Raw genomic sequence first — 115343 nt, 5'->3', positions numbered from 1 at the left:
TTTACAGATACGTTCAAGTGCTTGTTTGTTTTCAAGCTGACAGCCCAGCGCATAACCGGAATCTGTTGGATAAACCACAACGCCGCCATTGCGAATAATCGCAACCGCTTGAGTAATTAAGCGTGCTTGTGGGTTATCTGGGTGTACATAAAAAAACTGGCTCATTGTTGATCCTCGTTATCGAATCTCTCGACTCTATCATCAGAAGGAGCTGGCTCACCTAAAGACTATTCAGATGGTGAAACCGTTTGAAACTCCCAATCTTTCCATACTTCTTCGACCCCAGAAGGTAGCCAGAGATTGCGTCCAAGTTCCATCCACGGAGATGGGTAATGGAAATCACTGCCTTGGGAGGCTAATAGTTTGTATTGTATAGCATAATCCGCGAGTGTGCGTCTTTCTTGTTGCGCTTGCTGAGGTTGAGCGACTTCCATCGCATCCCCTTTCGCTTCAACAAATGCCGCTAGCAGGCGCTTAACCCACTTGGCTGTAAGTCCATATCGTCCAGGGTGAGCGAGTACGGCTTGTCCACCAGCAGCATGGATAGCCGTAACAGCATCACTCATTGAACACCACGTAGGCGGCACATAACCTGGGTTATTGCGAGTAAGAAACTTTTTAAACACCTGCTGCATGGTTTTTGCGTAGCCGTTATCGACTAACCACTTAGCAAAGTGAGCGCGAGTGATAGGCGCATCACCCGCAATCAATTTAACTTCTTCTAGCACCCCTTCACGAGTCGCTTTCTCAAGACGTTGAGCAATCATCTCTGCACGTCCAATACGGTGTTGCTTCTGTTGCTCAATGAGCGCTTTAAGCTCTGGTGACTCAGGATCAACGTTTAACCCAACAATATGGATATCTTTGTTTTGCCAAACAGTCGAAATCTCAATGCCGTTGATCAGCTGAATAGGGAGGTTGTTATCAGCAATATAGTTGCGTGCTTCAGCAAGCCCATCAGTCGTGTCATGATCTGTAATCGCTAGCGCTTCGATGTTAAAGCCAAGCGCTCGGTCAATTAGCTCAGGTGGAGTAAGTCGGCCATCTGAGGCTGTTGTATGACTATGTAGATCAATTCTCATATATTCTTTTTCATTGTTTTCAATTTTTATCGTTATATTTGTGTCAACACACTTGACCCGCAAGCAGAAAACTAGTTAACTAGTACACAAATACGAAGTATCACATTTGATAGGTTCACCATGTTACAAGAATTTAACCAAAACCATAAAGATAAAGTTTTAGAACTTTCTTCAGTAGAAGCAAGTTCAGAGCTTAATTGGTGGCGCACTTGGACAAGTTCTTGGTGGGCTAACGTGTACTTCTAGTTAAACAGTTTGTTTATAAAAAAGTTATCACTAAGCCCGCTTTAATAGCGGGCTTTTTAATTTGTCGAACATCTCACATTCAACTGACTAACAAATCATCGAATTGACCATATTCTAGATTGGGTGAAAGGTATCTTTATGCGACTATGTACGGCAGGAAATTTAAAGAATCATAAAGGAGGTCTTGTGAACAAGGCCATTGAAATCAAAAAGCTGGGAACCATTGAGGTCATCAATTCTTCAGTTCCTTACTCGCAAGATCCAACCAGCGTTTTTCATACTTTGTGTGAAAACAAAACTGATAGTCTTTTGTTGGAATCTGCCGAGATTGAATCTAAACAGAACCTGACAAGCCTACTCCTTATCGACTCTGCTGTTCGCATCGTATGTCGCGGACATGAAGTAACCTTTCAAGCATTGACTGAAAACGGTCAAGCGCTTATCGAACACCTCACTCAAAACGTGAAAGCAGAAATTAAATCTGACCTTACTGATAACGTTTTGACACTGACTTTTATCGAGCCGAGCAACGAATTAGACGAAGACTCACGTTTAAGAGAAGCCTCTTCATTCGATGCTCTACGTTTAGTTCAGCACAGCTTTGCGCAAGACGCAGATAACAAACACGCGCTATTCATGGCGGGTCTATTCGCTTACGACATCGTGGCAAACTTTGAGCCACTCGGTGATGCTGAAGCAACCAACAATTGTCCTGACTTTGTCTTCTACGTAGCTGAAACACTATTGCGTTTCGATCACCAAGAGAACGAAGGCCTACTTCACGCGAGCTTGTTCGCTCAAGATGACAGCATCAAAGCGCAATTGACTGACCGTCTAGCCGACATTCAAACTCAGTGTCAGTCACTGAAAGCCATCACAGAAGTTACGCCGTTAGACAACGTTGAAGCAGTACCAAGCGTTTCAGATGAAGACTTCTGCCAAACGGTTCGTGATTTAAAAGAGTACGTAGTTAAAGGCGATGTGTTCCAAGTAGTTCCTTCACGCCGCTTCACTCTACCTTGCCCTGCTCCACTGGCGGCTTATAAAGAACTCAAACAAAGTAACCCAAGCCCTTACATGTTCTACATGCAAGACGAGCTATTTACTCTGTTCGGAGCTTCTCCAGAAAGTGCTCTGAAATACGAGACAGAAACCAACCAAATCGAGATTTACCCAATTGCTGGTACTCGTCGTCGTGGTAAGCGCCCAGACGGTCAAATCGATTTCGACCTAGACAGCCGTATCGAACTTGAATTGCGTACCGATAAGAAAGAAAACGCCGAGCACATGATGCTAGTCGACCTAGCACGAAACGATGTTGCGCGTATTGCCGAAGCTGGCACTCGCCACGTAGCAGACTTGCTAAAAGTTGACCGCTACAGCCATGTAATGCACTTAGTTTCTCGTGTTGTTGGTCAGCTCCGTGAAGACTTAGATGCTCTGCACGCTTACCAAGCTTGTATGAACATGGGTACGCTAACGGGCGCACCAAAAATCCGCGCAATGCAGCTTATCCGTGACGTAGAAAAAACACGTCGTGGTAGCTACGGTGGTGCAGTCGGTTATCTAACCGGTGAAGGGACTCTAGATACTTGTATCGTAATTCGTTCTGCTTACGTTGAAGATGGCGTGGCACAGGTACAAGCTGGCGCTGGTGTGGTATTCGATTCAGACCCACAAGCAGAAGCCGATGAAACTCGCGGTAAAGCACAAGCGGTCATCTCAGCGATTCAAGCTGCACATACTAAAAACCTAACAAATAAGAAGGAGTCGTAATCATGGCTGATATTGTATTCATCGATAACTTCGACTCATTCACATACAACCTTGTAGACCAATTTCGTTCATTAGGTCACAGCGTAAAGATTTACCGTAACAACATTCCGGCAAAGGTTGTTGAAGCGGCGATCAACGAACTAGACAACCCTGTTGCACTGCTTTCGCCAGGCCCTGGCGCTCCAGCAGATGCGGGCTGTATGCCAGAGCTGATTCAGCTTCTAAAAGGTAAAGTACCAATGATTGGTATTTGCTTAGGCCACCAAGCAATTGTTGAAGCCTATGGCGGCACCGTTGCAGGCGCTGGCGAAATCATTCATGGTAAGGTGTCGATGATGGAACACCAAAACCATGCGACTTACCAAGGCTTACCTTCGCCACTGGCTATCGCTCGCTACCACTCTTTAGTGGCAACGCATGTATCTGATAGCCTAACGGTGACCGCTGAAGTCGATGATTTGGTGATGTCAGTAGTTCAAGAACAAGACAAGGTTTGTGGATTCCAATTCCACCCTGAATCAATTATGACGACCTACGGTGCAACGCTTCTTGCGAACGCTATCGAATGGGCTCTTGAGAAACCTCTTCGCCTTGAGAAGACTGGAATATAGGAAACGATCATGGAACAGATTAATAAACTTTACGAACAGCAGTCTCTTACTCAAGAAGAAAGCCAACAATTGTTTGATGTGATCATCAAGGGTGAACTAGACCCAATCTTGATGGCTTCAGCGCTGACTGCACTAAAAATCAAAGGCGAAACGCCCGATGAGATTGCAGGTGCAGCAAAAGCACTACTTGCGAATGCTAACCCGTTCCCGCGCCCTGATTACGATTTCGCTGACATCGTAGGTACAGGTGGCGACGGTCACAACACCATTAATATTTCGACGACTTCTGCATTTGTTGCAGCAGCGTGTGGCTTAAAAGTCGCAAAGCACGGTAACCGCAGCGTATCGAGCAAATCGGGTTCTTCTGACCTACTGGATTCATTCGGTATCAATCTAGCGATGACAGCAGAAGACACACGTACTGCTGTTGATGAACTTGGCGTAGCGTTCCTATTTGCTCCGCAGTATCACGGCGGTGTACGTCACGCGATGCCGGTTCGTCAAACAATGAAAACACGCACTATCTTCAACATCCTTGGCCCATTGATTAACCCTGCTCGCCCTAACATCGAGCTAATGGGTGTTTACAGTAAAGAGCTGGTGCGCCCTATCGCAGAAACCATGCTGCAAATGGGCATGAAGCGTGCAGCGGTTGTTCACGGCAGCGGCCTAGATGAAGTGGCGATTCATGGCGAGACCATGGTTGCTGAAATTAAAGATGGCGAGATTCACGAGTACACAGTGACACCGGCAGACTTTGGTTTGAACACTCACCCTCTTGAAGCTATCAAGGGCGGCGAGCCAGAAGAGAACAAAGCCATCACAACCGATATCCTGACGGGTAAAGGCACTGAAGCCCAAGTTGGCGCAGTAGCGGTGAACGTTGCTCTATTGATGCGTCTATTTGGTCACGAAGACCTAAAAGCCAACGCACAGCAAGCAATTGATGCGATGAACTCTGGCAAAGCGTACGAGCTTGTACAAAAGCTTGCTGCACACGCCTAACGAACGACGAGACAAAGAACATGACACAGACTACCGATAAATTGTCGACCCACGTTTCAGTCAAAGAAGCTGAAATGGCGGAAGTACTAGCAAAAATCGTTCGTGATAAATACCAATGGGTTGAAGCGCGTAAGCAGACCCAACCATTAGACAAGTTTAAAGCGGCGTTAACCGCAACTGACCGCAGCTTTTATGATGCTCTGAGCGGCGAACAAACCGTTTTCATCACTGAATGTAAGAAGGCATCACCGTCAAAAGGTTTAATCCGTGACGAGTTTGATTTGGACTACATTGCATCGGTTTACAACAACCACGCAAACGCGATTTCAGTACTGACAGACGAGAAATACTTCCAAGGTGACTTCGAGTTTTTGCCAAAGGTTCGCAGCATTGCTAAGCAGCCTATCCTGTGTAAAGACTTCATGGTTGATACCTACCAGGTTTACTTAGCTCGTCACTACTCTGCTGATGCTATCTTGTTAATGCTATCGGTATTGGATGACGAAGAGTACCAAGCGCTGGCGGAAGTCGCTCACTCACTCAACATGGGTGTACTTACCGAAGTCAGCAACGAAGAAGAGCTTCACCGCGCGGTCGCTTTAAAAGCAAAAGTGATCGGCATTAATAACCGTAACCTGCGTGACCTTTCGACGGATCTGAACCGTACTAAAGAGTTGGCTCCGTTGGTTCGCGAACTGGCTCCAAACGCAGTCGTGATTTCAGAATCTGGCATCTACACGCATCAACAAGTTCGTGACCTTTCAACGTTTGCAGATGGCTTCCTAATCGGTAGCTCTCTGATGGCTGAAAAGAACCTAGAGCTTGCAGTGCGTAAAGTAACCCTCGGTGAAAACAAGGTGTGTGGTTTAACTCACTCTGACGATGCCGCGAAAGCGTATCAAGCTGGCGCGGTATTCGGTGGTTTGATTTTCGTTGAAGCGTCTAAGCGTCATGTGGATATCGAAGCTGCTCGTTTGACTATGAGCGGCGCACCTTTGAACTACGTGGGTGTGTTCCAAAACCACAGCCTGGCAGACGTTGCGAAAACGGTTTCTGAGCTAGGCCTGTTCGCTGTGCAATTGCACGGTGATGAGTCTCAAGCGTATGTCGATGAACTAAAACAGTCACTGCCTGAAAGCGTTGAGATTTGGAAAGCTTACGGTGTTGCTTCTGGTTCTGAAAACGGTGCAGAGAGCTCGCTACCAGAATTACTGGAAAGCAACGTGACTCGTCACCTGCTAGATACTAAAGTGGGCTCTCAAACAGGTGGCACAGGCCAAGTGTTCGATTGGAGCCTAATCAACAACCAAAGCGCAATCATGTTGGCGGGTGGCCTAAACCCAGAAAATGCCAACCAAGCGGCTAAGCTGGGCTGCTTAGGATTGGACCTAAACTCTGGCGTTGAATCCGCTCCAGGAAAAAAAGACGCAGACAAACTGCAACGTGCTTTTGCTGCGATTCGCAATTACTAGTCCAAACTCGGCGCTAGAAATTAGAAAGCAGAAACTAAAAACATATTTGTAAGCTTTGCCTTTTGCGAAGCTCAAACAAGATTAAATGACTTGGTGTGAATACACATCAGTAGAATTGAAGGAATAACACAATGGCTAAACTCGATGCCTACTTTGGTGAATACGGTGGTCAATACGTACCGCAGATCCTAGTGCCAGCACTAGACCAACTTGAACAAGCATTTATCGATGCACAAGCCGATCCTGAGTTCCGCAGCGAATTCATGACGCTTCTTCAAGAGTACGCTGGTCGTCCAACGGCGCTAACGCTAGCACGCAACCTAACAAAAGGTACAAAAACAAAACTGTACCTAAAGCGTGAAGATCTACTTCACGGCGGTGCTCACAAGACAAACCAAGTACTTGGTCAAGCATTGCTAGCAAAACGTATGGGCAAGCAGGAAATCATCGCTGAAACTGGCGCAGGCCAACACGGTGTGGCAACAGCTCTAGCGTGTGCTCTATTAGGTCTTAAGTGTCGTGTATACATGGGTGCAAAAGACGTTGAACGTCAAAGCCCGAACGTGTTCCGTATGAAGCTAATGGGCGCAGAGGTTATCCCTGTTCATTCTGGCTCTTCAACGCTAAAAGATGCGTGTAACGAAGCACTACGTGACTGGTCTGCAACTTATGAAGACGCTCACTACCTATTGGGTACTGCAGCAGGTCCTCACCCATTCCCAACGATTGTTCGTGATTTCCAACGCATGATTGGTGAAGAAACAAAGAACCAAATTCTAGCTCGTGAAGGTCGCCTTCCTGATGCAGTTATCGCTTGTGTCGGCGGTGGTTCAAACGCTATCGGTATGTTCGCTGATTTCATTGAAGAAGAAACTGTCCGCCTAATCGGTGTAGAGCCAGCTGGTAAAGGTATTGATACCGACCAACACGGCGCACCGCTTAAACACGGTAAAACCGGTATCTTCTTCGGCATGAAAGCGCCACTAATGCAGGATGAGAACGGCCAAGTAGAAGAGTCTTACTCTGTATCCGCCGGTCTAGATTTCCCATCAGTTGGTCCTCAACACGCACACCTAAATGCTATTGGCCGTGCTGAATACGACAACGTGACCGATGACGAAGCACTAGAAGCTTTCCAAGCTATCGCACGTAACGAAGGTATTATCGCAGCGCTAGAGTCATCTCATGCTTTGGCTCATGCAATCAAAATGGCTCACGACGATCCAGAGAAAGAACAGCTATTAGTCGTTAACTTATCTGGCCGTGGTGACAAAGACATTTTCTCTGTACACGACATTCTTAAAGAGAAAGGAGCATTATAATGGATCGCTATCAATCACTCTTCACTCGCTTAGCTGAAAAGAATCAGGGCGCATTCGTACCATTCGTAACGGTTGGCGATCCTAACCCTGAGCAATCGCTTAAGATCATGGAAACTTTGGTTGAAGCGGGTGCAGACGCACTTGAGCTTGGTATTCCATTCTCTGATCCTCTTGCTGATGGTCCAACAATCCAAGGTGCGAACATTCGTGCTTTAGATTCTAAAGTCACGCCAGATGTGTGTTTTGATCTTATTGGTCAAATTCGTGCTAAATACCCAGAGCTGCCAATCGGCCTACTGATGTACGCAAACTTGGTGTACGCACGTGGTATCGAGAACTTCTACGAGCGTTGTGCTAATGCAGGTATCGATTCAGTATTGATTGCTGATGTACCAACCAACGAGAGTGGCGAGTTTGTTGCTGCAGCTAAGAAGTTTGGCGTTCACCCAATCTTTATTGCTCCACCAACAGCAAGTGATGAGACGCTTCAATCGGTTTCTGAGCTAGGTGGTGGTTACACTTACCTACTTTCTCGTGCTGGCGTAACGGGTGCAGAAACCAAAGCAAACATGCCTGTAACTGCCCTACTTGATCGTTTGAACAAGTTTGATGCGCCACCAGCACTGCTTGGTTTCGGTATCTCGGCTCCTGAACAAGTAAAAGAAGCAATTGTAGCTGGCGCTGCTGGTGCTATCTCTGGTTCAGCGGTTGTGAAAATCATTGAAAATAACGTTGAACAACCAGAAGCAATGCTTAAAGCACTAGCTGAGTTTGTTACGCCAATGAAAGCGGCAACGCAAAAGTAATCTGCGGTCAATAAATCAAACCAGCGATTCAAATATTAAAAGGCTCCACAACTGTGGAGCCTTTTTTATTGCTTTTCATTTAAGCCAATCACTCATCGGCTTTCATCGCTTTCTTGATTGCTGCCTCATTGAGTGTCGCTTTAATCGGATCGGTTATCTTCTCGACCAGATCGATGGGCATTGGGAATATGATTGTGGAAGTTCGCTCATTCGCTACTTCTGTTAGTGTTTGCATGTAACGCAGCTGAATCGCATTTGGCGCTTGATTAAGAACCTCTGCAGCCTCTTTCAGCTTGGTTGATGCTTCTAGTTCCCCTGTTGCATGGATCACCTTAGCTCGACGTGAACGTTCCGCCTCGGCTTGCTTAGCTAGAGCTCGCACCATACTGTCATCAAGATCCACATGCTTGATCTCGACATTGGCAATCTTGATCCCCCAGTTATCGGTGTGTTGATCCAGTATCGCTTGCAAGTCTCTATTGAGCTCTTCACGCTCAGACAATAGCTCATCCAACTCATGCTGTCCTAATACTGAACGCAGCGTTGTTTGTGAAAGTTGACTGGTGGCCTCAAGATAATTCTCAACGTTGTTGATCGCCATCTTCGGGTCTAGCACTCGAAAATAGACCACAGCATTGACCTTCACAGACACATTATCTCTGGTGATCAAATCTTGTGTTGGCACATCCAAAACGATAGTTCGTAGATCCACTCGCACAATTTGTTGAATGAAAGGAATGATGATAATCAACCCCGGCCCTTTAACGCCATAAAAGCGCCCAAGGAAGAACACCACTGCCCGCTCGTACTCGCGCAGAACTCTGAACATGCTGGCTATCAACAAGATAACGAGCACGATGACAATACCTATAGTGTGTATAAACATAACCGCCCCCTAATGGTAACGATGGTTAAGCAATAATTAATTCAATCAAGTTTGTCCTAGCATTCCGCGCTAACTGGGCCTTGGTGTTATCTCATCGGGCAGCGCCTCAACATCCAACAGCAACCCAGTCAGTTTGGTCACTCTGATAAGCTGCCCCGCTTGCAGTTCACTGGCGCATTGAGCTTGCCAAATTTCACCTTCAACTAGCACTCGGCCAGCACCCGGGAAACCGCTGACAACTTTACCTGTCTCACCAACCACCGCTTCCATCCCTGTAGTCACAGGCTTGTTCCTCACTCGGACTAACATAGAGATAGTTACGACAATAAAGGCAACAGAGAACAAACTGATCCCGATAATTAACGGCAATGCGATTTGATAACCCGGCACTTCGGTGTCCATCAGCATGATTGAACCGAGCGTAAACGCAGCAACGCCGCCCAAACCGAAAATACCGAAGCTCGGACTAAAGGCCTCTGCGACCATTAAGGCTATTCCCAACAGGATTAAGGCAAGACCGGCATAACTCACCGGCAGCATTTGTAAGGAGTACATCGCTAATAACAAACAGATACCGCCCAATACACCCGGTAAGCCGACCCCTGGGTTATAGAATTCCAGCAACAAGCCATAGATGCCAATGAGCATGAGGATATAAGCGACGTTGGGATTAGTAATCACCGAAAGCAAACTAAAGCGCCAGTCTTGTTCACGCTCAACAAACGCCACATCACTAAGTTGAACTTCCTGATTGATACCGTTGATGGTGATGGTGCGTCCGTTGCTCAGCTCAACCAATTGCTGAAGGTCGCTGGCAATAAAATCGATCACATTAAGTGTGAGTGCGTTCTCTGAGTCCAAACTCGCCGCTTCTCTTACCGCCTTTTCAGCCCACTCTTCATTCCGATTGTGTAGCTTAGCCAAACTGACAATGTAAGCTGCAGCATCATTGATGACTTTCTTCTCCATCGCAGTGCTGGCTTTTACTTGGTCTGAGTTCTGTTGTTTTGTTTCGTCTTGCTCGCTCGCTGACGTGTTGTCATCTTTATTAGCATCGTCTTGAGGAGATAATGGATTAGTCGGCGCTTTGCCACCACCAAGAGACACTGGCGTGGCTGCGCCCAAATTGGTTCCGGGCGCCATAGAGGCGATGTGGCTAGCAAGTAGAATGTAGGTTCCCGCGCTCGCAGCACGTGAACCCGCAGGCCCAACCCAAGTTGCTATCGGAATCGGTGACGTGGTGATGGATCGAATAATGTCACGCATCGACGAGTCTAACCCGCCAGGCGTGTTCATTTTCAAAATGATGAGTTTTGCTTGCTCATCGTGAGCTTGTTCTATTTCTCTAGTGAAGTAATCACTGGTCGCTGGACCTATCCCCCCGCTCACCTCAATCACCCAGACATCATCGGCCTGAGCGAACGCAGAGCTGAACAACAGAAGAAACGCAAACAAGTACTTTAATATAAAAGTCATAGCCCCTCTCCTTACAACTGAGATGCTAGATAGACGTTTTATTTAAAGCGCAGAGGTAACATCTTGGTAATAAATAGATACCTTAAGCATAGTTCAGGCTAAATTTCACACAACAAGTACCTGTGTATTTGCCCCAATATAAACGTTCAAAAAACACTCGCGAATGAAATCAAAATGTTAATGGAACGTTTACAACACCAACGCTTGTGAATCATTCACAAAACCTCCAGCGAAAAAGCTTTTATAAATTCAACAAATAACATCGCTATAAAAAACCAAGGCAAACGATTGCATTATTGTGCGAAATCAACAAATGACATTAGACCACCTGTTTTTCTGAGACTTTCACCTCTGCTCATATTGATAAATGTAAAGGATACGTGTAAAACTCGTCGCGAAATATTAATCCAATGGTACATCGTACATTGGTGAGTAGTTCTGGGATTTTTATATTTAGTAGCACAGAGGTTATGGAAGTGTTAAAAGAAAAGAATTTACTAAGCAACATCGGCGTTCAAGTCGTTATTGCAATGATCATCGGTACTGTAGTCGGTGCGATGATGGGTGACAGCGCAACTATGTTCGCTCCACTGGGTGCTATCTTCATCAATTTGATCAAGATGCTGGTTATTCCTCTAGTCGCGGTTGCCCTAATTTCAGGTGCTGCAGGTCTAGGTAATAGCTCATCGGCTGGTAAAGTCGGTGTAACAACACTAGGTTACTTTGCACTAACGTCTGCACTTGCTGTAGCACTAGCGCTTGTAATGGGTGAAGTGTTCGAACCCGGTCGTGGTATCGATGTTTCTGGCGTTGAAGGCATGTTCTCTTCAGAATACGCTGCGAAAGGCGAACTTCCAACGTTCTGGGCAACCATCACTGGCATGATCCCTACCAACGTTTTCCAATCACTGAATGAAGCAAACATTCTGCAAATTCTCGTTTTCTGCTTATTCTTTGGTATTGCGATTTCTAAACAAGCAAAAGAGAAACGTGACCCTATCATCAACGGTGTAAATGCTATCGTTGACGCTATGGTATGGATGATCAACAAAGTTATGATCATTGCACCACTTGGCGTATTCGGCCTAATGGCAGAAGCAGTAGGTACGTTTGGCTTTGGCGCGCTTATGGTCGTGTTCAAGCTGTTCATTGTTTACATCGCTGCGATTCTTATCTTCGGCTTTGTTGCTTACCCACTGATGATTCAAATCTTCACTAAGACTTCAGCTAAGAAGTTCCTAGTGGCAATGAAGAAGCCTCAAGCGGTTGCACTATCAACAGCCTCTTCAATGGCGACACTACCAGTAACAATGGAAACGGTAGAGAAAGAACTTGGCGTTCGCAACTCTACGGCTTCATTCGTTCTGCCACTTGGTGCGACGATCAACATGTCTGGTAACGCAATTTACTATGGCCTAGTTGCTATCTTCTTCGCACAGCTGTTCAACATCGACCTGTCTATGGGTGCTTACGTTGCTATCATCGTAACGTCTACGCTTGGCGCAGTTGGTCAAGCGGGTGTTCCAGGTCCTTCTTTCCTAGTGGTTGCGGTTCTTCTAGCAGCTGGTATCCCTATCGAAGGTCTACCTCTGTTGTTCGCTCTAGACCGTATCTTCGACATGATTCGTACTGCTCTAAACATTACTGGTGATGCAGCATGTGCAGTCATCGTTGATTCTCTAATCGAAGACGAAGCGAAAGAAGCTGAGCTACAAAAACAGCAAGCGTAATCAATAAACGCTAAGTTGGTGGTGATTGAATTGATACCACCAGCTTAAACTAACAAATCCGAGAGCCTCACAGCCCTCGGATTTTTTGTTTTTGGTGTTCTAGTTTTAAGCGTTACGCTAACTACAAATCAGCGCCATAAATATCAAATGTGAAGTACTTAGCGGCAATCTTGTCGTAAGTACCGTTGGCTCTGATCTCTTCAATCGCCGCATTGAATTGTTTCGCCAGTTTTGAATCCTGCTTTCTTAATGCTAACGCCGTACCCTCACCGATGTAGGCTTTGTCGGTAACTGCTTTGCCTTTGAATTCAAAACCCTCGCCTTCTTTCTTATCTAAGAAAGCCAATGACAGTTGATCTGAGTTGCCGAAGGTTAGATCTAGACGACCATTTTGCAGATCCAAGTAAACTTCATCTTGGCCGGTATAACGCTTAATGTTTGCCACATCGCCAAACTTGTCGGTTACGTAGCGATCGTGAATCGTACCTTGCTGAACACCGATGGTTTTGCCTACTAAGCCTGCCTCATCGACGCTGAACTCCGCGCTTTTAGCAGCAACAAACACGGCTGGAGTTTGGTAGTACTTGTCAGTAAACAAAATCTTACGCTTACGCTCTTCAGTAATACGCATTGACGCCATAATCACATCCGACTTTCTTGCCAACAAACTTGGAATTAGCGAGTCCCAGCTTTGTGAAACCCAAGTACAATCGAGTTTAGCTTGCTCACACAAAGCATCAGCTATCTCAATATCAAACCCGACAGGCACACCGTCGCTGTTTTTATAGTTGAATGGCGGATACGTAAAGTCCGACGCCAAACGGATTTCTTTCGCCTGTACCGTTGTACCAAGTAAAGCGGCCGCACAAGCGAGTCCTAGTATTATCTTTTTCATCATTGCCATCCTAGATATGATCTTTATCGAGTTGAGATTGAGTTTCTTTATGTTGAGCTTGTTGAATTTGTTTGCCTTGTTGACTCTGTTCTAATTCGGTTTGGTAACGTGTTAGTGACGTTATCACTTCTAGCATGCTCTCTTGGCTACCAATACTGATTCGAACACAGTTACGTAAAGCAGGTTCATGGTTTTGGTTCCTTGTCACAATGCCATCCTTCGCCAAGACACTGAACACTTGGTGCCCAGCTTTTTGACGCAGCAAAATGAAGTTTGTCGATGAAGGGTAAACAGACTCGATGGAATCAAACTGCGTTAATTCACAAGCAAACCAGTTACGTAGCTCAACTAGCTTTTGCGTCGCATCTTGCATCACTGAGACTCGTTCATCAGACAAAGCGTCTAGCACTATTTGAGATGAGCAATCTGGCATTGGGTATGGTGGAATTAATTTAGCGACATACTGCATCACATTTTGACTCGCTAAGATAAAGCCACAGCGCACCGCAGCAAGTCCAAACGCCTTAGATAAAGTGCGAATCACAACCAAGTGCGGATAACGCTCAATAAGGCTAACGGCTGACGTTTGTGGTTCAAATTCGATATACGCTTCATCAACCACCACTAGAGATTTCCCGATAGTCCCTTCCAGTACCTGAATCAAATCCGATCTGGGAATCACATTACCCGTTGGATTGTTTGGTGAACAAAGGAAAACGATATTGACCAACTCAGCTTTATTCAGAATGTCAGCAACATCTAAGCTGAAATCTTCCTGCAAAGGAGAGTCGAGCGTTTCAATCGCTAATGCATCAGCGCAAAACTCATACATGGCATACGTTGGTGAACAAATCAGGATATTGTCACTCGCGGGCTTACAGAATGTTCTGATCAGTAAGTCAATCGCTTCATCAGCGCCACGAACAGCAACAGTTGCAGCGTCAGTTCCGCAATACGCTTGGTAAGCCTTGGCAATATCTTGTGGTAAAAAGTCTGGGTAACGATTATGGCTGGCTTCTCCTTGAAACAGCGAGCTTTCCAATTCGTTCGCGTTTAGCCATACACGTCCATCACCACCAATTCTTCTTGCCGATTGATAAGGTATTAATTTTTTTACAGCCTGAGGCACTAAGCTATCAATAAAAGATGTCAAGAAGCTATCCCTTTCACAAAATCACAATGTCTTCACCACTGCCTTCATATTCAAAAAATGTAAACTATGCACATATTGAATCACAAATGATGACTAAGTATTTACATTCAAACAGAACACTATTGATAAATGAATCGAAATAATTACATAATAGCCATGATAAAAAATCATAGGTAAAGATATGAATAGCACACTTCCTTCAACCAAAACCTTGCTCGCATTTTTATCGACGGCAAGGCACCTTAACTTTACGCGCGCGGCACATGAGCTCAATGTCACGCAAGGTGCAGTGAGTCGTCAGGTACTCTCGTTTGAAGAAAGCCTTGGCTGCGACCTCTTCTATCGCCATGCTCGAGGATTGTCTTTAACGCCGAAAGGAGAAGAGCTGGTTCCCTTGATACAAGGAACGATTCATCAACTGCAATCGGCTCTGAATCAAGTGGCTAGCTCTCCCTCTAAGATCAAACTCAATGCTCCGAGTTGTATTACCTCTTGGCTACTACCTAAGTTGATGTCATTTCAACAGGCCTATCCTGATATTGATGTCGAGCTCACTTCGACCATCAAGCACGTTTTTGAGCCAAGCTTTGATCCCTTCGATGCGGTGATTACTTATGGCAAGAAACCAAGCCAACACTCAATTGTTAGCCAACTACTGTTCAACGAGCAACTAGCTCCTGTCTGCCAAACACAGAGTATTGTTCCAAGTCACCTGATAGATAGCACTTCAACTGTCATCAAGCCACACAAGCTTGCTCAGTACACTTGGTTACACGCTAACAATGAGCAGAGTGACTGGCGACTATGGTTAGAGCACATAGGAAGCCATGACCTTTCAAGCAAGAACAACCAACAATTCGCGACACTCGACCAAGCGATGAATGCCGCGATTCAGGGCTTTGGTATAGCAATCGGTGACATCACGCTTGCTAAGCAAGATATTGATTTGGGCAGATTGGTGAAAGTGAGTGAAGGCAGTGTCTTTTCGGGAAATGGATACTTCCTATTACAACCCAAGAACCGTCAGAATGCCTCGCTATCAACCTTAGTCGATTGGCTAGTCGATTAACGGTTATCAAATTGCCAATTCAGGAGCCTTAAAGCTTCAGTAGATCGTCATAATGAGAATTTTACCATTCTCAAAATAAAACTATTTTTCGTCAGCTCCGTATTGGTGTTTAGAGAATAGAACTTACGTTCCTTTAACTAATTGAAAAGAAATTCAATTCTATTTGGTAGGAAAGTGGTTCTGTTCAATTGGAAAAAATGGCATTCGAATTGCTTTGACATAGATAACCCAACCAATATACAGCAGGTTGCACCTTATTCATCATGCAGCTTGTCACGGAGGATAGGCTATGACCTTACAAAGACATACGTATTACGGCTTAATTCACCATGGAATTAAAACCTTATTAATGGACAGAATTGGTCACTTCACAGAACGTGAATATCACGAGTATCTCGACTTAACGACCGGTAAATCGACATGTTTTGCCATGAGTGAACAAGAACTCGAAAACACCTTAGACAGTTTGAAAAGCGAAGGTTATCTTGAAGACATCAAGAAGCTGATACCTCGCTACCAAACCTCGTCAATGCGATAACCTGTCTAAACTCGTTAAACACGATGAAGGGTTAGATGGAATTAAATGGCACCCAATTGTCTCGGGCTATTTAGCATCGAGACAGTTTTCGTTAGACTGTCTGCAACTCAACTAACTGGATAGTCAGTGCCACATGAAGCAAATCCTTGATTTCATTCCTCTCATTATTTTCTTTGCGCTGTACAAGATGTATGACATCTATACCGCGACTGGTGCTTTGATCGTTGCATCTGCAGTTCAAATTGTTTTGACGTATTTCAACTACAAGAAAGTAGAAAAAATGCAGATCATCACGTTTCTGATGGTTGCCGTATTTGGCGGCATGACCATCTTTTTGCACGACGACAACTTCATTAAGTGGAAAGTGACCATCGTTTACGCGCTGTTTGCTATCGGCCTGACAGTCAGTCACATCATGGGCAAGTCAGCTATTAAAGGAATGTTGGGCAAAGAGATTTCACTTCCTGAGTCAGTGTGGGCCAAGATCAACTGGGCATGGACTCTGTTCTTTACTCTATGCGCTATTCTCAACGTTTACGTTGCTTTCAACCTACCGTTGGATGTTTGGGTGAACTTCAAGGTGTTTGGCTTACTCATCGCTACCCTGCTCTTCACCTTACTGACGGGTATATATATCTATAAGCACTTACCAAAAGAGCAGCAGAAAGAATTAACGGATAAAAATACCGACGAGAAGTAACCCTAAGGGATGAGTCCTCATTCCCTTTTTGATACAATTCTTATCAATATGCTATTTAACAGTGGCCAATGATACTCGTGATCATTGGCCACTGGCTTTTTTGTGTTGCAGAAACTGGTCAAAATAAAGCCTATTATTTACTGACAATCTCACTAAATTAGCGGCAATCTGGTTTCTTGTTGTTCAATGCACTCATTTGCCAATGTGCTTAACCAGTCAACACATCTGTTTTTATTTAAGATAATCAATACCATCAAGAGTACAACAATGACTATTCAATCAACTTTGAACCCGATTGGTTCTTTACTTCTTCGCACATTAGCGATGCCTTCTGATACAAATGCAGCAGGCCAGATTTTCGGTGGTTGGATAATGTCTCAGCTCGACCTAGCTGGCGGTATCTTGGCGAAAGAGATCTCTAACGGCAAAATAGTCACAGTTTCAGTATCAAGTATCGAGTTCAAACAACCAGTCTCTGTGGGTGATGTGGTATGTGTTTATGGTGATTGCACTAAGATTGGTCGCAGCTCGATGAATATCGACCTAGAAGTATGGGTTAAGCCGGTACTTGACCACGGCATCGGTGACCGTTACAAGGTTTGTGGCGCGACATTCAACTACGTCGCGGTTGATGAAAGTGGTAAGCCTCGCTCCATCAATAAATAGGACTTTTCACTCCGTCGTTTACGTAAATGGTCTTTAGTTCGAGTCAATGAAATAGCTAAAGACCATAGCGCTCTCTCGCACCAATTCACAATTTCTTATCATTAACCCTTCCAATACCAATTAGTTCGCGTAAATTAGCAAGATAGCGAATTTAAACGCCCCAATTTAGTGAAGTAAAATAAGGATATCTCAATATGTGGTACGTGATTTTTTCTCAAGACGTCGAAAATTCATTAGAAAAGCGCCTAAGTGTTCGCCCACAACATCTAGAACGCCTACAAACACTTCACGATGAAGGCCGACTGTTAACAGCAGGCCCAATGCCAGCTATTGATTCAGGCAACCCTGGCGAAGCGGGATTCACAGGTTCAACTGTAATTGCCGAATTTAACTCTTTGGAAGACGCTCAAGCATGGGCAGACGCTGACCCGTACATTGATGCTGGCGTTTACCAAAATGTGATTGTAAAACCATTCAAGAAAGTATTTTAATGTGAAAAAATGGATTATTGGCTCACTGGCTTTAGCTCTGCTTGCAGGCTGTGCTTCAAGTGAGCAAGACGAACAAAGACAGCTAGAGATGATGGCGCAGCACCGAGCTGGCGTTTTATCTGCAGGCCTGCCGATTGAATATGGTCCACTGTCGGTCATGCGCGTGCTAGCAAAAAACACGGTTATCGAAATCATGATGATCTACAACCAAGATGCAAAAGGTGCTAAGCCTTTAAACCAAGTTGTAGACATGAGTGTGAATAGCTACTGCACCAACTCTGAAGTGAGAGCAAACCTCGATATGGGCTTGGCTTACAACATCAAGATTCGCAACACTCGCGGACAACTGATGGTTGAGAAGTTGATCAGCAAAGAGACGTGTCAGAGCAGCAGCTAGTTTCTAGCTCGAGATTCGAACAAGTATAAAACCAGAAGGCCTCGCAAATGCGAGGCCTTTGTTGTGGTTCATCGTGGATTAACGGAGCAATCAAAATCTTAGACTGAATTATACCTCAGCTGATTCCCACTCTTTACGCAGTGTCTTAGTCGCCGAAACTAAGTTAGTTAGTGCGGCTTCTGTCTCTGCCCAGTTACGCGTCTTCAAACCACAATCAGGGTTTGCCCACAAACGTTCTGCTGGGATTTTTTCTGCCGCTTTCTTCAGTAAATCAACAATCCACTCTTCTGAAGGAATGTTTGGTGAGTGAATGTCATAAACACCAGGTCCAATCGCATTCGGGTAGTTAAACTCTTCAAATGCTTTCAGCAGTTCCATGTTCGAGCGAGAAGTCTCAATGGTAATCACATCGGCATCTAGCGCGGCTACTGAATCAATGATCTCATTGAACTCGCTGTAACACATATGGGTATGGATCTGAGTTTCAGGTTTCGCACTCGCCGCTGAAATCTTAAAGGCATCGACCGCCCACTCTAGGTATTCTGCGTGGTCACGCTTTTTCAGTGGCAAACCTTCACGAATGGCAGGTTCATCGATTTGAATAATGTTGATGCCAGCGTCTTGCAAATCAGACACTTCATCACGTAGAGCAAACGCCAGCTGATTAGTGATCTCTTTACGTGAGATGTCTTCACGTGGGAATGTCCAACATAAGATAGTGACAGGGCCTGTCAGCATCCCTTTCATCTGCTTCGAGGTCAGAGATTGGGCATAGGTCGACCATTCTACTGTCATTGGTTTTTCTCGTTCAATATCCGCGACCACAATCGCCGGCTTCACGCAGCGAGAGCCATAGCTTTGTACCCAACCAAACTTAGTAGTTTGAAAGCCTGCTAGGTTTTCTGCAAAGTACTCCACCATATCGTTACGTTCAGCTTCGCCATGAACAAGCACATCCAAATCTAAAGCTTCTTGGCGCTTAACGGCATCCGCAATATGGCCTTTCAATGCGGTAATGTATTCCGCTTCACTCAGTTTGCCAGTGCGGTAAGCGCTACGTTGAACACGGATCTCGCCTGTCTGTGGGAACGAACCAATAGTTGTGGTCGGCAATAGCGGTAAACCCAACACCTCAGACTGATGAGCGGCACGCTCTGCGTATGGAGCAATGCGCTCTGCTAGTGCTTTGGTAATCGTGCTAAGACGCGCTTGTACCTGAGGCTTATTCACATGAGTCGCACTCTTGCGTGCAACAATCGGTTGGCTATACGTCTCACACGCTAAAATGGCATTTTGGTCGCCGTCTAACGCCGCACCCAATAAGCTCACCTCAGTGACTTTCTGTTTTGCAAACGCAAACCAACTCTTCACTTCTTCGCTAAGCGTCTCTTCTAACTCAAGGTCAACCGGGCTATGCAGCAATGAACATGAACTTGCGACCCATAGTTTATCGCCTAGCTTTTCTTTCACTGGTTGCAGCAACTCAAGCTGCGCGGCTAAGTCTGCTCGCCAAACATTGCGTCCGTTGATTGCTCCTGCAGAAAGCACCCAATCTTCAGGTAGCTTATTCACCACTTCATCGAGTTGCTGCGGTGCGGCAGCCAAATCGATGTGTAAGCCGTTGACGGGAAGTTCGACGATTTTATCTAACGTGTCAGTCACAGAATCAAAGTACGTAGTAAGGAGTAGCTTCACATCGACTTGAATCACTTGATACGCCAATTTGAATGAATCTGCCCACTTAGTTTCAAGTTCCAGAGAAAGGATAGGTTCATCGATTTGAACCCACTCAACACCCAACTTGGCTAGCTTTGCCAGAATCGCTTGGTAAGCAGTAAGCAAACGTGGAAGCAAGGTTAAACGGTCAAAGCCCTCTTCCACTTCTTTGCCGAGATATAAGTAAGATAGCGGGCCGAGAAGAACTGGCTTCACTTTATGCCCCGCTTTAATCGCTTCACTCACTTCGTCAAACAGTTGTGGCCAGCTCACTTCAAAGGTGTCCTCTTTACTGAACTCAGGAACAATGTAGTGATAGTTAGTGTTGAACCACTTCGTCATATCTGATGCTGCTGCACCATCTTTAGCGCTGTCAGTTCCGTGCTTAGCGCCACAACAGGTGGATTGTGTTTGAGATTGACCGCGACCAACGCGGAACAAGGTATCTAAGTCTGGGAAGGCTTTCTCTTCTTCAGAGCCACCAGCGTGACGCTTTGGCACATGACCCAAAAGCAAAGTCGTTGTTAACACATGGTCGTACCATGCGAAGTCACCCGCAGTTGCAAAGCTTAGATTCGCGTCGGCTTGTACATTCCAGTTACGATTTCTCAGTTCGCTGCCGAGCTGCTTAAGCTCTGACTGGCCAATCTCGCCGCGCCAGTACTTCTCTAATGTAAATTTCAGTTCGCGTTTTTCACCGATGCGTGGGTAGCCAAGAATATGCGTTGTCGTAGTCATGAGCCTGTTCCTTATTCAATAATTGTTAGTATCTTTTCAGACCACCTATTGAAGATTACGCTTTATCAAAAAGGTGTCTGGATGGCTAAACTATCCACCCAATCTGAATAATGAACAACGTCCAAATATTCATCTTGTTTATTAAAAATATTCATCTTGAATAAACCAAAGATGAGGGACTTAAAACCATCTAGACATCTAGACGTTTACAAATGATAAAAAACCCCGTAGGGTGATTATTAAGAAATATTGAATTAGCTTAGGGAATATGAGGAATACTCATGATAGAGCTTAAACACCTTCGAACATTGACTACCTTGAGAGACAGCGGCTCACTGACAGCAACTGCAACCTCTCTTCATCTGACGCAGTCGGCGCTTTCTCATCAATTGAAAGACCTTGAGGCGCGTATTGGCGGTCAGCTTTTCCTTCGTAAAACTAGGCCAGTTAAATTCACCTCTGAAGGTGAGATTTTGCTTAAGCTCGCCGATGAGATACAGCCAAGAATCGCTAAAGCAGAGAACGAACTCGCAAGCCTGAAAGAGGATGTGAATGGTCGTTTGCACATGGCGATCGAGTGTCACTCATGCTTCCAATGGTTAATGCCCGCTTTGAAGGAATACCAAGTTGCTTGGCCAAGCGTAACCCTAGATTTCTCGTCAGGCTTTGGTTTTGAGCCGCTGCCCGCATTAATGGCTGGTGAATTAGATTTGGTGATCACCTCTGATATACAGCCGCGTTCAGAGGTTCATTATGAGCCACTCTTTGATTTCGAGATGCGTTTGATCACTGCAATAAACTCGCCTTTGGCTGAAAAGCCAAGCATTGAACCGCAAGATCTTAGCGATCTCACGATGCTCTCCTATCCAGTTCAAAAACAGCGTTTAGATGTCGTGAAGCACTTTTTGCAACCTGCAGGTGTAGAACCTAAGAAGTGGAAGCAGGCAGACAACACCTTGATGTTGGTGCAAATGGTATCGGCAGGATTAGGTGTCGCGGCATTACCAAACTGGGCAATCAGTGAGTTCTCAAGGCAAGGCTTGATAGCCAGCAAGCCGTTAGGTAAAGGGCTTTCGAGAAGACTGTTTGCTGCAGTAAGAAACTCAGAAAAAGACAAGCGTTACCTACAGGCTTTCTTTAGTACGGCAAGGCAGCAGAGTAAGAGTCACCTTGATGGTATTGAGGTCGTTTAACAATAACCATCGTCAACTAACTCCGCTTACACCAAGCACAAGAAACAAATGCCAGAAACAAAAAAAGTCACAGATAATCTGTGACTTTTTAGTTTCAGTACCGATGATTTTCGATACCTGTTGATTCGCGAAAAATAGACTATCTTGCGTAAGATTTAAACTGGTTAGTCAGTGGGTCGTATTGATAGCCAAGCATATCAAGCTTACCGACGACACTTTCTATATCCATCTCATACATGCTAATGAGCTCTTCAAAACTGTCGCACTCTAAGCGCAGTTTTTCGTTCACTATTCCCAGCAAGATAATGCTATCCAGGCTTTTGACGTTGCTTAAATCCATCTCGTACTCCTTACGAACACACTGACTAGAGTTAAGTTTAGAACGCTTACCAAGGTCACGCTAAAAAACAGATCACACTTCTTAAATCATATACGTGGTTACAATGCCCGAAGTTACAATGCCCAAACTGGCGTTAAACCAACAGCAGCCGCTAATAACATCAACAATGAAACCGTAAGTTGAAGCTTTTCAGGTGTCTTAACGAACAGTAGATGCCAACACCACACCACGATAGAAGAGATCAACAAAGCGAAGCTAAATAGTAACGTGGAAATTACTGGCTCTAACTGAGCTTCAGAGAGTGAGTAAACATTCACGACTGTTGCCAGTACCACCAACATACCCGCCAATACACCCACCACTGGCAAAACACGGTGGAAAGCTTGCAAACGCGTTCTTGCGATCGTCAGCAGTAAATGACCAAACGCAGCACCTAACAATACGACCAACAGCAGAGTCGTAATGATGCCGACTGTGGTTGCTTGCTCCGTCGCTTGAATAGCAACGTAAGATAACGCCAAACCACACGCCAAATACATAACCCAGATAGGGCCAGAATCACGAGTCTTCTTAGTTTGAACTTGAGAATAGAAATAAAAAATTGCGAACACGACCAGAAAGGCTTCAATTTTTACTGAGGCAACCGCCAGCCAAAGCACGCCAATTGCAGGTAACATCTTGTGAATACGGCCACGTTGTCCCGGGCAAATATCCCCTTTCACCAAGATGAGGGTTAAGATCAGTTGGGCTCCTAAAAGCATCGGAGCAAATTGTACTAATAACGTTTCGACCATTGTGGATCTACTTCTTCAGACTTATTTTCGCGAATAATATCAAAAACTGCTGCGAACACTAATCAAAATCACAAATTAGCGACGTTATTCAAGGCTTCAACTATGCTGTTGTATGGCTCTTTTGATGCTTTTAAAAGCGATATAGCGAAAGACACCAGAACTAACAGGGGCATGTTCTACTGGCTAGTCTAGTCTCATGCCGCTATAATTCCCGCCTCAAAAATCAGAGGTTGAAATATGTACAGCGATATCACTCCTATTCACGAACACAAAAAATACTGGGCCGAGTGCTACGGAACTGCACCCTTTTTGCCTACCAGTAGAAAGGAGATGGATGCTCTTGGATGGGATAGCTGTGACATTATTATTGTAACTGGTGATGCGTATGTCGATCACCCGAGCTTTGGTATGGCTATCATCGGCCGTCTGCTTGAAGCTCAAGGTTTCCGCGTAGGCATTATTGCTCAACCAAAGTGGGACAATAAAGATGCCTTCATGAAGCTAGGTAAACCTAACCTATTTTTCGGCATCACAGCGGGTAACATGGACTCCATGATCAACCGCTACACCTCTGATCGCAAATTACGTCACGATGATGCTTACACACCAAACAATGAAGGTGGCAAGCGTCCTGACCGTGCAACTCTGGTTTATTCTCAACGCTGTCGTGAAGCTTACAAAGGCACGCCAATCGTTCTTGGTGGTATTGAAGCGAGCTTGCGTCGTGTTGCTCACTACGACTACTGGTCGGATAAAGTTCGTCGCTCTGTATTGTTTGATGCAAAAGCCGACATTCTTCTTTTTGGTAACGCTGAACGTGCACTGGTTGAAGTGGCACATCGCATTGCCGACGGCGAAGACATGTCTACACTAACCAATATCCGCGGTACTGCTATCAATCTTCCAGCAGCGCCTGAAGGCTTCAAAATCATTGACTCTTCTCGTATCGAAAAGCCGAACAAAGCGTATGTTCCCGTTAACCCATACGAAGTTGAAACCCAGTGTGATACCAAGAAAGACGAAAAAAAAGAAGAAGTAAAAGCGCAGCCTATTACTATTCGCCCTTCTCGTCACGATGCAAAAACTACAGCAGTTCGTATCCCAGGTTACGAAAAGCTAAACAATGACCGTATTCTTTACGCTCACGCTAGCCGTATTCTGCACCTTGAGACAAACCCGTACTCGGGTCGTGCTCTGATTCAACGTCACGGTGATCGTGAGCTCTGGGTTAACCAAGCGCCAATTCCACTGACTACAGAAGAGATGGATTACGTGTTTGGCCTTGCTTACAAGCGTGTTCCTCACCCGATGTACGGTAAAGCGAAAATCCCAGCATACGACATGATCAAAACCTCGGTTAATATCATGCGTGGTTGTTTTGGTGGTTGTTCTTTCTGTTCAATCACAGAGCACGAAGGTCGTATCATTCAAAACCGTTCGAAAGAATCTATCTTGGATGAGATCGAAGACATTAAAGATAAAGTACCGGGCTTTACCGGTACTATTTCTGACTTAGGTGGTCCAACGGCGAACATGTACCGTTTAGGTTGTTCAGATCCAAAAGCAGAAATTAACTGCCGTCGTCCATCATGTGTGTTCCCGAAAATCTGTGAAAAGCTAAACACAGACCATCAACACACCATCGACCTGTACCGCTCAGCAAGAAAAGTACCGGGCGTTAAGAAGATCATGATTGCTTCTGGTGTTCGTTACGACCTAGCGATTGAGTCTCCAGAATACGTTCGTGAGCTTGTGACTCACCACGTTGGTGGTTACTTGAAGATTGCTCCAGAGCATACTGAAAAAGGCCCGTTGGACCTGATGATGAAACCGGGCATGGGCACTTACGATCGTTTCAAAGAGATGTTCGAGAAGTACAGCGCTGAAGCCGGTAAGAAACAGTACCTGATTCCTTACTTCATCTCTGCTCATCCGGGCACAGAAGACGAAGATATGCTTAACCTTGCAATGTGGCTGAAAAAGCACAACTACGAGTGTGACCAAGTACAGAACTTCTACCCATCGCCAATGTGTAATGCAACGTCGATGTACTACTCAGAGACTAACCCTCTGAAACGCGTGAAATATAAGAAGCGTGAAGATGTTCCTGTACCGAAAGGTGATCGTCAACGTCGTCTGCATAAAGCACTGCTTCGTTACCACGATCCTGAAAACTGGAAAATCATCCGTGAAGCGCTGATCAGCATGGGTAAACAACACCTAATTGGTGACAAAGCAAACTGCCTAGTACCAGCAGAAGATTTTGATGCGCAAACACCTGCACAACGTCGTAAATCTGGTCGTCACGGTTCACAGCGCTTTGCGACTAAGCACAGTAAGTCTCAGCCAGGTCTTGGTGGCGAAAGCCCACGTAACCACTCTGGTAAAAAACCGGGTGGCAAGAAGCCAACTGGTAACAGCAACGGTAGCCAAGGTGGCGGTAATGGCAATGGTCGTAAACCAGCTACGGGCTTCATTAAGAAAGGACCTGGTGGTCAGCAATCACAAGGTAATGGCGGCGGAAACAGCAAACCAAACCGCAATAAATCGGGCAATGGTCAAGGTGGCAAACCTGCGGCTAACGGCAAGAACCGCCAGCGCGCAGCACAACGCTAATATCGCGAACCGATTGACTTCGCTATCGTAAAAACACAAAGCGCAGCTATTATATCTGCGCTTTTTTGTGTCTGTTACCAATGACTAACCACAATTTTCACTTGTCTGTGTGATTACAAGAGAGTCTAACGAGCAAACACCCAATACTGACTAAGCAGATAATTACTGACCATTCCCACCAAGATGCCTACCGCCATTGCGATAAACACTCCCCCTGTAAATGCAGGAAGTAACACCGTCATCAGCTTAAAGCACAGCAAATTAGGTATCGCCGATATCGATGCAGAGAACATGAACTTTTGCCACTGAATCAGCTTTTCGTACCAACTCCCCTGACCTTTGAATTCAAAGGTCAGCACTCGATTTCCAAACCAAGTTGTCGTTGCAGCTACGATGAAAGAACCAATTCGAGCACTCATCAACGGCAGTCCAATAACGTAATGCAGCAATGCAAACACGGCACAATCGACAACAAAGCCACCCGCTCCCACCATAGCGAATTTAATCATCTTATGGTGAGGTTGTAGTTTTTGGTTTAGCGCGTCGAACTTGTGGCTAAACAGTCTCGATGACGAGTTAAAATTGAACATCGCCGTCACTTCGTATATGGCTCAACGATAGATTTGGTTTGATGTTTTGGCTATGACAACTAAATAGAGCGCGCTTGATCTTCACCGTCGGCTCTAAAATACAGGTCAACGCATTGTCTTTAATCTTGGTTTCCACTTCCGCTCTTTTACCAATCAGATAGAACTTGTCGATACCATCTAACTGTTCAACATCAAGTAGCTTTTTCGCTTGTCCATGACTGTAAAACTGCCCGGAGAAAGGTCGTTTACCGACGTAAAAGCTCGGCGCTTCATCCGTAATTTGTTCAAAGATAATACGGTCACTTTTCTCATTCGCTTTGCCTAGGTTGAGGTAGACCATCGCAATCATTAGCAACACAGGTAACACTAGAGCCACACTCGAGAACCACTTCTTATCTTTTTCTACCACAAGCATTGCCACCAGCAAACCAAGGGCCGGAATGCCAGGTAGAACGTAAGCTGGAAGAATATTACCAGCCATGGTGAATAGAATTAGAGGAGAGACCAACCAACACAAAAGGAATGAAAACAACCCACTATGTTCAGCGTTAACTTCTGCGATTTTCTTACGACGAGCAAAAGTCAAAATAGGTAACACAATCGACCATGGCGCAGCCGCTTGAAGCCAAAACAACCAGATCATGCCTCTTGCTTGGTCATGGGCAGAACCGTATAAATCGCCCTCCCAGCCACTCACAACAAAACGCTTAAAGTGCTCGCCAACAATAAAGTAATCGATAAAGCCCGGTGTTGCCATTTCAGCCATGATGTACCAAGGCAAAGCAATCGCCAGCATCACACCTAAGCCAGACAACAGTGGAAAGCGTTGCCATAGCACTTTGAAAGCGCCAAAGAAGCCATGTTGCAATACTAACCAAGGGAAAACAGCGATACCCATAATCACAATCGCTACCGGCCCTTTTGCCAGCAAGCCTAGTGCTAAACCAATGAAACCGACATAGCCCCAAGACCGATTAGTCTTCGCATTACCTCCTCCCTTTGAACCCTCTCCTCCTAACCAACATAGATAAAAACCTAACATGGCAATGGTCATCGCTAATGTTAACGCCATGTCGGTCATCACAGCACCCGCCGCGATAGAGAAAATCCCACATGTCGCCAATACCACGGCCGCCACCAAGGCACTTTGTCCGGTACGCTTAGCCATGTACGCAACCAACAAAATCGTCGCAAAACCTGCTAGCCAGTGTGGCGCACGCACAGCAAACTCACTCAAACCAAACAGCTCAATCCCCGCCGCACTCATCCATGTGAACAACGGTGGTTTACCCCAGAAAGGGATGCCATAATCGAATTGAGGGGTTAACCAATTGCCGGTTTCTACCATCAAGCGAGCCATTTCACCGTAGCGCGCTTCCGTGGTATCCATTAAAGGGTATGTCGCCAGAGATAAGAGCCTTAAAACCAATGCAAAAGCCAACAAATACCATAGGTGCGTTCGGTTCAGGCTCATGCTGACTCCTCTAATTTAAAATGTGTTTTTAATGCAGGGGTATCGACCACCGATTGGATCAAATACAAAGGGCGGTTCTTGGTTTCAATGAAAATACGACCTATGTATTCCCCCATTAAACCAATACTCAGAAGTTGAATACCGCCTAGGGCAAGTTGGACCACCATCATTGATGGGTAACCCGTAATAGGCTCACCAAACATCATGGTTTTGAACACGATGAAGACGCCATACACAAAAGCGGTAAGCGCCACTAATCCACCAACGGCCGTCGCAATACGCAGCGGGCGGATAGAGAATGATGTGATGCCATCCATCGCCAATCCGATTAACTTGAGGTAGTTCCACTTGGTCTCACCACAGAAGCGAGCGTCGCGCTTAAACTGAATCGTTGCTTGTCTAAAACCTGGCCATGAAAAGATGCCTTTCATATAACGGTTACGTTCAGGCAGTTGGTTGATATGGTCGACAACCTCTCGGCTTAACAGTCTGAAATCACCCACATTTTCTGGAACATCGATCTTCGCTGCCACGTTCATGACTTTGTAAAAGCTTGCGGCTGAAAACTTCTTGAACCACGTTTCACCGTCACGTTGGCTACGCTGCATATTGACGACGTCATAACCTTCGCGCCATTTAGCAATCATTTGAGGAATCAGCTCGGGTGGATCTTGCAGATCTGCATCGAGCAAGATCACGGCTTGTCCTCGGCAGTGTTCGAGGCCAGCACTCATCGCTGACTCTTTACCAAAATTACGGCTTAAACCGATCACAGAAATTGAGCTATTGATTGAAGTGAATGAGCTCACCAAATCCAAGCTGTTGTCTTTGCTGCCATCATCGACATAAACGATTTCACTGGTGATGGGTAAGCTATCCAGCACCTTGGTTAAGCGAGAATGAAACTCTTCTAACACCTCTTGTTCATCGTAAAACGGCACAATGATCGATAGTGAAACGGCGGGATTGATCCGTGATGTGGAGACTTTAGGTCGGCTAATATGAAGTTCAGACATAATACGTTCTTCTATTTTTTAATCTGAATCCAATCTACCCCCTCATAAGTGAAAGTTGTGTTATTGACATATTTTTCACGCTCACTCAGGATAATGTTACCGTCTATTTCTGTATGAGAATCAAAATGAAACGAGTTCTATTAGTCGAAGATAACCGCGAAATTGCAGGCGTATTATTTGATTATTTTGAGTGCATTGGGATGGAGCTCGATTACGCGGACAACGGTGAGCTTGGCTTGCAACTCGCGATGGATAACTCTTTTGATATCATCATATTAGATCTGATGCTGCCGAGAATGGACGGCCTAACGGTTTGTAACAAGCTAAGAGACCAAGGCAACACAACCCCGATCCTGATGCTTACCGCGCTTGATAGCCGTGAAGACATGTTGAAAGGGTTTGACCACGGTGCCGATGATTACCTAACCAAGCCTTTCGATTTGGATATTTTAGAAGCGAGAATGAACGCACTGGTTCGTCGTTACCGCGGAAAGGTGGCGTCTTCTAAATTGCAGTTTGATGAACTCACCATCGACCAAAAAACGCGTAAAGCCTACCGTCAAGATAAGCTGCTCGCACTCAACCCAACCACTTACACCATCCTTGAGATGTTGTGCCAAAAAGCACCAGAGGTGGTTACTCGCGAAGATATCTCCTACAAACTCTGGGAAGAAGACGAACCCAACAATGATGTGTTACGCAGTCACATCTATCAATTGCGAAACCAACTCGACAAGCCTTTTGACACTCAGATGTTAATTACCGTCCCTAAAGTTGGATTCCGTCTGGAGTCATCGAATTGATTTTAAATGTTCTCACGAGCACCAAAACCCTAACCGGCCGCTTAGCGGTTTTCTTTGGGTTAATGGCCGTGATTGTATCGGCCTTTGTCTATTTAGTCTTTGTTGCCGCACTCTACATGTCAGAAGATCGCGTCGGTGAAAGACGTATCCTGATCGACCGTAACTATGCGGTTGGTTTATTCCAAGCAGGCGAAAGCGGTGAGTTAAGAATTGATGACCTGACAATCGCCTACAACGACCTTTCATTGATACCTGCAGAATACCTCAAGTACATTAAAGGCAAAGAAAGCTTTGTTGGCGAAGTAGGTGAAGAGCCTAACTCTCGCATGGTGTATATAGGTGAGTATTCTGATAAAGGTCAAACCCACCCAATCGTTCTGCTTTCCGAGATCGACCGCGTCGAGTTTGAGATTTACGAACTCGTTTATGCGACCACCTTTGTACTAACGTTACTCTCTATTCTAATTTTTAGCTTTGGTGCTCTGCTCTATCGGTTATCTAAACGACTGATTGAACCCTTTAACTCTATTTCCGAACAACTGGAATCGAATAAGCTTAACCTCAATGAAGAATTTAGTGTCAATGACGACGCCGCGGTTGAGTTTCGTCAGCTCACAGATCAACTCAATCAGTACCGAAGAGAAATCAATTCCTTACTCAAGCGTGAACAAGCGTTTGCTCGTTACTCAAGTCACGAATTGAGAACACCATTAACGGTCGCTCGTGGCGCAAATAAATTACTGCTAAGAAGTGAAACCACCGAGTTTCAATCTCGCCAAATTGAGCGCATTGATGAAGCCATTGTTCAGATGTCAGAGATGGTCGATGCCCTACTCGGCCTCGTGCGTTACGAAAGAAACAGTGACGATGCGCCACTGCGATTGTTTAGCCAACAAGAGTTAGAGGCTATCGTCTCAAAAAACTCCGCACAGGCGGATGAGAAAGATGTCGAAATTTCCATGCACGTTCAATCCGAACCCACTATTCAAGCCACCAGCGCGATAATGAATATGTTGGTCGGAAACTTGTTAAGAAATGCCATTGCAGCGACCAATAGTGGTACCGTAACGGTCACTCTGTCCCACGAGAGTGTTGTGATTGAAGACCAAGGAGAAGGCCTCCAAGAACAGTACAATCCAAATGGGCATGGGTTAGGTTTATTGATTGTCGAGGACTTATGCCAACGCTTCCAATGGGGCTTTGAATTGGTCAATCGTAGCTGTGGCGGATGTACCGCTAAAATCACCTTTCAAACCGATCTATCCGCATCCATCCCAGAGTAAATGAGTTCATAGTTCGCGGCTCAATATCGAACGAAAACTTGATTTAGTTGGTTTACAGCAGTCCCTAGCTACTAGATACTCGTTAGTCCTATTTGAACTATAAATGCTGGCTCTTGAGTCAGCATTTTGTCTAAGTGCGATGAAACTAAATAATAGCCCTGTAACTCAACATCAATACAACGAGCACACCTTTTTCTTAAAGCGTGACGATCAGCTTCACTCCCACTTTTGCGGCAACAAAGCCAGAAAGTTCATGAAGCTACTGGAAGACGATAGCCCAAACACCACCACTCTAATAAGCTATGGTTCCGCTCAAGCTAACTCCTTGTTCTCACTCGCCGCACTTGCCAAAATCAAAGGTTGGACGCTTGAGTTTTACGTCGACCACCTGCCTCAATGGCTACAAGAACGCCCACTCGGCAACTACCGTGGCGCTATCGATCTCGGGGCTAAGGTTATTTCAGTCAAAGAAACAGGCTCTGAGCTTCATCCACAAGAGTATATTGAGCAAGTAAGACAACCTGACTCACAATGCATTGTGTTACCAGAAGGTGGACGCTCTCAGCTTTCTGAATACGGCGTGAAGCAACTGGCGATTGAAATACTCAGCTGGACGCGGTTCGAAAACAAACACGATTTCGTGGTGGCACTGCCAGCAGGCACAGGCAGCACAGCTCTGTATCTGCATAAGCATTTAAAAGTGCACAACATCCCAGTGTTAACCTGCGCTTGTGTTGGTGGCAGCGACTACCTAACGCAGCAGTTCAATGAACTCGGCGAAACCGATCACCCGCAGATATTACCGCTTAAAGCCAAACACCACTTTGGTAAGCTGTATCAACAGGACTATCAAACTTGGTTGGATCTACAAGAACAGACTGATATTGAATTCGACCTGCTCTATGACCCATTGATGTGGCAATGCTTAGAGCAATGGCAAGAAGAGAACCCAACCAAAACCGTCATCTATATCCATCAAGGCGGCATCTTAGGTAATGAGTCGATGTTGCCGCGCTATCAACGTAAGTACCCAGAACTTCGAAGTAGCCACACCGCTGATAACGCTACTTGGTAGTAATCCGTTCTTTTCTACTCTAATACCCCGCGTTTCTGCGAACTGAGAGTTTCTCAGCGCATCATGTACAGCCATCGCACTCGCTTTCGATGGCTGTTTGTCAGCAATAGCCACCTGTTATCCCTGCCATACATTTCAAGTTAGAGACAGAAATCTGGCGAGAATCATCGCGTTATCTATACTTTCGATTGGAACGTCAATTGTCATCGAAAGGAATTACGCATGCGAAAACTCACTACGCTCGGCCTGTTTTCAGTTTTACTGCCCTTCTCTGCGATTTCAGGAGAAAACGTCACTTACCAAGTCGACGGGATGGATTACGAAGGTTATTGGAGTGAAGCCAGTGACCAAGCGCCTTTGGTACTGCTAATACACGATTGGGATGGCTTAACCGATTACGAAAAGAAACGTTCTGAGATGCTAAACGAACTCGGTTACAACGTGTTCGCCATCGACCTATTTGGTAAAGGCATTCGCCCGACCGAAGTGAAAGATAAAAAACAGCACACCGGCGAACTGTATAAAGACAGAGATAAAATGCGCGCACTACTTAGCGCGGGGGCAATGGAAGCGAAACGACTTGGTGGTAACTTAGATAACAACGTGATGATGGGTTACTGTTTTGGTGGCGCAGCCGTTTTAGAAGCAGCTCGTGCGGGTATCCCATCGAAAGCTTATGTCACCTTCCATGGCGGTTTATCAACACCGAAAGGACAAGGCTACTCTGAGACAAAAGCTCCTGTTGTCGTGTTCCATGGCACAGCTGACGCCATGATCTCCATGGAAGACTTTGGCAACCTCGCCGCTCAGCTTGAAACAACCAAAGTTCCGCATGAAATGATCACCTACAGTGGTGCGCCGCATGCCTTTACCGTATTCGGCTCAAACAACTATCAACAAGAAGCTGACCAAAAATCATGGGATAGATTTACCCATGTGCTAGAAACCACCACCAGATAATCTTCTCCCTCAGAACCCACAACCCCATTCGCAAACTTAAGAATGGGGTTGTTTAATTATCACTGCATCATCTCACTACAAATAGCGGTGGATACTTAAGTCATCAGTTTTAATATCACTAGCTGAGCCACTGACCACGCTTGCCAAGATCTTTCCTGAGCCACATGCCATTGTCCAACCTAATGTTCCATGTCCCGTATTGGTAAATAGGTTCTTGATAGGCGTCTTTCCTATGATAGGCGTACCATCTGGTGTCATTGGTCTTAACCCAGTCCAATATTCAGCCTTAGAGAAATCCCCCGCTTGTGGGAAAAGATCTTTTATCACCATATCAATCGTGGCTTTGCGTTTTTCAGGGATAAGGTAATTAAAACCCGCAAGCTCGGCCGTACCCGCGATACGAATACGGTCATCAAATCGCGTCATCGCTACCTTGTAGGTTTCATCCATCACAGTCGAAGTTGGTGACTTATCTGCATTCACGATCGGTAGTGTTAACGAATACCCTTTCACTGGGTAAACCGGAATCGACAAATCGACTTGCTTCAGCAATTCTCGAGAATAGCTTCCTGAAGCAACCACGTAAGCATCCGCTTTGAACTCGCCTTTAGTCGTTGTAATACTCTCAATGGTTTGATTCTGATGATTGAGCTTGACCACTTCAGTATCAAATACGAACTGAACGCCGAGTTGCTTGGCTTTCTCAGTCAAGGTTAAACAGAACTGGTGACAATCACCGGTTTCATCATGTGGTAAATACAGGCCGCCCACCAACTTATCTTTCACGTCTGCTAAGCCCGACTCCACTGACAGACACTGTTCAACATCAAACAGCGAGTGTTCGATTCCACTCTCTGTTAATAGCTTCATATCCTGCTGAATAGCATCGAGTTGCTTCTCGCTTCGAAACACTTGTAGCGTCCCTTTTTGCCTACCTTCGTAAGACAGTTGTTCACTGGTTCTTAGATGAGTGAGACACTCTCGGCTGTAGTTAGCGACTCGCAGCATGCGCGATTTATTCTGTGCGTATTTGGCTTCATTACAGTTGGCGAGCATCTTAGTCGCCCAAGAAACCAATTCAGGAGAAAGTGAAGGCTTAACTTTTAAAGGGGCATGCTCTTGGGTAAGCCATTTCATCGCTTTCAATGGAATACCAGGCGCCGCCCATGGTGAAGAATAGCCATAAGAAATTTGCCCTGCATTCGCAAAGCTGGTTTCTTTGCCACTGCTATCTTGACGATCAATAACCGTGACCGAGTGACCTTCTTTCGCTAGGTACCAAGCACTGGTCAATCCAATAACACCGCTGCCAATTACAATAACTTCCATTCTCTTCCCCTAATGCCCAACAAAGCCAAAACCAGTCGAACACAGTTGTCAGTGTAAAACTCGTTTCGTTAATGATTTGTAACTTATTCCGCACGTGTTGACTTAACAATAGAGAAAGCGTTGACAAAAACTCAATCCGACTTAAAAACGAATTCGGCAGTTTGGAACTGTGATATTGAGGGGTATTTGAAAGCTTGGGAGGGATCGTTACATAAATCTACTATGCCTAGATATTGTAAGCGTCATGACTCAAGAAAGTGGCGTTTTCAAGTAAGAAATCCAACAAGGTTTCGGCCTGTAACGTAAGTGCGCGGCCTTTCAAAGATTGAACCTTAACCGTCGCCTTCGATAGCATCTCCAACTCGGTCGCAACCACTTCTATCTGCCCTGACTTTATTTCATCGATCACAGTAAGCTTAGGCATAAAGGTGACGCCCAAACCTGCTGAAACGAAGTTAGTCAGTGCCGTGACTGAGTTAGTTTGCAGTTTTGGCTGCAAGGTAAGATGGGACATTTGTTCAGCCTGCTTTACCAGCCTCCCCATACCGGTCGAGTTATCGATCAAGGCGAGAGAAGCGTCTTGAATATCTTGCATTACCACTGGTGCTTCTTTCATAGTAAGGAAATGCCCCTTAGGAGCAATCAATTCGAGCGGATGGCTGCGTTCAACGTGAGAGTGCAGTTTAGGGTGCGGTGCAGACGCATAGGTAATCGCAAAGTCTATCTGCTGATCTTCCAACATCTTGACCGCATCCAATGCCCCAGCGATCTCAATAGAAAGATTGATATCAGGATAACGAGTCATGAAGGTTTGCATCGGTTTAGAGACCAAGTTAGTAATAAATCCTTCTCCAATCGCGATGCTAACATTACCGCCCTTGAGGTTTTTAAGCTTGGTTAGTCGAGCAAGCACTGCCGCCTCTCCACGAACAATGGAGCGATAGTAGTTCAACAGTTCGTTCCCCGCCTCAGTCAGCAGAGATTGGCGATTATTGCGTTCCCATACTTTAATTTCCGCCTGTGCTTCAAGCTGTGTCAGCATTCGGCTCATTGCGGCAGGGTCAACGTTCATCATCTTAGATGCCTTACGTAACGACCCATATTTTGACAACGCGTTTAAATACTCAAGAGCACGGATATTAAAGTGGTGCATTCAACTTCCTTGTTATTCGACTGACACTTAATCAAGCGTCTCACAATTTTCTCATTTGCCCATCTAGGAATTGAGTTACCGACACAACAAGTTTGCAAGTTGTGGGCTGAGTCACCAACAGAAGTATTTAAAAAAGGCTAACAAACCATCTTAAGAAGCGAACACGTCTCTTGTGATAAAACAAAAACACAGCTCAATCCAACGAAGGAAAGAGCTGTGTTTGATGTTAATCATCGGCAGTTAAAACCGCCAACCGAGTGCTATTTTAATGCAAGTAACTTATCGACAAACTCTGAGAAACCGTACCCGCCCGGCTTGCTCATCACCACTGATGGATGATGCTCAAGTCGATCCCAGTAATGCTGGATGTTTGCTACACCGACACTGTTAGGCAAAATTTCAAACATATATTGGTCGTTCATCGAGTCGCCGACATAGCAGCTACGCTCAAGTATCTCTTGGTCAGATAACCCCTTCTCCTTAAGAAAAGCGGTCGATGTCGCTTTCTTAGAATGCTCACCATACCAAGCATTAATGTGAATAGAGCTTGCTGTAGCGTGAGCGCCTAATGCGTGAATCTTAGAGACAATCTCTTCAATAATGGCATCGTCGACTTTTGGACGGTTTTGACCGATGTCGATCGCCACCTCACACAAGCGGTACGACTGATCCAGCGTTAAACTTAGCTCTGGGTAATCGCTCAAAATAGCCAATACTTGTTCTTTTAGCTTGCTCTGATTGGCACTGACTTTTGGCAAAGGGATATCAGAGCGCAATGTCAGATAGCCATTTCTCTTTTCCATAATGAACGCGCCATTCTCGCCGAGAACCGCATCAACCGGCCACAGCTGAGCAATATGATCACACCACCCGGCACAAGCGCCAGTTACCGCAATCACTTTTTTTCCTGAATCACGAAGCTTGCTCAAAGCGATCAAGGTTTCAGGCGGCAATTGACCTTGCCACGTTAAGGTGTCATCCACATCGGTTAACACCCAATCTATTTTTTTCCAATTTTGGTTCAATTCATTCGATACCGAATTCATTTCTACACCTCTAAATAATCAATCACTAAACAGTGTTAAAGCAAATTCGGCAAAAACATCACCAAGCTTTCAGAGAAAGTCAGCAACATCAGAACCGTGAGTAGTGCTAGCAACAACGGAGCCACTTCTTTCACGAAGTCGACCATACGAACTTTTAAAATCGAGCAAACCGTAAACATCATCGAGCCAAATGGCGGAGTCACACCACCAATCATGATATTCACTATCACGATGATGCCGAAGTGAACCGGGTTAACGCCTAGGTTAAGCACAGCAGGCAGCAGCAATGGCGTGAGTATGATCATTGCAGCGCCGCCTTCGATGAACATGCCGACCACTAACAGCAGTACGTTAATCAACAACAGCAAAACTAACTTGTTGTCGGTAAGCTCAATCAAAGCAGAAGCAACATTGTGAGGGACCTGCTCTAGCGTCATGTAGTACCCAAACACCATGGCACCAATAATGATGAACATAACGCTACTTGTTCCCTGCACGGTTTCACGCATGATGAGCGGGATATGACGTAAACCCAGTTGACGATAAACGAAGATGCCAATAATCGCACAAAGCAATACGGCGATAGCCCCCGCTTCTGTCGGAGTAAACAAACCAAAACGCATGCCCAGAATAATACCGAACGGGATCAGCAGTGCCGGAATCGCTTTTAGGAAGTAATGAAAACGCTCTTTGGCAGACGCAGGCTCCGAACGAGAAGGTTTGTAACGACGTTTACGCGCGATAAACGCAATAGTGACCATCAGCGACAACGCCATCAAAAATGCAGGGACGTAGCCCGCAATAAACATTTGATGAACCGACACGTTCGCTAACAACGCAAAAATGATTAAGTTAATACCCGGTGGAATCACGGGACTGATACTTGATGACGCAGCGGTCACAGCGGCCGTGAATGGCAAGTCATAACCACGCTTGGTCATCTCAGGAGCAAGAATCTTCGACTGCATCGCCGCATCCGCATTTGCAGAACCAGAGATACCGCCCATCAGTGTACTCAGTGCGACATTCACTTGAGCAAGACCACCAGTTTTATGGCCAATCATTGAGTCGGCAAAGGCAAGCAAGCTCTTACTGATCCCCGCATAGTTCATCACCGAACCCACCATGATAAAGAACGGAATAGCCAACAACGGAAAAGACTCAGCAGAGCTAATAAAGCGCTGCATCACCAAGCTCACCGGAATAGAGTCATTGATAAAAAGAAAGTAAACCATCGCTGATGCGATCAGAGAAAACGCGATGGGTATATTCAATAGAAATAGAACGAACAGAATAAGGATTGGAAGATAGCTTTCCATAAATCGTACCTACTTAGAAGAGCGCTTTAGAGAAGCGACATCGCTCGCGATAAATCGAACGGTGTGGATCACCATCAATGAGAAACAAAGCAACAGCACGCCATTGATAACAAAATATGACACGCCCATTACTGGCGTTACCTTGTTAGATAGCATGAGATACTGATAACTCAGAACAGCCATTAAGATGTTCAGAGCCAGTAGGAAAACGGAAACACATAGCCTAAATGGGATTTTTGCTTTTTCTGGCAACATGGCAACCACCACATCGACTCCCATGTGAAGCTTGTGTTTGTAACAGGAGCTAATTCCTAAGTAGACAGCCCAGATAAAGCAAATAACCGACAGCTCTTCACTCCACGGGACAACAAAGCCAAATCCATAACGCAAGACGACGTTAACGATCACAACCAAAACGGTGATCGAAATAGCGATAGAAGCGAGGATTTCTTCAATATTTTTCAATAAAAACAAAAGACTTCTCCAGTGAAATACCTAATACAACGTGGTATTTCAGGAATAAAACGGCCTAAGAATATTTAGGCCGTAATCATTAACTAATTAATTTATGCAGAACTACTGTGCAGCTCGGATCGTTTCTAGCTCTTTCATGATCGTCGCGTGTATGCCTTCGCTCCATGTTGGGAATTGGTTGTATACATCCGCAGTCAGTTGGTTGAATTCATCAGAATTCACTTCGTTGAAGGTAACGCCTAGCTCTTCAAGTTTCTGAGTGTATTCAACATCAAGCTTAACCAGTTCTGCAGTGTTAGATTCAGCGCCCGCTTCTAACTCTTCGTTAATGATCTGCTGTTGTTCTGGTGTAAATTTATCCCAAAGCGTTGGTGAAATGTAGATACCCACAGTGCCTAGGAAGTGCTTAGTCAAAGACATATTCTTTGCTACTTCATAGATCTTGGTTGAGTACATCGTCAAGATAGAACCTTCAAGACCGTCAACAACACCTTGTTGAACGCCTGCATAGGTTTCAGGGAATGGAAGAGAAGCTGGAGCTGCGCCCATTGCTGAAAGCGTGCTAATGAACAGCTGACTTTGTGGAACACGAATACGCATGCCTTTCATGTCTTCAGAGTTCACGATCTCTTTATTAGTGATCATGTGACGGAAGCCAAACATGTAGTCTGCATTCAGTACTTTGATGCCTTTCTCTTCGGCTTTAACCTTAAGGCCCGCGACAAATTCAGTGTCCATCATCGCTAAATATTCATCGTAGGTGTTGTACAGCATTGGACCTGCCAGTGCAGCAAAGTCAGGCACGTAATCACCTAAGTAAGTCAAATCTTCTACAGCGATCCAGTTTGCGCCGTTAACCACTTGTTCCAAGTTATCTTTGTAAACAGGTAACTGACCGCCAGGGAAAACTTTAATGTTTACCGAGCCGTCGGTTCTTTCTCTAATTTTGTCGGTCGCTTTGATAAGTTCTTGTGTTAACAACTCATTTTGAGTGAATACAAGGCTCATATTGATATTGATCGGCTCGTCTTTAGCTTCAGAACCAGCCTTGTCAGCTTCACCACAACCAACAAGCAGCGTCGCCGCCATAATTACTGTACCTAATAGCTTTTTCATTTCTAATCACCTTTTCTTGGCTATCGTTTTCTAAATATAGAGGGTGTTATTAAGTTTTCGTAGAGTATGTAAGTGAATTATTACATTCATATGAACATTAATCTTACCGATTTGAACATTGTGAGTATAAGGTCTCACTATTGTATAAACTCTGTACAACACCTTTAAGCTAGCTCTCATTTAAAGTAAGCAGATATGGCGGATAGATAATAAATCTGTAATAAAGTAGAGATACTGTTTCCTGAATTTTCAAATGAACATCGAGATTGAATTATGATCACAGGCCACCGCGGTGCCGCTTCTTTAGCACCAGAAAATACGTTAGTCAGTATTGAACAAGCCGCGAAAGCTGGTGCTAAATGGATTGAAATTGATACCCAGTTAAGCGCTGATGGTACCCCAATGGTTTTTCATGATAAGACGGTAAATCGTTGTACCAACGGAACGGGCAATATTGCAGACTTAGATTTAACCGCACTCAAGGCGCTAGATGCTGGCAGTTGGTTTGGTAGCGAGTTCGCGGGGACAACTATTCCTACGCTGAGTGAAGCGCTCGACAAGTGCCTAGAGCTCGATGTGACTTTGAACCTTGAAATCAAAATTTACGACGATAAGGCTATCCAACCTTTAGTTGAGAAAGTCGCGGCACTGATTGAACAAAAGCAGTTCCCTACTGAAAAGCTACTCATCTCAAGCTTCAAAAAGGAGGCACTAAGCCTTTGCCAACAGATGATGCCAGAAGTTAAACGAGGCTTTATCTGCGAGGTTTGGAATGATTTCAGCCTCGAGTCACTTAAATCACTCGACCTTTACAGCATTCATATTGACCACCGAATTCTTGACGAGAAAACGGCCAAAGCAATCAAAGCTTCAGGAGCGGTTCTGAAAATATGGACACTGAACGATCCTCAATTGGCGGCTAAATATTTTAACCTTGGCGTCGATAACATCATCACCGACGTACCAAACCAATTTTAGTGAACTTCTATGGAACTGAACCATCGTCAGAAAGAAATACTCGCAACGCTTAAGGCTAACCAAGATATACAGATCGACCACTTAGCCGAGTTGTTTTCTGTCACCACTCAAACCATTCGTCGTGACGTAAATCACTTGTGTGAGCAAGGTCTAGCGCGAAGAGTGCACGGAGGCGTCAGCTTACCCACTACGCTCACTAATACGAGTTATCGATTCCGTGCTGGTGTTGAGTCAGAGACAAAGGACAGTATTGCGATGGCGGTTGCCGACGCGATACCCGAAGGTTCAACGGTTATGATGGGCATTGGTACGACCGTCACTCGTATCGCTCAATATTTGTTGGCAAAACCAGCCTTGCGAGTGATCACCAATAACCTTCAGGTGGCTCGCATCCTTGAAGCAAATGAACAAATCGAAGTGTATTTGGCCGGTGGTTTGTTCAGACGAGAACACCAAGACATGGTAGGCAGTAGCGTAGTTCACTTCTTTTCCGATTTTGAAGCTGACATTGGCATCTGTGGGTGTGGCTCAGTAACAGACAGTCATTTCGCCATGGAGCATGAGCAAGTTGAAGCAGACCTATCCAAGTCGATTATTAAGAACAGCCGCGAAAGCTGGCTTGTCGCGGATGCCAGCAAATGGGGACGCTTTGCCGCTCTAAAGGTAGCGTCACTGAATGACTTTGACCGCATATACACCAATAGCAGCCAATTACCTTCGGAACTAAACATACACTTAGTAGAAGAGAATGCTCATACTTGAATACAACAAAGCCTAGCATCATCGCTAGGCTTTGAAATCTACGTTTATGAACTAGCCGACAAAGTTACATACCAACAAAGAAACTGATCACTAGCGCGTTGATCAAATCAACAAAGAAACCACACACTAATGGCACCACAATGAACGCTTGTGGGCTTGCACCATAGCGATGTGTAACCGCAGTCATGTTTACGATCGCAGTGGCTGTTGAGCCTAGGGTGATACCACCGAAGCCAGAACATATCACCACTGAGTCGTAGTTTCTTCCCATCAAGTAATAAACGACAAAGATGGTAAACAGCAGTGAAAGTAGAATCTGGATACTCATGACCACTGAGATGTAGCCAAACAGGCCGTCAAGATCCCAGATACGCAGCCCCATCAATGCCATGGTCAAAAACATGCCCAAGCAGATGTCAGAGATCATTGCTAAGCCTTTACGGCCTTGCGCGATTTTCTCTTGTGTACGGCGCTTCTTGAACAATGCACGTCCAACGTTACCGATTAGGATACCTGCGATTAAACAGCTAACGAATAACGGCAGTTTCAAACCCATTGAGTCGATAACTTCACTCAAGCTGTAACCCAGCATCAATGTTAAGTTAAGAATCAACCATGCCCATAAAACGCCGTAGTGGCTTAGCTCTGTTTTGGTCTCACTTTCTTGGTATGCACCAACCGTCACCTCTTCTTCATTGGAAGGGCTGACTTTGTGTTTGTTGAGAAGGTAATTAGCAATCGGGCCACCAATGACACACGCCGCGATCAAACCAACCGTGTTTGAAGCCACACCAAGTTCTAGCGCGTTAGCAATACCAAACTCTTCAACGAACATTGGTGCCCACGCCAACGTAGTACCAACACCGCCAATCAGACTCACTGAACCCGAGAGCAAACCTGCTTTCGCATCCATTCCAAAGCCTGACGCGACAGCCATACCAACCACGTTTTGCAACACGATAAAAACGGCAGCAAGACATAACAAGATGAACAATGGTCGCCCACCTTTTATCAGCGTTTTAATATCCGCTTGGAGCCCGATGCCAGCAAAAAAGTAGAGAAGCAAAAAGTCTCTGACATCTAGGCTAAAAGTGATTTGGATCTCAAAAATATAGTAAAGCGCCGCTACGGTCGCTGCGCAGACAAAGCCACCAATCACAGGCTCTGGCAGTGAATACTTTCTTAATACTTCAGATCGCTCAATCAAACCTTTACCGATAAACAGTAACGAAATCGCGATCGTAAAAGAGAGCATTGGAGAAACTAGGGTTTCTGTCATGAGGTTATGGATTCCTAATAGTTAGATTATTCATAATATTGCGTACTATTAATAATCTAGGTTCATGCCAAAAAATCAAGCGATTATCGATGATAAAAACAGCTAATATGGTTAATTCTGCGACGGTATTAATAGAAGTAATAACTATAAAAAAATGATGAAAGGAACGGATACTAGGGAGATATACAGGTGAGGTGGAATATAGGGGCTCTAAAACGAGAAAACCCCAGCATTTCTGCTAGGGTTTTGAATAGTGGTGGAAGGATGGGGATTTGAACCCCAGATACGCTATAAACGTATACTCGCTTTCCAGGCGAGCGCCTTAAGCCACTCAGCCATCCTTCCACAAATTGTGTGTTGAGCATGTCACTCAACGAGGCGCTACTTTATTGATTCTGCTTGCTTTGGTCAAGGGGCATTCTCAAAAAAAGTGCCTTTTTCGGTTTGTTCGATTACAAATTAACTCATTAGATCAAAAACAAACCAAATTTCATTCTTTCGCTACACTTACGCTTGTTGCTTTTCTTAAGCTTGTTGATAGTAGCCAGGAACTCGAAACCATTTACGACACATATCGAGAAAGTAGCCGTAAAGTACGCCCATACCGCACGAGATAACTGCATTACTGGTGACAGCCGTAACGATTTGATCGCCTGAAGCACCCACTGCCAACAAAATACCCGCATACACCGGAGACTGGAATAACACGTATGCCATCAAATCAGACAAGTTTTTCATCAATGAGCTTTCTGAAAGCTTTGCACCATTGCGCAAGAACCAATCACGAAAAACGCCATAAGGCCAAGCGATAGCAATGTTTACCGGAATAGATAACGTTCGAGAAGCAAGAGATTGCTCAAACGTCATACCAGAAATAAACACTTCTACGATCATGCCAGAAATAAAACAGAAAACGACCATAGCAAATGTATCCGCAGCTGCGTTTCGAATACAAAATGGACCACGAGACTTCATTGACGACAAACCTAAAATATATCACTACTTAATTAGTGATTTAGTAACATATAAACAAGGCATATTTGCACCTCACCAGATAATGTCGCCATTAAATCACAAGATTAGCAGTCATACATTCCAAATTAAAAATCAAGTTGTAAATTAACAACCAAAAACCACTTTAAAAGCAGTCACTTCCACCAAAAAATCCAACCAAGGTCAAATATTGGACAATCCGTTATTTACTTACCGTAATTAAACAACATTTAAGCCATCGGTAGATTTACAGTAATGATATTAATGACATCTTGTGTAGGTGGTGATCCTAAAGCAACCTGCTCTAACGCTTTATTGACTTGTTCAGTAAGTTCCGCGTTGTTCATCGGTTCAACATGGACACGTAGGCTCTCTAATGCAAATTGAATCAGTTCTAGGTTGTTGTCTTCTAGCGCCACATACAGCGTCACTAACAGCTCTTCAGTGTTATCTTTGTTGCGAAGATCTGGTTTAGGCAGTGACTCGCTTTTACTTTTCGAATCGTGTGGTTTTACGTCTTGGCTTTCGAGCTCATCCGCTTTTACTTCATGGTATTGGTAAAGCTTATTTGAATAGCGGAACAAAGCATCATCCAGTTCACGCTCATCAATCGGCTTAGCAATAATATAATCCACACCCGCCCCCAGCATACGCTCGCGAGTCTCTTTAAAGACATCAGCCGTACAACCAAACACCAATACCGATGACACGTCGCCTATCAAAGCACGAATCGCAGTGGTTGATTCAACGCCGTCCATCACAGGCATATGGTTATCCATGAGTACCAAATCAAAGCGCTCGGCAACCACGGCTTGTATTGCAAGTTCACCGTTTTCGACGCTCTTACAGGTAAAGCCTTTACTGCTCATGAAGGTTTCAATGATCACCGTGTTAGTTCGGTTGTCCTCGACGATCAGTACTTTTAAGCCTGAGTAGTCTAACTTCTTATGTGGCAAGCTCTCGATTTCGCCTGGCTGGCATGGCTGAATCTTCAAGCGAACATCAAAGCTCGTGCCTATCCCTTCTTCACTGGTGACGGTAATACTGCCATCCATCAACTGGGCAATTTTCTTCACAATCGCGAGGCCAAGACCAGTACCGCCAAAACGCCTTGTGGTCGAAGACTCCGCTTGTTCAAACGGTTTAAAAATACGCTTCTGAGCTTCTTTAGAGATACCAATCCCTGTATCACGAACTCGAATGCTCAGATAGGTGTCACTCCCCTCAACCACTTCTTTAAGGTACACCTCAACAAAGCCTCTGGAGGTGAACTTCACCGCGTTGTTCAATAGATTAAACAAGATTTGGCGAAGGCGAGCTTTATCTGAGAAGTACCAACGACCCGAAGGCACCTCAGAGTACACTTTGAATTGAAGCCCTTTCTCGGAAGACAATGTGTAGTAAACACTGTTAATACTGCCGATGATCGAATCAAGCGGGAAACGCGTTTCATCAAGATCCAACCTGCCCTGCTCGATCTTCGAGAAGTCTAATATCTCGTTGAGTAGAGTCATCATATGATCGCCGGACTCATACAAGCTCTTAAGATGCTTCTCTTGTTCAGAATTTAGAGGCGTTTTTAATAGGATCTGAGCGGTACCCAACACTCCATTCATCGGAGTGCGAATTTCATGTGACAAGGTCGCAAGGAAAGCGGTTTTTGCATTGGTGGATGCCTGAGCTTTAACCTTTTCCGCTTCGAGATAAATGGTCTTTTCGTTGAAGGTTTTAATCAAATGGCCGATTTCGTCATCACTCGAGTAATCCACATCAATGATTTCGCCCGCTTTCGAGCTATCAACCTGTGCTGCAATCCTTGTGATTGGACTAATCAAATAACGGTTCAATAAGTAATACCCCGCCATGACACAAAGTAGCAGCAGCGGAACAATACCGCCTTCAATGCTCATCACTTGACGAAACACTTCGTCTGCTACCCGTGATTTGGAGTTCACCACATCCACTTGCCAGCCAAAATCACCAAATTGATTGCTACTGATGTAAATGCCTTCAACGAGATTAAAGTTATGCGAAACCAACACTTGGTTAAGCTTATCTCTGAGCGTAATGCCAAGGTTGTATTCTTCGGCGTGGTTCTTGATAAAACCAAGCAGCTCTTCGAGCGAGAGATCCACCGTGGCAACACCGGCAAAAGTACCGTCGTAATAATAAGGGGAAGACGCCGTAATCATTCGAACGTGTGTGTATGGGTCGATATACACATCACTCCAAGAGATAGTGCCTTGTTTTTGGTTGACGACAGAGGTGTACCAATACTCTTCTTGATAAGGGGCATTTTTGGGGTTGTTGTAAGAATATATCTGGTCGATTATTCCATCGTCGGCTTTATTAAAAAAGTAACTGTTGAGAAGCTTTTTAGAATCAAGCGCATAAGGTTCGGGCCAAATACCGGCACTGACAATCGTATCGTCGCTCGCCGCCAACATGGACTTAAAGAGCGGAATAACATCATCACCGTTACGATGCGCTTGAGCAAACCCAACGAGACTGTCTACGAAGCCTTGAGAGCTGCTGAGTGGCTCTGTAATCAATGCGGATAACAGTTGCGTACGCAAGTCGAGGTTTTGTTGTAATTTGGCGCGCACAGGGGATTCTACGACGTAATACGTCACACTACCAACAATGGCAATAAACATCGCAAGGTATAATCCAAGCGCTACCATGCTTTTTTTCTTTAAAGACGACCGTATCTGCATAATTCTTTTATTGTTTTCTTTTCTGTTAAACCTAGTGTTTATCATCCATGACATCAAGCCTTTTTAGATTGAAGCTTGATTGGCACAAGTTCATTGGTACTATAAGCGCAAATATGTTCCCTTTTACGGTACCTCACTTTGACTTTACAAGATATTCTTGCGCTTCCAGAGTTGGAAGGAAAGCTAATCACAGAACACAAAACAATGGGCTTTGTCACTGCAATGGCAGCGGCACCGAATGTGTTAACCCCGCATGAGTGGCTACCGTTCTTATGGGGTGGCGAAGAAGTCGCACCTTTTACGGATGGTGAACAGCTAGAGAGCTACATTGAAGTTATCATCGAGCTTTGGAATAAAACCCGCCCAGAACTGATTGAAGGGACTTGGGTTTGGCCTGAAGCTTGTCAATTAGACGACGAAGAAGTGGTGAACACTGCCGCTCGTGATTTTTGTGAAGGCTTGCTTCAAGGCTGGCAGATTGCTCGCGACGATTGGGAAACACTAATGCCTGAAAAGAGCGAAGATAACGCACTCGTTGGCGGTGTCCTGCTGTCATTGAGCATGCTTTACGATCCAGAAACGTCAATTGCTACGCTTGCAGAGCAAGGCATCGAAGGCCTAGAGCAGTTCGAAGAGATCTTTAACGCGGTTCCTGTGATGCTTTGCGGTCTAACGCAGCGTGGCATTGCACTGGCTGAAGCTCAATAAAAGTTAGCTTTATACATGCCAAAAGGCCTCATTATGAGGCCTTTTTCAGTTTTCAGACGAAATAAAATAGTCGCTTTAGAAGCCTTTCCAATCGAAGTCATCAATTCGCTCATCGGCAATATAAAACAGCTTAGTGCCATTGCTGACCACTTGGTCTAACTCTGGGTTGAGTTCAATACCACTCCCTGTATCAATGGCGATCAGCGTTGCTTGATACTTCTCTTTAAACACAGAGAAAATAGGCGCGACGGTGACAGGCTCAGCGTCTGCAGGGAAATACGTTGAATACTGTGTCATGCCTCTTGTTGAGCTCAATAACTCTTGATGAAGCGCACTTGATCCTGGGTCTACTGCAGCCTTTGCTAGCATCTCTGCACCCACCGCTGGAATACATTCTGAGTTAGGGCAATGCTTGTGTAACAAATCGCTCAGCGCTTCGTCTTTAAAGTAAACAAGAAGGTGCGCCTTAGGATTTCGGTTGGCACAGTAAAGCGCCGCAGATAGGGTAATGTCGTCTTCTGGGTTATCAATCAAGATGCAACTTGCAGACTCAATGCCCGTTTTCTCCATCTCTTTGCCATCGGTGTAGCTGTTTACTTTAACGAAGTTAATTTCACCGGGTAACGGGTTCTCGATATCTGAACGCGTACATAACACGATTGGTCGTTTACCCGTTTCTTCGTGTTGTAGCATCCGAATGAGATGAATGGTTCTTTGCTCATTCCACCCCAACATCAAAATGTGGTTGTCCACTCTAACTCTCCTTTTTCCTAGCAAGCCCGCTCGCCAATATTCAACACCTTCTGTTGCCACTTTACCGAGTAATGCGGCAAAAAGGCTCAACCCGCCTGGAATCACAAATAGAATAACGATCCACTGCCCCGCTACCGTGGTCGGTGATAAATCACCATAACCAACCGTAGAAGCCGTCACCACCAAGTAGTAAGCGAATACGGTAACCGAACTGGTTAAATCTGTTTCACCCGCCAAATACAGCATCGACCACGATAAAGCGATGTAGCCAAGAAAAGTGAACAGTAAATTTTTGCCGTTCAAAACAAAGATGTTTGCTTTGATCCAGCGTTTGAGTTGTAGCCAGATTATCATTCGAGCCTCTAATCCTTCGATCTTACTTACATGCTAGAAAAAATACCTGATATCAACAAGATGTATCATCAGAAAAAGATACATGACCACAAGATTGATATTGGCGGCCTATACGCAGGTACAAAAAAACCAGCACTATTGGCTGGTTTTTTGGGTTAGATAAAAGAACGACTTACGCGTTACCTTTTACCTGCACATTTAACTGCTCTGCAAAATCTAGCATGCGGTTCAATGGAATAAGAGACTTAACGCGTAATTCGTCAGAAACGAAGATTTCGTGTTGCTCACCACCATTCTCAAGCGCGTTTTCAATCGCTTCAAGGCCATTCATTGCCATCCAAGGACAGTGTGCGCAGCTACGACATGTTGCACCAGCACCCGCTGTCGGCGCTTCAATCAGCTCTTTTTCAGGGACCAATTGCTGCATCTTGAAGAAGATACCTTTGTCTGTCGCAACAATCATCTGTGGATGAGGCAGCTCTTTTGCTTTCTTGATCAGTTGGCTTGTTGAGCCTACAGCATCAGCCAGTTCAACCACGCTTGCTGGTGATTCTGGGTGAACCAAGATAGCCGCTTCTGGGTATACCGATTTCATTTTCTTCAAAGCATCAGCTGAGAACTCGTCATGAACGATACACTCACCTTGCCAAAGTAACATGTCAGCGCCAGTTTGATTTGCGATGTAAGAACCTAGGTGACGGTCTGGACCCCAAATAATGGGTTTGCCTTCAGCGTCTAGGCTTTCAACGATTTCTAAAGCGATGCTCGACGTAACAACCCAGTCTGCACGAGCTTTCACAGCTGCAGAGGTGTTCGCGTATACAACCACGGTGTGGTCAGGGTGAGCATCACAAAATTCTGTAAATTTGTCAGCTGGACAGCCAAGATCAAGCGAACATTCAGCTTCAAGTGTTGGCATTAGAATGCGTTTTTCAGGAGTAAGAATCTTTGCAGACTCACCCATGAAACGAACACCAGCGATGATCAAAGTGCTTGCTGAGTGACGGTTACCGAATTTAGCCATTTCTAATGAATCGCCAACGAAACCACCAGTTTCTTCTGCCAGAGCCTGAATTTCAGGATCGGTGTAGTAGTGTGCAATTAGAACTGCATCTTTTTCTTGAAGTAGTTTTTTGATGTTTGCGATATGGGCCTGTTTCTGAGCGTCGCTCAATGGAACTGGCTTAGGCGGAAACGGGTAAACTGTATCGATTTTATCTAGTATATGACTCATTGCTCTTGCTCTACGCAACTTCTTCCGAGAATCCGAGTATTCTACACAGGACAGCGATTGGGATCAAAAAGGATTGGTTGCAAGCAGTGGCTAGCTAATGCTTAAAACGCATAAACAAGGCGACGTGTTGGCATCACAAAGAAGATAAGTAAACACTAAACGGAAGTAATCAGGTATAAAAAAGAGGCGCCTAAGCACCCCTATTTTGTTTTATAAGTGGGTTTTCGCCACTTTTGCCGAAGCACTGTTTGGGTGCTCGGTCACGACTTGTTGGTAATATTTCTTAGCTTGCGTCGCGTTGTTGTTGCGCGCAGCTATGTCACCAAGCTTAACCAGTGCATCTGCTCGCTTGTTTGAGTCTTTGTACGACACAACAGCGGCAAAGCTCTTCACGGCTTCTTTATCTTGCTTCTTAGCGAAATAAAGCTGACCTAACCAGTAATGTGAGTTAGGAGTGAAGGTTGAATTTGGGAAGTCTTTTTGAAACTTTTGGAATGCGGCAATCGCACCCGTGTAGTCTCGTTGCTTTAGAATCATATCTACAGCATTTTGATAAGCGGTTTGCTCATCGACATCAGTACTGAACGTACCAGAAGCATCTTTAGAGCCTTCGCTCGCTGCCACTGCTACCGTTGCGGTGCCTGCTGCTTTCACCTCGCCTCTAACGCGATCCAGTTCAATGAACAGTTCACGTTGGCGCTCTAGCATTTGCTTCATATCGTAGCTATTTCGTTCCAGCTCACCACGAAGTTCACTGATCTCCAGTGCCATGTCGTCGATTTGCTGTTGCATTTGAAGCTGAACAAGGTTGCGATTTTGAAGCAGGCGTTCTAAACGCTCAATATCTGATTCGTTAGATGCAGACGCTGCTCGAGAGGAAGATGATGAATTGGTTGCGGTGCTATTGAGATCGGATACTGGAGCTGGTGCAGCGAACGCGGTGTTCGCTGCACTTGCCAGTAACGAAAGCAAAATGACTCGCTTTGTGTTACTGAACATGAGGCAATTCCTCAATTATATAGTCTACTAAAATTAGTAAACTAGTACTGCGCGACGGTTTTTAGCGTACACATCTTCAGATTGACCTAGAAGAAGTGGCTTCTCTTCACCGTAGCTTACGATAGAGATTTGGTCAGCTTGAACACCTAGAGCTTGTAGGTATTTCGCTACAGCTTGTGCACGACGCTCGCCAAGTGCGATGTTGTACTCAGGAGTACCGCGCTCATCAGCGTGACCTTCGATAGTAACGTTCATGTCAACGTTCTTAACTAGGTATGCTGCGTGAGCTGCTAGCATTTCTTCGTAATCGCCAGCGATAGTAGAGTTATCGAATGCGAAGTAGATTGTTTGAGTTTCACGTAGCGCTTGCTCTTTAAGCTCTTGCTCAGACAGTTGACCGTTAGCGTCAATTGGCGTTACAACAGTTGTGTCTACGTTGCCTTCTGAACCTGAAGTTGTTTGGTTGCTTTCTGTACCAGATGTTGCAGATGTTGCTTCATCAGTTGAGCTACATGCCGTTACTGCCATCACTGGTAGTGCAATCATCAAGCCTTTAAGAACTTTGTTAAGTTGCATCTTTTTTTCCTTACGTTATCAAACTTAGTTTCTACAGCGACTAAGAGTGCTATAGATAGTTAAATGCCACAATAGTTAACACTATCAATAGCTAAAAGAATGTATCAAATTCACTAGAGAAACGGTGACCACGCCGGCGCTCTTACGCGTCCGTTGGTTGCCGGTAATCTAGCTTTAAAACGGCCATCGATAGAAACCATCGATAGTACATTTGTTTTGTTGTAAATAGAGCTATAGATAACCATACCTCCATTCGGCGCAATGCTTGGAGATTCATCTAACAATGTTTTTGTTAGCACCTGAACCGCACCGGTTTCCAAATCCTGCTTAGCCAAGTTAAAACCTGAGTTACTGCGATTCACCATGATAAGGAATCGACCATCAGGGGTGATCTGGCCACCTAAGTTTTGGCTACCTTGCCAAGTAATACGAGAAGTCGAATTATTGGACAAATTTACATTATAAATCTGAGGTTTACCACCACGATCCGATGTGAAAATAAGAGACTTGCCATCTGGGTGCCAGAATGGTTCAGTATTATTTGAACGGCCGCGGGTAATTTGAGTCAGCTTACGGCTAGCAAGGTCAAGTGTGTACACCTGAAGGCTGCCTGTTTTCGACAATACCAATGCCAATGTTTTGCCATCTGGCGAGAATCTTGGCGCACCATTGTGACGAGGGTATGACGTCACTTTCTCACGTTCACCGGTGTAAATATTCATGATGAATATTTCAGCTTGGCCATTCTGGAAGCTCACATACGCAAGTTTCTTACCATCTGGTGACCATGCTGGAGACATAAGAGGCTGCTTAGAACGAAGTACTAAACGCTCATTAAAGCCATCGTAGTCAGCAACACGAAGTTGGTATGGGTACTTATCTTTGTCGTTCACAACTACGTAAGAGATACGAGTTAAGAACGCGCCTTTCTCACCGGTTAATTCTTCATACACTAAGTCAGAAATACGGTGTGCGTATTCTCTCAAGCGCTTGCCAGGAACCGTTGCTTTTTTGTTGAACAACACGTGGTCTTTAGAAAGCACCAATTGGCCTTCATCACTTAATGCACGGCTTTGTCCTTTAGTCAGCTGACCACGAACAATGTCGATCAATTGGTAGTTCACCACGTACTGCCCTTCGGCATTTTTAGTGATGCTACCTGTTAGCAATGAATCAACGCCTAGGTTAGTCCAAGCATCGAAGTTCACCTCAGTTTCGCTGTAAGGCGTTTGAGGCATTTTGCTTGTCGCAACTGGGCTGAATTTACCACTGCGTTGTAGGTCAGAAGCGATAACTGCTGATACATCGTGTGGCAATGGCTCTGCGCCTTCCCAACGGAAAGGTACAATAGCGATAGGTCGTGCAGAGTTAATACCGTCTGTAATAACCAGCTCCAGTGCCGCATGTGCAAACTGGCTGCTTGTAGCTATTAAGAAAACAAAACTCAGTAGTAGTTTCTTTAACACAAGTTCGTCCTTTTACTCTGGTGATACAGTTAAGTTAATGTCTTTTAGTGATTTCACAATGTCTGGGTCTTTAGGCAATGGATAAGATTGCACTTGTGCCACGGCACGCTTGGTTGCTGCACATAAACGGCTATCGCCATCTAAGATACTTAAGCTACCCAAAATAGCGTTTGAGCCCGTTGGAATCAGCTTAAGGTTAACTCGACATGAGCGTCCTCGATAGCTGTCTTCTAACAACAGATTCTGTTGAATCAATTGGGTATAGATAGCCCCGTAACGTTGTGCCTCATCACTAATAAATTGTTGTCTTGCTGAAGAGTTTTGAGTCGCTTCAGTTTCAAGACCAGCAAAGATATCGTTCAATGCTGCTTCTTGTTGTTTACGCTCTTTTTCTGCTTTAGCTGCAGCTTCTTTTGCCTTACGGGCTTTCTCTGCTGCGGCTGCCGCTTCTTTCTCTTTCGCTATGCGTTGCTTTTCAGCGCGTTCAGCGGCTTCTTTCTCTTTGCGAGCTTTGTCTGCTGCCTCTTTCGCGGCTTTTTCTTTTGCCACGCGTTCTTGTTCAGCTTTTGCGATTGCCGCTTCTTTGGCCTTACGCTCGTTCTCGGCTTTCACCAACGCAGCTTCTTTCAGCTTGCGATCAGCTTCGGCTTTAGCGGCTTTCTTTTTCTCTTGCTGTAAACGCGCTTCTTCAGCTTTGCGTTGTTTCTCTTTCTCAACTCGGCGCTTTTCAGCTTCACGAGTCGCTTTAGCCTCTTTCGCTTGTTGTTCTTTTAGCTTACGAATATTTTCTTCTTCAGCTTTACGATTCTTTTCAAGTCGTTCGCTTTCACGTCTCAGTTTGTCTAGACGCTCTTGCTCTTTCTTGCTTGCCGCTTCTCTTTGTTGACGAATCTGTTGAGCTTGCTGGCGAACCAACTGAGGATCAATCACCACTGCTTGAACCATCTGCCCTGTAGGCTTTGGCTCTGACATCGTGAAATCCGCTCCCCAAATGAGCGCAACGAATAAAATGACGTGCAGCCCAAGAGAAATAAGAAGCGGTGATCTGAAATTATTGGATTTTTTATTATTCGCTTTCATGAATGCTACGGAGCTATTCCCTTATATCCGTTAAAAGGCCAACCTTTGGCACACCTGCACGGCTTAATTCATCAAGTAATAAAACCACTTCAGCGTATGGCGTTGCGGCATCACCACCAACCGCCACTGGAGAGTTTGGCTTCAGAGACAACTCGGCTTTCACACGGACGATAATATCTTCCATAGATAAGCCACGCTGTACTTCTTCGTCATTAACGCTCAAACCAAGTTCACCGTCTTTGTTCACTTCAACGATGATGAAACTTGCGTTGTCGTCACCCAGTAGGTCTTGTGCCGATTTAGCCGTTGAAGCCTGAGGCAGTTCAACGTCAACGCCTTGAGTAACAAACGGCGAAGTCACCATAAAAATGATCAGCAAAACAAGCATAACGTCGATGTAAGGTACAACGTTAATCTCTGCTGTCATTTTGCGTTTTTTAGGTTGGTATCCAGCCATCTATTATTCCCTGCCAGCCATCGCTTGACGGTGAAGAATACTGTGAAACTCTTCAGAGAAAGTCGCGTAGTTGTGCTCTAGCTTGCCTACTCGGCTGCTGAAGCGGTTGTACGCCATTACTGCAGGAATCGCAGCGAATAGGCCCATTGCTGTTGCGATCAGTGCTTCTGCAATACCAGGGGCAACCATTGCGAGCGTCGCTTGCTTCACTTCACCGAGTGCGATGAATGAGTGCATGATGCCCCAAACCGTACCAAATAGGCCGATGTATGGGCTGATAGAGCCAACAGTCGCCAAGAAAGGTAAGTTAGTTTCTAGTTCATCGACTTCACGAGCAACGGCAACGCGCATCGCACGGCCAGTGCCTTCCATGATGAAGTCAGGTGATGTTGCATTCGATTTACGAAGGCGAGCGAACTCAGTAAAGCCTGCGTAGAAAATTTCTTCAGTTCCAGAAAGCTCGTCTTTGCGTTTGTTGCTCTCTTGGTACAGTTTTGCAAGATCAACGCCTGACCAAAATTTGTCTTCAAACACTTCTGTTTGTTTAGAAGCTTGAGATAACACTTTACTTCTTTTTATGATCATCGCCCAAGAAACAACAGACATGCCCATAAGAGTCAGCATGACCATCTTAACTAGTAAACTAGCTTCTAAAATTAGGCCTAAGATTGAGATTTCAGCAGTCACTATTCGTTAGCTCCGTAAGAATAAATGTTGGCATTGCCTTTGGTTTCATTTTTTGATTGTCGATACATGCTACCTTAACCATTGCTTTACACAATGCTTTGCCATCAGGATTTACGATCTCTTGACAGAAGACCAAGGTAGCTCGCTTCAACTCGTAAATATTTGTAATGACTTGTAAAGAATCATCAAGACGCGCGCCTTGAATAAAATCAATGTCCATATGTCGGACTACAAAACCGATGTTTTGTTCTAACAATACTTGCTGAGAAACGCCAATTGAGCGCAGCATCTCAGTTCGAGCGCGTTCGAAAAACTTAAGATAGTTTGAATGGTATACAACGCCACCCGCATCGGTGTCTTCGTAATACACTGTCACTGGCCACGTAAATGGCTTAGATAATCCCTGCAATTTGATACCACAATCCAAAACGATAAAGATCTCACTATAACCTAACTCCTTATCATTAATAGTATATCGCTGTGAATTTTTTGATTTGAGAGACGAAAAAAAAGGCCATCTGTATAAGATGACCTCTTTTTGGCTAAAAACCCAACAAGTATAAAGGTTCACGTTGTTATGAACCTAAATCCTTTGCCTTTTATAGAAGGCGCAGCGTCGTTAGGTAGAGCAAAATTGTGAGTGAAACATATGGGCTAAACAGTAGCTGCCACATCCAAGCTCTTGGCTTAAATCCGATACCGTAAACCATGCTTGAGCATACTGCCCAAATGAACATTGGTCCGATGATCGCGTTAAAGCCACCGATGCTTGTCGCATACGCTTCAGGATCCCACATCACTAAACCCACATGCATGAAACCCAATACTAGGGATAAGGCTCTAAGCAGAGTCTTATCCATTGGTTGATGCAGCTTAGCGATTTGCTCTGCGAGATTACTCACTGTCTTTGTCCATCATTTCTGAATGCTCTAGCCATAGAGCATTGATGATGCCGAATGCACATGCTAGAAGTACACCCAAAATCCATGCGAAATACCACATAAAATTTCTCCTAAGTTATTTCACTTCTAGCTTAGTAAGCTGAAACGTCGTTATCTTCGATGTGTTTCTTATCTAGACGACCGAACATTTTGTAGTATGTCCAAGTTGTGTAGCCAAGAATCACAGGAACCATTACCGCCGCAACGACAGTCATAAGACCAAGCGTTAGCTCACTCGCTGTTGAATCCCACATAGTCAAGCTTTGGTTAGGATTCAGGCTTGATGGCATTACGAATGGGAACATTGCAAAACCAGCCGTTAAAATAACACCAGCGTTAGATAGGCTTGAGAACAAGAATGCGAAACCACCACGCTCAAAGCGAGATGCAATCACAGCAAGCAGTGGCATTGCTACACCAAGGATCGGCGCAGCCCACATTGCTGGATAAGTTTCGAAGTTTGTCATCCAAGCACCCACTTGAAGTGATACTTCTTTGTTTAGTGGGTTTGAGTCAGCAAACGTATCGATAGTGCTCGTAATTACATAGCCTTCGATAGATTGAACCCAGAAACCACCAATAACGAATAGAGCAATAGCAATTAGGCCAGTGATCTGAGCAACGTTACGAGCACGAGCGTGCAGCTCTTCTGTTGTCTTCATTTGAAGCCATGTTGCACCTTGCATCACGAACAACATCAGAGCCAACACACCACAAAGCAATGCAAATGGGTTAAGCAGAGCGAAGAACGTACCATGGTACTTAGACATCATAAATTCGTTCAGTTCAAATGGAACACCTTGTAGTAGGTTACCAAATGCCACACCGAAAATGATTGGTGGTACTGCGCCACTAAAGCAAAGTGCGTAGTCCCAAGTTTTGCGCCATTTTGGATCTTCGATCTTTGAACGGTAGTCAAGAGCAAGTGGACGTAACCAAAGTGCAGCTAGCGTTACGTACATTGCGAAGTAAAAACCAGAGAAAGACGTCGCGTAAACCAGTGGCCATGCAGCAAACAATGCACCACCCGCAGTGATAAGCCAAACTTGGTTACCATCCCAGTGAGGGGCAATCGTGTTTAGCATAATACGACGTTCAGTGTCGCTCTTACCGATAACAGGTGACAGAGCGGCAACACCCATATCAAAGCCATCAGTTACGGCGAAACCAACCAGTAGAACACCGATCAATACCCACCAAATGAGTCGTAAGCTTTCGTAATCAAACATTAATATTCCCTCACTTATACTTCAACTGAACGGCTAACTTTGTCTTCAACAGAGTTATCGTTTTGTTCGAAGTGGTAACGGCCTGTCTTCAAGCTACTTGGACCTTTACGTGCGAATTTCAGCATTAGGTAAACTTCAGCAATCAAGAACACTGTGTACAATGCCAGGATAGCGAATAGAGAAGTCCAAAGCTGTTCAATAGTTAGTGCTGATGCAGCAACGTTAACCGGTAGGATTTCACCAACCGCCCATGGTTGACGACCAAACTCAGCAACGAACCAACCAGCTTCAATCGCAATCCAAGGTAGTGGGATTGAGAATAGTGCAGCTTTAAGTACCCATGGTTTCTGTTCGATCTTCTGACGACATGTTTGAACAAACGCCGCACCGAATACAAACAGCATGATGAAGCCACAAGCAACCATCAGACGGAATGACCAGAATAGAGGCCAAACTGTTGGGATAGAATCATCCGCAGCCATTTGGATTTGGTCTTCTGTTGCGTCAACAACGTTGTCTGTGTAGCGCTTAAGAAGTAGACCGTAACCTAGGTCACCTTTCACTTCATCGAAAGCTGCCATGTTTTCTTCAGACTTATCGCCTGCACGCAGTTTCTCAAGTAGTTCGTATGCGTACATACCTGTACGGATACGATCAACGTGGTCATCACGTAGGTCACGTAGACCCGTTACTTCTTTATCAAGAGAACGCGTTGCAATAATACCCATCACGTAAGGGATCTTAATTGCGTAGTCAGTATCCATTGTTTCTTGATTCGGAATACCAAAAACAGTAAATGCTGCTGGAGCTTCTTCTGTGTGCCACTCTGCTTCTACCGCAGCTAGCTTCACTTTTTGAACTTCACCAAGCTCGTAACCAGATTCGTCACCTAGTACGATTACTGACAAGATCGCCGCCATACCGAAAGATGCTGCAATCGCAAAAGAGCGGCGAGCAAAGGCAAGGTCACGACCTTTAAGAATGTAGTATGAGCTGATACCAAGGATGAACATCGCACCCGTTGTGTAACCAGACGCTACTGTGTGTACGAATTTAACTTGCGCTACTGGGTTTAGTACAACTTCAGCGAAGCTCACCATTTCCATACGCATAGTTTCAAAGTTAAATTCCGCACCCACTGGGTTTTGCATCCAGCCGTTTGCTACCAAGATCCAAAGCGCTGAGAAGTTAGAGCCTAGTGCTACTAACCAAGTTACCGCTAAGTGCTGACGCTTTGACAGTCTGTCCCAACCGAAGAAGAAAAGGCCAACAAAAGTAGACTCTAGGAAGAATGCAACAAGCGCTTCGATAGCTAGCGGAGCACCAAAGATGTCGCCAACATAGTGAGAATAGTAAGACCAGTTAGTACCAAACTGGAACTCCATGGTTAAGCCTGTCGCTACACCAAGAGCAAAGTTAATACCAAACAATTTACCCCAGAACTTAGTCATGTCCTTGTAAATTTGCTTGCCAGTCATTACATAAACTGACTCCATAATGGCAAGTAGAAATGCCATACCTAGTGTCAGTGGAACAAATAGGAAGTGATACATCGCTGTAAATGCAAATTGCAATCGCGACAGATCAACAACATCAATCATGGTAACTCCTTTGTGTCGGCTGAATGACACTTGTGTGATTATTCACCGCAAAAATCCATGTTAAAACAATTTGTGCAATTGTTATTACAAATTGAAATTTGTAGCAAAAACGTACCGTTATAGTTAGATTATTGTTAAGCATGAGCTAATATAGCTGGCGCTAATATTACTGGTAAAATCAGTATGTTTCAAAAGGTTTATAGGAGAACCTTGCGTTGATTTGTATCAATTTTATTCGAGCAAATTAGAGTTATTTTTGAACAATCATGATTAAAATCACACCAATTTAGCCTCTGTTAATAACAGCGTATGATATCTTTGACAAAAGCTCATCACCGCCTCAACATACGAACTACAAATACCTATAAAGTATTAACAAAAAATATGACAGTTTATTTCATTTTTTGTTAGCCAAATCAAACCTGAAATCAAAGTTTTCATTTTTGAAGGCCGCTATTCAATCTTTTTATCGACTCGCTCAAAGAGTTGTTATTCAGTAAAAAGCAAAAAATCCCAGCGCTTATGCAACTGGGATCTTTAAAAATGAATAATTTAGCGATTAGACGGTTTATCTATTCCGAAGTGTAAATACGCTCTGTCGGTCGCAATTCGACCTCTTGGCGTTCTTTGTAGATAACCTTGTTGTATCAAGTAAGGCTCTAACACATCTTCAATGGTGTCTCTCTCTTCACCAATCGCGGCTGCCATGTTGTCGATACCTACTGGACCACCACCAAACTTCTCCATAATTGCGAGTAGAAGCTTTCTATCCATGTAGTCGAAACCTTTAGCATCGACATCCAACATGTTAAGCGCTTTATCGGCAACCTCTGGACAAATATGGCCATCCCCTTTCACTTCCGCATAGTCGCGTACACGGCGCAGTAAACGGTTAGCAATACGAGGTGTACCACGAGCACGACGAGCAACTTCCAATGCGCCTTCAGACTCCATAGATAAACCTAAGCAATCGGCACTGCGCTGAACGATGTTTTGCAGGTCTTCAACTTTGTAGTACTCAAGACGCTGAGTAATACCAAAACGGTCACGCAGCGGAGACGTCAGAGAACCAGCACGAGTGGTCGCGCCAATCAGGGTAAACGGTGGAAGGTCGATCTTAATTGAGCGCGCTGCTGGGCCTTCACCAATCATGATGTCCAGTTGGTAATCTTCCATCGCTGGATACAACACCTCTTCAACCACAGGGCTTAAACGGTGGATCTCATCGATGAACAGCACATCATTTTCTTCAAGGTTAGTCAGCAATGCCGCCAAATCACCTGCTTTCTCTAATACAGGCCCTGAAGTAGTGCGAATGTTAACGTCCATTTCATTGGCAACGATGTTCGCTAAGGTGGTTTTACCCAAGCCTGGAGGACCAAATATCAAAAGATGATCGAGCGCCTCATTACGAAGTTGAGCTGCTTTGATGAAGATTTCCATCTGACCACGAACGTGATCCTGACCTTGATAGTCGGCTAATGCTTTCGGTCGTATCGCGCGATCAATGACATCTTCATCTTTGAATACTGGGTTATCCGGTGCAATAAGGCGATCGGCTTCAATCATAAATTCTGCTATTCCTAACTATGCTCTTGTTGACTCTGCGCTTCTTGACTCTGTGTAAAGGCAAAGTGAATGAGTCTATTTTGTCGAACAAGTATATTGAGTATTAAACCATCGATTTCAGAGCTTCGCGAATCAACTGTTCGCTGGTCATGCCATCTTTAGCCACTTGAGAAACCACCTTAGAAGCTTGAGTCGGCTTGTAGCCTAATGCAAGTAGTGCACTTACCGCTTCTTCTTCCGCGTCGTGAACGGTTGGCATAGAATCAATCGGAGCTGCATCTGTCGCCGGAGTAAATAGGTCACCCGCGCCCCACCCTTTCAGGCGGTCTTTCATTTCAACAACCAGACGTTCTGCAGTTTTCTTACCCACACCCGGAAGTTTAACCAGCGTAGAGATGTCTTCACGTTCAACACTTTGAACAAACTGGCTAGCCGTCATGCCTGAAAGAATGCCAAGGCCAAGCTTAGGACCAACACCATTCGCTTTAATGACTTCACGGAACAGCGCACGCTCTTTAACCGTGTTAAAACCATAAAGTAGCTGCGCATCTTCACGTACAACAAAGTGCGTGTAGATGATTGCCTCTTCGCCCACGTTTGGTAATTCGTAAAAACAGCTCATTGGCATTTGAACTTCATAGCCAACGCCACTCACTTCGATTAGTAATTCTGGTGGCTGTTTTTCTATTAATGTACCGCGTAGACGTCCGATCACAATTCACTCTCTTGATGGAATATAATTTGAGGGACAGAATATAAAAGAACTGGATGCTTATCCAGTTCTTTGTGTTTATTAGGATGATTTATTTAAGCTTGCTTAGCTTGGGAAACCACGCTGTTTAAGCTTTCGACCAGTTCTTTTACTGAGGTGACATGCCCGGTCAGTTCAGAACCATAATTAGCGACTAAACCTGACACGGATTTGGTTTCTGCAACGCTCTGCGCCACTTCTGAACTGGCGAGATCGAGTTCTTTCAATGAGCTCATCTGCATCGCCATAATATTGGTGAGCTGATTAACATCGGTCGAGATGGTTTGCACCTCGGAGATAATGCCGTTCATTTCATTCGCCGTGGTTTCAATGATTGCTCTGCCATGCTCCACTTCTTCTTTACTTCGGTCTAGTAAGGTTCGAATTTCTATCGCGGAGTGACTACTTTTCGCCGATAGCTCTCTCACTTGGTCAGCAACTACCGCAAAGCCTCGCCCTTGCTCACCGGCACGAGCCGCTTCTATAGCTGCATTGAGTGCTAATAGGTTGGTTTGCTCGGCAACCGAGGTAATCAAGTCCGCGACTTTCATGATTTCTTGATTACTTTGAATAATCTGGCTGATTGCACTGGTTGAGGCTTCTAGTGATTCTGAGCTCTTCTGTGCTTTCGTTCCGACGGCTTCACTGCGCTCTTTCAGTTCACCCACAAATGAATTGGATTCCTCGATGCCTTGAGTCATTTGATGCAGTTGCTGGCTCATCTGTTCTGCTGCACTCGCCTGAGATTCGCAATTGATGTTCAACACTTCAACTTGAGCATGCAGGTCTTGAGACTGCTGGTCTAAATGGACAGATACGCCCTGTAAGCTTTCAGAGTTTGAGTTCGCTTGGTCAAGGACAATGGAAAGTCGACCTTCGCTTTGCGTCGCTTGATTGGCAATCTGTTGGCTTTCCGAAATCGCATCTTCTGCCATTTCAATCGCCACCTCTTTTTGCTTAGCGGTAAACGCTTGAGCAATGCAAATCACCACCAGCGGCATGATCACACCAGACCACGTCTCAACCACCACCGCTTCCGGAGTAAGTACTAACTGCGGAAATTCAAAACCATCAAGATGAGCTGAAGTCATCACCAAAGAAACGCCAATCACTAACCCACTCCATACAAGGGCGACAATTCGAGTTCCTGACAGAAAAAAAGCAACCACTAACAACGGCACCCAATAAGCCTGAGTAGACTCAACCACACCACCGCTTTGATAGATGATATTCAGGGCGTGCACCGCCATGCCAACAAAGCCAAAGTTCAATGCCAAGCTAGGCTTGCGGGTAATGCGTAATATCAATGCAGAGACTAATTCAAAGGCGATAAGAAATATGGAAGTGGCAATCAGCAGTTGCTCTTCATGCTTGGTCCACTTGATGAGGCTGTAGACACCCACGAAGAATGCGATAAAAGTGAAGAGTAATAAGATATCCGCTTGTCTGACTTCGTTGCTATTCCATCCATTGCTTTTGGGTAGAAACAGCGCGCGCCACAGCTTGATTGGGTTCATCAGTGATCATCCTTGATTAACTTGTAAGACCTCCGACCAATGTTAATAACATGTTAAATGATACGCAATGTTATTATCTGGGTTCTGTTCGAAAGATCTCATTTCATCAAGGATTTAGGGGCGTATTGTTTTGATATGAGCCAAACGAGGCGTCAGGCTCAAGTAATGCAAGCTTTCAGAAAATAGAGGGATGGGATTAACGGTAGCGCCCTTTTCTCGCGCCTGTCGCTTTACCTGCCAGCGCAACCAAGGTTTTATTGGTGTTGGCATGAGTGATCGCTACGCCTAGAGCATCCGCAGCATCGGCCTGTGGTTTAGCAGGCAACTTAAGCATGCTCATCACCATGTTCTGAACCATCGACTTATCTGCACCACCATTGCCTGTCACCGCTTGTTTGATTAGACGAGCCGCATATTCATGAACGGGCAGATCAGCATTTACCGCTGCCACTATCGCACTGCCACGCGCTTGTCCCAGCTTGAGTGCAGAATCTGCATTCTTAGCCATGAAGACCTGCTCTATCGCAAACACATCCGGCTGAAACTGAGTGATGATTTCGCTCACACCGGCGTAGATTTGTTTGAGTCGGCCCGGCAATTCTTTTTCAGAGGTGCGGATACAACCGCTACCTAAGTAATATAGATGGCGACCATTTTGACGAATCACGCCATAGCCGGTAATACGCGAGCCAGGGTCAATCCCTAAGATAATAGACATAACTTCAATACTGATTATTTATACATGCTTTATGAGCTTAGTATATCGAACGCAAAAAAAAATGCCCGTCAAATTAACGGGCATTTTCTAATTTACTGGCAAGTCTTGGCTAATTAATTAAGAGCTCTCTATCAAGTAGGAGCTCTTCATCAACAAGAAAAGATAACAGGCTTACGCTTGCTCTTTTTTCTCTGCCAATTTAACGGCGATTGCTAGCTCTTCCAGTGATGCTGGGTTCGCTAGGCTTGGCGCGTCTGTTAGTAGACATGCTGCAGCTGTTGTTTTCGGGAATGCGATAACGTCACGGATGTTCTCAGTACCACAAAGCAGCATTGCTAGACGGTCAAGACCGAATGCTAGACCTGCGTGAGGTGGCGTGCCGTACTTAAGCGCTTCAAGAAGGAAACCGAACTTCTCTTGTTGCTCTTGTGCTTCGATACCTAGGATACCGAATACCGCTGTTTGCATTTCTGCGTTGTGAATACGCACAGAACCGCCGCCAACTTCGTAGCCGTTGATTACCATGTCGTATGCATCAGAGTTTGCTGCTGCTGGGTTCGCTTTAAGCTCGTCCGCGTTCACACCTAGTGGCGATGTGAATGGGTGGTGCATTGCGTGTAGGTTACCTTCGCCGTCTTCTTCGAACATTGGGAAGTCAACAACCCACAGTGGAGCCCATGCAGATGTGTCTGTTAGCTCTAGATCAGTACCGAGTTTAAGACGAAGTGCGCCCATTGCTTCAGCAACGATGCCCGCTTTGTCTGCGCCGAACAGAATGATATCGCCAGATTCAGCTTGAGTGCGGTCTAAAATACCGTTGATGACGTCTTCGCTTAGGAATTTAGCCACTGGAGATTGAATACCTTCCATGCCTGCAGCACGGTCGTTAACCTTCATCCAAGCTAGGCCTTTCGCGCCGTAGATGTTTACGTGTTCAGCGTAACCGTCGATTTGCTTACGAGTTAGCTTAGCACCACCTGGTACACGGATAACCGCTACGCGACCTTTTTCGTCGTTAGCTGGGCCAGAGAATACTTTGAACTCAACGTCTTTAACCAAGTCAGCAACGTCAACTAGCTCTAGTGGATTACGTAGATCTGGCTTATCAGAACCGAAACGACGAATCGCTTCAGAGAAAGGCATTACTGGGAATTGACCTAGTTCAACGTCTAGAAGTTCTTTCCACATATCGTGAACAAGCTTCTCAGTCACGTTACGTACTTCTTGAGAAGTCATGAAAGATGTTTCGATATCGATTTGAGTAAATTCAGGCTGACGGTCAGCACGTAAATCTTCATCACGGAAACATTTAACGATTTGGTAGTAACGGTCAAAACCAGACATCATCAGCAGTTGCTTGAACAGCTGAGGAGATTGAGGAAGTGCGTAGAAGCTACCTTTGTGAACACGGCTTGGTACTAGGTAGTCACGAGCACCTTCTGGTGTCGCTTTCGTTAGTACTGGCGTTTCGATGTCTAGGAATAGGTTCTCATCAAGGAAACGACGAACGAAGCTAGAAGCACGTGCACGAAGCTTGATACGGTCACTCATTTCTGGACGACGAAGGTCGATGTAACGGTACTTAAGACGCTGCTCTTCAGAGTTCGTTTGGTTGAAGTCTAGTGGAAGCGCTTCTGAACGGTTGATGATCTCTAGACCAGTCGCGTAAAGTTCTACTTCACCAGTAGCCATGTCTTTATTTACTTGGCTGTCCGGACGAACACGTACTTCACCAGTAAACTTGATACAGAATTCATTACGCAGTTGGTTAGCGATCGGGAAGATATCTTTCATATCTGGATCGACAACAACCTGAACGATGCCTTCACGATCACGCATATCAATAAAGATAAGACCGCCTAAATCACGGCGACGGTTTACCCAGCCGCACAATTCTACAGTTTGTCCCGCCAGGGACTTGTTCAGGTTACCACAGTAATGGGTACGCATAATGAATTTCCCAATCTCTTAATTATTTACTAGTTTCCAAGCTGTCAGTGGTCATTCCACACAACAGAGCAAAGGAACATTTATACGCGGAAACTCGCTTAAAATCGACCTTCCACATTCGAATTTATTGTGTTTTATCTGGCTTTGCTGCTTTTTAGCCCATCAAGTGCGCAAAGATTCATCAAAACCGAAAAAATTGCGATAATTATATCTCGAAAGTACCTTAATCAGCAAAACTCTCGTAAAGTAGATTTTCATTTCGATTAAAAGCAGTAATGTGATGACTAATGGTGCAAAAACGCTGGACACTTTACCTCTAAGACTTGGATTAACCATGTGGTCTCACTCTGAGTGGCAAAGTCAGTTCTATGGCAAGGGAACCAAGCCTGCTGAACGCTTAGAAAAGTACACGCAAGTTTTTCATACCGTCGAGGGCAACACGACCTTTTACGCTACGCCAAGTATGTCTACCGTTCATAATTGGAAAGCCGCCAGTCACGATGATTTCAAGTTCACCTTCAAATTGCCCAAATTCATCACCCACCAGCAGCAACTCAGACACTGCCAAGCAGAGCTCAAAGAGTTCTTGATGACCATGTCGCCACTGCACGACCGCATTGGCCAATGGACGATTCAGCTGCCGCACAGTTTTGAGCCCAGCATGCTGCCTGCCCTACAAAAGTTTTGCACCTTGTTCCCAAAAGATATGAAGCTTGGCGTCGAAGTTCGACACTTGGGTTTCTTTGATAAGGGCGATGCGGAAAAACGCTTCAACCAATGGCTGGTTGAGGAAGGCATCAATCGCATCATTATGGACAGCCGCCCCGTTTTCTCTGCGCCACCCACCACAGAAGCGGTGATCGATGCGCATCAGAAAAAACCGCGTGTTCCTGTTCATGCAATTGCGACCGCCAATAACCCGATGATTCGATTTATTGGTCACCCAGACCAAGAACCTAATATTGAGTTTTTTAAGCCTTGGTTTACCAAAATCCCAAACTGGCTTAATGAAGGCAAGCAGCCCTATTTAATGATCCACACCCCAGACAATAACCACGCACCTGAACTTGCGATTGCTATTTATAAGAGGCTACAAAAGCAAGTGTCTGAAAATACATCATTATTACTTCCCGATCTGGCTCAGTTTCCGGCTCAAAAAGGCAATCACCAAATCTCGATGTTTTAACCTCTCACTTATAAGTAACTTCGAACCTTGAGCTAAATCTCAGTTTTCGTGACAGTGGCGCTTTTTTTACGTAAAATACGTCCCCTTTTATTTGGTACGAATTTTGTGCCAATTACGCTGACTGTCGAGAGAAAATGCCATGAGCAACACAGACAATATCTTTTCCGCTCCTATTGATAAAATTGGAGACTTCACCTTTGATGCAAGGGTTGCTGAAGTATTTCCGGATATGATTCAACGTTCGGTGCCTGGCTATAGCAATATCATCTCTGCAATCGGCATGCTGGCTGAGCGCTTTGTAAAGCCACATTCAAATATTTACGACCTTGGCTGCTCGCTTGGTGCTGCAACACTTTCTATGCGTCGTCACATTCAGCAAGAAGGCTGCACGATTTTCGCGATCGATAATTCAGAAGCCATGGTTGAGCGCTGCAAATTGCACGTTAATGCTTACCGCAGTGACACACCGGTAGAAGTGATTGAAGCCGACATCCGTGAAGTGGAAATCAAAGACGCTTCTGTTGTAGTGCTTAACTTTACGCTGCAATTTCTTTCTCCGGACGACCGATACGCTCTGCTTGAGAAGATTCATGCTGGCTTGCGCCCAGGCGGGATCTTAATCCTGTCAGAAAAATACGTATTCGAAGATGAAAGCTCAAATGAACTGCTTATCGACCTGCACCATGATTTCAAACGTGCTAACGGGTACAGCGAGCTAGAAGTAAGTCAGAAACGTAGCGCAATTGAAAACGTGATGCGCCCGGATTCGATCCCTGTTCACAGAGAGCGATTTGATAAGATTGGCTTCTCAAGCAGCGAAGTCTGGTTCCAATGTTTCAACTTTGGTTCAATGTTCGCGATAAAGTAAACATTTTCGATTACGTAACCGTCGCGACACCGTTAGCACGTACTAAAATGTCATCCTCAAGAGCGAGGAACGAGCGAGTTGGGGATCTCTTATCAAACACGATAAACGAGATTCCCTAGCATGTTTGTCCACACTCTTAATCGAGTGACAAATTTAATTTCTACACCACCAACTCAGTGAAAACCTATGTTTAATTTTGCCAATTTTTATCAACTTATTGCCCAAGATACTCGCCTTCAGCCGTGGCTAAATGTCCTGCCACAGCAACTGACCGATTGGCAAAATGCAGAGCACGGTGACTTCGACCGCTGGTTGCGTGCACTAAACAAGATTCCACAAGGTGTGCCAGACCAAGTTGATCTGAAAAATTCAGTGACGATTGGTAGCTCAACACCGTTTCATACGGGCGAGCTTAAAAAGTTAGAAAGCCTATTAAAGACGTTCCACCCATGGAGAAAAGGACCTTACACGGTTCACGATATTCATATCGATACTGAGTGGCGCAGTGACTGGAAATGGGATCGTGTGCTTCCACATATCTCTCCATTGAAAAACCGTTCGGTTCTCGATGTAGGTTGTGGCAATGGTTACCACATGTGGCGCATGCTGGGTGAAGGTGCCCGCTTAACGGTTGGTATCGATCCTTCTCACCTGTTCTTGGTTCAGTTTGAAGCAATTCGTAAGCTGATGGGCGATGACCAACGAGCCCACCTATTACCTCTAGGTATCGAGCAGCTGCCAAAGCTAGAAGCCTACGACACGGTATTCAGCATGGGCGTGCTTTACCATCGTCGTTCACCACTGGACCACTTGATTCAACTTAAAGACCAATTGGTGTCTGGCGGTGAACTGGTTCTTGAAACCTTGGTGATTGAAGGCGATGAGAACGCAGTATTAGTTCCGGTTGACCGTTACGCGCAAATGAGAAACGTCTACTTCTTCCCTTCAGCTCGCGCACTGAAACGCTGGCTAGAACAAGTTGGTTTTGAAGACGTACGAATCGTTGACGAAAATGTCACGACAATTGGTGAACAACGCACCACAGAATGGATGACACACAACTCTCTTCCAGATTACCTCGATCCAAACGATCCAAGTAAAACGGTTGAAGGTCATCCTGCACCGAGACGTGCAATTTTGGTAGCAACAAAGCCATAGATTTACTGCCCACAAAGCAGTGGCATATTGAGTAAACAAAACACAAGCCTATTAAGACAGCAAAACAATTGCTTGCATGGTCAAAAAGCCACCGTTAATTTCGCGGTGAACTTTGCTTCCTGAGCTCACGAATTGAACAAAAATTGACTTATGTTTAATAAGTGAGCTATTTCAAATAGCAATAATTGGCGTAGCGCTCACATTGCGATTCAATATGACCAGACTCTTACAATAGGATGCTTCACGCATCCTTTTTTGTGGGCTAAACTTCTAAATAGTCTGAACTATTCTCTAATTCTCAAAGGTTTTTTTTATGTTTAAGCGATTATCGCCTATTGTGGCGGTTGGTTTGCTCTCTGGTTGTACCCTCACGAACGGTGCTACCTACCACCAAGAAACTCTCGACGCTATTTCCCGCTCAGAGACAAACATCGCAAATAAGGTTCAAAATCTTGAACTGCAACTAAGCAATCAAAGTGACTATATTGAAAGCTTAGAAGACGAAATCACTACCCTTTCTAATCAATTAGATACCCATCTAACGAGCATGGAACACAAGGTTCTTGAAGAGCTAGAGGAAGAAGAACCGGTCGCTGTTGCCGTTGCTCCTATCGCTCCTATATCACAACCGACTATCCTTGGCGGCATCGAAAAAGTGTCTATCGACTCTATCAAGCAAAGCTTTGATGCTCGTGTAGATACTGGCGCAACCACCTCTTCTTTAAACGCTGTCGATATCAAAGAATTCGAACGTAACGGCAAGAACTGGGTTAAATTTCACCTAGACGACAAAGCCCAAGCTGAAGAAGACCAGAAATGGATTGAAGCGCCTGTTGTACGTTATGTAAAAATCCGTCAATCAACCAATGATCAAGCAGAACGTCGAGCTGTGATCGAATTATGGGTGAAAGTTGGAAAAATCCATGAAAAAGCGCAATTTACATTGGCGGATCGCTCTCAAATGAGTCACCCTGTATTACTAGGGCGCGAATTTATCAAAGACATAGCGCTAGTAGATGTAAGTAAAAAGTACGTACAAACGGAAGTTAAATAACAATAGTAGGGTAAGCTATGACGTCAAGAATTCCATTTTATATCTCTATATTCCTGCTTATCGTGGCAGGTATAACACTGAGTATGTTCAGACATACGACCTATGGTGTACCTTGGACTCCAGGGGAAACCAGACAGGTTTGGGACGTTGAAGCTCGCATCGAGTTCAACGCAGTAGGCAAAGAAGCAAAAGTTTCCTTAGCAGCTCCTCATACTCAGTCTAACTACACACTTATCGGCGAATCGGCTTCATCGCCAGGTTACGGTATCTCTTACTTGAATACCGAATCAGGTCGCCGCGCAGAGTGGTCTATTCGATACGCAGATGGCCCTCAAACCATCTACTACAAAACACAATTCCTAGTCGACAACCAAGCAAAAGTTGATGCTATCGCACCAGAAGGTGAAGTCTCGCAACCAAGCTTCGATGGCCCTGAAGAAGCGGCTTCTCTTGCATTGATTGATAGAGCGACAAAACGTTCTGCAGACAATATCACTTTTACCCGCGAGCTCATCAAAACACTTAATGATCCAGACAGTCAAAACTCTGCGCTGATTCTGAACAACATGACCAAAGTGGAAGCGACACACAAGCTACTTTCAGCGGCGAAAATACACAACAAAGTGGTTGGTGTTATCGAGCTAGAAGATGGTCGTCGTCGTCAGTCGATTCAAAACATGATTCAAATCTGGGATAACGACGAGTGGATTCTGTTCTCTCCTGAATCAAGCGAACAACAAGTTCAACCAAACCTACTCATTTGGGACGAATCAAACGTTTCTCTACTGGATGTTGTTGGCGGTCAGAACAGTAAAGTTCACTTCTCTATGATTGCTCAAGAGGTTTCACCAACGGAAGCAACCAATAGCAAAGTCTCTGCTGATCAACTGTTAAACCTTTCCATTCACAGCCTACCGTTAGAAGAGCAAGCGATGTTTAAAACCATCATGCTGATTCCTATTGGTGCTCTGATTGTTGTGTTCCTACGTGTCATTATCGGTCTGAAAACGTCTGGTACGTTCATGCCAGTACTGATTGCGGTAGCCTTTGTACAAACACAACTGGTAACGGGTATTGTTGGCTTCCTACTTATTGTAGGTACGGGTCTGATTATTCGAAGTTACTTGTCCAAACTCAACTTGCTCTTGGTAGCCAGGATATCCGCCGTAATCATCACGGTAATCATGATTATCTCTGTGTTTACTGTGGTCGCGTTTAAAGTGGGTCTGACTGAAGGTCTATCCATTACGTTCTTCCCAATGATTATCCTATCTTGGACTATCGAACGTATGTCTATCCTGTGGGAAGAAGAAGGCGCGAAAGAAGTAATGCTGCAAGGTGGTGGTTCTTTATTTACTGCGGTTCTTGTTTACTTAGGCATGACTAACCCGTTCATTCAGCACTTAACGTTTAACTTTATTGGTTTACAACTTGTTATTCTGGCGACCATCTTGCTACTAGGTAACTACACAGGATACCGTCTAACCGAGCTTCGTCGCTTTAAACCGCTAGCGGAGGACTAAGTTATGTTTGATCAGTTTACTTCACCGTTTAGGTTGAAAGACAAAGGCATAATGGGAATGAACAAGCGTAACCATAGTTATATTGGTCGCTACAATGATCGTTCCAAGTATCCACTCGTTGATGACAAGCTTAAGACGAAGATCATTGCTGAACAGGCTGGTGCTACTGTACCAAAACTGATTGGCGTGATTGGTCATCAAGCTGAAGTAAAAACAATCCACAAGATGGTAAAAGAGTGGCCGGGTTTCGTAATCAAGCCAGCTCAAGGCAGTGGTGGTAAAGGTATCCTTGTTGTGACTTCTCACAAGGACGGCGTTTACACCAAGCCATCAGGTTCGACTATCAATGAAGAAGACGTAGAGCGTCACATCAGTAACGCTCTCGCGGGTCTTTTCTCACTCGGTGGTAAGAACGATGTTGCGGTAGTTGAAAACCTCATCAAGTTTGACGAGTGTTTTGACGGCTTCAGTTACGAGGGTGTGCCAGATGTACGAATCATTGTATTCAAGGGCTACCCTGTAATGGCGATGATGCGTCTATCGACTTCAGCTTCTGATGGTAAAGCTAACTTGCACCAAGGTGCTGTGGGCGTAGGTATTTGTATCGCTACGGGTAAAGCTGTTCGTGCGGTTCAGTTTGACCACCCAGTGACTCACCACCCAGATACGGGTAAAGAGTTGGCGCTGTTACAAGTGCCACATTGGGAAAAGCTGCTAACTCTTGCATCAAGTGCTTGGGAAATGACAGGCCTTGGCTACATGGGTACGGACATGGTTTTAGACCAAGAAGAAGGCCCGATGGTACTGGAGCTAAACGCTCGTCCTGGATTAGCAATACAGATCGCAAACGGCGCAGGTTTATTACCTCGCTTGCATCATATTGAAAACCTGGGCACACCGGCTGAATATCCAAAACCAGCCGAGCGCGTTGCCTACGCTGCTAAGCAATTTGGTGTTCACGGTAGCGAAATTGTTCCAAACTAAGCTCATCTAAATTAAAGCGAAACGACTCAGTTATTGATACTGAATCTAGCTCGATAAAAAGGCCGCATAACTCTGAGAGTTACGCGGCTTTTTAATGTCTGCCGTCTTTACCTAGCTAATATGACTAAGCCTCTGTGACTTCACTTTCAGGCTCACGAATAGGATCAATACGCACAGCCGCCACCTTAAATTCAGGGATCTTCGCGTGTGGATCGGTCGCTGTGGTAGTCAAACGGTTAACCGGCGATTCAACAAAATGAAATGGAATAAATACCACACCCTTTTGCATTCGTTTAGTCACAAACGCCGCGATTTCGATTTCACCACGACGTGTTGAGACCTTGAGCATCTGACCATTCGAGATACCTAGCGTTTCAGCATCATGAACACTCACCATGGCACGCGGCCCTGCTAAGTTATCCAACCCTTTTGTTTTACGTGTCATGGTTCCGGTGTGGAACTGTTCTAGAATACGGCCTGTCGTTAATACTAACGGGTATTCCGCATCCGGTAGTTCAGCAGCGTATCTAAACGGAATCGCCTCCATTTGACCACGCCCACGCGTAAATTGAGTCTGGTGCATGATACGAGTGCCATCTGGGTTGTTCTTATTACTTGGCCATTGCACGCCGTTGACCGTAATGTTCTCCCAACGTAAACCACCATACTGTGGCGTGACACGCGCTATCTCATTGGTGATATCAGCAACGGTTTTATAGCCCCAATCACCGCCCATTGCGTTGGCTAGCATTTGGATAATCACCCAATCTTCTTTCGCTTCACCTGGAGGCAATACCGCCGGGTTAATACGCTGAACACGACGCTCGGTATTAGTAAAGTGACCAGACTTCTCAGCAAACGAGCAAGACGGCAGAACCACATCGGCATATTGAGCGGTTTCGGTTAAGAAAATATCTTGAACCACGAGGAAATCTAATGCTTCAAGACCTTCAATCACATGCGCTTGGTTCGGGTCACTCAGCACTGGGTTCTCGCCCATTACGTACAGGCCACGAACATCTCGATGACACGCACCATCAATAATTTCGGTCAGCGTTAAGCCTGTTTCAGCCGGTAAGTCAGAAACACCCCACTCCATCGCAAATTTTTGACGAACCATTGGGTTATACACTTTCTGATAACCCGGAAGGTTGTTTGGCAATGCGCCCATGTCACACGCACCCTGAACATTGGATTGACCACGTAATGGGTTGATACCACCGCCTTCAATTCCAATGTTGCCACACAAAAGCTGCAGGTTAGCGATAGAGCGAACGTTATCGTGACCAGTGGTATGTTGAGTAATGCCCATCGAGTAGTACACCGCTGTGCGCTCTGCAGTACCAATCAATCGTGCCATTGCAAAGATGTCTTCCGCTTTAACGCCAGTTACTAGCTCCACTTTGTCTAGCGAATAGCTTGGTGACATGACCTCTTGGAGCAAGGTATCAAAGCCGTCCACACGATCTTCGATATACTCTTGGTCGTACCAACCGTGTTTGATGATCTGCTGCATCACACCATTGATCAGCATTACATCGGTACCCGGTCGGTGCGCTAAGTAAAGCTCAGCATGGTCAGCAATATCGATTCGTTTTGGATCGGCAACGATCAATCTCGCTCCACCATGTCTCACCGCTTGCTTGATGTGCGAGCCAATAATTGGGTGTGCTGAAGTCGTGTCTGAGCCAATAATAAAGATCACATCTGAGTGCTTGATGCTTGGAATATCATTGGTCATCGCCCCGCTGCCCAGCGAAGCTTCTAAACCAGTAACTGTCGATGCGTGACAAAGGCGCGCACAGTGATCGACGTTATTGGTGCCTAGTTCACGACGTATGAATTTTTGGAAGGCATAGTTATCTTCATTGGTGGTTTTCGCCGACGAGAACCCCGCTAAAGCGTTACTGCCAAAGCCTTGCTTAATCGCAGTAAACTTCTCGGCAATCAGCGTAATGGCTTCTTCCCAACTTGCAGGTTGCAACCAGCCATCTTTACGAATTAATGGTGTGGTTAAACGCGCATCGCTGCCCACAAAATCGAAGCCAAATCGTCCCTTAACACACAACATGCCTTCATTAACCGGAGAGTCTCCGCCTTCGATATAGCGGATTTTGTTTTTCTGCTCATCGATATGCATGGTTAGCTTGCAGCCGACACCGCAATAGGTGCAGATGGTATCGACTTTCTTGAGTACGTCTGTGTCTCCCTGCTTTCTATCACGAGCATCGACCATTGCACCGGTTGGACACGCCTGAATACACGATCCACATTGAACGCAGTTTGAGTCGCCCATTAAGGTCTTATCTGCCCCAAAGTTAGGACGACATTCGGGTCTTGATGCAGGTTTGCCATCCGATTGATTCATGAAGCTTAGAACGCCATGAACATTCTGTTCTCGACATGCTTGAATACACTGGCCACAACTAATACAGCGGTTGGCGTCAAAGATAATGAACTCAGAACTGTCATCGACCGAAAATTTTTGCCTTGTTAACCCGACCTTCGCTTCTTCAGCACGAATCGCCTGCCAACTCTCATTCGAAGCCACATCGATTTTGTACTCTGGATGCGTTTGCGTTGCTTTGTATTCGGTCGAGTAGTCTCGTAGGTCGCAATCGGTATTGGCTTGGCAGCCACACTCTAGACATCTTGCAGCTTCCGCTATTGCATCAGCATTATCAAACCCTGTTTCTACTTCATCGAAGCTTTGTTCACGCTGCTCGGGCGTTAGTTCAGGCATGATCTTACGAGCCATGCGTTGTATCGACTGGTATTGCTCAGGATCCACCGCTTTGAGCTGTTTGTGTTTTCGTGAGTTAAACGGTTTGGCCGGAATATTTTCCATATCACCGTGGAAGAAGCGATCGATCGCTTGTGCAGCAATACGCCCGTCTCCTACCGCTTCGACTGCGGTTGCAGGACCGCGTCGGAAATCACCAATACTGAAAATATTTCCGGTTCCGGTATGCATGGTTTGCGGATCAGCATCTGCGGTATTCCAACGAGTAAGAGGGATATCAATCGCTTCGTTGTCCATAAAGCTCAGATCAGGCTTTTGCGACACGGCAGCAATAACCGTATCAAACGCTTCAACAAAGAACTCGCCAGTTGGTTTAGGGCTGCGGCGGCCTGAAGCATCAGCAGGACCCAAAGCCATTCGTTCTAATCGTATTTCTGATACATGGCCATTTTCATCGGCTATGTTTTCTGCAGGGTTGGTTAAGAAATGGAACTTCACACCTTCATGTTCAGCTTCTTCGATTTCGTAATCTTCTGCTGGCATCTCATCTCGAGTACGACGATAAATCAGCGTAGTATCCGCGCCATCACGAACCGCTGTTCGCGCGCAGTCAATCGCGGTATTACCACCACCAATTACTGCGACCTTTTTACCTGTGACATACTGCTGATCGGTCACGTAATCTTTCAGATAATCGACACCCAAATAACAACCGCCGAGTTCACTACCCGGGTAATTCATCTCGACTGCTTGCGATGCGCCAACCGCTAAACAAACTGCATCAAAATCATTACTTAAATCAGACAGTGTAAAATCAGCACCCAGTTTTTTACCGCACTCAACCACCATTCCGTTGCGACACATCAGCTCGATTTCTTTATCTAGAATCGACTTTGGTAAGCGATACTCCGGGATACCGTAACGCAGCCACCCACCCGCTTGGGGCATCGACTCATAGACACTGACATCATAGCCTTCGTTAGATAGATAATAACCCGCCGTAAGCCCACCGGGGCCACTACCAACAATAGCAATGCTCTTGCCTTTATTCGGTTTCTTAGCTGGCATGTAGCTCTCTTGAGCCGCTAAATCTGCATCGGCAGCGTGTCGTTTAAGTTGGCGAATCGCGATGGATTCATCGACCAAGTTTCGACGACATTCGGTTTCACAGAAAGCAGGACACACACGACCAATTGAAAGCGGCATTGGTAATGTCTTTTTGATCACTTCAATCGCTTTGATGTGATCATTTTGAGCAATATGGTGCAGGTAAGATTGGATGTCGACCCCAGCAGGACAGGCTGTTTGGCATGGAGCCTCACAGTCAGCGTAGTGATCAGTCATGATGCGATTCAGCGCTTCTTGTCGATGGTTCGTTAACTGTTTTGACTGAGTGGTAATATTCAGCCCATTAGAAACTTCAAGCTCACAAGAGCGAGTAACACCAACGCCATCAACTTCCACAACACACAAGTCACACGGCACTTTATCCGCTGTTTTGTTCAAACCACATAAAGATGGGATCTCCAAACCACATGTTTTTGCCGCTTCAAGAACGGTTTGTCCTTGCTCGACGATTCGATATTTCCCATCAATAACGATTTGAATCATACCTAAGTCCTACCTTTACCTTTCGCACACGCGAGTTATCAACAATTAAAATTTAAGTAATACAATATTATTAATATTATTAAATCTATGTCATTACCATACATTATTTGTGGTTTTGTGCGTGTGACCTCAAACAAGTTCCACTGATAATAACCATAAGGTATGAGTGGTCTTATCAGTTTCGAAGAAAGGATTAAGCGGGAGGTGTTCAGTTGAGGAAATTAGATTCAAGATATAAAAAAGCCCCTATTGATTAGGGGCTTTGAACAAATATCATTGAGTCGCTTTCGAGCTTAAAACTCAGCTATCAAGGTTATTGCTCAGTTTCTTCGATAAGCTCTTGAACTGGAGATGCCGGTTTGTTTTGAGCAAAACCGCGCAGGCCAACAACATGTACGTGTTCGTGATCTTTGAAGACCTTACGTACCAGTTTGTAGGTTGTACCTTTCTCTGGGCTGATGTTCTCCGGTGCTGCAATCAGAAGCTGCATACCTAGACGATCACACAGTTCAAACAGTGTAGAGATAGACTTCGCATCCAGACGTGCTGCTTCATCAAGGAACAACAAACGACATGGAACGATGTCTTTACTACGAAGTCGACGTGACTCTTCTTCCCAGCTCTGAACAACCATCAATAGGATAGATTGACCAGTACCGATCGCTTCACCGGTAGAAAGTGCGCCCGATTCCGCTTGTAACCAACCATCAGAACCACGGTTAACTTCAACACTTAGCTCTAGGTAGTTACGGTAATCCAGTAGCTCTTCACCTAGAACTTGTGGAGAACGTTGACCCATATCGATATGTGGGTTAACACGTTGGAACAACTTCGCCATCGCTTCTGAGAAGGTAAAGCGCGTTGATTCAAACAAGTCTTTGTGTTGCTCTTGCTGAGTCGCTAGACCTGATAGCAAGATCTCGTGACTTTCACGAATCTTAACGTTCAGACGTACGCCCTTAACCTGACCAAAGTAGATGTTAGACAGACCTTGGTTCAGCATTCGAATACGGTTCTGCTCGCGCTGAATCGTCTTCTTAATAATGCTCGCTACCGACTCAGAACTGATCGCTAAGCGGTTTTCACGCTGCGTCAGTTCTTCTGTTAGTCGAGCTAGCTCAACTTCCATCTCTTCGATTGCTTCAACCGGATCATCCGTATGAATGATGTCTTGGCGAATACGCTCGCGAAGATGTTGGTAAACCGCAATGTAGAACAGAACCTTACGCTCTGGATGTGCGTTGTCTTCCGATAGACGCAGCGAATCACGTAGGTCGTCATTGTCAGCTACAGCTAGACGTAAAGCACCCAGTGATTTATCCGACATAGAGCGAAGCTCGCCCGCTGTTAGGTAAGCCAGTTCACGCTTATGAAGACGACGTTCAACATCATTTTCACGAGCTAAGCGAAGTACTGAACACCAGCCTGCTTTTGCTGCAACAACGAAGGTACGAAGTTCTGTGTACTCTTTCTGAACTTTCTTAAGACGCTTAGCTAGGGCTTTCATCTCAAGTTCTGTTGACGTAATCGTACGCTCATATTCGCTCTTACGGCTGCGAGATGTGTGCAGACGCTCTTGAAGCTCGTCACGACGACGTACAGCACGCTCTTCAGCGCCTTCATCAGCGTTTACGCCAAACTCTTGTAGCTCTTGTTTGAACTCTTGAACCGTTTCTTGCTTCGCTTGATGTGAGCTCTTCAGTGCCGCCAATACTTGGTTGTATTGATTCATCTGTTCGCGAGCTTGCTTCAAGCCATCACGACCTTTGGTTCTTGCTTGTTCTGCTTGAACCAGTTTCGCTTTTAATTGCTCGCTCAGTTCACTGCTCTTATTAAGCAAATCAACAGAATCCGCGTAAGCAAAGTAATGACGACGCTCAATCAAATCAGACAGCGCGAACACTTTGCCTTTTAGCGTTTGTAGCGCGTTGTCTGCTTGACGATATTCAGCTTCCAAAGCTTCGAACTGCTCTGGGTCAGCGTCTAGTGCAGATACAATTTGCTCTAGAGAAGTAAGCGCTTTGCCGTGCGTATTCAAGTAAGACTTAGCTTCACTTAAACGCTCTAGTTGCGCTTCTAAGTCAGCTAAGCGCTCAGCCAATGTTTCGTCTTCTAAAATACGAACCATTGGCGCTAATTTATCTAGCGCACCGAGTGCCTGCTTGCTTTGTAGAAGCTGGCTACGTTGCTGCTGCTCTTTAGAGTTAAGCTCAGCCAGAGAACGAACAATTTGATTACGCTTATCACGAATCGCAGCAAGTGCTTGTTCTGGGTCTGCGTTAAACGCAACGTGCAGGTGCTTCGCAACAAAGCTGTTGAATGCTTGATATAGGCGATTCAGCTTTTGAGAATCAAACGCTGCTTTCGCGTGGTTCTCAACCACAACGTCACGCTCTTCGCGCAATTTCTCTAGACGTTGTTCACGAGCCGCACGGCCAAACAGTGGGATCTCAGGGAAACGTGAGTAACGCATTTGGCGATCGTTCAGCTGAACACACACTGCGCCTTCAAGCTCATCGGCATTGAACGAACTGTCATCAAACGCGTCGACATCGCCTTCTAGGATGTAAAGGTCTTCTGGACAATCATCAAGATCCACCAGCTTCTCTTTAATACCATCAAGATCAGAAACCACAATTGCGTGACGAGCTGGGCCGTACATAGCACTGAAGTACGGCGCATCACCAATCGTGATGTCATCGTAGATCTCAGAAAGCAACACGCCACCAAGCGTATCCGCCAGACCTTTCAAACGAGGATCGTTAGAGCCACCTGGAGAAGCTAAACGCTCAATCTCTTGCTCAAGTTCAGCTCGGCGCGTAGCCAACTGATCTTTTGCTACCGCTTGAGATTTCTCATCTTCAAGCACTTGCTGCATTTGAGTCATCACCGCTTGGCTATCTTCTAGCTCAGCGTCGGTTTGATCTCTTAATGCTTCAAGCGCATCGTTTGCCGTGATCCACGCAGGAGCAATAGACTCGAGTTTTTGAATCTCTTGGTCATGGTTTTGTTGCACACGACGCTGCTCACTCTTCGCTTCACGCAACTCTTCTTGAGCGTACTCAAGAGACTCGATTTGCATCGCGTGACGTTCACGTTCTTCATCGAAAACCGCTTCGTCAGTCAGTGAGATGTTGTGTTGCTTTTGGTATTCAGTCGCTAACTCTTTTGCTTGACGCTGCTGAGCCACATCACGAGCCATATCACGGTGCTGAGCACGCCACTGCTGTTCATTTTCAACAACGTGTTTTGCGTTACGACCTTTTTCTAAAGCTTGCTTAGCGCTGCTAGACGCTTCTTTACGCTCAACGTCACCCACAATACTTTTAACAAGAGCGAGCGCTTTGTCGAACTGCGCAGAAGCAGCAGAAGACATGTCTAGTTTGTGCTTGGTTGACAGTAGCGTTTGAGTGCTTGATTCTTCTTGTGCTTTTAGCTCAGAAACCAGAGCTAGTGCGCTTTCTGCCGTAATAGATTCATCACCAAGCAACTGCTTAGTTTTCTCTAATGCTTGAACCGCTTGCTGGTATTGAAGTGCACGAGTCTGCTGAACATCCAACGCTTGTTGGTAGTCAGCAAGCTGAGTTTTCAGGCTATCCACTTCTTCTTCAGTAATGGTTGCCTGCTCTTCAGCAAGAAGTACTCGCTCTTGAGCTTCTTCAACCACCATCATCTGTTCTTCTAGACGCTCATTAAGCTCTTCTAGATCTTCGCTGTAGCGAGCAATTTTCTCTTGCTGACGAAGTGCAGTTTGAACTAATTGCAGATGATCCGAAGCCGCTTGGTAATCTTGCTCTAGTGCTGATTCTTGATCGACAAGTAACTCTAGTTCTTCTTGAACGCGGTTCAACAAGTTGTTTTGATCAAGCAAGGTTTCGCGAGAACCGAACAGTTCACCACGGAACTTCATGGTTTGATCAAGCTTGTTACGACGATCGTTAGCATGGCGCATGTAATCTGCTGCCACGTAGTTCGTAGATTCAGTGATCAAGTGCTTAAACAAATCACGATCCGACTGAGTCGTTTTGATAGCTTCTAACGTCATGCGGTTTTCGCGTAGTGCTGATTCCATGTCTTGGAATGCTTTCTTCACGCCACCATTTTGCGGTAGAAGGTAATCACGCAGAGAACGCGTAATCGCACTAGAAATACCACCGTAAAGTGATGCTTCAATTAAGCGGTAAAACTTAGAACGGTCGCTGCTGTTACGCAGTTTCTTCGGTACCACACCGTATTCAAACATTTGCGAATGGTAATCAACAATCGAAGAGAAGGCCTTAAAATGCGCGCCTTCGTATTGTGCAACCGCCGCTTTCACATCGTTCAACTGACATACGCGAGCGTGGCTGTCTGAAACGTTTTGAATCAGCACATCCGTTGGTTTCACATGGCTTGGAAGGCCTTGGATAACAAACGGTTTGATGTCGACTTTCTTATCACGACCCGCAACTTGCTGCAGTTTTACTGCAAACAATAGACGTTGATTACGCGAGTTCACAACATCTAGCGCGGCATAACATGCGCCTGGCTGAAGCTTACCGTAAAGGCCTTTATCACGTGACGACTGCGAGCTACCCGCTTCCGTTGTGTTACGGAAATGCAGAAGGCTTTGGTCAGGGATGAGGGCTGTGATGAATGCCGCCATTGTGGTCGACTTACCCGCACCGTTACCGCCAGAAAGCGTTGTAACCAATCCATCAATATCAAAAGTACGCGCAAAGAAGCCGTTCCAGTTGACCATGGTTAATGATTGATACTTACCTCTTTCAATCATGCTTCACCTTCTACTTTTTTTTGTTCGCCATCGTTTGACTCAAGGTCAAAGTCAGCTTGATCGTTAAAAATGTCTTGTTGACCGTTTTCGTCTACGTCTGCATCTACTTCTGATGTGGCTTCCGCTTGTTCTTCATTCAACAAGCTACCTTGGTTAGGCTCTTGGGTATGCACCACAGCTTCACCATCACGGATAAGACGTAATTGCGCTTCTTTCATATCGTCGCCAACACGAACGTCGGCACCAAAACGGAATACCGCTTCGCTGATACGGAACTTGCCCGTCTCGCCAATCGCAATCAACATACCGATACGGCGTAAGCGGCGTAAAGAAGTACGTACTTTTTCGAAGAGCTTTTCTTTGTCTAAGTCAGAACCAGACGCACGGTTGGTTGCTAGCTTCATGAGTTTTTTCTCATCCGCTAACGACATCAACTCATCAAACAGTTCTTGGTTGGTGAAGATACCTTCATGAGCAAGACGTTCTGGGCTTAGGTATAAGAAACACAACACCTTGCCAACCAACATGTCGAGCTCAGACAACACACTACGACCAATCAGAGACGTAGAACGCGGACGCAAGTAAAAGAAACCTTCCGGCGCTTTTACCAGTTCCGTATTGTAGCGTTGATAGAAATGCTGAAGCTCAACTTCAAAATCGGACAGCAACGCGTGGTTATCTAGATCTTCTGTTGAAACATGCTTGCCTGAACGCAGCATGCTATCTAGCGCAGGGAACAGTGGGTTCGCTATCGCTTTTACCAGTTTCTCTGGCATGTAATCATCAGTACTTGTTAATGACATTTGCTTGTACCTTTGCACCGAAATCGTTAATTGCCTGCCAATCTGGCTGAATAGCCTGATAGTCAGACTCTGAGTAACCTAAGCGCACGGCTTGGTCGACAACAATTCTGGCTAAATCAAAATGGTGTGTGCGAGGGTGTGCAGCGAGGTAATCGCGTAACACAAGGCCAAGATCAATTGGCGCGCCTTGCTGTTTGTGAGCTTTTAACATCTCTGCAATTCGATCTGAAAGCAGGTCATTCACTTGCTCAAATTCTTCGTACTCTACGTCGATTGGTGCTTGTCCCATCACTTCGTCATCACGAAGCACGAGCGCTTCATCACGAAGATCCGTCAGCTTCTCTGCATCGGCGTAGGTCAATAGCCAAGGCGCATCAAAGTAGTCTGTGACTGACTGACGCAAGCGCTGGCTAAAGGCACGGTTTTTATCCATATCAATCGCGGTACGGATAAACTTGTGAACATGGCGGTCGTAGCCGATCCATAAATCGATGGCTTGTTGGCCCCAACTGGTGATTCGATCGAGCTTCATCTGCAAGCCGAACAGGGTTTCGCCAACGAACTCGAGTTCATCGTCACCGTAAACAATTTCTTGAATATCGAGGATCTGTGTTTGCAGTTCATCACCCGCCGCTTGCAAGGTGTCTTGCAATTCTTTCAGCGTGGAAGAGGTTTCTGAAAGCAAGGTTTCACAGTTGTTAATCGCCTCTCGCCAATCCTTGTTTAAAAGGTCGGCAATTTGCTGTTTAACGGTTTGCTGCTGCTCATCCATAACACGTTGGTTAAGATCAATCTGATCGAAAATTTCACCAACAGAATACTTGAGCACGCCGTAAACATTCTTTCTCCAATGTCCTGGAGTTCCGCCTTTTTGTGCTGCTTCAATGGCTTTTGCCATCTCGTCCGCAACCATAGAAAGCTGGATAGACAGTTTTAACTTAGAGAACTGACGGTGGCGTAAGTAATAATCTGAAATACCAATCGCCAGTGGTGATAAGCGATAAATACTCGCACCATCGGTGATTTCGCTGGTGAAGCGGCTAATCAACTTCTGTTTAACTAACTCGTTGATGGCATTGTTGGCACGAAACGCGGACGCTTCGCCAGTATCTTCAAACAGTCGAGTGACGATGGTAAATGCATCGTGCAGTTCACCCTCGCCCAACTCTTCATCGAACCTTTCATTGCTTAGTACTGCGATAGCAATCAAAAATGCTAAGCGCTCTGGTGGCAAGTTTAATGAAAAATCATGCTGCTTGACCCAGCCCACCAACTCATCAATTGGCTGCTCTTCGGCAGTTTGAGTCATTTCACTCATTGTGGTTCCTGTTACTGTTCTTCGTCATATCGAATGTATTAGATATGACGCCTATTTCTTTATGACGCGGGCTTCTTACGATTGCATAGCGCATGTTGTGGCTTCTTTTACCACATTCACCGCTGTTATTGCGCAGGTTTTTGAGCCCAAACGTGAATATAACGGCCTAGTGACAGATATGGCTCTTGGCGACATAGCTGTTTTTCCAGTTCCAATACATCTTCAAATTGGTAATCGCCCATGTACTCCATATTACCTATGTAGTCACTGAAAGAGCGAATGCCTGATTTACCACAGATTTCTAGACCAGCGTCTTCTATCCATTGATAAACCTCTTCCGGCTTCAAGCCTTTTTGTGGTTGCAGCTTAAACCGTTTTCGATGTGGCATCCCATTCAATACATGAGGAATGTTGCCACAAATCACATTTTTCAGGACTAATCCGTGGTGGTTGTAAAACATTATCGAGGCAACGCCACCCGGTTTAACTTGTTCAAGCAATAAATCAAGCGCCTCTTTAGGATCGGCCAACCATTCCATTACGGCATGAAACATCACAAAATCGACTTTCTCATCGAGATGTTCTGCGACTTTTTGTACCGGTGAATGAATAAATCGATATTGCTCTAGCAAACCCGCTTCGCTGATACTTTCTTCTGCGAGCTTCAGCATTTCAGAAGAGAGATCACACAGAGAAACGTTATGCCCAAGCGCGGCAATTTTTTGCGACATCTGTGCAAGCCCGCCTCCAGCATCAAGCACATGCAGCGGCGAAGCTGATTGCTCAAATTTGCTCAAAGCTTGTTCTAAATCTTCCCACACGATGATCTGACGGATCTCTCCTTTGTCAGAGCCGTAAATATTTTTTGCAAATTTGTGGGCAATATCGTCGAAATTACGGTCTTCAGTCACGGCTACTTGAGTTATTATGTCCTATCGTGCCTGCTATTCTGTCACAGGAATTTCAGGAATAAAGAGGCGATGTCTCTTTTTACTACTAAGTGATGTTTTTTCGGACTATTCGGATATGTTTGAGCTGAAAAAAGTAGTGTCTTCGCTATTGATGCCACTGCCAGCAATGTTAATTCTCGCTTTTCTGGGTTTAGCCCTAGTGATGTTTACTACCAAAAGGAAGACTGGTTGCCTAATCACCCTCTCAGCCCTATGTGGTATTTTCCTAATCGCTTTCCAACCAGTTTCTAGTCAACTTTTAATGCCAATGGAAAGGCAACACACCGCATTTTTACCTGTCGATGAAACCGTCGATTACGTGATGGTTCTCGGAAGTGGTCACGTCGTAGACGACCAAATTCCACCGACATCAGAACTTAGCCGCACCGGCCTGATGCGTTTAAGCGAAGGGATTCGTATTCTACGTCTTTACCCTGGTGCAAAACTCATTTTGTCTGGCTATGGCGCAGGCACTGAAGTCAGTAACGCAAGAATGATGGCTAAAGTTGCATTAGCACTTGGCGTAGCAAAGCCCGACATCATTCTGCTTGAAACAGCAAAAGACACCTGGGAAGAAGCCCGCCAAGCCGCTGCGTTCGTTAAGAATAAAAGAATGGTGTTGGTGACTTCAGCGAGCCATATGACTCGCGCACTGAACGAATTCAATGCTGCTGGAATGAAACCACTGCCGGCACCAACTAACTACCTTGCACAAGAAGGTATTGTTGAGCCTTGGAACAAGTACATGCCAAAAGCTCTTTACCTTGAGCAGACTGAGCGTTACTGGCACGAAACCATGGGATTGGTTTGGCAAAGCCTGCGTGATTGGCTAGATACAAGCAATGACATTGTTGAAGAGCCTGTTATTCCAGAAGCTTCCAGCTTAATTGAAGATGACGGTAAAGTTTCTGCGGCTCAGCCTCAGTAAGCCCATTGAATCTTTAAACTCATCTTAAGCATACAGAGTCGCCAAGTATTTGTAGATTCTCTGGTCGTTACCAGTAAAAGCTGAGTAATAAAAAAGCCGAGACATCAATGATGTCTCGGCTTTTTACGTTTAAATGTCGTTGTTGATTAATCACTCCCGAAGGAAATCAATCACCAGCGAACATGTAACCTTCACCGTGAACCGTCACAAAGATTTGCGGGTTCTTCGGGTCAAATTCCATTTTTGCACGCATGCGACGGATAAGTACGTCGATGGTACGGTCATTAGGTGCGTCTACTCGGTGGCTGATCATATTCAGAATACGTTCGCGGCTTAATACTTGGTTAGGGTAAGAAGACAAAGCCACTAGCAGTTCGTATTCTGCTTTAGTCAGTTTCACCGGTTCGCCGTTTTTGCTTAGCGCACGACGAGGAATATCAAATGTCCACTCACCAAAACGAACCACAGACTCATCTGATGTTTCTTCTACTGCGCCCGCTGCTGTTTTACGAGCAGCAGAGATACGCCAAAGTAGGTTTTTAACTCGAACTAATAACTCGCGAAGTTCGAAGGGTTTAGTAACGTAATCGTCAGCGCCCATTTCAAGGCCAACGATTTTGTCGATGCTATCCGTGCGTCCAGTAACTAAAATAATTCCAATGTCTGATTGACTGCGTAATTCGCGAGTTAGCATCAATCCATCTTCGCCTGGTAAGTTGATGTCCAGCATAATGAGGTCAACGTTGTTTTCTTCTAACACGTTTCTCATTTGAGCGCCGCTTTCTGCTTCGCTCACTGTGTAACCCTCGTTCTGGAAGTATCCAACCAGTTTACTGCGGGTTACCACATCATCTTCTACGACTAATACGTGATAGCTCATCTACACCACTTTTCTTATTTAATAGTTTCAGTGACTATTCTATTCATAACTAGTAACAATTCTAGTGGTACAGAAGATAAAAGCCAGAAACATGGATTTTTTTTGATACAAGACAATCTTAAACCTTGCTATTTATCGTCCATCGCAATTCAATATAGGCATTACTACTAACGAGTAACTTTGCGTTTCGCAAATAACCTTGTTATTCAGCCTTGGTGTGCTTATGCCCAAGTGACTTCAAGATGCATATAAGCAACATCACAAGACTAAGTCAGGATCTAACAAATGAAAGATACGAAAGCGTTCAACGAGCAAAGAGCAGAAATATACTGGTGGCTATCAAGCTTATTTGCCAAAGAGCTCACTCAAGAAGAACTCGATCACTACCACTCTGTTGAAATTCGTTCTTTCCTAACTGGTTTAGGCGAAAATGAAACACTAAAGCCAGCGATTGATAAGTTAGTGGACGCGCTGAACCGCCTACAAACACGTGAAGATGCTCAACTAGAACTGTCTGCAGACTTTTGCGATCTTTTCTTAAAGACAGATAAGCACGGTGCTCTTCCTTACGCTTCTATGTATATCGGCGAAACTGGCCTTTTGAATGATAAGCCAGCAAAAGATATGGAAGAGATCATGGCTAAGCACCACTTAGTCGTGAACCAAGATCTAAAAGAGCCAGCAGACCACATTGCTATCGAACTCGATTTCCTTGGTAACTTGATCATTCGTTCAAACGAAACGGATATTGAAGAAGAGCTAGAGAATTCATTTGCCGTTCAACAGCAGTTTATCGAACAACAATTGCTGACTTGGATACCAAAGTTCAACGTGAAATGTCATGACGTTGATGAATTCGGTTTCTACGCTAGTGTCTCATCTTTGCTACTCGCATTCTGTCAATTAGACACTCAATATTTAGCTGGTGAATAGCTTATTGGATGACTAGGTAAATAAATTCAGTAGAATGTGACAATTCACCCGGATTTCTGGGTGAATTTTATTGCGAGTAATTTCTAGTCAGTCTAAAATTGTGACCGCAAACGATAAAATATGAAACATTCACGAAATGCTATGCTTATTAAAGTTCAGAGCATTTCGGTGTTAAGACAAGCCGCTCAATAGCGGTTTTTTGTTTTTTAGCACTTTGGTACCCAAAGAGCCCTACAAATTTAAGCTCTTAGTTAGGTAGCTTAACGGCTACTTTATTCCGTACTTTGGGAAAGTAGCTTCTAATAGGATAAAACCATGGCCACTATAAAAGATGTCGCTCGCTTAGCCGGCGTATCAACAACAACCGTTTCTCACGTAATCAACAAAACTCGCTTTGTTGCAGAAGCAACTCAAGAAAAAGTAAACAAAGCCGTAGATGAACTGAACTATGCACCAAGTGCTGTTGCTCGTAGCTTGAAGTGTAATACAACACGCACCATCGGCATGCTAGTGACTCAATCAACTAATCTATTCTTCTCTGAAGTTATCGATGGTGTTGAGAGCTACTGCTACCGTCAAGGTTACACTTTGATCCTGTGTAATACGGGCGGTATCTATGAGAAGCAACGTGACTACATTCGAATGCTTGCAGAGAAACGTGTAGATGGCATCTTAGTTATGTGTTCTGACCTAACTGAAGAACTAAGAGAGATGTTAGACCGTCACGCTGACATCCCTAAAGTTATTATGGACTGGGGCCCAGAGAGTTCTCAAGCTGATAAGATCATCGATAACTCAGAAGAAGGTGGCTACCTAGCGACCAAATACCTTATTGAACGCGGTCACTCTAAGATTGCATGTTTAAGTGGCCACTTAGACAAAGCAGCATGTGTTGAACGTATTGCCGGTTACAAGCGCGCACTTAACGAAGCTAAGATTTCTGCCGATGACAATATGATCATCGAAGGCAACTTCGAGTGTGATACGGCTGTTCTTGCTGCAGAACAAATCGTTGAGATGGAAGATCGTCCAACGGCGGTATTCTGCTTTAACGACACAATGGCACTCGGCTTAATGAGCCGACTGCAAGAAAAAGGCATCCGCATTCCTGAAGATATCTCAGTGATCGGTTACGACAACATCGAACTCGCTGAATACTTCTCTCCGCCGTTAACGACAGTTCACCAACCAAAACGTCGTGTTGGTAAGAATGCATTCGAAATTCTATTGGAGCGCATCAAAGACAAAGACCACGAAAAACGCGTCTTCGAAATGCACCCTGAAATTGTTGAACGAAGTACAGTTAAGACGTTAAATTAATTGATAATTCGAGTTTAATTTCATCAAGCGCACCTTTAGGTGCGCTTTTTTTATCAGCAACTATAATGAACCCAGATGCACAACGAAAAGATCATTAATTGAAGCAATATCACATTTTGAAATATCAACTGTGAGCTTCATTCAACAAAAACTTTATTCTATTCAATCAGTCACGCACAGGGCAAACCACTCGAAAGAGTGAGACGCAAAGCTTCCGGCCTAAACCACTCGTTGGTATGGTAGCGGGGTTACCGATGGCAAAATGCAGTAACTACTAATAATTTAGTAATTTACGGCTTATTGACAATTTAATTGCAACATTTTGCTAATCTCTCGGACCTGCTTATTTGGTGGCGTAGTTCAAATACACCGAGATAAATAACATGGATAAACCGATACTAAAGGACTCGATGAAGTTATTTGAGTCCCTAGGAAAAATAAAATCACGCTCAATGTTTGGTGGCTTCGGTCTTTTTGCTGATGACACTATGTTTGCTCTGGTTGTAAATGACCAGTTGCACATACGCGCAGACAAAGGCACAACGAAACAATTCGAACAACAAGGGTTTCAACCGTACGTCTACAAAAAACGTGGTTTCCCTGTTGTTACTAAATATTTCGCTTTACCTGAAGGCCTCTGGCAAGATCAAGAGAAAATCTTGCAGCTTGCAACCACGTCTCTAGGTTTTGCTAAAGAAGAAAAAGCTGAGCAGTCTTCTGCTAAGCCGACCCGACTCAAAGATCTGCCTAATCTTCGACTCGCTACCGAGCGTATGTTGAAAAAGGCAGGGATCGATTCTGTAGAACGTTTATATGAATCTGGCTCTGTAAACGCATTTAACGCCATCAAAGAATCGCATGCGTCTTCTGTCAGTATTGAACTACTTTGGGCGCTAGAAGGCGCGATCAATGGTACACATTGGTCAGTTATACCGCAGCAGCGTCGCGAAGAGCTTATCAATCGCGTCAATTAACTTTGTCAGTGCAATCTATATACATAACTAAGCCGCATTTACTGCGGCTTTTTTTATGTCGACAAAACTAGTCTTGTGTATAGCTGGACCACTGTGATCAAAAAGATGGACGGTAGTAGTATTTGTAATCCACTTTAACCATCGGAATGAAGTTAATTTGTCCAGAGGAATCCATTATTTCTTTTACTTTGATGGTGCCGTTCTTGATTTCAAACGAGCGTACATCTACTTTTTCAGAGGCTTGTGGTAAGATTTTGCTCAATTCGTATGAGCGCTTACTATTTATATCCATCCAGATTTTTTTTCCAGATTCGTAAGCCTGTGATTGGCTTGCCACTACATCGCCTTTAAAGATTTTGGACTCAACAGCCGCCCGGTGATAGACGCCTGATCCCATGGCTTGGAAAGAGAATAGGCCTGTTGTAGCAATAACCGTAACCATTGATAATAATTTCATAGCTAGCTCCTTAGTTGTCTGCCTGAATAATTATCTAAAACAATCTTCATGCCACGATTGTTACGTATATAGAACGCGCCAAGACCAAAACTCTTTCAAATTTTTGTTACTTTTTACGTGGTACAAATTATCGCTATTAAAATAATGCATACAAAACAAGTCCCTAGCAGAGAGTCACAACCTTCTAATCAACGAATCTTTTTCCACCTCTATTCCGCCAATACTTGTCGGCAACATAAGACTGAGCAATTAAGCTAGCTGTTTGCCCCTGATCCATCGTCTAGAATAAATAGTTTTTTATTAACTCGTGAAAGTTAATCTATGCTTTGCCTGTCTATCTATACTATCGGTATGCATTGAAAATTTAGAGGAAGTATCAATGAGTAAGAAAATGATATTGGGTATTGTGTTGGTCGTAGCCATCGTGTTGTTAGGCATCAATTTCGGCCAGCACTTAACGCTTGAAAATGCTAAGGCCCAACAAGCTGTGTTAAATGACTACATTGACAGCAACTTTATTGCTGCTGCCGCTATCTATTTTGTCGCGTATGTCATGATTACGGCTTTCTCCATTCCTGGTGCCGCTGTTGTGACCCTATTGGGGGCCGCGCTATTTGGCTTCTGGAACAGCTTGCTACTGGTATCTTTCGCAAGTGCGATCGGTGCTACTTTAGCCTTCTTAAGTAGCCGTTACCTGTTACGTGACTGGATTCAAACCAAGTTTGGTGACAAATTGGCGACGATTAACAAGGGGGTTGAAAAAGACGGCGCGTTTTACCTGTTTTCTCTGCGTCTGATTCCTGTATTCCCATTTTTCCTTATCAACCTATTGATGGGTCTAACACCGATGTCAGTGAGTCGTTACTACATTACGAGTCAAATCGGGATGTTACCGGGGACAGCGGTTTTCTTGAATGCTGGTACTCAGCTCGCAGAAATTGATTCACTTTCGGGCATCGTCTCCCCTTCAGTACTATTGTCATTTGCGTTATTGGGGATATTCCCAATAGTGGCTAAATGGTTGATGGGTAAGTTTCGTTCAGCGCCCGTAGCTGAATAATTTATAATAGTTAAATAACACAGATAGCCGAATAAGGTTCTAATTCAATGAAAATCTTCAGTGCATCGAATCCGACAGAAGCTCATATCATCTGTGGGTTGTTAGAAAGCGAGAATATTGCCTGTGAAGTCCGTGGCGAGGGGTTGTTCGGATTGAAAGGGGAAATCCCATTCACTGAAGAAACTGACCCTTACGTATGGTTATATGAGCCAGAATTGGCCAGTAAAGCTCGCACGCTCGTCAATGACTACCAAAAGCAGCAAGATTCGATCATCTATGAAGAGTGGCGTTGTGGTGAATGTCATGAAGTCAACGAAGCGCAATTCGGCTCTTGTTGGCAGTGCGGTGCTGCCTCACCTGAATAGCAACTGTTCAATGAACTTATTAGAGCGATTCGGTCAGATACCTCCTCCCAATAAAAACGGGAAGCTAAAGTTAGCTTCCCGTTTTTATTTCAATTCGATTCAATCATCATCTTTGATTTCACGCCTAGAAAATCACTGAATTTGTTTTTGAATAAACGCAATCGAACGCTGATTAAACTCTTCAGGGTTTTCCACGTTACATACGTGTCCACAATTCGGGATTTCGACTAGCTCGCTCGACTCATGTGCTGCGACCATTTCTTTTACAGGCTTAATAAACATGTAGTCACGTTCACCCATCAAATAAAGAGTCGGTATTGGTAGCTCTCTGTCTTTGAAATACTTCATCAATGGGTTTACATCAGCCGTTAAGATAAACCAACGCTTAAACTCTTTTTGACACAGCTTTTTAGCTTCGCGGATAAAAAGATGACGAGACTCTTTTTGGCTTTTTTGTGGCATCACAACATAAGCAAAAAGGCTGTATAACCACATGTAAGGAATGATGTGCTTGCTGAGGTTACCCAACTTGATTAACACTTGAGAGCGAGTGTTGAGTTTAGTCACGGCACCACCCAGTACCATTGAACGTACACGGCCAGCCGCTAACTCGGCAACGTTACGCACAATAATCGTGCCCAAAGACATGCCAACGAAATGTGCAGAACGGATCTTAAGATGGTCTAACACTTTAAGAATATCAAGCGTCACCGATTTGAACGTATAACGATTCGAAATCAGCCCTTTAAGTATATTGTCTGATTTACCGTGCCCTCTCAGATCAATGAGAAGTAAGTTGAAATGCTGTTTATACGCTTTGATCTGCTTGAACCAGATGGAGGAACTGCCTCCTGCGCCATGCACAAATACAACCCACTCATCGCTCGTAGGGTGAGTAAATGTTTTATGAAATAGTAAACTCTCAGACATACCTATCGCTTTAATTGTTAGAATGGAGCTATGCCTCATCACGAGGCGATGACTAAGGATATCACGCTATTAAGAACTTTAAGTGATAATAGTGTCAAACCTATCATTAGTCATGTGAATACCTACCTCACCTTTTCTACCTGACTAAAATGAGTTTGCAAGCTTTGTCTTCGTAAACGTGATGTGATCTGACCAGGAAACAAAAAGGCACTCTACAATTAGAGCGCCTTCATTTATTACGAGCGGTTGTTGCTCGCCAGCTAATTTTAAAGTTAAGTCAACAAGTTAAAATGCTGAATGGTACATAGTTAGGTATTCTTTAGCCGCATCTTCCCAACTAAAATCTTGCTGCATCGCATAAAGCTGAACACGCTTAATTTCAGATGGGTTTTGTGCGTAAAGCAGTAATGAACGATGTAACACAGCCAATAACGCTTGCGGTGTTGGCTCTTCAAAAGCAAACCCAGTCGCGACTTCAGGATCCTGATCGTAATCATTCACGCTGTCTTTTAAACCTCCCACAGAACGAACAATCGGCAAAGTACCGTAAGCCATGCTGTAGATTTGGTTTAAGCCACACGGTTCAAATTCAGAAGGCATCAAGAAGAAATCAGAGCCTGCTTCAACCAAGTGCGCAAGTTCATTATTGTACGCTTCCACGAACGAGAACTTATCTGAGTGAAGCGCTGATAGCTCTTTCAATTGACTCGCCAAAACCGGATCGCCAGTACCGACAATCACGATCTGAAGATCATTTTTCAAGAACTGCTCGATGATCGGCAGTAAGTAATGAACACCTTTCTGATTCGTAAGGCGACATACCATGCCATAAACTGCGCAATCGGCAACGGGTAAACCTACATCTTGCTGCAGTTTTTGCTTACAAGCTGATTTTCCGCGAGCCATGCTGTGCTTGGTCGCTTTGTATTTACGAGGTAGGAAAGCATCAGTTTCCGGATTCCAAGCCCCGTAATCACACCCATTCAAAATGCCGAACAGATCAGCCGATCTGTGTTGGAATTCTGCAGCCATACCGTGGCTACCTAATTCCGTTTTCAACTCTTCTGCATAGGTAGGACTTACCGCGTTCACTTTATCCGCGCACATCACGCCAGCTCTTAGCATAGTGACATGAGTGTCACTCACTGAAGCTTCAGGCGCATGGTAACTGTGCATCTCTGGCAGGAATTGAAGTTCATCGTATGCGAACACACCTTTGAAAACCGCATTGTGAATCGAGATAACACTGCGCGTATTTTCAAAGAAATCGTGTTGTTGATAACGCGATTTAAGCAAGAAAGGAACGAAACCAGTATGCCAGTCATTTGCATGAATGATATCCGGTTGAAAACCAAGCTTAGGAAGCATATCAAGACAGGCTGCACTAAAGAACGAGAAGCGCTCTCCGTTATCAGCATAAGCTTGATTGTTTTCTGCGTACATTTCCGAGCGGTCGAAATACTTGGCACATTCAATACCAAAAACTGGAACGCCTTCTACGCTCAGTGTTTTAACTTGATAAGCCGTATGAGGCCAATGATCGAGTTCAGTCGATAAAATAACTTCTGCTGAATCAATGTTTGGAATGTTTCTATATGCGGGGATAGTCACTCGAACGTCCTGTTCGAGTGTTTGCAACGCTTTCGGCAGTGCCTTGGCTACATCAGCCAAGCCACCACTTTTAATCAAGCCTTCAACTTCAGACGCTACAAAAAGTACCGAGAGAGTCTTAGTAACCAACTCGTGCTCCTTTAGAAATCACTACGACACCATCGTCAGATACGTGGTAATGCTTTTTGTCTTCTGTCAGATTTACACCAATCTGTGTACCCGGTGCGATATCTGCGTCTTTATCAATGATAACGCGGCGCAAGATACAACCCTCACCCACTTTTACATCACCGAGTAAGATGCTTTCGCTAATATCACACGCTGATGCGATATTACTGCGGAAGCCCAGTACACTCTTTTCAATACGCGAACCACGTACATAACTACCGCTACACACAAGGCTATCAATGATCTGAATTCGACCATTTGCCGAATCAGTAAACGTAGCTGGTGGTAGTGGCGGGTAATAAGTGTGTAGAGGCCATTTACGGTTGTATAGCGAGAATGGCGCATCTTTCTTAAGAAGGTCCATGTGCGCTTGCCAGTACGCGTCAATCGTACCTACATCGCGCCAGTAAACTTCTTCTTTTTCACCAGTAATACGGTTGGTGCTGAAATCATAAACAAACACATCACCACGTGGGAACATGTTTGGAATAATATCTTTGCCGAAATCATGTGTCGAACCTTCTCTATCAGCATCTTCCGTTAGTTCAGCAAAAAGCTCTTTCGCTTCGAACACGTAGTTGCCCATTGAAACAAGCGCTGATTCTGGATCGCCCGGAATCGACTTCGGATTTGCAGGTTTCTCTTCAAAGCCAATCATACGGCCGTCAGCATCAACCTCAATAACACCGAATTCTGATGCTTCAGCAAGCGGCATGCGCAATGCTGATACTGTTAGAGCCGCTTTCTTCTCTTTATGGAAATCAAGCATCTGTTTGATGTCCATCTTATAGATATGGTCTGAACCAAAAATACATACTTGATCAGGTTCTTCCAACTCCATAAAGCCCATGTTTTGGTAGATAGCATCTGCTGTGCCTTCATACCAACGCTTTCCTTTACGCATTTGCGCAGGAATTGGGTCGATAAAACGGTCTGTTATACCACTGATATTCCAGCCTTTTTTCATATGGTGGAACAGTGACTGTGACTTAAATTGTGTTAATACGTAGATCTTCATTAGATCAGCATTAACGAAGTTGTTCAAAGCGAAATCAATTAAGCGGTAACTACCACCGAAAGGAACCGAGGGTTTGCTGCGAGATTCAGTTAAAGGTCTTAAGCGAGAGCCTTCACCACCAGCAAGAATCATTCCCAATACACCAGCCATTTTATTCTCCATATATCTATAGCTTGTCGATGTTAGTACTCGTAGAGGTATCTTCCTCTGGGGGATGAGCACCAACACTTATTTCGGTATTTAGCGAATATCCATTCACATACAGTGACAATATCCTAAGCCAAACGTTGTTATGTGTGCACTATTCTTTGCACTTGGTTTTATATACGTTATCGACTTTTCGGCCGAATTCAATTTTTAATACGCCATTCTGTGGTACGTAAGCTGATTGCTTTCCTAAGACTTAAAGCAGCTCACACTACACCGTCCAGATGAAACATTACATTAACACCCGACACACATCAGGTATACAACTAAACGCTGATCTGTGAGTTACAATATTTTAATTAAGTTACACTCTCATTAAAGTTGCATAAGAAGATGTGATTAATTGCCGTCATTTATTTCGCGGTGTGAATTTAATAAATTCCCGCCGACGAAACACCAAGTCAACAAGTTGCATAATTAGTCATATTGAGATCAAAAAAAAAGCAGCCATTAGGCTGCTTTTTCATCAATAACGTTCAGTTACTTCTCTTTCGGCTTTTTACGCTTATCCGTAACTTCCCACTTACCGTCGATGTACAACGCAGTCCAACCGGACGGTTTTCCATCTACTTCAGTACGAACGTAGTTTTCTTTAGTCTTACGACTAAAACGAACCACTGTCGGCTTACCATCAGGGTCAGCAACTGGCGCTGATGCTAGGTATTGGAACTTAGGTGAGATACGGTCTTTAAAACGAACCAGCTCTTCCACTAATGGCGCACGTGTTTCACGTGATTTAGGGAAGTTGCTTGCAGCCATAAATAGACCTGAAGCACCATCACGAAGAACAAAGTACGCGTCTGAATTTTCACATGGAAGTTCAGGGAAATGTACCGGGTCTTCTTTCGGTGGCGCAACTTCGCCATTTTTCAGAATCTTACGAGTGTTCTTACAATCGTCATTGGTACAATCCATGTATTTACCAAAACGACCGTTCTTCAGAACCATGTCAGAACCACACTTGTCACACTCAACAAGTGGACCATCGTAGCCTTTCACTTTAAATTCGCCGTGCTCAACCACATAACCTTCACAGTTCGGGTTGTTACCACATACGTGCATCTTACGCTTATCATCGATTAGATAAGCATCCATTGCCGTTTCACAAATAGGACAACGCTTTTTAGCTCGAAGTGCTGCTGTTTCAACGTCTTCTTCAAGCACGTTGATAATGCCTTCTTCATCGCCCAGGTTGATTGTTGTCTTACAACGCTCTTTTGGTGGAAGCGCATAACCAGAACAACCAAGGAATACGCCTGTCGAAGCAGTACGAATACCCATTTTACGGCTACAAGTCGGACACTCAATATCGGTTTCCACGATATGATTTGGCTTCATGCCACCAGCGTCTTCATCAAGATCCGCTTTTTCCAAATCGCCAGTGAAATCTTCAAAGAAGTTATCCAGCACGCCTTTCCAGCTTGCTTCTCCTTCTGCGATTTGGTCCAACTTCTGCTCCATACGAGCAGTGAAGTCGTAGTTCATTAGGTCGTTGAAGCTCCCGTCTAGACGGTCCGTAACAATTTCACCCATCTTCTCAGCATAGAAACGACGCTGTTCAACTTTTACATAACCACGATCTTGAATCGTCGAGATGATAGATGCGTATGTTGAAGGACGACCAATACCACGCTTCTCAAGCTCTTTAACTAGCGCCGCTTCAGTGAAACGAGCCGGTGGCTTAGTGAAGTGCTGTTTAGGGTCTAGCGCGATCAGATCAAGCTTATCGCCGATCTGTACTGCTGGAAGGATCGTATCTTCGTTCTTACCCATTGGACGCTGAACACGAGTCCAACCATCAAATTTAAGGATACGACCTTTCGCTTTCAACGTGTACTCATCTGCTTTAACGCTTACTGTCGTTGAATCGTATTGAGCTGGCGTCATTTGACACGCTACGAATTGATTCCAAATTAGCGAGTAAAGCTTGTGTGCGTCTGCGTCTACGCCGTTTAGATCTTCCGACTTAACATCTACACTTGAAGGACGAATCGCTTCGTGGGCCTCTTGAGCGCCCTCTTTGCTGCCGTATGCAAGTGCTTTAGGTGGAAGGTATTGCGCGCCGTACTCAGAACCAATGTATTCACGAGCGGCTTCTACAGCTTCTGAACTCAAGTTGGTTGAGTCAGTACGCATATAAGTGATGTAACCCGCTTCATACAGGCGTTGAGCCAGCATCATGGTTTTCTTTACGCCATAACCAAGACGCGTACTCGCCGCTTGTTGCAGCGTCGACGTGATGTAAGGTGCAGACGGCTTACTCTTTGTTGGGCGGTCTTCACGTTTACATACTTCGTATTGCGCTTTTTCTAAAACGCTAACAGCAGCTTGTGTTTGCGCTTCATTTTCAGGTTTAAACGCAACACCGTCTTTCTGCGCTACTTGCAGTCTAAAGTCGGTTTTCTCTGCAGTTTTAGTATCAGCATGCACATCCCAGAACTCTTCAGGGATAAAGGCGTTGATCTCGCGCTCACGCTCTACCAGTAGTTTTACCGCTACTGATTGAACACGGCCAGCAGACAGGCCTCGTGCTACTTTTTTCCAAAGCAGAGGTGACACCATAAAGCCAACAACACGGTCCATAAAACGTCGTGCTTGCTGCGCGTTTACGCCATCAATGTTTAGCTCACCTGGAGTTTCGAAAGCTTGTTGAATAGCATTCTTGGTGATTTCGTTAAAAACCACTCGCTTGTATCGCGTTTCATCGCCACCGATGATCTCACGAAGGTGCCATGCGATAGCTTCTCCTTCGCGGTCCAAATCGGTTGCGAGATAAACATGGTCTGCGTTCTCAGCCAGTTTTTGCAATTCAGCGACAACTTTCTCTTTACCAGGTAGGATTTGGTAGTTCGCTTCCCACTCTTTATATGGGTTGATACCCATTTTTTTAATAAGAGCTTTGCGATCTTTTTCTTTCTTGATACGAGCTTTGTCTTCTGGGCTCATACCCTTGGTTGAAACTGCAGCAGCCTTTTGACCAGTACTTTGACCCGCCGTTGGTAAATCACGTACGTGACCTACACTCGACTTAACGACAAAGTCTTTGCCAAGATATTTATTGATAGTTTTAGCCTTGGCTGGCGACTCCACTATAACGAGCGATTTACCCATATTGACTCTAACGTCCTTAATCACGATGCTTCAGCACCAACAATTTAGCTTGTGGGCTTTTACGCATGATATTCTAAATTCATTGCTTCTTTTTTTACTATTGTGCGAGATTACTAGAAGATCAACCGCTTTTTTCAAAATTAGATCTGATCGCTCGACAATTCGACGACTCATAGATAAAAGGGTCACAATATAAAGAAGCTATAAAGTACTCACTAAGAATACTTGCAAGAGCCTATTCATCAGGCATTACGTCTAAACGGGCTCATACTAAGCTTGTCCGCGAATCTAACGCGAGCCCCATTCAATTATTTTTGCCGTAAATCACAAAATAAATTGTGGATGTTTGAAAAGACTCTCTTAATCGGTTGTGAAATCATTGAATTTCTAGTTCGACACCATAAACTCAACGTTATATTCAGTTATCAGAGATAAACTCATGACAAAGAAAGTAATAGCAGAATTTGATTTACTGCTTATCGCAAACCAAATTATCCAATCACATGATGACTACATTGAAGGCATGCGCGCAAACAGCGTAGTAGAAAAAGACGATGTACTCGTCTTCAAAGGTGAATACTTCTTAGACAGCAATGGAATGCCGACCGAGAATACAACCGCGGTATTTAACATGTTTAAATACTTAGCGCACCACCTTTCGAAAGAATTTACAATTCAGCAATAATTAAAAAGCTTGCCACTTAGGCAAGCTTTTTTGTTCCTAAACCTTTACATAATAAGCATTTTTATAGACTTAGCATTTTCAGCTTGTCGAAGTAATCAGGGAATGTCTTTGACGTACAACCTGGATCATTAATCGTCACAGGCGTATCGCTCAAGGCAACCAGCGAGAAACACATCGCCATACGGTGATCATCGTAAGTATCAATCGCCGCGTGAGTCAGTTCAGCCACAGGGTTAACAATGATGTAATCTTCACCCTCTTCCACTTCAGCGCCGACTTTACGTAGCTCTGTTGCCATTGCAGCCAAGCGGTCTGTCTCTTTCACACGCCAGTTGTAGACATTACGGATTGCCGTTGTGCCTTTCGCAAACAATGCGGTTGTCGCGATAGTCATCGCAGCATCTGGGATATGGTTATAGTCCATATCAATGCCTTTAAGCTCACCACAACGAGAGATAACGTAGTCGTCACCCCATTCGATTTCCGCACCCATTTTCTCAAGCGCATCAGCGAATTGGATATCACCTTGGATACTGTTTTTACCAATACCAGTGACCTTAATCTCACCACCTTTGATAGCAGCGGCTGCAAGGAAATATGACGCAGATGATGCATCACCTTCAACCAAGAAATCACCCGGTGCCGAGTAAGATTGCCCGGTAGGAATCACAAACTCTTGGTAATCGTTATTGATCACGTCCACACCAAATTGCTTCATGATGTGCAGCGTAATATCGATGTAAGGTTTAGAAACCAATTCACCATCAATTTTAATGGTCACTTCACCTTCAGCTAAAGGCGCAGCCATCAAAAATGCCGTCAAGAATTGACTAGAGATCGAACCGTCGATAGAAACCGTACCGCTCTTCAGACCGGTACCTGTGATCTTCAATGGCGGGTAGTTTTCGTTCTCTAAGTATTCAACGTCGGCACCGGCTTCTCGCAGTGCTGTTACTAAGTGGCCAATTGGGCGCTCTTTCATGCGCGGCTCACCAGTAAGAACGTATTCACCGCGACCTAAACATAGTGCAGCCGCCAACGGACGCATCGCCGTACCCGCGTTACCTAAGAAAAGCTCGAGGGCTTTGTCACTTGAAAATGCACCACCAACACCTGTCACTTCACAAACGGTTTTGTCTGCAGACAACTGGTAATCAACACCTAACTGAGTCAATGCATTCAACATATGACGAATATCATCACTGTCTAGCAAGTTTGTTAGGCGAGTGGTTCCCGTAGAAAGTGCAGCCAAAAGAAGTGCACGGTTGGAAACGCTTTTTGAACCAGGTAGGTTAACTTCCCCGTTCACTTTTTGAATTGGTTGTAACGTAAGGCTTTCCATTAAATCTTATAGTCCTTGTACCACCCGAAGTCACTGGCGCGTATTTATTTTCGGGTGATGAATAATTCTTCGTACTTGCAGACTAACGAACTTTCCCAACGAACTCCAGAGCTAATCCCGCTCAAACCGATGATTAATTAGCCAATCAGTCGTGTTTGCATACTAGTACACGAGATCAACTCGAACACCATCTGAAAAATAGAGAATTCGTACATCATCGCCTCGGTTGAACAGCATCGAGTTATCGACATCTTGGATAATGTTAACCAACTTGTCGTCTTTGGTTTTGACCAATAACTCGACCAGTTTGTATTCTACTTTATATTGTGTGTTACCTCGGTTACGAGCAATACCCGCGCCCGCTACTGCACCGACAGCTGTCGCCACTTCTTTACCGGTGCCGCCGCCAAACTGATTACCAATCAAGCCACCAATCGCCGCACCTAACAAGGTTTCCCAACCATTCGCTTTCGACTCAACGATCTCTTGCTGAGTGATGTATCTGACCGTATCAATCTCACCATAAACCACCTCGTTTACTGGTCGAGCTTGGTTTCTGTTGTAAGCTGCATTTGCCAACATGGGCAAAACAAGTAAAATCCAAAGCAACTTCTTCATGGTAAAACTCCTAAAGACCTCTTGGTCAGTGATTAATCTGTAATGCGGTACTTATGACTATATACCTAACCGAACTTGATACTACCAGTATAGAGTTTCCTTCGCCTTTCGACGCGCTTGATGAACCCAACGGTCTGCTCGCCTTCGGTGGTGATTTATCACCAATGCGAATTTTAAACGCTTATAGCCAAGGTATATTTCCATGGTATGGCCCAGGTGAGCCTATACTTTGGTGGAGCCCTGCACCGCGAGCTGTATTTAATCCTAAGACATTCGAACCGTCAAAAAGTCTTAAAAAGTTTCAAAGAAAGCACAATTACCGAGTCAGCATCAACCAAGCGACGGACAGAGTAATTGGTTATTGCTCTTCACTAAGACCCGAAGAAGAAACCTGGCTAAACAGCGACATGCAGTCAGCCTACCGCAAACTCGCTTCATTAGGTTTCTGCCACTCGGTTGAGGTTTGGCAAGATGATGAACTGATCGGCGGACTTTACGGCTTACAAAGAGGCCAAGTCTTTTGCGGTGAATCGATGTTCAGCCTGAAGACCAATGCCTCTAAAATTGCGCTGTGGTACTTTTGTGAACACTTTACACAATTCGGCGGACAACTGATTGATTGCCAAGTCATGAACCCTCACTTGGAATCCTTAGGCGCTATCGAGGTTGATAGGGATGAATTCCTAGGTTCTCTGCAATTACTCAAAGAGTTCTCCGTTAACGATGCATGCTTTAAAACCCAATGGCTAAAGGAAATGCCTTAATGAATCCAGATTTACAACAAATCAGAATTGGATTAACAGACAATCACGCTTGCAGCTACTTACCTCACCTCGAAGAGAGAGTGGCAGTCACGCTTGACGAACACATGCACACCTCAGATAACTATGAAGTTCTGCTTGCGAATGGATTTCGCCGCAGTGGTTCAACTATTTATAAGCCACATTGCGATAATTGCTCAGCATGCCAAGCAATTCGTCTTTCAATTCCTGAGGTAAAGCTTTCCAAAAGCCAACGACGGATCCTGAACAAAGGGAAATCACTGCGTTGGGAACTGAAAGATGAGATGGATGGTAACTGGTTTGACTTATACAGTCGTTATATCACCGCTCGTCACCGTTCGGGAACCATGTACCCACCCAAGAAAGAAGAGTTTCTACAATTCTCTAAAAATGAGTGGCTTACTACAAAGTTCATGCACATCTATGATGAGAACAAGTTGGTTGGTATCGCCGTAACCGACATCATGGCTCACTGTACGAGCGCGTTTTATACCTTCTTCGATCCTGATATAGACATTTCGATGGGAACACTTGGCGTTCTATTTCAGATCCAACATGCCCAGAAAGAACAAAAACAATGGTTATATTTGGGTTATCAAATCGATGAATGCCCTGCGATGAACTATAAAGTACGATTTCAACGTCATCAAAGGCTAGTAAATCAGCGGTGGCAAGGGTAGAATACGCGACAACTTTACATATTTTGATTTTAACGGCACAATCAAGCCGTTGAAAACCGCCAAATTTCGAAAGAGGATTAGATGGCTAAAGAAGACGTAATCGAGATGCAAGGCACTGTCCTTGATACTCTACCAAACACAATGTTCCGTGTTGAGCTTGAAAACGGTCACGTAGTGACAGCACACATCTCTGGTAAAATGCGTAAGAACTACATCCGTATTCTTACTGGTGATAAAGTAACTGTTGAGATGACTCCATACGACCTTTCTAAAGGCCGCATCGTCTTCCGTGCTCGTTAATTTTTAATTAGCGAATACAATAAGAAGCGGAGCTTAAGGCTCCGTTTTTTATTGCCTGAACTTTTTACTGCACAAGCACATCAATCTCGCAGCTCGCAAGCATAAAAAAACGCACAACCGAAGTCATGCGTTTTAAATTTAAGCCCTTGAATTATCAATCACTTCGTTAGTGCATAACCTCTTCTTTAGCACCAACATAGATGAAATCCAATTCGTCTTTTTTCAGGGATACTTTAACCGTACCGCCATCAACCAAGCTACCAAACAGTAACTCGTTAGCAAGTGGCTTCTTAAGCTTCTCTTGAATCACACGCCCCATTGGACGAGCACCCATAGTCTTGTCATAGCCTTTATCAGCTAACCAATGACGAGCATCCTCAGAAACCTCTAAAGACACGCCACGAGCGTCCAGTTGAACTTGAAGTTCGACAATGAACTTATCAACAACTTGGCTAATCACAGTTGGATCAAGGCTGTTGAACCAAATGATATTATCAAGACGGTTACGGAACTCAGGAGTAAATACCTTCTTGATTTCACCCATCGCATCTGGCGCATGATCTTGTTGGATCAGGCCGATTGATTTCTTCTCAGTTTCAGCCACACCCGCGTTGGTCGTCATCACTAGAATCACATTGCGGAAGTCCGCTTTGCGACCATTGTTATCAGTTAGCGTGCCGTTATCCATTACCTGCAGTAGCAAGTTAAAGATATCTGGGTGAGCTTTTTCGATTTCATCCAGTAACACAACAGAGTGTGGGTTCTTGATTACGGCGTCAGTTAGCAGACCACCTTGATCGTAACCAACATAACCAGGAGGAGCACCAATCAAGCGGCTCACAGAATGACGCTCACCGTACTCAGACATATCAAAGCGCAGAAGCTCAATACCCATCAGTTTAGACAGTTGAACGGTAACCTCGGTTTTACCTACACCAGTAGGTCCTGCGAATAAGAATGAACCAACAGGTTTATTGTCAGCACCCAATCCAGCACGGGTCAGCTTGATCGCTTCGCTCAATACATCGATTGCAGGGTCTTGTCCGAATACCAACATTTTCATGCGGTCATCCAGTTTCTGCAACGTATCTTTGTCTGAAGATGATACTGATTTTTCAGGAATTCGCGCCATTTTCGCAACCATTGACTCAATATCAGCCACGCTTACCGTTTTCTTACGACGGCTTGCAGGAGCCAAACGACTACGAGCGCCTGCTTCATCGATTACGTCAATGGCCTTATCAGGAAGGTGACGTTCATTGATGTATTTAGCTGACAGTTCCACAGCAGCACGCAACGCTTTGTTGGTGTAGCGCACTTCGTGGTGAGCTTCGTATTTTGGCTTCAAGCCAATCAGAATCTTAGTCGTATCATCTAGCGATGGTTCAATAATATCGATTTTCTGGAAGCGACGAGCTAAAGCACGCTCCTTCTCAAAAATACTGCTGTACTCTTGGTACGTTGTTGAACCGATACAGCGCAATTTGCCGCTGCTTAGTAGCGGTTTAATTAAGTTTGCCGCATCAACCTGACCACCAGAGGCAGCGCCAGCACCAATAATGGTGTGGATCTCATCGATGAACAGAATCGCGTCTTCTTCTTTCTCGAGTTGCTTAAGAATCGCTTTAAAACGTTTCTCAAAGTCACCACGATATTTCGTCCCTGCTAACAGTGAACCGATATCTAGAGAATAAATTACGCTGCTCTGAATGATTTCAGGCACTTGTCCTTCAACAATGCGCCATGCAAGACCTTCCGCGATGGCAGTTTTACCTACACCCGCTTCACCCACTAACAGAGGGTTGTTCTTACGACGACGACACAGAACTTGGATAGTACGCTCTAGCTCTTTGTCACGACCGATTAATGGGTCAATATTACCTTGCTTCGCTACTTCGTTAAGGTTGGTCGCGAAATTTTCTAAACGGTCTTCTGAATTAGCTTCTTCAGCATTTTCTGCACCACCAAATGAATCAGATGATGAAGGACTATCGCCTTCGTTGCTGGCTTTAGTAATACCGTGTGAGATGAAGTTAACAATATCTAAGCGACTAATGTCATTTTTCTTAAGAAGATATGCCGCGTGAGATTCTTGCTCACTAAAAATAGCCACAAGTACGTTAGCACCTGTTACTTCGCTGCGACCTGAAGATTGAACATGAAAAACAGCGCGTTGAAGTACTCGTTGAAAGCTCAATGTAGGCTGAGTTTCGCGAGTTTCGTCGCTTTCAGGGATAAGTGGGGTCGTTTGATCGATAAAAATATCGAGCTCATTGCGAAGAGCATCGAGATCAGCCTGACAAGCTTGGAGCGCTTCCTTGGCCGCATCATTTTCTAATAATGCTAGTAGGAGGTGTTCGACAGTCATGAATTCATGTCGCTTGTCTCGCGCACGAGCAAATGCGCCATTTAAACTCGTCTCTAATTCTTTATTTAGCATAAGTACCTCCTAAGGGAACAACAGTGTTGTTCGAGCAATTTATACTTGCTCCATTGTACATAGTAGCGGATGCTCATTTTCCTTTGAGTACATCGTGACCTGCGCTACCTTTGTTTCCGCTATTTCAGCACTGTATGTGCCGCATATAGCTTTACCTTCATAATGAACCTTGAGCATCACTTCCGTTGCTTTTTCGATATCTAGTGAGAAGAATCGCTCTAGGATCTCGATTACAAAGTCCATGGGCGTGTAGTCATCGTTATTCAACACAACGTTATACATCGCCGGTGGCTTTACTTTTGTTGCTTCTTTCTCCAGTAAATCTGAGCCTGGAGATGCCCATTCAAAGTTTCTGCTCATATCGCTTTGCTAAGGGTTATTTTTCGGAAGTCGTGAGTGTTTACCTAACTCAAATTTACCACATTCACGCTTTACGGTGTACTAAGAAACTGCACCGAGAAACAGTACCAAAAAATATTCCTCTATACTGAGCCTAATCCACCATTTCCATCGCTGCAAATAAAAGATCTCGATTAACAGGATTAACATATGTGATTGATTAAAAAGACGCCACAACTATTGATACTAACGATAAGATTACCGCTAAGTTGCTATTTAGTTAATAGTTTGCAGTTAATCTCGAATGTGATTTGTTATTAAAATTGATCACTTTTATACCAATTTGCTATTGACTGTGCTCAATCATTAGCTACATTGGAGCTAAAAGGTTTTTTAATACATTTTTGCAACATGAATTAAAATCAGTAACACGCTTCAAAAATTAACAATAAGGAATAATTACGCAGGGTAGCGTTAATTTCCGTAAGCAATGTACGAGATTCAAGCTATTAGCTGAAATTCTTTAGCTGGTAGGAATGATATCAATCGCACTTACAACAATTGATATAACAACGTTAGTAACAAAATGCATGAGGGATGTATAGCATGGCTACAGGTACAGTAAAATGGTTTAACAATGCCAAAGGGTTTGGCTTTATTTGTCCAGAAGGTGAAGACGGCGATATTTTCGCGCACTACTCCACAATACAAATGGAAGGTTATCGAACCTTAAAGGCTGGTCAGCAGGTCGACTATGAAGTAGAAAGTGGACCTAAAGGCTCGCATGCTAGCTCCGTTGTTCCTGTAGAAGGCAGCGCCGCAAAATAGGCGAATGCCAACTCATGTTAACCTCCATCAGTCGTCATTAACGGCTGACAGGTAAACAGAATATTGAAACCGCTCATTTAATATCTGTAATACAGGATTACGTGAGCGGTTTTTTTTCGTTTTGGGAACTCTAAAGTGACTCACTAGTCCATTAGTTCGCGGATGTATTCTTATTGAGCTAGGTTTTGGGGGATTAAAAAAGAACAAAAAAAGACGCTTTAACGTTATCGTTAAAGCGTCTCTCGTTTTGACTTTATCTATGACTTAGCTTTCAAACTAAGCAAATCGTTAGCAAATCACGTTCGTGACTGACTAACGATAAGTCCAATCACTATGCATCAATAAATGCGTTTAGCGTTGAGCTTGGGCGCATTAGTGTTGAAACCAATGCATCGTCAAGTAGGTAGTAACCACCTAAGTCACCAGCCACACCTTGAGCGTTGTTCAGCTCTGCAACGATCGCTTCTTCACTTTCAGCCAGTTGACTTGCCACACCTGCAAACTCAGCAGCAAGATCAGCGTCAGCCGTTTGCTCAGCAAGCGCCTTAGCCCAGTATGCCGCTAGGTAGTAGTGGCTACCACGGTTATCAAGCTCACCCACTCGACGTGAAGGAGACTTGTTGTTATCAAGGAACTCACCCGTTGCTTTATCAAGCGCATCAGCAAGAACTTGTGCTTTAGCGTTACCTGTTACTACGCTCAGGTGCTCTAGAGATGCAGCCAATGCCAAGAATTCACCTAGGGAATCCCAACGCAGGTGGTTTTCTTTCTCTACTTGTTGAACGTGCTTAGGAGCAGAACCGCCAGCACCTGTTTCAAACAGGCCACCACCGTTCATTAGTGGAACAATCGATAGCATCTTAGCTGATGTACCAAGCTCTAGAATCGGGAACAAGTCAGTTAGGTAATCACGTAATACGTTACCTGTAACCGAAATAGTATCTAGGCCTTCTTTGATACGAACCAGTGAGTATTGAGTCGCATCCAGTGGAGCGAGGATCTTAATTTCAAGACCATCGGTATCGTATTCAGGAAGGTACGCTTCAACTTTCTTGATAAGCTGAGCATCATGTGCGCGTGACGCATCTAGCCAAAATACCGCTGGAACACCCGATGCACGAGCACGCGTTACCGCAAGCTTAACCCAGTCTTGGATTGGTGCATCTTTAACCTGACACATACGGAAGATATCGCCTTCCTCTACGTCTTGCTCTAGAAGCACAGCGCCTGAAGCGTCAACAACTTGAACCTGACCAGCAGCTTCAAGGATGAAAGTCTTATCGTGAGAACCGTACTCTTCCGCTTTTTGAGCCATCAAGCCAACGTTTGGTACGCTACCCATCGTTGTTGGATCGAACGCGCCGTTCTCTTTACAGAAATCAATAACCGCTTGGTAAATACTCGCGTAGCTACGATCTGGGATCATTGCTTTAGTATCTTTTTGCTTACCTTCTGGATCCCACATTTGACCAGAAGAACGCAACATTGCAGGCATAGATGCATCCACAATAATATCGCTTGGTACGTGTAGGTTAGTAATTCCACGGTCCGAATCAACCATCGCTAGTGGTGGTTGAGTCTCGTATACCGCTTGTAGATCAGCTTCGATTGCTTCTTTTTGATCTTGAGGAAGCGCTGCAATCTTCGCGTAGACATCACCGATGCCGTTATTCACATCAACACCTAGCTCTTCAAACAGCTGACCGTGTTTAGCGAATACGTCTTTGTAGTAAACCTTAACCGCGTGACCAAAAATCACTGGGTCAGATACTTTCATCATCGTCGCTTTCATGTGAAGAGAAAGCAGTACGCCTTGCTCTTTAGCCGATGAGATTTCTTTTTCGAAGAACGCAACCAAAGCGGCCTTATTCATCACTGACGCATCAATAATCTCTTTATCTTGCAGTGCAAAAGCTGGCTTCAATGTTTTCTTCGCGCCATCTTTACCAACGAATTCAATGCTAACTTCTGTAGCACCTTCAATGGTTACTGACTTTTCGCTACCGAAGAAGTCTTTGTCGTCCATACTTGAAACGTGCGACTTAGAATCTGCAGACCAAGCACCCATTGAGTGTGGGTTCTTCTTCGCGTAGTTTTTAACTGAAAGTGGAGCGCGGCGATCCGAGTTACCTTCACGCAATACAGGGTTTACTGCACTGCCTTTGATTTTGTCGTAAGTCGCTTTAACAGCTTTCTCTTCGTCAGTGTTTGCTTCTTCTGGGTAATTAGGAAGTGCGTAACCTTTTGACTGTAGCTCTTTGATTGTTGCTTGAAGCTGAGGTACAGATGCAGAGATGTTTGGAAGCTTGATAATGTTCGCTTCTGGTGTCTTAGCCAATTCACCTAGTTCTGCTAATGCATCACCAATACGTTGCTCTTCGTTCAAGTAGTCAGGGAAGTTGGCAATAATGCGCCCTGCAAGTGAAATGTCGCGAGTATCAACGTTAATACCAGAAGAAGCTGTAAAAGATTGAATGATTGGCAGCAGAGAGTAAGTTGCTAGCGCCGGAGCTTCGTCTGTAATGGTATAGATGATCGTTGGTTTTTCAGTAGGCATGAAATTTCCCTATAGTTCTTACAAGCTCATTTAAAATAGTGAGCATGTTATAAATTGACCAGTAAGCCACTCAAAGAGTGAAAACTGCTTACTCGATAGTCGTACTCTATCTTATTTTTCATGCAATCTTGATGACAGCATGAACCAAATCCGTGAGTGCGTTGTTATAATAAAACACGAAGGTATAATTAAACAAATCAGGCTTAAGAGTCCATCAACTTGTTCTATTTTGTGTCTTTTAGGCGCGCAAATGATAGCTCAATTCCGTTTCAGTGAAAACTTTTCAGCACACTTCGTTTACATTTTTGCAAGGTAGTTAACATGTCTACTCGCTCACGCAGCACATCTCGTTCAGACAAACCGGCTCGTTCTGGTGCAACATTAAAACAAAGCGGTAATAGACAAAGCCGAAGCAGTGATAAGAATAACACTGGCAATTCGCACAACAAACCTCACTCCAGTAAGCACCGATATAAAGGCAAGCCTACCAACGCAAAACCTAAGGTAGCACTCGAAGATCGCAAAGTAATTCTGTTCAACAAGCCTTTCGATACTCTTAGCCAATTTACAGATGGTGAAGGGAGAAAAACGCTTGCGGACTTTATTCCTGTGAAAGACGTTTATGCTGCAGGTCGACTTGACCGCGACAGCGAAGGGTTAATGGTCTTGACCAACGATGGTATTTTTCAAGCTAAGCTAACTCAACCAAACTCAAAATCCCCAAAGACATACTGGGTACAGGTTGAAGGCGCACCTTCTGAGGAAGATTTAGATAAATTGAGAAAAGGTGTCGAACTAAAAGACGGCATGACACTGCCGGCTAAAGTAGAAGTGATGCAAAAACCTGAAGTGTGGGATAGAAACCCTCCAGTACGCTTCAGAGCCGCGATACCGACAACATGGTTAGCTATCACAATCATTGAAGGACGCAATCGCCAAGTAAGACGAATGACAGCCAATATCGGCTTCCCTACCCTGCGTCTTATCCGTTACTCAATGGGTAATATGAATGTGGGGCAACTGCAGCCTGGAGAATGGAAAGAGATCTAGCAAACAATTAGTAGAAATGAAAAAGCGAGGTACCTGTCATAGATAAGAACACCTCGCTTTAAAAACTTTTTGGTCTTACTTCTGGTCAATTAACCATTTTTGGAATGCTTTACGCTCTTCTTCGGTAGCTCTTGAATACCAAAGCTTTAGTTGAAGCGTGTTTTCAGACTCTTGAACAGTGCTATCAGCAGCAACAGTCGCACCAACCACAGCACCAGTTTGTACTGCCGCGAGTTCTTCTTTCAATGAGCGAATCTTTCCTGAGTCGAAAACCAAACCTCTTTCTTGGTTGTAGTCTTTAACCAGCTGAGGAATATCGCTGTACGGAAGTGCGCCTTTAGATGGCGGTAAAATTTCTTGCACGACTTCTACATCATTACCATCTACAGAGACATTAAAAATCGGCAGCTCTCTATCCATATTTTTTGCGATTTTCTCATATTTTCGGCTTACGAGATCAACATCAACATCTGCATTTTCAGGAACAGTAACTACCATAATGTAAGGTACTGTACTGATGAATTCGCGCTTACCTTTATTGCTCAAATACCCCGAATAATCTAGAACGAGTTGGTTTTCACCTGGAGCAAATACCGCATCTTTTGCACTTTCAACAACCTCACCGTTCAAAGTATTTAGTGAAACCCCAGAAGCTAAATCAAGAGCAGCCGTTGCATATGGTGCAGAGAATAGGCAGACAATACTCAAATACCACTTGTTCATGTAAGATTCCTTTATCAATAAATGTAAAAAAGCCAGCTTAACGCTGGCTTTTGTATAGCATAGTTAACTACTAATTAGAATGAGTAGTAAACACCAGCGATAACGCCGTCAGCATCTAGAGTCTTTGAATCGTACTCGAAATCACCTGTTTGGTATTCAGCTAGGAATAGGATGTTGTCACGGAATGCGTAGTCAACACCAACAACTAGGTTAGTAGAATCGATATCAGAGATCTTCTCAGTACCAGAAGATGTAGATAGTTCGTCAGTAGTTGCTACTGCGTAAGTAGTGTATAGACGAACTGCGTCGATTTGGTAAGCAGCAGCTACACCCATAGTCTCGCCGTTACCGTATTTACCAGAAACGTCAGTGATTTTCCAGTAACCGTAACCTTTGTTACCTTCAAATTGTGCGTAAGTTGCAGCTAGGTATAGGCCACCAAACTCAGCAGAAGCAGAAACACCAGCTAGAGAGTAATCTACGTCTTTCTCAGCATCACCAGTGATGTAAGAAGCACCGATAGAGAAGTTGCTGAATGCGTAGTCAGCAGAGATACCGTATGTGTTATCAACATCTTCAGTAGAGTCAGTGTTGATGTCAGCTACGATAGTGAAACCTTCAACGAATTGACCTTTGAATACTACACCTTTACCAGTAGACTCACGGTGGTGACCACCAGTAGAGCCCATGTAGTTACCTTCGTTTGTGATATCGTCTTTCTGGATAGCGTCTGCAGATTCTGCTAGGTCGCCAGTCTCACCGAAAGCCATACCCCAAGTGTCAGTTTTGAAGCCAACTAGTACGTCATCAAATTTAGCATCGCTACCATCAGATTCGATTTCGAAAGAAGCAAAACCAGTGAACGTGTCGTTTAGTTTTTGCTCAGCGTCTAGTTGGATTTTAGCCCAAGTAGAAACGTCAGCTTCGTTCTTAACTGTTTTAGTTAGAGTCTCGTCTACTTCAGATTGAGATAGGTAGATATCTACCTCACCTTTTAGGCTAACTTTAGTATCGTCGTTAGAGTAAATTTCTGCTGCGTTTACAGAAGTTGCTGTAGCTGCGATAGCTAGCGCTAATAGAGTCTTTTTCATAATAAATCCACTGCCTTTTCTAAGAATGGGAGATCCTTGCCCGGTTCCCTTTTATTTTTATGACTGGTCATTACCACTCTTTGTTGGTTAATCACCGTCACTAAATTTCGAGGTCTAGATTGCAAAAGATTATCCTGCGTGTCAAATAAACTAAAAGCAAACCTAAAAAAAACACAAAGCAATCAAAATCAATCACTTACATTTTTTTTCATTGTTTTACGAGCAGCTTATCCTTAGTTTTGTCAGGAAATATAATAATCCAAAAAAAGAACAAAACAGCATTTAACACCGCAAACAACTTATAAAAACGCCACACCTCAGGATTTAACACCTACAAGCAAGTCTTTTTTAATATTTATATTTCGCAACATAAATAAAATAGTTAAGTTCCTGATGGTTCAGTTTTTTTTTGTGAACAAGATCTACCTTTGATTCAAAAGCAAGCTATTTCACCGTAAATGTACCGACTAGTGATATGTGCTACTATCCTCGCTCCGTTACGTAGGTCACAGTATGCTAACTACTAAAATTCAAAAATCTATTCGCACCAGTTATCAAAACCTCCAAGATCAGTTGGACAACTTTGTACCTCGACGTGCTCAAAACTACCTTGTTGCAGAAATAGCGAAGACACTTTGTGGTCAATACCACAAAAGTAATCGCATGATTGTTGCAGAAGCTGGGACAGGGATCGGGAAATCACTGGCTTATTTAATGGCGACTATTCCTGTCGCTGTGCTCAATAATCGAAAAATAGTCATATCGACGGCGACGGTTGCGCTACAAGAACAGCTCGTCAATAAAGATCTCCCTCTATATAGAAGACTGACTGATCGAGAGTTTTCTTTCATATTAGCGAAGGGCAGACAGCGTTATTGTTGTTCCGAAAAGCTAGCCGCTGCCTGCGGGGTTGATGGCGGACAAATGGCCATGTTCGAATCTAAGCCAAAGAAGAAGGATATCGACCAACTTCAAACCATGTATCGTAGCCTAACCCAAGGTAAATGGGATGGTGACCGTGATTCTTGGCCAAAACCCATCGACAATATGATTTGGCAGATGATTGTCAGTGATAAACACAGCTGTAACAACAGTATGCCTACGCATAGAGACTGCCCTTTCCAGAAAGCTCGCTCAGAGCTAGATAAAGCAGACGTGATTATCGCCAATCACAGTTTAGTAATGGCTGATGCTGACTTAGGCGGCGGTGTGATACTGCCTGAGCCAGAAAACAGCATCTATATATTCGATGAAGCTCACCATTTACCGCATGTAGCCAGAGATCACTCTTCTGCGGCTGCGAGCTTAAAAGGCGCGGCATCATGGTTAGAGCGTTTGAATCAATCCATCACTAAGCTTTCAGGCCTCGCTGACGAGAAACGTGTCCACCGGTTTCGAAATGAGCTGCAAGACTCAGTGCAACAGCTGATCCCTACCCTGACTCAAATGAGCAAACAGTTTGACGCTAACCACTTTGAAGACGGCTTGTATCGCTTCGAACATGGCGACTTACCTGAGTGGCTTGAGAATGAATCTAAAGATCTCAAGCAGCTCACGCAAAAGGCGAGCCAAGCCGTTGCGAAGATTGCAGACCTAATTGCAGAACGAGTTAAAGACGGGGAGCTTTCAGCAAAACTTGCAGAGCCTGCACTGGCAGAAATTGGCTTCTATATACAAAGAACAGAGAACCTTGCCCAAGTTTGGCGCTTAATGGCAGAACCGAAGAGAGAAAAAGGCGCTCCTTTGGCTCGTTGGCTCGAGCTGAATAAAGAAAGCGAAGGCGATTTCGTTGTTAATGTCTCGCCACTGGAGGTGGGTTGGCAACTGGATCAGCAAATCTGGAGCCGCTGTGTGGGTGCCGTATTAGTATCTGCGACCATGAGAGCACTAAACTCTTTCAGCTTTTTCTGTCATCAAGCCGGAATCAGCCAAAAAGCAGAAGATGGCGTACAATTTTTGGCTTTAGCATCACCGTTTGATTACCAGAATCAAGCAGAGCTGATCGTGCCGGCAATGAAGTACGAACCACAAGCACCTCAGTTTACCGAATATCTTATTGAAATTTTGCCTAAGGTAATAGAAGACAAAAAAGCCAATCTCGTTCTATTCTCTTCTTACTGGCAAATGAACAAAGTTGCAGAGGCGTTAGCAACAGATTTCGTTAAAAAGTCGTGGGCATTGCAGGTTCAAGGCGATACTTCACGAACTGAAATTCTAAAAAAACATAAAAAGCTAATAGACCAAGGTAAAACCAGCGTTCTTTTTGGAACTGGCAGCTTTTCTGAAGGTCTTGATCTACCGGGTGAGCTTCTTGAAAACCTCGTGATTACTAAGATTCCTTTTGGTGTTCCTACCTCTCCTGTAGAGCAAGCACATTCAGAATATATTGAATCACGCGGTGGTAACCCTTTTATGCAGATTACTGTTCCAGATGCGAGTAAAAAGCTTATTCAATCTGTGGGTAGACTACTGCGTAAGGAAAGAGATTCTGGTAAAGTCACGATCCTTGATAGACGCATAGTAACGAAGCGATACGGAAAGTCCCTACTCGATTCACTACCGCCTTTTAAAAGAACAATAAAATACTAATATCCCCTGCCCTCGAGGTAGTTATGGGCCTTCATCGCTAGGCCCTTGCATTCACAACCCAACATGACTAATCCATCGATTTTTCATGTGGCTGCCCTATCAGCCGATAACGAGAACACTAGCTATTTATGGAAATGATTGAGCCAACCATGTTGGTCATACTTGCTCTAGTTGCATTTGCAGCAGGCTTTATTGATGCTGTCGCAGGTGGCGGAGGGATGTTAACCGTTCCAGCTTTACTATCACTTGGTTTACCGCCACACATTGCATTGGGTACTAACAAGCTTGCAGCGACTTTCGCTTCATCTACAGCTGCATTCACTTACTACCGTAAAAAGCTGTTCAAGCCTGAGTGTTGGGTCAATGCGTTCATATCTACTTTAATAGGTGCGACCATCGGCACACTCACTGTTGATGCTATTAGCACTGAGTGGTTAGAGAAGGTATTGCCGTTAGTCATTCTTGCCGCAGCTGTCTATACCATTTTTCATAAGACTCCAGATGTGAGCTATAATGTGTCTCCTAAGCCTTGCCCTGTACTTAAGAGAAAACAAAAGTACCAAGGATTCATTCTTGGTTTTTATGATGGGGTTGCAGGCCCAGGAACTGGCGCGTTTTGGACGGTAAGCTCTATGGCGCTTTATCGCTTAAACATCTTACTTGCCTCTGGTCTATCCAAAGCCATGAACTTTACCAGTAACTTTACCTCTTTGGTGACCTTCGCGATTCTTGGTCATATTGATTGGGTTCTAGGTTTAACCATGGGTCTTTGTTTAATGGCCGGAGCGTTTGTTGGTGCTCACTCTGCTATTCGTTTCGGTGCTACATTTATACGACCGGTGTTTGTTACCGTAGTAAGCGTACTTGCGATTAAACTGGCATACGAAGCTTGGTTTGTGAACTTATAGGCAGTAGCCAACGGGAAGTGAAATGAATCAATTTTCAAAGCTAAAAAGTGTCATTGATACCTTGATTGGCCATTGCTCTCAGGTTGATAAATCTCGAGGTGCTTATCATCAAGCCTTGTTTGACCGAGCCTTATTTAAATGTGGCGCCTCTGTTTTACTTCCCTATGCACTTGAAACTCAGGCAACGTACCGCACCATTGTACGTGAACAAACCACAAATCAACTGACCGCGTCCAGAGCCAACTACCTGACAGAAAAGCTGACAAATCAGATTGCAGCAATCCAAAGAGAGTTAGCCAACCACGATTTACGCTTGGACCGAAAAAGTAAGTCAGGGAAAACCCTTAACGACCTATACAACGAACTCGCTCAGCACCAAGACTGGCAAAAGCGATTGGTCGATTTAGTACGAGTACGAAAGTTAGCGTTTGATTCTGCGCCTCGCCACAGTAAGAAAAAAGCGGAAGAGGCTTGGCAGTTAGCCAAAGAACGATTAGAACGCTGTGAAGACTCAATGAAAAATATTGAGAGACTGATTAACTTAGAGAACCCTAAGCGAAATGAACACTGATAACACACCATCACCACTGGATAACGCACCAGAAGAAGTTAAGTTAGCTGTCGACCTGATCTATCTGCTCGAAAGCAACGAAATCGATCCAAAAGTCGCGTTAGAAGCAATCAAAATTGTCCAGCAAGATTTACAAGCCAAACTAGCATCTAGCATCTGATGTGACCCCATAAAAGTAGACACTTAATACAGAGCATTGAGTGTCATGAAAGTAAAATCACAAAGACAATA

General features: G+C 44.6%; 102 protein-coding genes, 1 tRNA gene, 1 riboswitch and 1 other annotated feature (1 of these 105 running past the window's edge). Of the genes, 45 read left to right on the top strand and 58 right to left on the bottom strand.

Translation table 11 applies throughout. The features are described from left to right. Window positions 1-165: the 5' end (the start) of an L-threonylcarbamoyladenylate synthase gene (locus MSG35_RS21090; RefSeq protein ID WP_009848751.1), read on the bottom strand. Its footprint begins 456 nt before the window's first position; only the first 165 of its 621 coding nucleotides appear in the window; the start codon lies at window positions 163-165; its stop codon lies beyond the left edge, outside the window. Between the two features lie 62 nt (window positions 166-227). Continuing rightward, entirely contained in the window at window positions 228-1082 is an 855-nt protein-coding gene (locus MSG35_RS21085) for a PHP domain-containing protein (protein WP_017069983.1), read from the bottom strand. 120 nt (window positions 1083-1202) lie between these two features. On the opposite strand from MSG35_RS21085, the gene MSG35_RS21080 reads away from it, so the two are divergent. From MSG35_RS21080 to trpA, 7 genes are all read left to right on the top strand, one after another. Next, a complete protein-coding gene (locus MSG35_RS21080; protein WP_009848753.1) occupies window positions 1203-1328 on the top strand; it encodes a trp operon leader peptide in 126 nt (41 codons plus the stop codon). Next, window positions 1275-1389: a sequence feature (Trp leader region), on the top strand. It overlaps the preceding gene by 54 nt. A gap of 125 nt (window positions 1390-1514) precedes the next feature. Beyond that, window positions 1515-3104 (top strand): anthranilate synthase component 1, encoded by a 1590-nt coding sequence (locus MSG35_RS21075; protein WP_248384943.1) that lies wholly within the window; start codon window positions 1515-1517, stop codon window positions 3102-3104. A gap of 2 nt (window positions 3105-3106) precedes the next feature. Beyond that, window positions 3107-3715, top strand: a complete 609-nt coding sequence (locus tag MSG35_RS21070; RefSeq protein WP_048607237.1) for an aminodeoxychorismate/anthranilate synthase component II — start codon at window positions 3107-3109, stop codon at window positions 3713-3715. Window positions 3716-3724: 9 nt separating this feature from the next. Then, complete coding sequence (gene trpD, locus MSG35_RS21065) at window positions 3725-4720, top strand: anthranilate phosphoribosyltransferase (protein WP_248384942.1); 996 nt, start codon at window positions 3725-3727, stop codon at window positions 4718-4720. A 20-nt stretch (window positions 4721-4740) separates the two neighbouring features. After that, window positions 4741-6192 (top strand): bifunctional indole-3-glycerol-phosphate synthase TrpC/phosphoribosylanthranilate isomerase TrpF, encoded by a 1452-nt coding sequence (gene trpCF, locus MSG35_RS21060; RefSeq protein WP_248384941.1) that lies wholly within the window; start codon window positions 4741-4743, stop codon window positions 6190-6192. Between the two features lie 131 nt (window positions 6193-6323). After that, a complete protein-coding gene (trpB, locus tag MSG35_RS21055) occupies window positions 6324-7514 on the top strand; it encodes a tryptophan synthase subunit beta (RefSeq protein ID WP_048607243.1) in 1191 nt (396 codons plus the stop codon). Further along, entirely contained in the window at window positions 7514-8320 is an 807-nt protein-coding gene (gene trpA / locus MSG35_RS21050; RefSeq protein ID WP_102332470.1) for a tryptophan synthase subunit alpha, read from the top strand. The genes trpB and trpA overlap by 1 nt, the downstream gene beginning before the upstream one ends. A gap of 88 nt (window positions 8321-8408) precedes the next feature. Here trpA and MSG35_RS21045 read toward each other — a convergent pair whose 3' ends face one another. Together MSG35_RS21045 and MSG35_RS21040 are read right to left on the bottom strand one after the other, a co-directional pair. Continuing rightward, window positions 8409-9206 carry a slipin family protein gene (locus tag MSG35_RS21045; protein WP_004729804.1) on the bottom strand — a complete coding sequence of 266 codons (798 nt, stop codon included), beginning with the start codon at window positions 9204-9206 and terminating at the stop codon, window positions 8409-8411. A 69-nt stretch (window positions 9207-9275) separates the two neighbouring features. Continuing rightward, complete coding sequence (locus MSG35_RS21040; RefSeq protein ID WP_248384940.1) at window positions 9276-10682, bottom strand: nodulation protein NfeD; 1407 nt, start codon at window positions 10680-10682, stop codon at window positions 9276-9278. Window positions 10683-11092: 410 nt separating this feature from the next. Between MSG35_RS21040 and MSG35_RS21035 the strand changes: the two genes are divergently transcribed. Next, a complete protein-coding gene (locus MSG35_RS21035) occupies window positions 11093-12412 on the top strand; it encodes a dicarboxylate/amino acid:cation symporter (RefSeq protein WP_348983490.1) in 1320 nt (439 codons plus the stop codon). A gap of 121 nt (window positions 12413-12533) precedes the next feature. On the opposite strand, the gene MSG35_RS21030 is transcribed toward MSG35_RS21035, so the two are convergent. Further along, window positions 12534-13307, bottom strand: a complete 774-nt coding sequence (locus MSG35_RS21030; protein WP_248371958.1) for an ABC transporter substrate-binding protein — start codon at window positions 13305-13307, stop codon at window positions 12534-12536. A 10-nt stretch (window positions 13308-13317) separates the two neighbouring features. Next, window positions 13318-14460: a histidinol-phosphate transaminase gene (hisC, locus tag MSG35_RS21025; RefSeq protein WP_248384938.1), complete on the bottom strand. Its 1143-nt coding sequence runs from the start codon at window positions 14458-14460 to the stop codon at window positions 13318-13320. A gap of 181 nt (window positions 14461-14641) precedes the next feature. On the opposite strand from hisC, the gene MSG35_RS21020 reads away from it, so the two are divergent. The 6 genes from MSG35_RS21020 to MSG35_RS20995 all read left to right on the top strand — a co-directional run bounded on the left by MSG35_RS21020 (window position 14642) and on the right by MSG35_RS20995 (window position 18321). Next, window positions 14642-15529 (top strand): LysR substrate-binding domain-containing protein, encoded by an 888-nt coding sequence (locus tag MSG35_RS21020; protein WP_048664708.1) that lies wholly within the window; start codon window positions 14642-14644, stop codon window positions 15527-15529. A 289-nt stretch (window positions 15530-15818) separates the two neighbouring features. After that, the gene (locus tag MSG35_RS21015; protein ID WP_017069991.1) at window positions 15819-16067 is read left to right on the top strand and encodes a hypothetical protein; all 249 of its coding nucleotides are present in this window, start codon (window positions 15819-15821) and stop codon (window positions 16065-16067) included. Window positions 16068-16200: 133 nt separating this feature from the next. Next, complete coding sequence (locus tag MSG35_RS21010) at window positions 16201-16767, top strand: septation protein A (protein ID WP_248384937.1); 567 nt, start codon at window positions 16201-16203, stop codon at window positions 16765-16767. 267 nt (window positions 16768-17034) lie between these two features. Next, on the top strand, window positions 17035-17433 hold the full coding sequence (gene yciA / locus MSG35_RS21005; protein WP_009846426.1) for an acyl-CoA thioester hydrolase YciA: 399 nt from the start codon (window positions 17035-17037) through the stop codon (window positions 17431-17433). Window positions 17434-17627: 194 nt separating this feature from the next. Next, the gene (locus MSG35_RS21000) at window positions 17628-17924 is read left to right on the top strand and encodes a YciI family protein (RefSeq protein ID WP_248384936.1); all 297 of its coding nucleotides are present in this window, start codon (window positions 17628-17630) and stop codon (window positions 17922-17924) included. 1 nt (window position 17925) lies between these two features. Continuing rightward, complete coding sequence (locus tag MSG35_RS20995; protein WP_017062026.1) at window positions 17926-18321, top strand: GspS/AspS pilotin family protein; 396 nt, start codon at window positions 17926-17928, stop codon at window positions 18319-18321. Window positions 18322-18429: 108 nt separating this feature from the next. On the opposite strand, the gene metE is transcribed toward MSG35_RS20995, so the two are convergent. Further along, complete coding sequence (gene metE, locus MSG35_RS20990) at window positions 18430-20775, bottom strand: 5-methyltetrahydropteroyltriglutamate--homocysteine S-methyltransferase (RefSeq protein ID WP_248384935.1); 2346 nt, start codon at window positions 20773-20775, stop codon at window positions 18430-18432. Window positions 20776-21056: 281 nt separating this feature from the next. On the opposite strand from metE, the gene MSG35_RS20985 reads away from it, so the two are divergent. Then, window positions 21057-21968 carry a LysR substrate-binding domain-containing protein gene (locus tag MSG35_RS20985; protein ID WP_048664705.1) on the top strand — a complete coding sequence of 304 codons (912 nt, stop codon included), beginning with the start codon at window positions 21057-21059 and terminating at the stop codon, window positions 21966-21968. A gap of 139 nt (window positions 21969-22107) precedes the next feature. Here the strand turns inward: MSG35_RS20985 and MSG35_RS20980 are convergent, their stop codons facing one another. Both MSG35_RS20980 and MSG35_RS20975 read right to left on the bottom strand, forming a co-directional pair. Continuing rightward, complete coding sequence (locus MSG35_RS20980) at window positions 22108-22308, bottom strand: DUF4250 domain-containing protein (protein WP_004741624.1); 201 nt, start codon at window positions 22306-22308, stop codon at window positions 22108-22110. Window positions 22309-22421: 113 nt separating this feature from the next. Further along, complete coding sequence (locus tag MSG35_RS20975; protein ID WP_048659617.1) at window positions 22422-23102, bottom strand: hypothetical protein; 681 nt, start codon at window positions 23100-23102, stop codon at window positions 22422-22424. Between the two features lie 237 nt (window positions 23103-23339). On the opposite strand from MSG35_RS20975, the gene MSG35_RS20970 reads away from it, so the two are divergent. Beyond that, entirely contained in the window at window positions 23340-25718 is a 2379-nt protein-coding gene (locus MSG35_RS20970; RefSeq protein WP_282450043.1) for a YgiQ family radical SAM protein, read from the top strand. Between the two features lie 125 nt (window positions 25719-25843). Here MSG35_RS20970 and MSG35_RS20965 read toward each other — a convergent pair whose 3' ends face one another. The 3 genes from MSG35_RS20965 to MSG35_RS20955 are packed head-to-tail and all read right to left on the bottom strand — an operon-like array spanning window position 25844 to window position 28798. Further along, window positions 25844-26308 carry a GtrA family protein gene (locus MSG35_RS20965; RefSeq protein ID WP_172379722.1) on the bottom strand — a complete coding sequence of 155 codons (465 nt, stop codon included), beginning with the start codon at window positions 26306-26308 and terminating at the stop codon, window positions 25844-25846. Then, window positions 26295-27782 carry a glycosyltransferase family 39 protein gene (locus MSG35_RS20960; protein ID WP_172379723.1) on the bottom strand — a complete coding sequence of 496 codons (1488 nt, stop codon included), beginning with the start codon at window positions 27780-27782 and terminating at the stop codon, window positions 26295-26297. Before MSG35_RS20960 ends, MSG35_RS20965 begins: the two co-directional genes overlap by 14 nt. Further along, on the bottom strand, window positions 27779-28798 hold the full coding sequence (locus tag MSG35_RS20955; RefSeq protein ID WP_050634924.1) for a glycosyltransferase family 2 protein: 1020 nt from the start codon (window positions 28796-28798) through the stop codon (window positions 27779-27781). Before MSG35_RS20955 ends, MSG35_RS20960 begins: the two co-directional genes overlap by 4 nt. Before the next feature lie 125 nt (window positions 28799-28923). Between MSG35_RS20955 and MSG35_RS20950 the strand changes: the two genes are divergently transcribed. The 4 genes from MSG35_RS20950 (at window position 28924) to MSG35_RS20935 (ending at window position 32919) form a co-directional block, all read left to right on the top strand. Next, window positions 28924-29601: a response regulator transcription factor gene (locus MSG35_RS20950; protein ID WP_172379724.1), complete on the top strand. Its 678-nt coding sequence runs from the start codon at window positions 28924-28926 to the stop codon at window positions 29599-29601. Continuing rightward, a complete protein-coding gene (locus tag MSG35_RS20945) occupies window positions 29598-30884 on the top strand; it encodes a HAMP domain-containing sensor histidine kinase (RefSeq protein WP_172379725.1) in 1287 nt (428 codons plus the stop codon). Before MSG35_RS20950 ends, MSG35_RS20945 begins: the two co-directional genes overlap by 4 nt. A 139-nt stretch (window positions 30885-31023) precedes the next feature. Next, the gene (locus tag MSG35_RS20940) at window positions 31024-31959 is read left to right on the top strand and encodes a pyridoxal-phosphate dependent enzyme (RefSeq protein ID WP_172379726.1); all 936 of its coding nucleotides are present in this window, start codon (window positions 31024-31026) and stop codon (window positions 31957-31959) included. 222 nt (window positions 31960-32181) lie between these two features. Then, window positions 32182-32919 (top strand): dienelactone hydrolase family protein, encoded by a 738-nt coding sequence (locus MSG35_RS20935; RefSeq protein WP_248384934.1) that lies wholly within the window; start codon window positions 32182-32184, stop codon window positions 32917-32919. Window positions 32920-32994: 75 nt separating this feature from the next. Here the strand turns inward: MSG35_RS20935 and MSG35_RS20930 are convergent, their stop codons facing one another. The 6 genes from MSG35_RS20930 to MSG35_RS20905 form a co-directional block, all read right to left on the bottom strand. Continuing rightward, window positions 32995-34248, bottom strand: coding sequence for a D-amino acid dehydrogenase (locus MSG35_RS20930; protein ID WP_172379728.1), 1254 nt, complete (start codon window positions 34246-34248; stop codon window positions 32995-32997). A 226-nt stretch (window positions 34249-34474) separates the two neighbouring features. Continuing rightward, the gene (locus MSG35_RS20925; RefSeq protein WP_248384933.1) at window positions 34475-35401 is read right to left on the bottom strand and encodes a LysR family transcriptional regulator; all 927 of its coding nucleotides are present in this window, start codon (window positions 35399-35401) and stop codon (window positions 34475-34477) included. Between the two features lie 260 nt (window positions 35402-35661). Next, window positions 35662-36447, bottom strand: coding sequence for an HAD-IIB family hydrolase (locus MSG35_RS20920; RefSeq protein WP_172379730.1), 786 nt, complete (start codon window positions 36445-36447; stop codon window positions 35662-35664). A 35-nt stretch (window positions 36448-36482) separates the two neighbouring features. Beyond that, window positions 36483-37766: a TRAP transporter large permease gene (locus MSG35_RS20915; RefSeq protein ID WP_248384932.1), complete on the bottom strand. Its 1284-nt coding sequence runs from the start codon at window positions 37764-37766 to the stop codon at window positions 36483-36485. 9 nt (window positions 37767-37775) lie between these two features. Beyond that, complete coding sequence (locus MSG35_RS20910) at window positions 37776-38240, bottom strand: TRAP transporter small permease (RefSeq protein WP_248384931.1); 465 nt, start codon at window positions 38238-38240, stop codon at window positions 37776-37778. 102 nt (window positions 38241-38342) lie between these two features. Next, window positions 38343-39356, bottom strand: coding sequence for a C4-dicarboxylate TRAP transporter substrate-binding protein (locus MSG35_RS20905; RefSeq protein ID WP_248384930.1), 1014 nt, complete (start codon window positions 39354-39356; stop codon window positions 38343-38345). Window positions 39357-39629: 273 nt separating this feature from the next. Between MSG35_RS20905 and MSG35_RS20900 the strand changes: the two genes are divergently transcribed. Beyond that, entirely contained in the window at window positions 39630-40334 is a 705-nt protein-coding gene (locus MSG35_RS20900; RefSeq protein WP_052879052.1) for a glycerophosphoryl diester phosphodiesterase, read from the top strand. Window positions 40335-40343: 9 nt separating this feature from the next. Continuing rightward, entirely contained in the window at window positions 40344-41096 is a 753-nt protein-coding gene (locus MSG35_RS20895) for a DeoR/GlpR family DNA-binding transcription regulator (RefSeq protein WP_052879051.1), read from the top strand. A 64-nt stretch (window positions 41097-41160) separates the two neighbouring features. Here the strand turns inward: MSG35_RS20895 and gltS are convergent, their stop codons facing one another. From gltS to MSG35_RS20875, 4 genes are all read right to left on the bottom strand, one after another. Beyond that, the gene (gene gltS / locus MSG35_RS20890; protein ID WP_248384929.1) at window positions 41161-42375 is read right to left on the bottom strand and encodes a sodium/glutamate symporter; all 1215 of its coding nucleotides are present in this window, start codon (window positions 42373-42375) and stop codon (window positions 41161-41163) included. Between the two features lie 254 nt (window positions 42376-42629). Beyond that, window positions 42630-42720, bottom strand: a tRNA-Ser gene (locus tag MSG35_RS20885). A gap of 180 nt (window positions 42721-42900) precedes the next feature. After that, window positions 42901-43350 (bottom strand): L-alanine exporter AlaE, encoded by a 450-nt coding sequence (locus MSG35_RS20880; protein WP_017062062.1) that lies wholly within the window; start codon window positions 43348-43350, stop codon window positions 42901-42903. Between the two features lie 248 nt (window positions 43351-43598). Then, a complete protein-coding gene (locus MSG35_RS20875; protein WP_248384928.1) occupies window positions 43599-46052 on the bottom strand; it encodes a hybrid sensor histidine kinase/response regulator in 2454 nt (817 codons plus the stop codon). Between the two features lie 171 nt (window positions 46053-46223). On the opposite strand from MSG35_RS20875, the gene MSG35_RS20870 reads away from it, so the two are divergent. Next, window positions 46224-46793 carry a UPF0149 family protein gene (locus MSG35_RS20870; RefSeq protein ID WP_248384927.1) on the top strand — a complete coding sequence of 190 codons (570 nt, stop codon included), beginning with the start codon at window positions 46224-46226 and terminating at the stop codon, window positions 46791-46793. A 75-nt stretch (window positions 46794-46868) separates the two neighbouring features. On the opposite strand, the gene MSG35_RS20865 is transcribed toward MSG35_RS20870, so the two are convergent. The 18 genes from MSG35_RS20865 to aspS form a co-directional block, all read right to left on the bottom strand. Next, complete coding sequence (locus MSG35_RS20865) at window positions 46869-47900, bottom strand: potassium channel family protein (RefSeq protein ID WP_248384926.1); 1032 nt, start codon at window positions 47898-47900, stop codon at window positions 46869-46871. A gap of 172 nt (window positions 47901-48072) precedes the next feature. Next, a complete protein-coding gene (gene nadA, locus MSG35_RS20860) occupies window positions 48073-49134 on the bottom strand; it encodes a quinolinate synthase NadA (RefSeq protein ID WP_017062067.1) in 1062 nt (353 codons plus the stop codon). 210 nt (window positions 49135-49344) lie between these two features. Then, on the bottom strand, window positions 49345-50133 hold the full coding sequence (gene ybgF, locus MSG35_RS20855; protein WP_248384925.1) for a tol-pal system protein YbgF: 789 nt from the start codon (window positions 50131-50133) through the stop codon (window positions 49345-49347). A gap of 33 nt (window positions 50134-50166) precedes the next feature. Further along, window positions 50167-50709, bottom strand: a complete 543-nt coding sequence (gene pal / locus MSG35_RS20850) for a peptidoglycan-associated lipoprotein Pal (RefSeq protein WP_017062069.1) — start codon at window positions 50707-50709, stop codon at window positions 50167-50169. A 113-nt stretch (window positions 50710-50822) separates the two neighbouring features. Beyond that, entirely contained in the window at window positions 50823-52175 is a 1353-nt protein-coding gene (tolB, locus tag MSG35_RS20845; protein ID WP_048659648.1) for a Tol-Pal system beta propeller repeat protein TolB, read from the bottom strand. A 12-nt stretch (window positions 52176-52187) separates the two neighbouring features. Next, window positions 52188-53255, bottom strand: a complete 1068-nt coding sequence (gene tolA / locus MSG35_RS20840; protein ID WP_248384924.1) for a cell envelope integrity protein TolA — start codon at window positions 53253-53255, stop codon at window positions 52188-52190. Between the two features lie 13 nt (window positions 53256-53268). Beyond that, complete coding sequence (gene tolR, locus MSG35_RS20835; RefSeq protein WP_017062072.1) at window positions 53269-53712, bottom strand: protein TolR; 444 nt, start codon at window positions 53710-53712, stop codon at window positions 53269-53271. Between the two features lie 3 nt (window positions 53713-53715). Next, complete coding sequence (tolQ, locus tag MSG35_RS20830) at window positions 53716-54399, bottom strand: protein TolQ (protein ID WP_017062073.1); 684 nt, start codon at window positions 54397-54399, stop codon at window positions 53716-53718. Then, a complete protein-coding gene (gene ybgC / locus MSG35_RS20825) occupies window positions 54389-54826 on the bottom strand; it encodes a tol-pal system-associated acyl-CoA thioesterase (protein WP_017067533.1) in 438 nt (145 codons plus the stop codon). The genes tolQ and ybgC overlap by 11 nt, the downstream gene beginning before the upstream one ends. A 172-nt stretch (window positions 54827-54998) precedes the next feature. Beyond that, the gene (gene ybgE, locus MSG35_RS20820) at window positions 54999-55301 is read right to left on the bottom strand and encodes a cyd operon protein YbgE (RefSeq protein ID WP_017067532.1); all 303 of its coding nucleotides are present in this window, start codon (window positions 55299-55301) and stop codon (window positions 54999-55001) included. Continuing rightward, window positions 55294-55401 carry a cytochrome bd-I oxidase subunit CydX gene (cydX, locus tag MSG35_RS20815; RefSeq protein WP_000270284.1) on the bottom strand — a complete coding sequence of 36 codons (108 nt, stop codon included), beginning with the start codon at window positions 55399-55401 and terminating at the stop codon, window positions 55294-55296. Before cydX ends, ybgE begins: the two co-directional genes overlap by 8 nt. Window positions 55402-55432: 31 nt before the next feature. Beyond that, the gene (gene cydB, locus MSG35_RS20810) at window positions 55433-56569 is read right to left on the bottom strand and encodes a cytochrome d ubiquinol oxidase subunit II (protein ID WP_019821033.1); all 1137 of its coding nucleotides are present in this window, start codon (window positions 56567-56569) and stop codon (window positions 55433-55435) included. A 14-nt stretch (window positions 56570-56583) separates the two neighbouring features. Beyond that, the gene (cydA, locus tag MSG35_RS20805; protein WP_061032863.1) at window positions 56584-58170 is read right to left on the bottom strand and encodes a cytochrome ubiquinol oxidase subunit I; all 1587 of its coding nucleotides are present in this window, start codon (window positions 58168-58170) and stop codon (window positions 56584-56586) included. 552 nt (window positions 58171-58722) lie between these two features. Then, the gene (gene ruvB, locus MSG35_RS20800; protein ID WP_017062078.1) at window positions 58723-59739 is read right to left on the bottom strand and encodes a Holliday junction branch migration DNA helicase RuvB; all 1017 of its coding nucleotides are present in this window, start codon (window positions 59737-59739) and stop codon (window positions 58723-58725) included. A gap of 103 nt (window positions 59740-59842) precedes the next feature. Next, complete coding sequence (ruvA, locus tag MSG35_RS20795; protein ID WP_017062079.1) at window positions 59843-60454, bottom strand: Holliday junction branch migration protein RuvA; 612 nt, start codon at window positions 60452-60454, stop codon at window positions 59843-59845. 92 nt (window positions 60455-60546) lie between these two features. Next, window positions 60547-62007 (bottom strand): methyl-accepting chemotaxis protein, encoded by a 1461-nt coding sequence (locus MSG35_RS20790; RefSeq protein ID WP_248384923.1) that lies wholly within the window; start codon window positions 62005-62007, stop codon window positions 60547-60549. A gap of 196 nt (window positions 62008-62203) precedes the next feature. Beyond that, window positions 62204-62725, bottom strand: a complete 522-nt coding sequence (ruvC, locus tag MSG35_RS20785) for a crossover junction endodeoxyribonuclease RuvC (RefSeq protein ID WP_004736470.1) — start codon at window positions 62723-62725, stop codon at window positions 62204-62206. Window positions 62726-62896: 171 nt separating this feature from the next. Beyond that, window positions 62897-64675, bottom strand: coding sequence for an aspartate--tRNA ligase (gene aspS / locus MSG35_RS20780; protein WP_248384922.1), 1779 nt, complete (start codon window positions 64673-64675; stop codon window positions 62897-62899). Window positions 64676-64955: 280 nt separating this feature from the next. On the opposite strand from aspS, the gene MSG35_RS20775 reads away from it, so the two are divergent. From MSG35_RS20775 to MSG35_RS20750, 6 genes are all read left to right on the top strand, one after another. Beyond that, on the top strand, window positions 64956-65861 hold the full coding sequence (locus tag MSG35_RS20775; protein WP_248384921.1) for a DUF72 domain-containing protein: 906 nt from the start codon (window positions 64956-64958) through the stop codon (window positions 65859-65861). A 139-nt stretch (window positions 65862-66000) separates the two neighbouring features. Beyond that, window positions 66001-66729 (top strand): carboxy-S-adenosyl-L-methionine synthase CmoA, encoded by a 729-nt coding sequence (gene cmoA, locus MSG35_RS20770; RefSeq protein ID WP_017062083.1) that lies wholly within the window; start codon window positions 66001-66003, stop codon window positions 66727-66729. Window positions 66730-66915: 186 nt separating this feature from the next. Next, window positions 66916-67887 carry a tRNA 5-methoxyuridine(34)/uridine 5-oxyacetic acid(34) synthase CmoB gene (gene cmoB / locus MSG35_RS20765; protein WP_009846365.1) on the top strand — a complete coding sequence of 324 codons (972 nt, stop codon included), beginning with the start codon at window positions 66916-66918 and terminating at the stop codon, window positions 67885-67887. A gap of 313 nt (window positions 67888-68200) precedes the next feature. Continuing rightward, window positions 68201-68941, top strand: a complete 741-nt coding sequence (locus MSG35_RS20760; RefSeq protein ID WP_248384920.1) for an ATP-dependent zinc protease — start codon at window positions 68201-68203, stop codon at window positions 68939-68941. Window positions 68942-68958: 17 nt separating this feature from the next. Then, window positions 68959-70464 carry an inactive transglutaminase family protein gene (locus MSG35_RS20755; protein WP_048612747.1) on the top strand — a complete coding sequence of 502 codons (1506 nt, stop codon included), beginning with the start codon at window positions 68959-68961 and terminating at the stop codon, window positions 70462-70464. A gap of 3 nt (window positions 70465-70467) precedes the next feature. Further along, window positions 70468-71448 (top strand): alpha-L-glutamate ligase-like protein, encoded by a 981-nt coding sequence (locus MSG35_RS20750; RefSeq protein WP_029235462.1) that lies wholly within the window; start codon window positions 70468-70470, stop codon window positions 71446-71448. A 124-nt stretch (window positions 71449-71572) separates the two neighbouring features. On the opposite strand, the gene fdhF is transcribed toward MSG35_RS20750, so the two are convergent. From fdhF to cmoM, 5 genes are all read right to left on the bottom strand, one after another. Beyond that, on the bottom strand, window positions 71573-75802 hold the full coding sequence (fdhF, locus tag MSG35_RS20745) for a formate dehydrogenase subunit alpha (RefSeq protein ID WP_248384919.1): 4230 nt from the start codon (window positions 75800-75802) through the stop codon (window positions 71573-71575). Window positions 75803-76115: 313 nt separating this feature from the next. Then, window positions 76116-80576: a chromosome partition protein MukB gene (gene mukB, locus MSG35_RS20740; RefSeq protein ID WP_248384918.1), complete on the bottom strand. Its 4461-nt coding sequence runs from the start codon at window positions 80574-80576 to the stop codon at window positions 76116-76118. Further along, window positions 80573-81379, bottom strand: coding sequence for a chromosome partition protein MukE (gene mukE / locus MSG35_RS20735; RefSeq protein WP_248384917.1), 807 nt, complete (start codon window positions 81377-81379; stop codon window positions 80573-80575). Before mukE ends, mukB begins: the two co-directional genes overlap by 4 nt. Then, window positions 81360-82697 (bottom strand): chromosome partition protein MukF, encoded by a 1338-nt coding sequence (gene mukF / locus MSG35_RS20730; RefSeq protein WP_017055049.1) that lies wholly within the window; start codon window positions 82695-82697, stop codon window positions 81360-81362. Before mukF ends, mukE begins: the two co-directional genes overlap by 20 nt. A gap of 125 nt (window positions 82698-82822) precedes the next feature. Beyond that, window positions 82823-83608, bottom strand: a complete 786-nt coding sequence (gene cmoM, locus MSG35_RS20725) for a tRNA uridine 5-oxyacetic acid(34) methyltransferase CmoM (protein ID WP_052879036.1) — start codon at window positions 83606-83608, stop codon at window positions 82823-82825. A gap of 115 nt (window positions 83609-83723) precedes the next feature. Here cmoM and elyC point away from each other — a divergent pair, with 115 nt between their 5' ends. Beyond that, a complete protein-coding gene (elyC, locus tag MSG35_RS20720; protein ID WP_050651523.1) occupies window positions 83724-84575 on the top strand; it encodes an envelope biogenesis factor ElyC in 852 nt (283 codons plus the stop codon). Window positions 84576-84741: 166 nt separating this feature from the next. Here elyC and torR read toward each other — a convergent pair whose 3' ends face one another. Then, the gene (torR, locus tag MSG35_RS20715; RefSeq protein WP_017067841.1) at window positions 84742-85455 is read right to left on the bottom strand and encodes a two-component system response regulator TorR; all 714 of its coding nucleotides are present in this window, start codon (window positions 85453-85455) and stop codon (window positions 84742-84744) included. 285 nt (window positions 85456-85740) lie between these two features. On the opposite strand from torR, the gene torD reads away from it, so the two are divergent. The 3 genes from torD to MSG35_RS20700 all read left to right on the top strand — a co-directional run bounded on the left by torD (window position 85741) and on the right by MSG35_RS20700 (window position 88682). Continuing rightward, entirely contained in the window at window positions 85741-86388 is a 648-nt protein-coding gene (gene torD, locus MSG35_RS20710; RefSeq protein ID WP_248384916.1) for a molecular chaperone TorD, read from the top strand. A gap of 315 nt (window positions 86389-86703) precedes the next feature. After that, a complete protein-coding gene (purR, locus tag MSG35_RS20705; protein ID WP_017063507.1) occupies window positions 86704-87708 on the top strand; it encodes an HTH-type transcriptional repressor PurR in 1005 nt (334 codons plus the stop codon). Between the two features lie 170 nt (window positions 87709-87878). Then, window positions 87879-87964, top strand: a riboswitch (cyclic di-GMP riboswitch). Window positions 87965-88091: 127 nt separating this feature from the next. Next, window positions 88092-88682, top strand: a complete 591-nt coding sequence (locus MSG35_RS20700) for a TfoX/Sxy family DNA transformation protein (RefSeq protein WP_019820997.1) — start codon at window positions 88092-88094, stop codon at window positions 88680-88682. Between the two features lie 97 nt (window positions 88683-88779). On the opposite strand, the gene MSG35_RS20695 is transcribed toward MSG35_RS20700, so the two are convergent. After that, window positions 88780-89139 carry a DUF3316 domain-containing protein gene (locus MSG35_RS20695; protein WP_248384915.1) on the bottom strand — a complete coding sequence of 120 codons (360 nt, stop codon included), beginning with the start codon at window positions 89137-89139 and terminating at the stop codon, window positions 88780-88782. Window positions 89140-89518: 379 nt separating this feature from the next. Here MSG35_RS20695 and MSG35_RS20690 point away from each other — a divergent pair, with 379 nt between their 5' ends. Then, the gene (locus MSG35_RS20690) at window positions 89519-90199 is read left to right on the top strand and encodes a TVP38/TMEM64 family protein (RefSeq protein WP_248384914.1); all 681 of its coding nucleotides are present in this window, start codon (window positions 89519-89521) and stop codon (window positions 90197-90199) included. A 47-nt stretch (window positions 90200-90246) separates the two neighbouring features. After that, complete coding sequence (locus MSG35_RS20685) at window positions 90247-90564, top strand: DUF2007 domain-containing protein (protein ID WP_248384913.1); 318 nt, start codon at window positions 90247-90249, stop codon at window positions 90562-90564. Between the two features lie 132 nt (window positions 90565-90696). Here MSG35_RS20685 and MSG35_RS20680 read toward each other — a convergent pair whose 3' ends face one another. From MSG35_RS20680 to topA, 4 genes are all read right to left on the bottom strand, one after another. Then, a complete protein-coding gene (locus tag MSG35_RS20680; RefSeq protein ID WP_017062100.1) occupies window positions 90697-91494 on the bottom strand; it encodes an alpha/beta hydrolase in 798 nt (265 codons plus the stop codon). A 285-nt stretch (window positions 91495-91779) separates the two neighbouring features. Next, window positions 91780-93234, bottom strand: a complete 1455-nt coding sequence (glgA, locus tag MSG35_RS20675) for a glycogen synthase GlgA (RefSeq protein ID WP_248384912.1) — start codon at window positions 93232-93234, stop codon at window positions 91780-91782. Then, window positions 93224-94453 carry a glucose-1-phosphate adenylyltransferase gene (gene glgC / locus MSG35_RS20670; RefSeq protein ID WP_080582251.1) on the bottom strand — a complete coding sequence of 410 codons (1230 nt, stop codon included), beginning with the start codon at window positions 94451-94453 and terminating at the stop codon, window positions 93224-93226. Before glgC ends, glgA begins: the two co-directional genes overlap by 11 nt. 525 nt (window positions 94454-94978) lie before the next feature. Next, entirely contained in the window at window positions 94979-97609 is a 2631-nt protein-coding gene (gene topA, locus MSG35_RS20665; protein ID WP_050643790.1) for a type I DNA topoisomerase, read from the bottom strand. Window positions 97610-98048: 439 nt separating this feature from the next. Between topA and MSG35_RS20660 the strand changes: the two genes are divergently transcribed. Further along, window positions 98049-98294, top strand: coding sequence for a YciN family protein (locus tag MSG35_RS20660; RefSeq protein ID WP_017062104.1), 246 nt, complete (start codon window positions 98049-98051; stop codon window positions 98292-98294). 61 nt (window positions 98295-98355) lie between these two features. Here the strand turns inward: MSG35_RS20660 and aroA are convergent, their stop codons facing one another. After that, a complete protein-coding gene (aroA, locus tag MSG35_RS20655; RefSeq protein WP_017062105.1) occupies window positions 98356-99636 on the bottom strand; it encodes a 3-phosphoshikimate 1-carboxyvinyltransferase in 1281 nt (426 codons plus the stop codon). Window positions 99637-99798: 162 nt separating this feature from the next. After that, window positions 99799-100254 (bottom strand): glycine zipper 2TM domain-containing protein, encoded by a 456-nt coding sequence (locus MSG35_RS20650; protein ID WP_004736438.1) that lies wholly within the window; start codon window positions 100252-100254, stop codon window positions 99799-99801. A 53-nt stretch (window positions 100255-100307) separates the two neighbouring features. On the opposite strand from MSG35_RS20650, the gene aat reads away from it, so the two are divergent. The 3 genes from aat (at window position 100308) to infA (ending at window position 102016) form a co-directional block, all read left to right on the top strand. Next, a complete protein-coding gene (gene aat / locus MSG35_RS20645) occupies window positions 100308-101018 on the top strand; it encodes a leucyl/phenylalanyl-tRNA--protein transferase (RefSeq protein ID WP_048607327.1) in 711 nt (236 codons plus the stop codon). After that, the gene (locus MSG35_RS20640; RefSeq protein ID WP_065677234.1) at window positions 101018-101716 is read left to right on the top strand and encodes an arginyltransferase; all 699 of its coding nucleotides are present in this window, start codon (window positions 101018-101020) and stop codon (window positions 101714-101716) included. The genes aat and MSG35_RS20640 overlap by 1 nt, the downstream gene beginning before the upstream one ends. An 81-nt stretch (window positions 101717-101797) precedes the next feature. After that, window positions 101798-102016 carry a translation initiation factor IF-1 gene (infA, locus tag MSG35_RS20635; RefSeq protein ID WP_001040192.1) on the top strand — a complete coding sequence of 73 codons (219 nt, stop codon included), beginning with the start codon at window positions 101798-101800 and terminating at the stop codon, window positions 102014-102016. Window positions 102017-102182: 166 nt separating this feature from the next. Here the strand turns inward: infA and clpA are convergent, their stop codons facing one another. Then, on the bottom strand, window positions 102183-104456 hold the full coding sequence (gene clpA, locus MSG35_RS20630) for an ATP-dependent Clp protease ATP-binding subunit ClpA (protein ID WP_048616250.1): 2274 nt from the start codon (window positions 104454-104456) through the stop codon (window positions 102183-102185). Window positions 104457-104495: 39 nt separating this feature from the next. Beyond that, window positions 104496-104816 (bottom strand): ATP-dependent Clp protease adapter ClpS, encoded by a 321-nt coding sequence (clpS, locus tag MSG35_RS20625; protein ID WP_004737430.1) that lies wholly within the window; start codon window positions 104814-104816, stop codon window positions 104496-104498. Between the two features lie 585 nt (window positions 104817-105401). Here clpS and cspD point away from each other — a divergent pair. After that, a complete protein-coding gene (gene cspD / locus MSG35_RS20620) occupies window positions 105402-105623 on the top strand; it encodes a cold shock domain-containing protein CspD (RefSeq protein ID WP_004736548.1) in 222 nt (73 codons plus the stop codon). A gap of 331 nt (window positions 105624-105954) precedes the next feature. Here the strand turns inward: cspD and MSG35_RS20615 are convergent, their stop codons facing one another. Further along, the gene (locus MSG35_RS20615) at window positions 105955-108180 is read right to left on the bottom strand and encodes an NADP-dependent isocitrate dehydrogenase (protein ID WP_248384911.1); all 2226 of its coding nucleotides are present in this window, start codon (window positions 108178-108180) and stop codon (window positions 105955-105957) included. A gap of 321 nt (window positions 108181-108501) precedes the next feature. Here MSG35_RS20615 and MSG35_RS20610 point away from each other — a divergent pair, with 321 nt between their 5' ends. After that, window positions 108502-109230: a pseudouridine synthase gene (locus tag MSG35_RS20610; RefSeq protein ID WP_248384910.1), complete on the top strand. Its 729-nt coding sequence runs from the start codon at window positions 108502-108504 to the stop codon at window positions 109228-109230. A gap of 75 nt (window positions 109231-109305) precedes the next feature. On the opposite strand, the gene MSG35_RS20605 is transcribed toward MSG35_RS20610, so the two are convergent. Next, on the bottom strand, window positions 109306-109953 hold the full coding sequence (locus tag MSG35_RS20605; RefSeq protein WP_248384909.1) for a DUF2057 family protein: 648 nt from the start codon (window positions 109951-109953) through the stop codon (window positions 109306-109308). Between the two features lie 74 nt (window positions 109954-110027). Further along, a complete protein-coding gene (locus MSG35_RS20600) occupies window positions 110028-111044 on the bottom strand; it encodes a porin (protein WP_048607339.1) in 1017 nt (338 codons plus the stop codon). A gap of 513 nt (window positions 111045-111557) precedes the next feature. On the opposite strand from MSG35_RS20600, the gene dinG reads away from it, so the two are divergent. From dinG to rsmS, 4 genes are all read left to right on the top strand, one after another. Next, window positions 111558-113633 (top strand): ATP-dependent DNA helicase DinG, encoded by a 2076-nt coding sequence (gene dinG / locus MSG35_RS20595; RefSeq protein WP_017066711.1) that lies wholly within the window; start codon window positions 111558-111560, stop codon window positions 113631-113633. Between the two features lie 128 nt (window positions 113634-113761). Continuing rightward, on the top strand, window positions 113762-114541 hold the full coding sequence (locus tag MSG35_RS20590; protein WP_248384908.1) for a TSUP family transporter: 780 nt from the start codon (window positions 113762-113764) through the stop codon (window positions 114539-114541). Window positions 114542-114563: 22 nt separating this feature from the next. Further along, on the top strand, window positions 114564-115112 hold the full coding sequence (locus MSG35_RS20585) for a primosomal replication protein (protein ID WP_048612727.1): 549 nt from the start codon (window positions 114564-114566) through the stop codon (window positions 115110-115112). Beyond that, window positions 115102-115272, top strand: a complete 171-nt coding sequence (gene rsmS / locus MSG35_RS20580) for a pleiotropic regulatory protein RsmS (RefSeq protein WP_017055021.1) — start codon at window positions 115102-115104, stop codon at window positions 115270-115272. Before MSG35_RS20585 ends, rsmS begins: the two co-directional genes overlap by 11 nt. The last annotated feature ends 71 nt before the right edge of the window (window positions 115273-115343 follow it).

Source organism: Vibrio sp. 1CM23M (assembly GCF_023161755.1).
Lineage (GTDB): Bacteria > Pseudomonadota > Gammaproteobacteria > Enterobacterales > Vibrionaceae > Vibrio > Vibrio coralliirubri.
Note: the sequence above shows the minus strand (reverse complement) of the source record. Positions and strands in the feature narration are given on the sequence as shown.

Bases quoted from the DNA above. Each gene is read 5' to 3' on its own strand.
- MSG35_RS21085 (WP_017069983.1), bottom strand. From the start codon at position 1,082: ATGAGAATTGATCTACATAGTCATACAACAGCCTCAGATGGCCGACTT.
- MSG35_RS21080 (WP_009848753.1), top strand. From the start codon at position 1,203: ATGTTACAAGAATTTAACCAAAACCATAAAGATAAAGTTTTAGAACTT.
- MSG35_RS21070 (WP_048607237.1), top strand. From the start codon at position 3,107: ATGGCTGATATTGTATTCATCGATAACTTCGACTCATTCACATACAAC.
- trpD (WP_248384942.1), top strand. From the start codon at position 3,725: ATGGAACAGATTAATAAACTTTACGAACAGCAGTCTCTTACTCAAGAA.
- trpCF (WP_248384941.1), top strand. From the start codon at position 4,741: ATGACACAGACTACCGATAAATTGTCGACCCACGTTTCAGTCAAAGAA.
- trpB (WP_048607243.1), top strand. From the start codon at position 6,324: ATGGCTAAACTCGATGCCTACTTTGGTGAATACGGTGGTCAATACGTA.
- trpA (WP_102332470.1), top strand. From the start codon at position 7,514: ATGGATCGCTATCAATCACTCTTCACTCGCTTAGCTGAAAAGAATCAG.
- MSG35_RS21045 (WP_004729804.1), bottom strand. From the start codon at position 9,206: ATGTTTATACACACTATAGGTATTGTCATCGTGCTCGTTATCTTGTTG.
- MSG35_RS21040 (WP_248384940.1), bottom strand. From the start codon at position 10,682: ATGACTTTTATATTAAAGTACTTGTTTGCGTTTCTTCTGTTGTTCAGC.
- MSG35_RS21035 (WP_348983490.1), top strand. From the start codon at position 11,093: ATGGTACATCGTACATTGGTGAGTAGTTCTGGGATTTTTATATTTAGT.
- MSG35_RS21030 (WP_248371958.1), bottom strand. From the start codon at position 13,307: ATGAAAAAGATAATACTAGGACTCGCTTGTGCGGCCGCTTTACTTGGT.
- MSG35_RS21020 (WP_048664708.1), top strand. From the start codon at position 14,642: ATGAATAGCACACTTCCTTCAACCAAAACCTTGCTCGCATTTTTATCG.
- MSG35_RS21015 (WP_017069991.1), top strand. From the start codon at position 15,819: ATGACCTTACAAAGACATACGTATTACGGCTTAATTCACCATGGAATT.
- MSG35_RS21010 (WP_248384937.1), top strand. From the start codon at position 16,201: ATGAAGCAAATCCTTGATTTCATTCCTCTCATTATTTTCTTTGCGCTG.
- yciA (WP_009846426.1), top strand. From the start codon at position 17,035: ATGACTATTCAATCAACTTTGAACCCGATTGGTTCTTTACTTCTTCGC.
- MSG35_RS21000 (WP_248384936.1), top strand. From the start codon at position 17,628: ATGTGGTACGTGATTTTTTCTCAAGACGTCGAAAATTCATTAGAAAAG.
- metE (WP_248384935.1), bottom strand. From the start codon at position 20,775: ATGACTACGACAACGCATATTCTTGGCTACCCACGCATCGGTGAAAAA.
- MSG35_RS20985 (WP_048664705.1), top strand. From the start codon at position 21,057: ATGATAGAGCTTAAACACCTTCGAACATTGACTACCTTGAGAGACAGC.
- MSG35_RS20980 (WP_004741624.1), bottom strand. From the start codon at position 22,308: ATGGATTTAAGCAACGTCAAAAGCCTGGATAGCATTATCTTGCTGGGA.
- MSG35_RS20975 (WP_048659617.1), bottom strand. From the start codon at position 23,102: ATGGTCGAAACGTTATTAGTACAATTTGCTCCGATGCTTTTAGGAGCC.
- MSG35_RS20970 (WP_282450043.1), top strand. From the start codon at position 23,340: ATGTACAGCGATATCACTCCTATTCACGAACACAAAAAATACTGGGCC.
- MSG35_RS20965 (WP_172379722.1), bottom strand. From the start codon at position 26,308: ATGTTCAATTTTAACTCGTCATCGAGACTGTTTAGCCACAAGTTCGAC.
- MSG35_RS20960 (WP_172379723.1), bottom strand. From the start codon at position 27,782: ATGAGCCTGAACCGAACGCACCTATGGTATTTGTTGGCTTTTGCATTG.
- MSG35_RS20955 (WP_050634924.1), bottom strand. From the start codon at position 28,798: ATGTCTGAACTTCATATTAGCCGACCTAAAGTCTCCACATCACGGATC.
- MSG35_RS20950 (WP_172379724.1), top strand. From the start codon at position 28,924: ATGAAACGAGTTCTATTAGTCGAAGATAACCGCGAAATTGCAGGCGTA.
- MSG35_RS20940 (WP_172379726.1), top strand. From the start codon at position 31,024: ATGAAACTAAATAATAGCCCTGTAACTCAACATCAATACAACGAGCAC.
- MSG35_RS20935 (WP_248384934.1), top strand. From the start codon at position 32,182: ATGCGAAAACTCACTACGCTCGGCCTGTTTTCAGTTTTACTGCCCTTC.
- MSG35_RS20930 (WP_172379728.1), bottom strand. From the start codon at position 34,248: ATGGAAGTTATTGTAATTGGCAGCGGTGTTATTGGATTGACCAGTGCT.
- MSG35_RS20925 (WP_248384933.1), bottom strand. From the start codon at position 35,401: ATGCACCACTTTAATATCCGTGCTCTTGAGTATTTAAACGCGTTGTCA.
- MSG35_RS20920 (WP_172379730.1), bottom strand. From the start codon at position 36,447: ATGAATTCGGTATCGAATGAATTGAACCAAAATTGGAAAAAAATAGAT.
- MSG35_RS20915 (WP_248384932.1), bottom strand. From the start codon at position 37,766: ATGGAAAGCTATCTTCCAATCCTTATTCTGTTCGTTCTATTTCTATTG.
- MSG35_RS20905 (WP_248384930.1), bottom strand. From the start codon at position 39,356: ATGAAAAAGCTATTAGGTACAGTAATTATGGCGGCGACGCTGCTTGTT.
- MSG35_RS20900 (WP_052879052.1), top strand. From the start codon at position 39,630: ATGATCACAGGCCACCGCGGTGCCGCTTCTTTAGCACCAGAAAATACG.
- MSG35_RS20895 (WP_052879051.1), top strand. From the start codon at position 40,344: ATGGAACTGAACCATCGTCAGAAAGAAATACTCGCAACGCTTAAGGCT.
- gltS (WP_248384929.1), bottom strand. From the start codon at position 42,375: ATGACAGAAACCCTAGTTTCTCCAATGCTCTCTTTTACGATCGCGATT.
- MSG35_RS20880 (WP_017062062.1), bottom strand. From the start codon at position 43,350: ATGAAGTCTCGTGGTCCATTTTGTATTCGAAACGCAGCTGCGGATACA.
- MSG35_RS20875 (WP_248384928.1), bottom strand. From the start codon at position 46,052: ATGGTAGCGCTTGGATTATACCTTGCGATGTTTATTGCCATTGTTGGT.
- MSG35_RS20865 (WP_248384926.1), bottom strand. From the start codon at position 47,900: ATGATAATCTGGCTACAACTCAAACGCTGGATCAAAGCAAACATCTTT.
- nadA (WP_017062067.1), bottom strand. From the start codon at position 49,134: ATGAGTCATATACTAGATAAAATCGATACAGTTTACCCGTTTCCGCCT.
- ybgF (WP_248384925.1), bottom strand. From the start codon at position 50,133: ATGTTCAGTAACACAAAGCGAGTCATTTTGCTTTCGTTACTGGCAAGT.
- pal (WP_017062069.1), bottom strand. From the start codon at position 50,709: ATGCAACTTAACAAAGTTCTTAAAGGCTTGATGATTGCACTACCAGTG.
- tolA (WP_248384924.1), bottom strand. From the start codon at position 53,255: ATGAAAGCGAATAATAAAAAATCCAATAATTTCAGATCACCGCTTCTT.
- tolR (WP_017062072.1), bottom strand. From the start codon at position 53,712: ATGGCTGGATACCAACCTAAAAAACGCAAAATGACAGCAGAGATTAAC.
- cydX (WP_000270284.1), bottom strand. From the start codon at position 55,401: ATGTGGTATTTCGCATGGATTTTGGGTGTACTTCTAGCATGTGCATTC.
- cydB (WP_019821033.1), bottom strand. From the start codon at position 56,569: ATGTTTGATTACGAAAGCTTACGACTCATTTGGTGGGTATTGATCGGT.
- cydA (WP_061032863.1), bottom strand. From the start codon at position 58,170: ATGATTGATGTTGTTGATCTGTCGCGATTGCAATTTGCATTTACAGCG.
- ruvB (WP_017062078.1), bottom strand. From the start codon at position 59,739: ATGATTGAAGCCGATCGCCTTATTGCACCGGATAACCCAGTATTCAAA.
- MSG35_RS20790 (WP_248384923.1), bottom strand. From the start codon at position 62,007: ATGAACCCAATCAAGCTGTGGCGCGCGCTGTTTCTACCCAAAAGCAAT.
- ruvC (WP_004736470.1), bottom strand. From the start codon at position 62,725: ATGTCTATTATCTTAGGGATTGACCCTGGCTCGCGTATTACCGGCTAT.
- aspS (WP_248384922.1), bottom strand. From the start codon at position 64,675: ATGCGTACCCATTACTGTGGTAACCTGAACAAGTCCCTGGCGGGACAA.
- MSG35_RS20775 (WP_248384921.1), top strand. From the start codon at position 64,956: ATGACTAATGGTGCAAAAACGCTGGACACTTTACCTCTAAGACTTGGA.
- cmoA (WP_017062083.1), top strand. From the start codon at position 66,001: ATGAGCAACACAGACAATATCTTTTCCGCTCCTATTGATAAAATTGGA.
- cmoB (WP_009846365.1), top strand. From the start codon at position 66,916: ATGTTTAATTTTGCCAATTTTTATCAACTTATTGCCCAAGATACTCGC.
- MSG35_RS20760 (WP_248384920.1), top strand. From the start codon at position 68,201: ATGTTTAAGCGATTATCGCCTATTGTGGCGGTTGGTTTGCTCTCTGGT.
- MSG35_RS20755 (WP_048612747.1), top strand. From the start codon at position 68,959: ATGACGTCAAGAATTCCATTTTATATCTCTATATTCCTGCTTATCGTG.
- MSG35_RS20750 (WP_029235462.1), top strand. From the start codon at position 70,468: ATGTTTGATCAGTTTACTTCACCGTTTAGGTTGAAAGACAAAGGCATA.
- fdhF (WP_248384919.1), bottom strand. From the start codon at position 75,802: ATGATTCAAATCGTTATTGATGGGAAATATCGAATCGTCGAGCAAGGA.
- mukB (WP_248384918.1), bottom strand. From the start codon at position 80,576: ATGATTGAAAGAGGTAAGTATCAATCATTAACCATGGTCAACTGGAAC.
- mukE (WP_248384917.1), bottom strand. From the start codon at position 81,379: ATGTCATTAACAAGTACTGATGATTACATGCCAGAGAAACTGGTAAAA.
- mukF (WP_017055049.1), bottom strand. From the start codon at position 82,697: ATGAGTGAAATGACTCAAACTGCCGAAGAGCAGCCAATTGATGAGTTG.
- elyC (WP_050651523.1), top strand. From the start codon at position 83,724: ATGTTTGAGCTGAAAAAAGTAGTGTCTTCGCTATTGATGCCACTGCCA.
- torR (WP_017067841.1), bottom strand. From the start codon at position 85,455: ATGAGCTATCACGTATTAGTCGTAGAAGATGATGTGGTAACCCGCAGT.
- torD (WP_248384916.1), top strand. From the start codon at position 85,741: ATGAAAGATACGAAAGCGTTCAACGAGCAAAGAGCAGAAATATACTGG.
- purR (WP_017063507.1), top strand. From the start codon at position 86,704: ATGGCCACTATAAAAGATGTCGCTCGCTTAGCCGGCGTATCAACAACA.
- MSG35_RS20700 (WP_019820997.1), top strand. From the start codon at position 88,092: ATGGATAAACCGATACTAAAGGACTCGATGAAGTTATTTGAGTCCCTA.
- MSG35_RS20695 (WP_248384915.1), bottom strand. From the start codon at position 89,139: ATGAAATTATTATCAATGGTTACGGTTATTGCTACAACAGGCCTATTC.
- MSG35_RS20690 (WP_248384914.1), top strand. From the start codon at position 89,519: ATGAGTAAGAAAATGATATTGGGTATTGTGTTGGTCGTAGCCATCGTG.
- MSG35_RS20685 (WP_248384913.1), top strand. From the start codon at position 90,247: ATGAAAATCTTCAGTGCATCGAATCCGACAGAAGCTCATATCATCTGT.
- MSG35_RS20680 (WP_017062100.1), bottom strand. From the start codon at position 91,494: ATGTCTGAGAGTTTACTATTTCATAAAACATTTACTCACCCTACGAGC.
- glgC (WP_080582251.1), bottom strand. From the start codon at position 94,453: ATGGAGAATAAAATGGCTGGTGTATTGGGAATGATTCTTGCTGGTGGT.
- topA (WP_050643790.1), bottom strand. From the start codon at position 97,609: ATGGGTAAATCGCTCGTTATAGTGGAGTCGCCAGCCAAGGCTAAAACT.
- MSG35_RS20660 (WP_017062104.1), top strand. From the start codon at position 98,049: ATGACAAAGAAAGTAATAGCAGAATTTGATTTACTGCTTATCGCAAAC.
- aroA (WP_017062105.1), bottom strand. From the start codon at position 99,636: ATGGAAAGCCTTACGTTACAACCAATTCAAAAAGTGAACGGGGAAGTT.
- MSG35_RS20650 (WP_004736438.1), bottom strand. From the start codon at position 100,254: ATGAAGAAGTTGCTTTGGATTTTACTTGTTTTGCCCATGTTGGCAAAT.
- aat (WP_048607327.1), top strand. From the start codon at position 100,308: ATGACTATATACCTAACCGAACTTGATACTACCAGTATAGAGTTTCCT.
- MSG35_RS20640 (WP_065677234.1), top strand. From the start codon at position 101,018: ATGAATCCAGATTTACAACAAATCAGAATTGGATTAACAGACAATCAC.
- infA (WP_001040192.1), top strand. From the start codon at position 101,798: ATGGCTAAAGAAGACGTAATCGAGATGCAAGGCACTGTCCTTGATACT.
- clpA (WP_048616250.1), bottom strand. From the start codon at position 104,456: ATGCTAAATAAAGAATTAGAGACGAGTTTAAATGGCGCATTTGCTCGT.
- clpS (WP_004737430.1), bottom strand. From the start codon at position 104,816: ATGAGCAGAAACTTTGAATGGGCATCTCCAGGCTCAGATTTACTGGAG.
- cspD (WP_004736548.1), top strand. From the start codon at position 105,402: ATGGCTACAGGTACAGTAAAATGGTTTAACAATGCCAAAGGGTTTGGC.
- MSG35_RS20615 (WP_248384911.1), bottom strand. From the start codon at position 108,180: ATGCCTACTGAAAAACCAACGATCATCTATACCATTACAGACGAAGCT.
- MSG35_RS20610 (WP_248384910.1), top strand. From the start codon at position 108,502: ATGTCTACTCGCTCACGCAGCACATCTCGTTCAGACAAACCGGCTCGT.
- MSG35_RS20605 (WP_248384909.1), bottom strand. From the start codon at position 109,953: ATGAACAAGTGGTATTTGAGTATTGTCTGCCTATTCTCTGCACCATAT.
- MSG35_RS20600 (WP_048607339.1), bottom strand. From the start codon at position 111,044: ATGAAAAAGACTCTATTAGCGCTAGCTATCGCAGCTACAGCAACTTCT.
- dinG (WP_017066711.1), top strand. From the start codon at position 111,558: ATGCTAACTACTAAAATTCAAAAATCTATTCGCACCAGTTATCAAAAC.
- MSG35_RS20590 (WP_248384908.1), top strand. From the start codon at position 113,762: ATGGAAATGATTGAGCCAACCATGTTGGTCATACTTGCTCTAGTTGCA.
- MSG35_RS20585 (WP_048612727.1), top strand. From the start codon at position 114,564: ATGAATCAATTTTCAAAGCTAAAAAGTGTCATTGATACCTTGATTGGC.
- rsmS (WP_017055021.1), top strand. From the start codon at position 115,102: ATGAACACTGATAACACACCATCACCACTGGATAACGCACCAGAAGAA.